The following is a 115,343-nucleotide window of genomic DNA, read 5'->3' as shown; positions in this document are numbered from 1 at the left end:
ACACCGGAGAAGGAGAATGTTATAGGGATTCAGGCGCTTCGTCGAGTGTCTGATGGATTAGGGTGCCGCGCGATCAATCCACATTGGGTTATCCAGCGCGATGATCACCGGCTCCATGTCGGGCGGACCGGGGGAAGTGTATCGGACACCTTCTATAAAGAACTGGTTGGCATTGACCAATCACACCGGAAAAGCAAAACAGCCTCTTGCGCTTGACGCAAGAGGCTGTTTTGTGTGCGCTATATTGGGAGGCTGCGCGGCAGCCGGTACGTCACCAACGATGTCGCGCAATAACGATGGCGGAGAGGGCGGGATTCGAACCCGCGACGGCTTTCACCGTACACGATTTCCAATCGTGCGCACTAGACCAACTATGCGACCTCTCCGGGGCCGGCATTTGCGGTGCGCCAGCAAATGTGCGTCGAAAATTATAACAAGTGCGCGGCGGTTTGCAAAAATTCAATAGCCAACTGCCGCGCCGTCGTTCCGGGGTTCGCTGCCGGCATAATACACCCCCGTCTCCTCATCCCGCACAATCACCTGCCCCCCACCATAAAACAACGGCGGCATATCCACCCGGATTTCGTGCCCGCGCGCCGCCAGTTCCGCCCGCGCCGCCGCCGAAATCGTCGGCTCCAGCCCAAACGCGCGCCCGGCCATCCACTGAAAACGGGGCGCGTCCAACGCCGACTGCGGGTCCATGTCAAAGTCAATCAGATTCACCCCCACCTGCAAATGCCCCTGCGGCTGCATAAAGCCCCCCATCACGCCGAAACTGCTCCACGCCTGATCGTCTTTGGTGATAAAGCCGGGAATGATGGTGTGATAGGGGCGTTTGCCGGGGGCCGCTTCGTTGGGATGGCCTGGTTCCAGGCTGAAATTCGCGCCCCGGTTCTGCAACTGCACGCCCGTCGTCCCCGCCGTCAGGCCGCTGCCAAACCCCATGTACAGGCTCTGGATCCAACTGACCATGTTGCCCTCGCGGTCGGCCACGGTGAGGTAGACGGTATCGCCATGATGATCGGGCTGACCGGGAAACGGCTCCAGCGCCGCATCGGGGCGAATGAGGGCGCGGCGCGCGGCGGCGTAGGCGTCGCTGAGCAGGCCGGAGATGGGCACGCGCGCCTGGCGCGGGTCGGCGATGAAGGCGTGGGCGTCGGCAAAGGCCAGTTTGATGGCCTCCATCAGCAAGTGGTAGTAGTCGGCAGAACCGTAGCGCATACGGCGCAGGTCGAAGCCGCGGGCGATGTTCAGGGCGATGAGGGCGGTGAGTCCCTGGCCGTTGGGGGGGATTTCGTGGAAGACGTAGCCGTCGCGGTAGGGGAGGCTGAGGGGCGTGACCCATTCTGGCCGGTAGGCGGCCAGGTCGTCCTGCGTGAGAACGCCGCCCGCTTCCTGCACGCAGGCGGCGATTTGCCGCCCGATGTCGCCGAGGTAGAAGGCGTCCGGGCCTTCGGCGGCCAGCGTGCGCAGGGTCCGGGCAAATTCCGGGTTGCGGAACAGTTCGCCGGCGCGGGGGGCGCGCCCGCCGGGGAGCCAGACACGCCGCGAATCGGGGTGTTGGCTCATTTTTTCCGTGGAGCGCGACCAACTGCCGGCAATTCGTTGACTCACGGGAAACCCTTCTTCCGCATAGGTAATCGCCTGCGTCAGAATGCGGTCCAGGGGCCAGGAACCAAAGCGGTCAAGCGCGGCCTGCCAGCCGCGCACCGCGCCGGGGACTGTGACGGGAATGGGACCGAATGCCGGCATTTCCGCATACCCCAACCCCCGCACCCAATCCGCCCGTAGCCCCGCCGGCGCCGGCCCGCTGGCGTTCAGGCCATACAGACGTCGTTCATTCGCCTGCCAGATGAGGGCGAACGCATCCCCCCCCACGCCCGTGGAACACGGCTCCACCACGCACAACGCGGCCACGGTCGCCAGCGCCGCATCCACCGCGTTGCCGCCCGCGCACAGCACCGCCAGCCCCGCCTGCGCCGCCAACGGCTGGCTCGTCGCCACCACCCCCGCGCGCGCGATCACGTTCGAGCGCCTGCCGGCAAATTGATAATGCTCAAATAACACGGGAGTCTCCTTAGGGAGTAGTTGAGAGTGTTCAGTTGACAGCTTGTAGTTGACAGTTTTCAGTTGCCGCCTATCATACCCACCCCCCCACGAACAACCAACAACTACCAACCACCAACCACCAACCACCAACTCCCACCCTATTCCCCTCCGTCTCCCTCACGCGCCGCTCATATTGCGGCCAGCACCACCCGCGCAGGGTTGGCAACGGTATACCCGTGTGCTAGAATGTCCGCGTTTTACCCTGAGTAATCAGGCAGCATGGCGGCGCTAATCTGGCCGCCATTTCTATGTTTCCCAACCGCGAACAAGCAGGCGTCACGCCCGGCCTTGACGGAAGCAGTCCGAAAGACGGCTCCCGTCTCTGTCACCCTGGAAGTAGAGAGGTAATTGAATGATGGAAGAAGAACGTCCCGTGCAGGATGCGCGCCAATCAATCGAATCTGGCAATGCTCCTCCACCCGATGCGTCGGCAACCGCCGGCAAATCCTCTACCGGTTTACTGGTTGCCGGCATTCTCGTCGTCGTCATCCTGATCATTGCGGGATTATTCCTGCCTCCCATCTCCCTGGGGCAGCGATTGGGCCTCGGCGCGGACAACGCCAGCCCCAGCGCCACCCAGGCCCCGGCGGAAACCCTGTCCCTCCCCGGGCTGATTTCCCTGGACGTCGCCGACCCCAGCGGCGTCAGCGTCATGGGGTATGCGGCGGCGGACTTCCTGGCGGGCAGCGCCGGTGAAGCTTACCAGGCCGCCATCGCCAACCTACCCGCCGCCCTCACCCCTACCGGCCAGGTTTTCACCATCGACGGCAGCGCGTCGGCCAGCGGTTCGGCGGCGCTGACGCCACAGGCGGACGCGGCCCCTCTGGAGACGCTGGACGCTTACGGCTGGAACGGCAGCGCCTGGGTGTTTATGCCCAGCCGCCTGGACACGGCCAACAATCAGCTTGTCTCTCTGCCCGGACCGCTGCCGAGTGTGATGGCCTTGATGCAAGTGGCCGCGCCGACCGTGCCGGCGGTGGGGGCGGAGGCGGCGGCGGACCAGATGCTGGCGGCGGATGCGCTGCCGCTGGTGACGGATCTGAGTGTGGGGACGTTGGTGTTGGGAGATGCCGGCACGCTCAACGGCGAACTGGGAACATTCCCCGCGGGCGGCTATCGTCAGTGGCTCCACGTCACCAACTACCAGGCGGTGATTGACCAGGCGAGCCTATCCAGTCTGCTTTCTGATGAAGCGGCGCAGACGGCGCAGATTAATGATTTGGTGAGTCGCGTGGGGAGTGGCGGATATGCCGGCATTCACCTCGACTACCAGGGCATCCCCGCCGAACAAAAAGACGCCTACACCACCTTCGTCGCCAACCTCGCCGCCGCCCTCCAGGCTCAAAACGCCAACCTCATCCTCACCCTCAACGCCCCCACCCTCCTCGCCAGCGGCGCATGGGACACCGGCGGGCAAGATTGGGTCGCCCTGGGGCGTCTCGCCAACGTCGTCTACTTGCAAATGCCTCTTGATCCCGGCCAATACGCCGACGCCGGCCCCGCCGACCAAATCCTCGCCGACGCCGTGCGCCAGATAGACCGTAACAAGCTCACCCTCCTCGCCAGCGCCAGCGCCGTTGACGCCGTGGGCGAAGCCTTCCGCGAACTTTCCGGCGACGCAGCCCTCGTCAACTTCGGCGCGCTCAACTTCGTTCAGGGCGGCGAAGAAGCCGCCCCCGGCGAAACCATCGAAGTCGCCCTTTCCGGCTCCGCCACCCCTCTGGAATGGGACGGCAACAGCGTGGCCTACAAATACAGCTACGAAGAAAACGGGGCTGCCCATACCGTCTGGCTGGGCAATGAAGCGGCGTTGAACCATCGCCTTCGCTTTGCCCAGAAATATCACCTGCGCGGCGTGGCGCTGCGGCAGGCGGGTGATCCGGAAATCGGGGCCGACAGCGCCGCCGCCCTCCGCAGCTACCTGGGGCAAGGCGAAGCGCCCGCCCCACAAGGCGCCGCCATCGTCTGGACCGTCCTCAATAGTGAAGAGGGCGTTCTGGAAAACGTCAACGGCGAATCCCTCTCCTTCCAATGGCAAGCACCGGAGACACCCGGCGCATACACCATCAAGGCGGACTTTGCCCAGGGCAGCAGCGTCGCCTCCCTGGGTTCGCTGGCCGTGAACGTGCCGGAACCGGTGGCCGAAGAACCCGCTGTAGAAGAAACCCCCATCGCGGCAGCGCCGGAAACGCAGCCTGAAGCGACGGGTGGCGATGTGACGGCGACGGTTAATACCGGCTCCAATGTGCGGTCTGGACCAGGATTGGGCTACGGCGTTGTTGCCGGGCTGGAGCCGGGCACGCGCGTTCGCCTGATCGGACGAAACGCGCGCACAGATTGGGTGCAAATTGAGCTACCAGATGATCCGGAGAAGGATGGCTGGATATTCGCGCAGTTGCTAACCATCACGGGTGATCCGGCGACATTGGCGGTCGTTGAAGTGGCGCCGCCTGCCGTGGCTGCCGGCGGCGGTGGCGGCGGGGGCGCACCCGCACCCGCGCCCGCGCCGGTGATTGCCCCGGCGGGTGGTGGCAGCTTTGAATTGGGCGGGCAAACGCACTCTCTGGCTCATCCGGCGCAGATGAACTACTCCGGGATGACCTGGGTCAAGTTCCAGCACAAATGGGGGCCTGGCGACAGCCCCAGCTCCGTGCAGGGCCAGATTGACAGCGCGCACGCCAATGGCTTTAAGGTCCTGTTAAGTATCCCCGGTTCCAGCACCTACCCCAGCAGCATCGACTTCAACGGCTACGTGGAGTTCCTCCGCGGCGTGGCCGCTTTGGGGCCAGATGCGATTGAAATCTGGAACGAGATGAACATTGACTTCGAGTGGCCGGCGGGACAAATCGATCCCGGCTCCTACGTGCGCAACATGCTGGCCCCCGCGTACAACGCCATCAAATCGGCCAATTCGCGCGTAATGGTCATCAGCGGCGCGCCCGCGCCTACGGGATACTTCGGCGGCGGCTGCGGCACGAATGGGTGCGACGACAACGCCTATCTTGCCGGCATGGCCGCCGCCGGCGCCGCCAGTTACATGGATTGCGTGGGCGTTCACTTCAACGCCGGAGCCACGTCCCCCACCGTCTCCTCCGGCCATCCCGCCAATTCCAGCCACTACAGTTGGTACTTCCAGCCCACGATGGACCTGTACTACAACTCCTTTGGCGGCGCACGCCCCGTTTGTTTCACGGAACTCGGGTTCCTCTCTGGCGAAGACTTCGGCGGCGTGCCAACACGCTTTAGTTGGGCCGGCAACACCACGGTAGGGCAGCACGCGCAATGGTTAGCGGAAGCCGTCAGCCTGGCCGCCAACAGCGGCAAAGTCCGCCTGGCGATCATCTTCAACGTGGACTTCACCTATTATTCCGATGATCCCCAGGCCGGTTACGCCATGATTCGGCCCAACGGCAGTTGCCCATCATGTGATTTGTTAGCCAATATCATGGGATCGCGCTAACTACCAAAAGGGGGCATAGCGCATACTGCCTGCGCCTGTCGGCAACAGAGATTGTTACCGGTTTCCCCGGCTAGAAACGTGAAACGTGCGCGGCAAGTACGTTTCACGTTTCCTTTTCATTAACCCCAGTAGGGAGTAAGGCCAGTTTCTAACTCGTCTGAAGAACTCGCTCCCTTTTCGTCATTCGTCATTCACATCCGCGAGGAAGCATGAAAAAACGCACGATTCTCTTCACCCTCTTGTTCATGGCGCTGGTCCTGGCGGCCTGCGGCGGCTCAACCACGACGCCCACGGATAGCACGGAGGTGGAACCCACCGCAGCTTTGCAAGAGGCGTCGGCGCTGCAAGCGGCGGCTACACTGCCACCTCCGGCGATGAGCGTCGAAACAGACCCCACCGGTGCGGCGGAACCTGATACAGGTGGTAATGCCCCCGCCGCTCCCGTGACCGCTCCCAACGAGGAAACAGGACCGCAACCGGTGTACCCCTGGCCGGCGGACCGGTTTGGCTATGGCATTCAGTCGCACGCCACGGTGGGCGACCCGGCGCTAACCATGGAGGTGATTGCCAATCAATTGCGCATGGATTGGGTGAAGGTGCAGTTTCAATGGGCGTTGGTGCAGCCGTCGCCAGAGGCGCAGGATTGGTTCCATTATGACGGCATCGTGGATGAGGCCAACAAACATGGGCTAAATCTGATGTTTAGCGTGGTGACGGCTCCGGCGTGGACGCGCAGCGCGAACAATATCGACGGGCCGCCGGATGATTTCAATGTGTACGTGGATTTCGTGAGCGCGTTGGTGGCGCGATATGCCGGCAAAGTCCAGGCCATCGAAGTGTGGAACGAGCAAAACCTGGACCGCGAATGGGCCACCGCCAACGGCATCAGCCCCGAAGATTACGTTGACTTCCTCGCCCGCACCTATCAGGCCATCAAAGACATCGACCCCAACGTCATCGTCATCAGCGGCGCGCTCTCCCCCACGGGGCCGGGCGACTGGGTCCGCTGGGCCGACGACTTTGAGTACATGGACCGCATGTTGGCCGCCGGCGCGCTGGACTACGCCGACTGCGTGGGCGCGCACCACAACGGCTACAACATCCCCCCCAACGTCGCCTATGACCAGACCGGCAGCCTGCCGGAAGCGGCCACCGCCACCTTCCGCGGCCCCTTTGACAATCCCTACCACCTCTGGAGCTTCCAGACCACGCTGGACGGCTACCTGGAGCGGATTCGCCAGTACGACCCGAACAAGAAATTGTGCGTGACGGAGTTTGGCTGGGGCAGCAGCGAAGGGTACGATAGCTATCCGGCGGGCTTCGAATTCGTCAACGATAACACGCTGCAAGAGCAGGCGGACTACATCGTGCAGGCGTTCCAGCAGATGCACGACTCCGGTGATGTCTGGCTGGCCTTCCTCTTCAACTTTGACTTCGGCAACAAAGGCAACGGCCCCACGGATGATCCCGTGCCCTATAGCATCGTAGACACCATCGGCGCGCCACGTCCCGCCTTTGGGGCCGTCGCCGACATGGAGAAGGTTCCTTGATCTCAGAGGCTCATCCGCCTCAACGAGATCGCCGCCCGCCAGGGACGCTGGCGGTCGTCGCGCTGCTGCTGTTGGGGCTGGCAGGTTGTCGCCCCAACAGCGGTAGGGAAATGCCGGCATCCACCATCCCCAACCATCCCGAACAATCGCCCACACCCACGCTTGCGGCAGAGGCCACGGCCACCCCTCCGGCCATCACACACCGCTATTTTGACTCGCCCGAATACGGCGTGCAGGCGTTTTTGTGGTGGAAACCGGACACCGCGCTGCGCGACCTGCAACTCGTCCAGGACATGGGTTTCGGCTGGGTGAAGCAGACATTCGCCTGGCGGGACATTGAAACCATAGAAAAGGGTCAGTACGATTGGTGGCGGCCCGATTACATCGTGCAGGCGGTGCAGGACGCGGGCTTGAAGCTGCTGGTGCGCATTGATCGCCAGCCGTTTTGGGCGCAGCCGCCTGGTACACCGCCGATGGAGAACATGCCGCCCGCCAATTTGCAAGATTTCGCCGACTTTTGCGGCACGTTGGCCGACCGTTATCGCGGGCGCATTGCCGCTTATCAGGTGTGGAATGAGCCGAATCTCAGCCGCGAGTGGGGGAATCAGTCGCCCGACCCGGCGGCATACACGGCTCTGCTGCGTGGGTGTTACGAGGCCATTAAGGCGGTTGATCCGCAGGCGATTGTGATCTCTGCCGGCATGGCCCCCACGGGAACCGAACCCCCAATCGCCATGCCGGACACCGACTTCCTGCAAGGTATGTACGATGCGGGCGCGGCTCCTTACTTCGACGTGTTGGGCGTGAACGCCCCCGGCTACAAGGCGGCCCCGGAGGTCTCGCCGGCGGAGGGGGAGCAAGTTTATGGGCATCGTTTCTTCGTTTTCCGCCGGGTGGAGGATATGCGCGCGATCATGGTTGGTAACGGAGATGCCGGCAAACAAGTCGCCATACTGGAAATGGGATGGACACTCGACCCCATCCGCCCCGACTACGCCTGGTTTGCCGTAGACGAAGCCACCCAGGCCGACTACCTCGTGCGCGCCTACCAGTACGCCAAAGCCAACTGGCAGCCCTGGATTGGCCTGATGACGACCATCTACATCGCCGAATACCACTGGACGCCTGAGGCCAACGAAGAATACTGGTGGGCCATCGTCCTCCCCGACGGCACCCCCCGCCTCGCCTACGAAGCCTTGAAAGAGATGCCTAAATAGTGGGGACGGGCGAGTGGCGAGTGGCGAGCGTTCCGTTTCCCGTTTTCAGTTTTTCGTTGACTGTTGATCGTTATGAACTTCTGGATTTTAGCTGCCTCATACTGGATTCACCTGCTGGCAACCGTCATCTGGCTGGGCGGCATGGCTTTGATGGCCTTCGTCGCCTGGCCTGCGCTGCGGCGGCGCACGCTGGAGGCCAACCAATGGTTCCAACTCCAGGCGCGTTTCCTGCCGTGGGCGAATGCCAGCCTGGCGTTGCTGCTGGTGACGGGGTTTGTGCAGATGACGAACGACCCCAACTATCACGGTTTCCTGAAGGTGGATAGCGTGTGGGCGCAGGCGATTTTGGTGAAGCACATTGCTTTCGCGCTGATGGTGGTAATTGCCGCCTACATGCAGTTTCGATTGCAGCCGGCCATGTCGCGCATGGTGCTGCTGGCGCAAAAGAAGCCGCAAATGGCCGCCGCCGAGCAGGAAAAACTGACCCGCCAGGAAATCCTGTTCCTGCGCCTGAATCTGGCCTGCGCCGCCGCCGTCCTCCTCTGCACGGCCATTGCCACCGCCGTTTAAGAACGCGCGCCGGCGAAATCCACATACGGTGGTCGGCGTCGTGGCTTTAGCCGGAGCAACTCCCATATGTGGGCCGACTTAAGCCGCCACTCCCAAAACGCCAGAGTCCAGCAGGAAATTGGACGGTCAGGATGGCTGATAGACCATCTCTGGTGGTTGTCCCACAGCTATTGGCTCAATAGTAAACTCAAGAATGTTCGCTTGCTGTTGCGCATGTTCCAGCGTAATAGCGACGACACTGCCATCACCATCCAAATCAATGATTGTGTTTGCGTTCAAATCAATACTTTCCGCTACATTTTTGCTGCTAAGCTCTATGTAGAGCGTATCCGTTTCCGCGAAGTATCTAATTTTCATGACGATTCCTCGTGAAAGCGCCGGTCAAAAAAAGCGTTGTGGACCGTTTCCCCATCAGCAAGAAGAATGACACGCAGATAGCGATTACCGGCTTCTTCGATTCTTGCCCATCGCCGAATACGACCATCAGATGGAACTTCTTCTCGAACAGGCTGCATGAGTACGTAGGCTATCCATTCATCTTTGATGATAGCACGATCTGGTCTCAGTTTCATGTACCTGAAATAGGATGTGGTTTGAAAATTCATCGGTTACGAATGGCAAACCAGAGAATAGTTTTGATTCAATATCATAACATAAACAGCGAGGTTTCCAACAGCCTATTCGATTCCCGCTGGTAGCCTATGGCGGAAGGAGCATGATCGGGCTATGATTCGGAAAACACCTAACCCAATTCCTGGAGGCTTTAATGAGTGAAGACAAACGGCTGTTGACAGCCGACGACCTGTACAAGTATGAAGTCGTATCAGGCGGCGAGATTTCCCCGGACGGGCAGCACGTCGTGTACGTGGTGCAGCGGGTGGACGCGAAAACGGAAAAGAAGTATGCCAATTTATGGGTGGCGGCCACAAATGAAGATGACGCGCGTCATCAAAATGACGCGCGTCATCAAATTGACGCGCGTCAATTTGCCGACGCGCGCCAGTTTACGTTTGGCGACCAGAATGATGGCCAGCCCCTCTGGTCGCCGGATGGCCGGCATATCGCCTTTACATCAAATCGTGATGATGAGAAGCAAGCGCAGATTTACCTCATTCCCCTGGCGGGGGGCGAGGCGCGCAAGTTAACGGATTTGAAAGGCACGTTTGGCGGTTTTGAATGGTCGCCCGATGGCCGCACGCTGCTGATGGGCTTCCGCAAGAAAGACGAGGAGGAAATTGACCGCGAGGCAGACCCGCAAAAGAAGGAACTGGGCATGGTAGAGCGGCACATCACGCGCGTGTTCTTCAAGGGGGATGGCCTGGGGTATTTGCCAAAGGAGCGGTGGCACATCTGGACGGTTGATGTGGCTTCGGGAGAGGCGGCACAGTTGACGGATGGGGATTATGACGAGACGGATGCAACGTGGTCGCCGGATGGCCGGCAGATCTTGTTTGTCTCCAATCGCAGCGAAGACCCGGATTTTGAGCTGGACGCGGACGAGCTGTATGTGATGCCCGCGGCGGCTGACAACGCCTTCACTCGCATTGAGACCAATCACGCCTTTCAAAAATATATGCCCAGTTGGTCCCCCGATGGACAATCCATCGCCTACCTGGGGCGGCGCAGTTCCGGCAACTGGTGGCAAAACACCTGCCTCTACGTCGTGCCCGCCGCCGGCGGAACGGCACGCAACCTCACCGCTCATTTCGACATCCACATCTCCAGCAGCACCCTCGGCGACGTGGCCGCCCTCTCGCTGATGCGCCCCACCTGGTCCGCCGACAGCCAGACCATATACTTCCAGGTCGCGCGCCACGGCAAACAACCCCTCATGGCCCTCTCCCTGGCCGACGACGAACCCCAACTGACCACCGTCGTCCCCGGCGGGGCGGTCGGTTACTTCAGTCTGGACCAGAAAAACGACACCGTGGCCTACTTCCAGACGGACCTCACCGATCCCGGCCAGATTTGGGCGCAAAGCCTGGCGGATGGCGCGGCGCGCCGGTTAACGCGGCACAACGCCTGGCTGGACGAGATCGACCTGGGGCAAATCAGCGAAGTGTGGTTTGACGGCGGCGCGCACGACCCGCACGCGCCGCGAAAAATACAGGGGTGGATTTTGACGCCGCCCGGATTTGACGCCAACCAGTCGTACCCGTCCATCCTGGAAATTCATGGCGGGCCACAGATGCAATATGGCTACTCCTTCATGAACGAATTTTTCCTGCTGGCGGCGCAGGGGTATGTCGTCTATTTCTCCAACCCGCGTGGCAGCCAGGGGTATGGCGACGACCACTGTGGCGCTATCTACAACAACTGGGGCACGATTGATTTCGCGGACGTGATGGCCTGGGCGGACTACATGACGCAGCAGCCGTACATTGACGTAGACCGCATGGGGGTCACGGGCGGCAGCTATGGCGGCTACATGACGGGCATGATCGTCGGGCGCAGCCACCGCTTCAAGGCCGCCGTGGCGCAGCGGGTGGTGAGCAACTTCATCAGTATGTGGGGTTCCAGCGACTTCAACTGGGGTTGGACGCAGGCCTTGGGCCAGGAAACCCCGTGGGAAAATGTGGAGAACTATTGGCGGCAATCGCCCATGCGCTATATCGGCGGGGCAAAGACACCGACGCTGGTTATCCACAGCCAAAATGACTATCGCTGTAACCAGGAGCAGGGCGAGCAGCTTTACGTGGCTCTGCGCAAACTGGGCGTGGATAGCGAGTTGGTGCTGTTTCCGGGCGAATCGCACGGCCTCTCCCGCGCCGGACGTACCGACCGGCGGGTGGCTCGCTTGCGACACATTGTCCGCTGGATGAACAAGTATTTGAGGTATGAGGTATGAGGTATGAGGCGCAGGGGCGTTGGGTGGATGACGTGCGTTTTGATGCCATTTTTGTCGCTTTGTGTGGCTGGATTCTCCTGGGCGCGTTCACCGATGGGTGGGCGCACAGCCACGGACGCACGGATGAGACGTTTTTTACGATCTGGCACGCATTCTTGTATTCAGGATTTGTGGCAGCGGTGGTTTTTGCCGGCATCACCTGGACCAACAATCGGCGGCGCGGCTACCAGGGTTGGGGACTGCTCCCTCCCGGCTACGAATTAACCCTTGCCGGATTGGGACTCTTCGCGCTTGGCGGCCTCGGCGACATGGTCTGGCATACCCTGTTTGGCGTGGAAGCCAACCTGGAAGCCATGTACAGCCCCACCCACCTGCTCCTCATGATCGGCTTGCTGCTCATCGTGACCGGACCGGTGCGCGCGGCGTGGCGACGGGCACAGGTCGTGCCCGATCCGCCACTTCCGCTGCTGCTGGCGCTGGCGTACACGCTGGCCCTGCTCACCTTCCTCACCTTTTTCACCAACGTTTTCACCATGGCCTACCCGCAAATGGCCGCGGGCGCGGGGGAGGAACTGGGTATTGGGGCGATTCTGCTGCAAGCCAGCCTGCTCACGGGCTTCATCCTCTTTGTCCTGCGCCGCTGGCAGTTGCCCATGGGCAGTTTCACATTGATCTTCACGCTCGTTTTCACGGGCATGGCCGTGATCACGGACGAATATCGTTTTATTCCGGTGATGACGTTGGGCGGCATCGTGGCGGATGTGCTGAACGAGTATTGGCAACCGGGGCGGGTGGTGAGCAGACGTACGCGCTGGTTTGCTTTTGTCGTGCCGGCATTTCTCTACGCCGCCTACTTCCTCACCCTCTTCCTCACCGGCGGCGTCGCCTGGACCATACACCTATGGGCCGGCGGCATCTTTCTTGCCGGCATGATGGGCACACTCACCAGCTACCTCCTCTGGCCCCCCACGCAGCCGGAGACACCGGATGGAAGCGGCAAAACGTCCCCCGCTTCTCCCCCAGATTCATGACATCCGCGCCAGAATAGAGTCGTATGCCGGCAGCAAATCCCGTACCTGGGCCACGTCGGCGCGAATTTGGGCCACCAGCGCATCCACACTGGCGAACTTCTGCTCCGGGCGGATGTGGGCCATAAAATCCAGCGTGATTTCTTGCCCATAGAGGTCGCCGCGAAAATCGAGGATGTGCGTTTCGACGACCAGGTGGGAACCGTCCACGGTCGGACGCACGCCCACGTTGGTGGCGGCCACATGGCGCCGACCATTGATCCAGGCGTAGGTGGCGTAGACGCCATTTGCCGGCAACAGTTGTTCCTCCCACACAGCCAGATTTGCCGTGGGGAACCCAATCGTCCGCCCCCGCTTTTGTCCCGTCGTCACCAGGCCGCTGACGCGATAGGGACGCCCCAGACATTCAGCCGCATCTTGCACGTCCCCCGCGCTCAGACTTTGGCGCGTGCGGCTGCTGCTGACTCGTTTGCCATTGAGCAGCAGCAGATCAGTCACCTCCCGCACAACAAAACCCTTTTCCGCCCCCAACTGGCCCAGGTATTCGCTGTTGCCCTCGCGCTGATACCCCAGGGAAAAACTGCCCCCCCACAACTGGCGCATATCCAGCTTCTCGCGCAAGCGGTCCACAAAAACCGCCGCCCGCGTATGTCGCACGTCGTCATTAAATGGTTGGGTGATAATCAGGTCGAGGCCCAGCCGGGCCAGCAGCGACACCCGATCCTCCAGCGGCGTCAGGTAAATACGCCCCTTCGTCCCCCGAATGACCACGATAGGATGGGGGAAGAACGTCATCACGGCGGCGCGCGCGCCATCGTGCCGCGCCTGCGCCACCATGCGCCCCAGCAGCGCCTGGTGGCCGCGATGAACGCCATCGAAAACGCCAATAGCCAGGTAAGTGGGGTGTGTGGGGGAGGCTTGCGTCAGGTCAGAGATGCGAATGAAAGATTGCGTCATGGTTGATTCGTGCTTGCCCTCACGTGAAAGGTAAAACGCCGCGGCTACTCCACGGCGGCACATATTTGTACCACATCATGAGGCAAGGCGCAGTGGTTTGGGCAATTCCGCGAATGGGCAAACGGCGCAATGGAGAGGCAATGCGCGCGCGAGGTTATCAAGGAAAAGGCAGGGGGACATTCGACGGCAGCGGGTGACGCTCAATGACCTGATAGGCCGTCCAATCTTCTTCCGTATCCACATCGAATTGGATACCGGGCAGCGCCACCGTGACGAGGCGCCGTTGTCGTTTGTGGGCTTCGTCTTGATGTTTGTGGAAGCTGCCCACGCCGTAATGAAAGGTGAATTCCAGCGGCGGCGAGAGGAGAAGGGCGTTGGTTCCGTCGTATTCGTGGTCCGGGCAGATAATGGTCACGGGTTCAGACCCGACTTCGGGCAGGGAAAGGACAAGGAGGCTGATGTCTTCGGCGGTGATGTAGGGGAGATCTGCCGGCAAAATCAGGATGCTGCCGGCATGTCGCGCCGCGGTGACGCCTGCTGCGCGTGTCACCGCTTCGTTTAGCCCGTGGCGGTCGCCCTCGTTGTAGGTGTAGGCTCCCTCGTGGCGCGCCAGTTTTAGAACGGCCGGGTCGCGGCTGATGACCAGGGTGCGGTAGATTTGCTGCGAAGATTTGATGGCTTGCAACGTGCGCAGCAGCAGTTCGCTGGTTAGTTCCGCCCGCTGGTCGGGCGTGAGGACGCGCGCCAGGCGACTTTTGCTGTCGCGCAGCGGCTTGACGGGAATAATGGCCCAGATGCTCATGGGAGTCCTTTTGGAAAAGGGTGGAGGAATGATTAATGGGTGAATGGTTAATTGGGTGTCCAACCTTGAGTTCACTGAAAAAACCGGGTTTTTTGATTGTCCGGCTGAAATTACCAGAGTGGTTCATGTGCAAAAACCCGGTTTTTGGCCTTTTTTCAGTAGAGTCAACCTTAAAGAGATTTTTAAGGTTGATGATTCACCAACTTGACAATGGGTGCGTTTCATTTCAGTTGGAGCAGACGTAGGACAATTTGCTAAATTGTCCTGTGCCACAACAGGACAATTCGGCGAATTGTCCTACAGACGCTTACACGCTCAACTCACTTGAAACACACCCCTTGACAATTCATGCAGCCAGGTGGTCTACGACGGCGTTGAGGATTTCCCGCGCCAGGCGTTCGCGGTCGTGGGTGTTGCGCATGATGGTGTTGGTGCAAAGGTGGTGGGGGTTGTGGGTGAGGGTAATGCCGGCATCTTGCTCATCATAAACGAACAAATCCACGAGGTCGGCGTAGTAATCGGCGATGGCGGCGGCGCTGTTGGGCAGCCCCATTTCCTGCATCATTTTGGCGGCGGGTCCTTTGACGGCAATGCCGGCAATAATCGGACTCACGGCGGCCACCAATGCCGGCAAATCCGCCACCATCTCCCGAATCGGATACACATTCAAAATAGGGTCAATGCTCACAAACGGGTTCGACGGCGCGATAATCACCACATCGGCGCGGGACAGCGCCCGCATCACCTGGGGCGTCGCCTTCACATCCTCCGGCAGCACAACCTGCCGCACGCGCGGTTGCCAGCGACGATGCACAAACCACTCCTGAAAAGCCAGCACCCCTTCATCCGTCGCCACCTGCGTCGGCGCGGGCGCGTCGCTCATCGGCAAAAGTGGGGGCAGTACCCCCAAATGGGCGCACAGGTGCGCCGTGGCCGCCGTCAACGTCTTGCCCTGCTCCAGCAAGTGGGCGCGCGTCAGGTGTGCGGCCAGGTCCAGGTCGCCCAGGCGGAACCAATCCGCGCCGCCCAGCCGCCCCATCTCCGTAAACGCCGTCCAACTTTCGCCGCCACGCCCCCACCCCGTCTCCGCATTGGCCACGCCCGCCAGCGTATACATCACCGTATCCAGGTCGGGGCAAATCGTCAGGCCACAGTGGCGGAAATCGTCACCCGTATTGCCAATGATGGTCAACTGCGCGGCGGGCAAAACGCGCGCCAGGCCGTGCGCCAGTTTGGCGCCGCCGACCCCGCCCGCCAGGCAGACAACGTTCAGGTTTGGGAATTGTGTTTCTTGAGGGGAGTCCGTAGTCCGCAATGCTGAAGATGACATGCGTCAACTTTATCACATCCCCGCCCCTGGTGGTATAGGAAGAAATGAGTAACGTATGGGAATCGGATGGGACGTGGTGTGTGACGCCATCTTCCCGGAAGTTGTCGGAGAGGTGTTCGGTTGGGAATCAGGCTTCCGGGAAGATCTCCGGATTTTCCGCGAGTACGTAGGCGGCGGCGGCGGCGGCCATCGTGGCTACGCCGGTGATCATTGCCCGTTCGTCAAAATCGAAGCGGGGGTGGTGATGGGGGTAGTGATACCCTTGCTCTTCGTTCATGGAACCGACAAAGAAGTAGCAGCCGGGAATCTCTTCCAGAAAGAGGCCCATGTCCTCGGAGGCCATGCTGCGCCCACCGACGACGTTGGCCGTGCCGACGAGGCTGGCGGCGGCGGCGCGCACGATGGCGGTGGGTTCCGGGGCGTTGACGACGGCGGGGACGATGGCGATGGTTTCCATGTGGGCGGTGCAGCGGAAGGCGGCGGCCATGTATTGGGCCATTTCCAGGATGCGGCGGTAGACCATGTGGTGCATTTCGTGTTCGTAGCTGCGCACGGTTCCTTTGAGGATGGCCTGATCGGGGATGACGTTGAAGGTTGTGCCGGCAGTAAACTGCCCCACCGTCACCACCACCGACTCCAACGGGTCCACGCTGCGGCTGACAATGGACTGCATGCCGGCCACAATGTGCGCACCGGCCAGCACCGGGTCAATCGACTGGTGCGGTGCGGCTCCATGCCCCCCCTTCCCTTTGATGGTGAGCGTGAACGTGCTGGACGCCGCCATACAGGGTCCCTCAATCACGCGCACCCGACCCAGCGGCAGCGTGTTCCACAGGTGCATGGCAAAGGCCACGTCCGCGCGCGGATTATCCAGCACGCCATCGGCAATCATCGCCAGCGCCCCGCCGCGCCCTTCCTCGCCCGGCTGAAAGATAAACTTCAGCCGCCCCGCCATTTGCTCCCGACGATGGGCGAACAGTCGCACCAACGCCAACCCCATGGCCATGTGCCCATCGTGGCCGCAGGCGTGCATCACGCCCTCGTTTTGCGAGGCATAATCGACCTCGTTTTCCTCCTGAATGGGGAGCGCGTCCATGTCAAAGCGCAGCAGCACCGTGGGGCCGGGGCGCGCCCCTTCCAGCAGGCCGACCACGCCCGTCTCGCCGACGCCTTGTCGCACGACCAGGCCATATTCTTGCAAGGCGCGGGCGATGATGGCGGCGGTGCGGCGTTCTTGAAAGCCCACCTCCGGGTGGCGGTGGAAGTCGCGGCGCAGGCGCACGAGTTCGGGAAACAGGGCGGTTGCTTCGGCGTGAAATGGTGAGTTTGGCATGGGCAATCATCAACGGAAAACGGGGAACGGGGAACGGGAAACGGGGCGTTAGGATGGGTTGAGGGCACGGCGTTGGCGGGGGAGGATTTGGGTGATGCCACGGGCGGCGAGGTCGAGGAGGCGATCCAGGTCGGGGCGGAGGATGGGGGCGTGTTCGGCGGTTCCCTGGATTTCGATGATGTGGCCGCCGCCGGTCATGACGAGGTTGATGTCTACGTCGGCGGCGGTGTCTTCGGCGTAGGCGAGGTCGAGGAGGGGGGTGTTTTGGAAAATGCCGGCACTGATCGCCGCAATCTGATGCCGAAAAACAGCCTCGGGGATGGTTCCCGCCGCCACCAGTGGGCGCAGCGCCAATTGCACCGCTACCCAACCGCCGTTGATGGCCGTCGTGCGCGTGCCGCCGTCCGCCTGTAGCACATCGCAATCCACCATCAGCGTGCGCTCGCCCAACTGTGACAGGTCAAGGGCCATGCGCAGGCTGCGCCCGATGAGGCGGGAGATCTCCTGCGTGCGGCCTTTGGGCCAGCGTTGTTCGCGCTGCGTGCGTTGGTGCGTGCTGCGGGGCAGCATGGCGTACTCCGCCGTGAGCCATCCTTGCGCGGGGTTCGCGCCGCGCAGCCAGGGGGGAAGCTGGTTCTCAATGGTCACGTTGCACAGCACCTGCGTGTTGCCGCAGCAGGCGAGGACGGAGCCTTCGGCCCAACGGGTGTAGCCGGGGGTGAAGGTGATGGGGCGCAGTTCGTCTGGTTGGCGGTTGTCGGGTCGGGTCATGGGTGCGAGCCTTTGTTTGATGTGGGAGGGATTATAGCGGAGGATGCCGGCATTGGCCTAACATTCCGCCACATTTTCATGCCACCAACGCACAAATGATTTATAATGGAAACATGGTAGCAACAGCGCATTCCCGTCTATTCCCTATCTGATCGGGCATGCCCACCGACAAACCTCAACATGTTTCCACGTCAGACCCATCATACTTCATCCCTCATTCCTTCACCGGAGTCAAGCGATATGGCCACGGTTTTAGACCCAATTTTAAACTCACCACGATTCCCACACTATTTGCGCCAGTTGCAAGAGGCTTTCAAGGTCGAGCAGCGGAAGCGGGAACACTTTTACCAGACCATCACCGATGAAGACAAAGCCGAATTCATCAACGGCGAGATTGTCTTCCATTCACCCGTCAAAATGCAACATGATCGAGTAAGCCAGTTGTTAGCTACCCTCATGGGTAGCTACGTTCGTTCGCGCCAGTCAGGCTATGTGGGGCATGAGAAGCTGCTCATTTCCCTGTCCCGCAACGACTATGAGCCAGATGTATGCTTCTTCAATGTGGAGAAGGCCAGGTTGTTCACACGTCACCAGATGCGCTTTCCTGCGCCGGATCTGGCAGTGGAAATCCTATCTGAAAGCACCGAAGCACGGGATCGCGGCATCAAGTTTGAAGATTATGCCGCTCACGGCGTCACCGAGTATTGGATCGTTGACCCGGAGGCGGAAACAGTCGAGCAATACCTGCTGGAAGAAGGGCAATATAAACTGGCCGTCAAAGTAAAAGACGCTCTTCTGCGCAGCCCCACCATCCCCGGCTTCGCCATCCCCGCCCGCGCTATTTTTGACGAAACCCAAAACCTGCAAACCCTCCGCCAATTGCTGGAGCAAGTCTAACGCCAAATTTCTGGTTTATACGTGGTAAGGTTTTACAGTAATGTGACCCCTTTGCAGCCAGATGTCATTCTCGCCACCATAATTATTAACGCCGCCTTTGACATCCAAGACGAGAATACCTAAACGGGGATGAATGATGACAAAATCAGCTTCCCCGTCACGAGTGCCATAAATTTCGCTGCGCGACTGCCAGGCGACAGAGTGGAAAACCATGTAGTCGTTAGGCAAATGGCTACTGAACAAGTAGTACAGCGTTTTTTCAGCCTGGCTAGCGACATCCGGGCTGATTATGGAAGGAAACATCTTAGCCATTTTATCGCTCCAGCGATTGCTTTAAGAAATCAACCGCCAAACCACGCGCTAGCTTTTCGTGGAGAGGTTGGTTGTAGAAATTCCAAAGACATTGATGGCAGGCGGTTTCCGGGCCGCATTCGCAACTGTTCACATGGTCGTAAGCGGCCTGGAAGACTGCCGGCAACGCTTCGTTAATGCGGCGCACGTGCCCCGCTCCGCCTGGCACGTCATCATACAAAATCAAGGCTGGCGGGATGTCCGGCTGGTAATAATAAGCAGTGCCGTTTAGATCGTCGCGGCGGATGCTCAATGCCCGGCTCGCGCCCTCCAGGAAGGCATATAGCAGGGTGTACCATAGGTCTTTTTCGTCCTGATTTACCGGCATATGATGTTGCATGGGTAGCAGGCCGGTTAGCCGAATTTCTAAGACGTCGGTAATGAACGAGTGGCCTAACCGTCGTTGCATGGGATTATCGTCCGGGCAATCCCGACCGGTTCGCGGATTTTTGTGTTTAAGCGACTGTTGCGGCCGCTGACGGCCTCTGCCTCGGCGACTGCCTAGCGTGGGGGCAGGCGACTGCATGGCGGCGTCCGGGATAGGATGGCCGTAGCCGCACATGGGGCAGATATGGAAACCCCATCCCTCCGGCCCATGATTGACCAAAACTAGTTGCCCATAGCGGGAGTAGCGGGTGGCGACGGCAATATTGGCTTTGGTTAATTCCGGGTGGGACCGCACATCTTCTTGATGTTCGGTTTCAGGCGCATTAACGGCCACGTCTTGAGCGTAGTCTTGGAAATAGACACGTGAGGCGTAACTTCTGGGCGGCCTTGATTCCCCCGGATCACTTACATCACGATCAGCTATAAAGCCAAACTCTGGTTTGATCATGATACCGCTTACTCTGCATTTGTTCGAGGGAAGAGCTTGGCCGCATTGACACTGCGTCACGGGAGCGGAGCCGATTTGTAAGTTAAATCTTTTGCACGACGGATTGATACAGATTGCGAAAGCAAAGGATTCCCACCGCTTGTGGGCTGGTAAGTAAAGGCCGCCGCCAGTCCAAACCTTCTTGGCCGCCACTAGTTTAGAACCTGGGGCAAATTCAGAGATTGCCATACGTAGATCGCGCTGCAATTCTACTTGTTGCGCCACATCATTATCATTTACATAGTCGGTAATGAAATCAACGACATCCACTGGAAAACCATATTTAGGTAGTACATTGTGTTGGCCGAAGAAGTTAATCAAATCTCGATCAGAAATGGTTTTAATTGTTTTCAAGAGGTAATCTGATCGTTTTCGCTCTCGGACTGCCTCTTGATATTTTTCCTCATAATACTGCAAACTATCTAATACCTTTTGTGCAGCCAAATCAAATACCTCTCGCAGTTTAGCCAACCAATTCCAATCTTCCACACCTAGTTCAGACTGTAACTCGACAGGAACAATGCGTAGTAGAGCCTGCTTCACATCTTCTGGTTGTAATGCAAGGTATTGATGGAATAACTCTTGTCCGGTTTCAAGATTGCCCATTGATGTAAAGAATGTCCCTACGCGCATTTCGCGCCGTTCGCGGAAACGGCCGTGTTCATCCCTACACCATCGGAAGAAGGCGGCGATCAAAACGGAGTGCATGTGCCGTTGCGCGATTTTGGGGTTGCGGATGGCGACGGAAGGCGTGGGAATTTTTCCGGCTACGATCCCTTTTGGTCTTTCGTAATGGGCAAGATCATGGGAGCGGCGTTGGGCAAAGGTGAGGGCGAAAGCGGCCGAATCGGTGCGCCGACCGGCGCGACCGGCTCGCTGGACGTAATTGGCAGTGGCAGGCGGCACATTTCGCATCATCACCGCCTGCAAATCGCCCACATCTACGCCTAATTCAAAGGTGGTTGAGCAGGACAGCACGTTGACGTCACCGCGCACAAACTTGTTCTGGATATTACGGGCTTCTTTGGCCGTCCATTGAGCCGTATGTTCTTCAACGGCAATGTCGGCGGGATTCAATGTTTCATACAGATTGCGGTAATGATTATCATTGCGCTTTAGCTCGACAATGGTTGTCGGTTGCAACTCGCCTCCACAACCGTAGGTGGGACAAATGTTGTGGACGCAGATATGGCTGACATTGCGGCACTGGTTGCACTGCCAGAGCAGTGTATCTTCTTGGAACGGCGCCCATTCCCAGAAGGCGTAGTCTAAAAGATAACCGACGCCGCGTCGCCGGGGAAGGTTTTCAGGCAGGAAATAACCGCTGCGCCGCCACACACTGTCTATTGGCGCAAAATGATTCTCCCATAAGGTGTTTAGGGTTTCTTTGATCAGGCGGCGACGATCAGTTAGAGGCAGTTCCGGGGCTTGTCTGGCAAGGATTTTGTCGAGGATGTTGAGACGGCCGTTTGATCCTCGTCCTGGCAACCAGCGCAGGATATATCTGGGCAGCTTTTCGCCACTATGTAATTGCCCGGTAAAGTAATGTTGTACGTTACGTGGCGCAAAAATTTCATCTTGGGGATCAACTTGGGGCGGAAAGCGAAAGGCCCTTCCGCGCCGGATAGTGTCCAGCAATAAACGCAACAGGACTTCAACTTCCGGCGCTGATAAGCTCCAGGGTGGTTCTAACAAAGGCTGGGGCGCTTGCCAGCCATGTGGCCATCTCAAGCGTAGTTGTAACATCCCCAAGCCTTCCAAACTTTGATTGCGATCTGTAGGTGCTAATTCTTGCATGAGCCAGGTACACATTTGCCGCATTTTTTGGTCATTGCTAAACCGGGATGGAAAGAGACCAGCACGTTCTGCTTGTTCGCGCAATCGTTCAGCGACATCATCCAGCGTCAGCTGTCCTCGTTGGGCGGCGCGGTCTTGGCCTAAGGCTGCATGAAGTAAACGACGGCGTAAAATGTTGGTATAGGTGCGTTCCAGATAAGGTGCGAAAAAGGCAGCATCCTGACGGCTATCGGCAAAGATGAGCAGTTTGCGCCCCTGTCCAGGCTTGTCGTGGGCGAAGCTATCTTTACCTTCGGGAATTTCGCTGTACAAGGCAGTTGCTAGAACACTGACCGGGGCGTCTTGTCCAGTGAGGAAGCGGTAAACGCCACCGCCCCGCGCACGGGTGGCGCACTGGCGGCAGTAGACTTTCTCTTGATCTGTGCCATCGAAATCTGTTTTACGCAGCGTTATGGTCTGTTGACAGGAACAGCTTAACGTCTCGCCGTCCTGAACAATTTGCCCGCAGTTGATACAGAGCGTATGCCTGAGCCATTCCGTATCTACCGCTTCTTCGTCTAACTCGTCTTCATCTGGCGCAGGTAGATCGTCGCTAAGGATATAGTAGAGCAGAGACTGTCCTTCGCTTCCACGTCCACCTTTGGGAATGTGCAGATGTTCCGCTCGTCGCCCATTGTTGTCCTCTGTTTTCTTTTCGGCCACAATGTAGGCGATGCCGCAGCGGGCGCAAGTGGCAATTTCAAAGACCCGGCTTTTGCAATCAGGGCAAATTTCATGCCGATTGAGAAAGAGACGGGGTTGGCTATCGTTGTGTTTGGCGCGATTGAGGCAAACAAACGCCCCTTCTAAAGCGCGGGCAAAGAGATGATAACGGGCGGGAATAAGGGGCAGGCTGTTGCCGTCTGGCCGGGCGCGAACTGCCAGGTTGATCAGATCAATTAACCCTTCTTGGGCGTCATCCAGCGAAAGATCGGTGAAGATTTTACCAGCGACCTGGGGAAGTAAATCCGGCTCTTTTTTTAGCTCAGTTTGTAGTTGATGAATGTTCCAGTCTCCCTTTAAGAGAGCGTACAAGGCACGGTTTGCCCCGCCGCTTTGACGAATATTCTGCAACACGGCCGTCGGAACCGCATATTGAGCAGCGCAATCAGCCACAGCTTTGGGGGAGGGCGTTGCACCGTTGTAGAATAGTCTGTTCAGTTCAGCGTATAGCCTGGTCGTGCCGCTGCCCCAAACGGCGCCTAATTCACTAACATCCAGTCGCTCTGCCTCAAACACATCGTTAGCAGTAAATTCTTCGTCAAAGAGGTTTTGGGCAAATCTGGCCGCCTGGGGAAAATCTTTGCGCCCTTCGCCCAATGTGGCGGAGGTGGCGATACAGGTCAAACGTCCTTTTTCGCTTTGGACGATGCGATCTTTGAGACGGCGCAGCAGCATGGCGACTTCAATGCCGCTGGCCCCGTTGTAAACGTGGGCTTCGTCCACCACGATAAAGCGCCAATGCTTACCAGTGTCACCATCGAAAAGTTCGGTGTCTTGCGGCCGCAGCAGTAGATATTCCAGCATGGCATAGTTGGTTAAGAGGATGTGGGGCGGCTTGCCGCGCATTTCCTCGCGGGAAATCAACTCGTTGACTGCCGGCTTGCCATGCCATTCTTCCCGATATTCTTGCAGCGCTTTACTGCGTTGGTCAACAGTTTCGCCAATATAACGGCCGTAAGTAATCGCCGGATAGTTGTTCAGCAGTTCACGCAGCCGTTTTAACTGGTCGTTTGCCAGGGCGTTCATGGGGTAAAGCAGCAAGGCGCGGACGCCGGGCTGACCGAGCGTACCAGCTTCTTCTTCGCGCAGCAGGTACTCAAAAATGGGGATGAGGAAGCTCTCCGTTTTACCCGACCCGGTGCCCGTGGCGACGATGAGATTACGGCCGTTTTTAACCACATTCCGAACTGCTTTTTCCTGGTGAACGTATAACGGCCGTTCATAAGGCAATGTCCCAGGCCGACACAATCGTTGAAAACTGGGGTGCAAAACAGCCTCGTTGACGAGATCGGCCAATGACTTCCCCGTTCTAAAGGGGGGCGAAGCTTCCAGCAATGGGCCTTTGACCAGCCGCTCCGGTTCAGCCAGTTTTGCCCAGAAAATTCGCCGGAGGCTTTCATCCCGAAAAGGGTAGATTGTCTTGAGATAGCGTTGATACGCTTCGCTAATCTTCCGAGTGGTGTTAATTGGGTGCAATTTCATTCGGTCGCCTCCTCAAGGTTGTTGCTGGGTCGTCCACTGGCAAAGCGATAGCCAATAAAGATATAGAACAGTCTCGTTTTAACCGCTTTCGCGCTGGCGGCTGCTTGGCGTGATCCGCTTCATGATGTTGGCTGCAATCGGCCAGGCTGGTGAATAGTTGGTGGCAATGCCGGCACTGGTATGGCTCCGTTCGGGTAAAGCGGAGTTGTTTGTTGCGTAAATCCAGGCGAATAGGAACGGACGTTGGCTTTGTTAGCAATTCTCCCTCAGCGTAGCAATTGTCGTTCAGGGAAGCGCAAAAGCGAATTTCGTTGCTCGCACGATGGCGCAATTTTACTACGCGGATAATGCCCAGATTGGTTTTAATCTGGACTTTGGGCGCAATCCAGTTGGGGAGTAAATGGGCGCGAACAGTTAGTTCGTGAAGTATCTCAGCGGCGTCCAGTCCACCATTTTGCGCCAGCCAATTAGCCGCTGTCAGCGCGTTGGGCGTCAACAGATCAACCGCTTCGCGCAAGAGCAGCGCCCCGTCGCCTACATCTTCCAAAATGGCGTGGATGGCTGTTAGCATAGCTTTTTTCCGCTCTGGCGTGTCTGTTGCTGAGCGACAAAGCGTGACCAGACAGTGGCGACGCGGCTGTCGTATACCAGACTGAATTATCCAGGTGTACACTTTTTCGCTGAGTTTGTTATTTGGCAAGTGGTTAAAGTAAGCGTCTAGTTCGTCGTCTGACCAAGATTGTTTCGCCAGGCGATCAATGATGGCCGGGTCAAATGCCCTGATTTGGGCTAAAGTATACGCATTCTTGTTTAGAGTGACGGCCAGTTCAAGCCAGCGGATTAACCAAGTTAGCGAGAGCACTTCTTTTTGGTCGGCAATAGCTTTGTTGGTCTGGTGCATTTCATGTTGTTGATTATTGTAAAACTGGTGAGCAATCAGAGCCAATAGCTGCTCAATAGAGGCTTCTCCCCTATCGCGCAAGCGGGTAATTTCAGCATAATGTTGGCTCAGGTCGGACGGTTTGATCAGCAGGCTGTTCGGCGCTCGAGATTGGGGACGCTGCGGCTGGCTGCTTTGCCAGGGGTTGTACGCAATCAATTCTGCCAGATATGCTTCGGCTGGCAGTTCCTTTGTTGTCAACTGCCATTCGACCAGCGTATCGTTTGTTTCTGGCAGCCGCAGGCGCAATGGCTCCTTAACCCAAGGGCGATCTAGCGACCATAGCTGTAATTGATAACTCCCCGGCCGCGAATGTTCCCATAGTAGGGTCAGCCGCGTATGGTTGTCGCTGGTTTGCCAATCGTAATTCAGGACTCCAAAATCTAATGTGGGCAAGAGGAAAAAAGCGGGAATAATAAGCGGATCATCAACCTCTGGCTTTTGAATGAGCAGTTGCCAGCATAATGTTTCCTGCCGCTCGCGCCAGACGGCCGTTAATTCATTGAGCGGCCATTGGAGTTGATGCTGCACTGGCTGATCGTGGGGCGGCAATTCCCGCCAAATTTCGCCCGCGCTGTCAATTAACTGCCAGCCAACACGCAGCGGGTTTTCTTTTGTGACCGGTATATCCACCCAGAGCGCGGCGTTTTGTAAGCTGCCGGGGTAAATAGCTGACGGCTCTGTTTGCCAGAAAACGGCTTTCTCTTGACCATGCTGCAAACCCCACCGTAAGCGGCGAATGGGAATTGTCAGAGGGATGATGACGCCTTCGTGCCGCAACTGTAGATTGAGCCGTTTAATGTCAGGCTGCGCTTCGAGGCGGTAGCGCCTATGTTCCTCGTTGGCGACTGCTTCTTGTAACACTACGCCGCTCTGAGGCGGGTTTTGGCGGATGGTTGTCGCCGCGCCGCAGGTGAATTGGTATTCGGCCATCTGGTTGGCGTTGTCCAGATAAAGTTGGTCTAAACCGGCAACGGCTAGCGCGGGAATGAGACGTAGGCCAAGTTGGTGGCTGCGCCCTAATGGGCCGCGCAGGACAATTTCAAATCTGCCGAACGGCGTTTCGCCCAGCAATTCCGGTTGAGACAAATCCAGGCGGAGGCCATTCTCTACTGATTCACAGGCGAGCCGCGACAGTTTGAATGAGCGGGGTTCACCTGGTTGAGACGCGCCGGCGGCGCGTATTAATAGGCGCCAACGATGGAGCTGGCTGGTGTACAAGGCGATAGAAGGCGGACGGCCAATGTACAGAGGAAAATCAGCGACGGAAGTGGGCAGGGGCAATCTATCGCCGCCAATAAAGTGGGGGCGCGGACGTACTGTTTCGTGAATGATGCCGAAGGGGTGTTCCCGGCCGTCGCCGTCTAGCAATACCATTTCGCCCGGCGCAAGCTGCCATAGTTCCAACTTGTACCTATGCCAATCGCCCGTTAGCCGCGGCAGATTGTGCAACTTGCGGCTCCTCCCGATTGTTTTCCAGGTGTATTGTTCTGGATAAAGCAACCAGCGTTCGCCGGGGCGGAACCGTTCCTGGTCAACAAGCGCGTCGCCTTCATAGTCGTCATAGGGGAGAAAAAAGAGGATGGGGGGATCGCCGAAAGCGGGTATCGTCCAAATTTGCAGGGTATTGTCGGCCGTTTCTAAATGAAGTTGATACGCTTTGGCTGGCAGAATGGCGGGCGGCTGTTCGGCGAGAAATTGGCTACCGCCCTCAATACGCTGTGGGTTACAGTTGACAATTTGCTCTGGATAGTTGTCAGCGACAAGGCGCCATATAAGTTGATTGGGTGTGGCCCGGTTGGGAAATTGCTGCGGAGGTAGGTATAAACCAATGTCTGCATTATAGGGGGCGATGGTAAGGATTGGCTTTTGTAGACGGATGCGGGGCGTGGTGGAGTGCGTTTGAATGCCTTTTTCGTCGCGCCAATGCCAGTAAGCGTGGATAATTCGTTGGGGTAAATCAACGAGGACTTCCGTTTCTTCAGGAGAATCAGTGTCAAATAGATCGAGGCAGCGATCCACCAAATCTTCGGCTACCAGATCGCCATCCTTCAAAAAACGTTGAGCGGGTTTGGATAAGTACCGGAAGTAGTCGTCAGTTTGCTGTCGCCAAAGTTGAAGCAGCGACTTCGTATCCAGGGTAATGCTGTGCGGCCTTTTCTCATTGCGCCATAGAAAATCGAAGAAATCAGGCAACAGATCATTAGGGATGCCGCCATGCAGCAAAATAGGCGTCACATAGGCAAGACCGCCGCTTTGTTCAAAGGTGGGAAGATCGTGTTGAGCGAGGACTTCCAGAAACAACTGTCCGCAAGCTGAGGTGTGGATGCTTTGTAAACCAAGCTGTTTGCTGGGACCATCCCAATAGTCGCCACTTTCATAGTTGTAAACGCCCTCCAAAACTAGAAAGAGGGCATAGGTTAGCGGCCACTGGTTATCAACATGGTGTAAGGTTTGTTCGATTGAGCGACGTTTTTGGCGCAGATACCAAAATTCCGTGTCTGCCAATAACTGGCCGATTTGTTCTAAATCCTGACGCCTGAAGCCCAATTCTCCCAACAGTATGTCGCCTTCGCCAATATGTTCTTTTAGTCGTCTCTCCCAATCATCAAGTTGTTGTCTTAGCGTTTTGCTTGTTTTTGGCATGATAATGCTCTCCCGATAACTCTATCTCAAATTTCCTCTCAGTTGATAATGGTTTTTGCACGTGATTCTCAATCAAGTTAGTTTACGCTTAGATTCCAGTTTAATATGGGTTATAGAGAGACGAAAGCTATTGACAGTATCAAAAAAAGTGAGATGACCATGCTGAAGCTGAACGAACAGTTATACGGCTAGACAAGACTATTTAGACCGTGAGCTTGTTTTTAACAACTGTTAGGAATAGGATTGCCGTTTGCCACGTGACTATTCTATTGAGCAACTGACGACGATAAAGAGCGACGATTTGGTGTATTTGCACCTCCGTCAGGCCGGCGGCGGTGAGATTGCCGGCATATCGCCCCCCCACCCCAAACCAACGCGCCAACTGCTCGCCCGTCAACCGCCGCTCCTCCGGCATCAGCGTCAACGACTGCGCCGACACGCCCAGCCCGGCGGCCTCCAATCGGCCCATCAGGTCCGGCACATCCCACGCCGTCAGCGGATCGTCCGCCGCCGCATAAATCGCTTCCTCCGCCGCCCGCACCCGCTCCAGCACCTCCGGCATCTCCCCCCAATCCACCAGCGCGTACAACCGCTGCCCCCGCCGCGGCACAACCTGCGCCACGCACAAACGCCCGTCCGGGCGCAGCAGCCGCGCGACCTGCGCCAGCGCCTCCTCCGACTCCGCCTCCCAGCGCGTAAACAGGTTGCGCCCCAGGATGCGGTCAAAGCGCAGTTCCGCCTCGCCGCGCAGTTGCAGCAGCGCATCCAGTTCCGCAACCGCGCCCACAAGCACCTGCGGGCGCTCCAGTTCCGCCAGTCGCTGCGCCTGCCCCCGCAGCATCTCACCTGCCTGCTGTGTGGGAGCCAGCGTCCAGACGCCCCCCTCGGGCGCGCGTCGCACCGCTTCCCACGTCAACAAACCCGTGCCGTCGTGCAGAATGAGGACCAGATGATGTCGCTGTGGATTGGCGGCGGCAAACAGACGCTCGCGCACCTGGCTCAAGGCGGCACTGCTGCCGGCATTTACCCGCCGCAACCACGCCTCCTTCCCCCGATCCGCCGGGCTGGTCGTCAAAACCTCCACCGCCTCCTCATCCACGCCCTCCAGCATCGCCGCCAACTGCGCCTCACGCCGCCGCGCCACCTGATCCCGAATCTCCCGCTCATACCCCTGGTCGCCGGGCTGGTAGAAAAGTTTCCCTTGCAGCGCGGACGGCAAATACTGCTGCGCCACCCAATGATCCCGATAAGCGTGCGGATACAAATACCCCTGACCGTGCCCAAACCCCTCCTTATCGCGGCTGCCATCCTTCAAATGAATCGGCACATCCGCCTCCTGCTCCCGCTCCACCGCCGCCAGCGCGTCAAAAAACGCCATCGTCGAATTCGACTTGGGGCACGTCGCCAGGTACAACGCTGCCTGCGCCAGATGGAAACGCCCTTCCGGCAAACCAATCTTCTCGTATAGATCCCAACACCCATTCACCACCACCGCCGCATTCGGGTCCGCCAGCCCCACATCCTCGCTGGCCACAATCGCCATGCGGCGGAAGATAAAGCGCGGGTCCTCCCCCGCGTACAGCATCTTGCCCATCCAGTATAGCGCCGCATCCGGGTCGGAGCCGCGCAAACTCTTGATAAAGGCGGAGATGGTATCGTAATGCACATCCCCGTCTTTGTCGTAGAGGACCGCCCGCTTCTGGATCGACTCCTCGGCTACCGCCAGGTCTATGCGAATGATGTTATCCGCGTCCGGCGGCGTCGTCTCCACCGCCAGTTCCAGCGCATTTAGCACACCGCGAGCATCCCCATTCGCCACGTCCACCAGATGGTCCAGCGCCTCCGGCGTCACCGCCACACGCAGCTTGCCATACCCCCGCTCCGGGTCCGCCAACGCCTGTCGCGCAATCTGGCGCAGATCGTCCGGCGTCAGCGGGCGCAGTTGGAAAATGCGGCTGCGGCTGACCAGGGCTTTGTTGACCTCAAAATAGGGGTTTTCCGTGGTGGCTCCGACGAGGATGATAGTCCCGTTTTCTACATGCGGCAGCAGCGCGTCTTGCTGCGCTTTGTTCCAGCGATGCACCTCGTCCACGAACAACGTCGTGCGCTGGCTGTAAAGATGGCGCCGCTCCAGCGCGTCGGCGATGGCTTCCCGTATCTCCTTCACGCCCGCCAGCACGGCGTTGATGGTGATGAAGTGGCTCTGCGTCTGGTTGGCAATGACGCGGGCGAGCGTGGTCTTGCCCGTGCCCGGTGGACCGTAAAAGATGAGGGAGGAGAGTTGGTCCGCCTGGATGGCGCGGCGCAGCAAGCGGCCAGGGCCGATGATGTGCTCCTGCCCCACGTATTCTTCCAACGTGCGCGGGCGCATCCGGTTCGCCAGCGGCGATTCCCGCTCAATTTGCGCTCGCCCTGCCTGCGCGAATAGGTCCATATGCCTGATTGTAGCCGGATGGCTGGTGGCGGCAAGGCGCGACGGCAACGCATTTACTGGCCGACGCGCTCGTACCAGAATTTGATTTTGGCGTCAAAGAGGTGGTCGTAATAGGCAATGACGATCTGGTGTTCCCCATCCAGCGCCAGTTCCGCGCTGAACGTGCGATTGCCGCTGCCGTCGCGCCATTGGTCAATGACGCTTTTGCCATCCACGTAGACGCGCACGCCATCGTCGGCGATCACGTTCAGGCGGTAAGTGCCGGCATCAAAGTCCAAAGTGCGCGTCCACCGAACGGAAAAACCATCGCCGGGCAGCCCCGGCGCGGGCGCGTTCAAGCCCCAGTTGAAATCCACATCCGCATCGTTGCGCGTGAGGATCGGGCCACCTTCCAGATTCTGGTTAGGGAAAAACTCCGCCTTCCAGTCGGGATAGGTTCCCGGTGGACCCACTTTCTCCCAGGTGAGGCGGACGCGGGCGGTAACGCTGCGATCATAGTATTCCACGCGCACGGGGAATGCGCCGCCGTTGACGTTGCGGTCCACCTGCACCTGACGTGAGCTGCCATCTCGCCATTCGTCGATAATCAGGTCGCCGTTGAGGTAGACGCGCGCGCCATCGTCCACGAGCAGGGTGAAGCGGTAGAGGCCATTTTCAAACTGCGCGGACCGGGTCCAGCGCACGGAGAAGTTGTCGGCAGGCAGTCCGGCGTCGGGTGCGCCTTGCCCCCAGTCGAAGTCGAGATTGGCGTCGTTGCGCGTGCGCACAGCGGCCCCGCTGAGGGTGGGGTTGTCGAAGTATTCGCCCCACCATTCGCCAACCAGGTCGGTGCGGTCCCACCAGAACTGAATGTTGGCGCTGCCCAGGTTTTCATAGAATTCGACGCGCAAGGTGTGGTTGCCGGCATTCACCGTCCGATCCACGCCATAAGCAACGTTACCCGTGTCATGCCATTCGTCCAGGATGAGGGTTCCATCGAGCCAGACGCGCACGCCATCATCCGCGCGGGCGTAGAAACGATAACTGCCGGCATCCAACGCCAACGGGCGCGTCCATCTCACCGAAAAACCATCGGCGGGCAAATCCGGCACCGGCGCACCCGTGCCCCAGTTGAATGAAATTTGCGCGTCATTCCGCACCAGCACGGGGGAACCGCTCACGTCCCGATTGTTAAAATATTCCCCCCGCCATTGCGGGAAGTCGCTGCTTTTTTCGTACCAGAACTGAATCCTGGCCGTGCCCTGGTTTTCGTAGTAATCCACGCGCAGGCGATGTATGCCCGCCCCCAGATTGCGCTCCACGGAGTAGGTTTGATTGCCGGCATCATGCCACTGGTCAATAATCACCTGATCATCCAACCACACCCGCACCCCATCATCCGCCACCACCGCAAAGCGATATAAACCCGCGTCCGTCGTCACCTCCCGCTGCCATCGCGCCGAAAAATTATCCGCCGGCAGCCCCTCCGCGGGCGCACCACCACCCCAGTCAAACACCACCCCGGCATCCACGCGCGTCAACGCCGGCGACCCGCTCAGATCACGGTTGTTATAGTACGCGGCCTGCCAACCTGCCGGCACGGGCGTGGCCGAGGGAACCACTGTCGGCGGCGGCGTGCTGGTAGGCAACGGCGTGCGCGTGGCGCGCGGCGGCACGGGCGTGATCGTGGGCAGGGGCAGCCGTGTTGCCGTGGGTTGGCGCGTGGCCGTTGCCGGCATAGGCGTATTCGTCGGCGGCAAATCAGTCACCACAATCGGCTCCGTCGCTGTCGCCTCTTCCGTCACGGACGTCGTGGTCGCCGCCATCACGGTCGCCGTGGCCTCCACCGTGGTCGCCGCAGCCGCCACCGTCGCGGTCGCCGACTCCGGAGCCAACGACGTGGGCAGCACCACCTCCGTTGGCGGGGCGGTTGTTTCCGTGGGAACTTGAGCCAAAGGAACCCGCGTGGGCAGCGGCGCCTCCATGCGACGGCAACCGCTCACAAGCAGCAACAACCCGCCCATCAGGCATAACACAGCAAAACGCGGCAAAATAGCAAACGATTTAAGCTGACAGTGGCGCATCTTGGACTCCTGGGTTTAAGGTAATCAGCGGCTGACAACGATGATTAACGACTAGTAACTATTCACGTCTCCGAGAGATTGGACCAATTTTGTAGACATCAATAAGATTCAACCAGAGCAAATTGGTCCAATCTGGGCAGATGACCTGTATAGTCACAACGACTATTTGTAACTGCTAAGCCAGACTGGACCAATTTTCTCTCCAGAGAGCGTTAGTCGTTACGACTATTTTACCTCGGATTGAATCGCAATCACGTTTCTTTGCGGCTCTATGTGCGGAAATAGGTCATAGTGCCGGCATTTACATCCTGACGATGCAATTCCGTACTTTATTTCATCGTCAGTCCTTAACGCCAGAACAACGCAGTCAGTCTGCCGGCAATCACATTCCCCTTTCCCCCGCCCCGGTGCTATAATTCTTCCTGCTTCTGAATCACTGTCTACTAACGCTGTTCACAGACAATTGACCACCACCGCGCAGGCGTTTTCACGAGCGAATACGAACCAGAAGCGATGAAACATCCGCCTCAGGAAAATGAGGCGGGTTGGCAACCCGCCGACAAGCTGCTTCCAGGAGAGTTCTCATGCCGTCTAACATTCACAAGAGTACGCTCGACAACGGCCTCACCGTCGTCCTCAAGGAAATGCACCACGCCCCCGTGACAACTTTTTTTGTCTGGTATCGCGTCGGCAGCCGCAACGAAAAGCCAGGCTACACCGGCATCTCCCATTGGGTTGAGCACATGATGTTTAAGGGGACCCCACAATTCCCCGGGGGCACGTTGGACCGTGCCGTCTCCCGCGAAGGGGGGCGCTGGAATGCGTTCACCTGGCTGGATTTCACGGCATACTACGAAACCATGCCCGCCGACCGCATTGACCTGGCCCTACGCCTGGAAGCCGACCGCATGGTGAACACGATCATGGAGCCGGACATCACGGAAACGGAACGCACCGTCATCATCTCCGAACGGCACATGTATGAGAACTACCCCACATTTCTGCTCTCGGAAGAGCTACAGGCGGCCGCCTTCCGCGTTCATCCCTACCATCATGAGGTGATCGGGGATGAAGTAGACCTCACGACTATGTCCCGCGAAGACCTTTACCAACATTATCGACGCTTCTATGCTCCAAACAACGCCATCGCCGTGGCCGTCGGGGATTTCGATACGGGGAAAATGCTGGCGCGCATCACCGAACTGTATGGTTCCCTTCCCGCCGGGGACACGCCCGCGACCATCACGCGGCAGGAACCGCCGCAGCGGGGCGAGCGGCGCGTCACCGTTTCCGGTCCGGGGGATACGTCCTATCTCTTCTACAGTTTTCGCGCCCCCGCCGCCAACGACCCTGACTATTATCCGCTGGCGCTGCTGAACGCGGCTTTTGCCGGCGGCAGCAGCCTCGGATTTTTCGGCGGCGGCGGCAGCAACAAAAGCTCCCGCCTCTACAAAGCATTGGTGGCTACGGAATTGGCGGCGCACGCCTCCGCCAGCCTGGCGCCAACAATTGACCCGTACCTGTATACGATTGAGGCCGTGGCCCGCCCGGGGCGCACGCTGGACGAGATCGAAGCAGCACTGCAAGCGGAACTGGACCGTCTGGGGCAGGAACCGGTCACGCAGGCGGAACTGGACAAGGCGCTCAAACGGGCCAAAGCGCAGTTTGTCTTCGCCAGCGAGAGCGTCACGGGCCAGGCGCAAATGATTGGCCTGGCGGAGGCGGTGACGGGTGATTACGGCTGGTTTGAGAACGCGCTGGAGAATTTGAACCAGGTATCGCTGGCGGATTTGCGGCGCGTGCAACAGACCTATCTACGCCCGGAGAATCGGATCGTCGGTCGATACGTTCCCGGCAACCAGCCCGTTTTCGAGAACTGATTCATTGCCCAGAGGCAGCCTGTTCGTCCTGGCCGCGAATGAAAACGGTCCCAGATGGTCACAGAGCGTGACGGTCACCCATTGTGACGGTCACCCATTGTGACGGTCACCCATTGTGACGGTCACCCATTGTGACGGTCACCCATTGTGACGGCAGGACCTGTAACAATCAGGCTTTCGCGGCTTTCGCGGACGGTGCAGCTTATTGTTTTATTCGCGTTTTTCTGCGTTCATCCGCATCCCACTTTTGACATGGCGCGCGATAAACGCACCCAACATGACACTTTCGCAGGAGTTCGCATGACTGCTAAGAATTATCCTGGTCCAGACAGCATTCACCGCCACCAACTAGAAAACGGCATTGTGGTGCTGGCCTATGAAAACTTCGCCTCCGAATCCATTGAGGTGGAAGGGCTGGTGTGGGCGGGCGCGCTGGGGGAAGATCACAATCAGGCTGGGCTGGCGGCCTTTACGGCGCGGACGCTCATGCGCGGCACGCAAAACCGCTCTTTCGAGAGCCTTTACGACGAATTGGAATCTGTAGGCGCGCAATTGGGCTTTTCGGCGGGACGGCATACAACGGGTTTTTCCGCCGCCAGTCTGGCGGAAGACCTGGACCTTGTGCTGACGCTGGCCGCGGATACGCTGCGCAATCCTGTCTTCCCGGCAGACCATGTGGAAAAGGTGCGCGGCGAAATCCTGACCGGGCTGCAAATTCAGGCGAATGACACCCGCAGCCAGGCCAGCAAGGCGTTCTATGCGCTGTTGTATAATGGACACCCATACGGCACGGAACTATCCGGCACGCCGGAAACCGTGACGAGCCTGACGCCGGAGGATTTGCACGCATTTCACGCCGCTTACTACGGACCCCGCCAGATGATCGTGACCATAGTGGGCGCGGTGAAAGCGGAAGAGGCTGTAGACAAAGTGCGGCGCGTGTTGGGCGATTGGTCGCGCCCTGGACAGTTGACGCTGCCCGACGTGCCCGACGCGGCCCGCCCACCGTCCATAACACGCACCCACGTGCGCATGGCGGAAAAAACGCAGTCGGATATTGTGATGGGGCTGCCCGGACCGCGCCGCTCCGCGCCAGATTTCCAGGATGCACGCCTGGCGAATACGATTTTGGGCGTGTTTGGCATGTATGGTCGCCTGGGCAAGACGGTGCGCGAAGAACAGGGGTTGGCGTATTATGTCTACAGTCGCCTGTCCGGCAGTTTGGGGCCGGCTCCGTGGATTGCCGGCACTGGCGTCGCCCCGGATAAAGTGGAACAGGCGATTGCCGGCATTCGCCAGGAAATACACCGCATTCAAGACGAACTCGTCCCCGTGGAAGAAGTCGAAGACAGCAAAGCCTACCTCACCGGCTCCCTTCCCGTAAGCCTGGAAACCAACGACGGCCTGGCCAGCATTATCACGGACATGGAAGTCTACAACCTGGGGCTGGACTATCTGCGCCGCTACCCGGACATGGTAAACGAAGTGACGCCGGAGCGGGTGCAAGCCGCCGCACGCAAATACTTCAGCGCCGACGAGATCGCTATCGCCGTGGCCGGGCCGGACATGAATGCGTGAGCGACCGGCGCAATGGACTGACGATGAAATAAAGTACGGAATGGCATCATCAGTCTGAAGGAACGATAAGGAAACAACTTCGTTGTCTTATTTGATTTCCGTGCCGATACATCCAATTGACCATTGTGGTGAATAATGATCGCGGTTGGCGTTGATCTGGTAGAAGTGGCCCGCGTGGCTCAGACGATAGAACGTCATGGCGCGCATTTCCTTGGCCGTGTATTTACGGAACAGGAACAGGCATTTTGTGCCGGCAATGCCACCCGCCTCGCCGGCCGTTTCGCTATCAAAGAAGCCGTCGCCAAAGCCCTGGGCACAGGCATCGGCGACGTGCGCTGGCGAGAAATCGAAGTCGTCTGCGACGCGCGTGGCAAGCCCCACCTCATCCTCCACGCCGCCGCCGCCGAACTGGCCCAGGTGCGCGGCTGGCAGCAGTGGGACATCAGCCTGGCGCACACCGACACCCACGCCATCGGCTTCGTCACCGCCACCGGCTAAATCATTAAAGAAAACGAGCGTAAACAGGAGAAAATATGCCTTTTTGGACAGCGGACGACGGCACAAAAATCCATTACGAACGCTTTGGCGAGCAGTCGGCGGGTAATCACCTGCTGCTGCTCCCCGGTCTTCTGGGAGCCATCAGCTCCCAGTGGCGCGGCTTCCACCCTGTCCTGGAAAACCGCTTTCGCCTCACCTTGATGGATCTGCGCGGGCATGGTCTATCCGAAAATAGACAACCTGATTTGCGACCGGAACGAATGCTGCAAGACATCGTGGGTTTACTGGACCACCTGGGCATCGAGAACCTCCACGTAGCCGGCTATAGCCTGGGCGGCTACCTCGGCCTGATGCTGGCCCTCAACCAGCCACGGCGCGTGTATACGGTCTTGATGCACGCCACCAAATTCTACTGGTCGCAAGAAACCGTGGAGAAGATCAAGCGTCAGCTAGACCCCGACCGCATCGCCGACCGCGCCCCTTCCTACGCCAATCAACTGGCGGAAGAACACGGAGCCAGCCGCTGGCGTGCCCTGGCGCGTCAGGGCGGCGATCTGGTGGCCATTATTCACGAAAAGGGGTTAACGGAAGGCATGGCCGCGCGCGCGCAGTGTCCCGTCCTGGTCAGCGTGGGGGATCGGGATGAGATGGTTCCGTTGTCGGAGGCGCTGCGCCTCAGCCGCGTCATTCCCGCGGGGGAACTGCTGGTGCTGCCCGGCGTGCGCCACCCGCTGGCTTCCGTGCGCCCCGTGCCATTCCTCCCGGCCATGCAATTCTTCCACCAGCGCCCCACAACCCACGCCTGACAACCGCCAACCTTTAAGGAGTGACGATGCCGTTTCGGGTCTTATTTCATCGCCAGTCCTAAGCCCGATTGGACCAATTTTCTCTGGTAAGATTGGTCCAATCTCCAGATCGCGTTTTTCCGCGGCCCCTTCGCTGCCGGGGACCAATTGGAAACCCGTCTTACCAGAAGTTTTAGCAGGAGAACCAACCTATGCGCCGTGCTTTGTTAGCCGTTCTGGCTCACCCGGATGATGAATCTTATGGACCTGGGGGAACTTTGGCCCGGTATGCCGCCGAAGGCGTAGACGTGCATGTGGCGATTGCCACGGATGGCGCGGCAGGCACGGCAGCGGAGGGGTACGAGGCGGTGCAGGCGGAACTGGCCCCACACCGCTCGAAGGAGTTGGAACGGGCGGCGGCGATCCTGGGCGTGACGCTGCATCGCCTGGGCTACCGCGACTCTGGGATGCCGGGCAACCCGGACAATGAACATCCGCAGGCGTTCATCCAGGCGGATGAGCAGGAGGCCGTGGGCAAGGTGGTGCGGCTCATCCGCGAGATCAGGCCACAGGTGGTGATGACGCACGATGAAACAGGGGGCTATTTCCACCCCGACCACATCATGTGCTGGAAGATCACGACGGCGGCGTTCCTGGCGGCGGGGCAGGCGAATGCGTATGCGGAGATTGGCCCGGCTCCGTTCCAGGCGGACCGGCTTTACTACACGGCGTTCTCCAATCGCTTGCTGAAGGTGATTATTGCGATGATGCGGCTGCGGGGGCAGGACCCGACGCAGATGGGGCGAAACAAGGATATTGATTTCACCAGGCTGGGGCTGCCGCCGGGCAAGATACACGCGCGTATTGATTATCGCCGCTATTGGGACGTGAAAGCGCTGGCCAGCGCGGAGCACGGCAGCCAGGGTGGGGGGACGGGATTTAGTCGGTTGATGCCGGCATTCATGCAAAAACTACTGTTCGGCGTGGAAACATTCCAGCGCGCCTATCCCCCCGTGCCCGATGGATTCCGCGAGCGCGATTTTTTCAGTTGATGGCTAAACCGCGCTCAGGATAGCCCGAATGGGCGTCGCATTGAGGAAGCCGGCGCGCAAGGTGGTATCCTCAATGGGAAAAGCGATCTGGTTGATCACTTCGGCGGCAATGCGGTTGTGAACAATAGCCAGGTCGGGGTTGGCGGTAATTTGCGCCAGCCCGGCATGAATCTGCCAAATGAGAATACGTTGGCTGGTTTCATGCGCCAGGAACAACGCCTGCTGCCACAATTGCTCCGCTGCCGGCATATCACCCCGCCCACGCTCATAGACCCCCAAAGCATGTAGCGCCTTCGCCTCCGCCGCCTTTGTATTGGACTCCTGCGCCAACTGGCGCAATTGGCACGCATAATCATACCCTGTATCCAGCGGACCATGCTCAATGTAGGTCAACGCCAGCGTATACAGCGCCTGCCACTCCACGTCCGGCTGCCCCGTCTCCCGCGCCAGGTCCAGCGCACGATGCAAATACGTTAGCCCCTCCTCCACGCGCCCCAGACCCACCAGTTCCGCGCCCAAATTGCGCGACGTATCTGCCTCCAGGTAACGCAGCCGCGTGCTGATCGCCACTGCCAGCCCTTCCTGATGATAAATCAACGCCTTCGGCAAATCGAACAACATCTGGTAGCACTCCCCCAGATTATTCAACGAATAGACAGCGTGGTCCTGTTCCCCTAAATCGCGGGCCAGTTTCAGGCAATGCTGAAAAGCCGCAATCGCCTTGTCAATGCTGCCCATCTGCGCGTGCGCCACGCCAATGCGATTGTAGCCACGCATCTCGCCCCGCTTGTCATGCAACTGCTGATACAGCGGCAGCGATCGATTGTAATAGCTGAGGCTTTCCTCCAACTGGCCCAGATTCGCCAGCAAAACGCCCGTGGCCCCCAGGGCATCCGCGCGGCCCGCCGTATAATTCAACGCCTCCGCCAGCACCAGCGCCTCCTTCAGCGCCTCCAGACCGCGATTGTACTGCCCCAGACGGGCGCACTGGCGGCCAATGTTCACCAACGCCTTGACGGCGCTCTCGCTGCTGCCGGCTTCCAGGTAACACTGCTCGTAACCGGCCAGCGCGGCGGCCTGCTCACCCAACTGGCTCAATAAACGGCTGCGCTGTTGCAGCGCGTTCAGGCGCATCTGGCGCACGTTGTCGTCGCCGGAATGCGGGTCCGTCTGACCCAGTATGTCCGTGTACAACTGGATGGCATCCCAGTAACGTGTAATGGTGGTGGCCGTGGTGGCTTCGTCAAGGAGCTTATCTGGAGAACGTTGTGTCATAGTGGTAAGATTCGCGTTATTGAAGGGCGTGGCGCAGGCCAGAAAACGCCAAAAAAAAGATACTGGTAACTGCTACACCAGATTGGACTAATTTTCTCTGGTGAAATGGGTCCAATCTCCAGAGAGCGTCAGTCGTTACAGATACTGTATTGCTCTCCACTATTTTACCTGCGTCACGGAGGTCTAGCCAGCATTCGGGAGTGGCGCGGCAAGGAGGGAACCTGTGCGGAATCGGTTTTGCCGGCATGTTTAACGCGATTTTTACGACGATGACCAAGTGGACGCGGAATTCACTTGTATCCGCGTCCTGTCTCGCGCCCGGTGTTGTGGTCGTAGTTGTTTGCCCTGGACCATTGGGTTATAGTTTGATGCAGGAGGACACTATGGTTCAATTTCGCCGCGCAGTTCGCTTTTTCCTGATGGTGGTGGGCATTATTGCCGGCATCATCACCACCCTAACACTCTACCTCACCCGCTTCGTCATCCGCCCGCCGCGCAAAGCCCCCTGGGCCACGCCGCGCCATTTTGGGCTGGCCTACGAAGACGTCCAGTTCCCCGCCCGCGATGGCGTGCGCCTCTCCGGCTGGTTTATCCCCGCCGCCGCCGCCGCCCGCCCCACGGTGATCATGGTACATGGCTGGCCCTGGAACCGTCTAGGAACGGTTGCCGGCAATTTGCTCGAAGACATCCCCGGAACCTCCCCCCTGGAACTACTGATGCTGGCCTACGCCCTGCGCGGCGCGGGCTACCACGTCCTCATGTTCGACCTGCGTAACCACGGCCTCAGCGCCCCTGCCGGCACGGTCACGTTTGGGCTGCAAGAAGCCAATGACCTGCTGGGCGCGGTAGACTACCTGCAAAGTCGGTCGGATGTGCAGCCCAACCGCATCGGCGCGGTGGGTTTCTCCATGGGGGCCAACACGATCCTCTTCACGCTGCCGCGTACGCAAGGCATCAAGGCGGCCATAGCCGTGCAACCCACATCGCCGCCCGTGTTCAAGGCGGGCTACGCCGCCTATCTGCTCGGACCTTTGGGGAAAATCCTGGGGTGGGTGATGGAGGTGGGCTATCCGCTGATGGCGCGCGGGCTGCGTTTTTCGGCAATTGATCCCGTTTTTGCGGCAAAATCTGCCGGCATCACCCCCATCCTCTACATCCAAAGCGAACAAGACACCTGGGGCAGCGCCGCCGACGTCGCTCGCATGGTCGCCGCCACCCCCAACGCCGTCCCCCCGCTCTTCCTCCCCAACACCCAACGCTTTGGCGGCTACCAGTACCTGCTTGACCACCCCGATACCGCCCTGCGCTTCTTCGAGCAACACCTGTAATGCCGTCCTACCTTCCCGGAAGCGGCCTTCCCGGAAGTGGCCCGGAACACCTCTCACCTCAAACCCGGCTTCCGGGACGATTCGTCACCCTTCCGGGAAGATGGCTACCACCGCAACCGTCTTACGGCACATACTCATCCATAATACGCGCCACCAGCGTCCGCTGATCCCGCGTCCGCAACTGCCCGCCACGCTGTCGCAGCCAGTTCGCGCGCGCCGCTTCCATCTCGCGGCTCAACCCCATCCAATCCTCCACCAACAGCAGCAATCCAGATTGGCGTTTACTAAAACAGCTACGCGGCAACCACCAATGCCCCTGTCGCCGCAGCCCTGGCGGATACTGGTTTAGCTCCACCAGCAGGCAAATCCGCCCCCAATGTGGCTCCAGCAGCCGTCTGTCCTCTCGCCTCATCTCCGCCAGCTTATAATGTTGGCTCAAACTGCTGGACGTAACCGTGAGGACGCGCCCGTAGCTAATGTTGAAGCCACGCAGCGCGCCTTGCAGCCGAATATAGTTGGGATGGACCTGCACCGAAACGCGACTCAGCAGCAAAGCGTAGTACACCCACAACCCCAGCGCCGCCGCCACCGCCACCCAAATCCAATACCAGCGGCTGCCCAGTGCCCGCGTAAAATAGTCATAGCCGCCCAAACCGGCGCACAGCAATATGATCCACAGCAGCTTGCCCTGATTCCGTCGCCGCAGTTGACGACTGCTCAACAACGGATGCCGGGTTACGTCCTGCCTCTTCATCCCAACACCTCCAGGATGTCATACGCCTCCACCAGTTCGCGCACGCCACGCAGCCGCAACGCCCCCCGTGTCTCCGCGCGCACGCGGTGGGCGACATGTTCGTAGGTGGCACGGCTGCATAAAACCCCTTGCGGATTAGCCTCTCCCTGCAAGCGGGAAGCGACGTTCACGGGCATACCCACGGCCGTGTAGCTTTTGAGCATATCGCTGCCAAATACGCCGATCGTACAATGGCCGGTGCTGATACCAATGCGTACGTGCAATTCCGCCGGCAACGTGGCGCGCCAACGTGTGCCCAATGCCTCCACCTGTTGCAGCATGGCGACGGCGGTCTGCATGGCTGCGTACACCTGCTGTGTCGGCTCCGACACATCCGGCGCGCCAAAAAGAACCATCAACCCATCTCCAATGAATTTGTCTACCATGCCCCCGTGTACCAGGGCAATGGCCGTCATCTCGCGCAGGTAGTCGTTCAAGATGGCCGCCAGCTTATTCGGTTGCAGCACTTCCGTGAGCGCGGTAAAGCTCACGATGTCCACGAACAACACGGTGATCACGCGCCGCTCAAACACCTCCGCGGGGCCAATCTGCCCGGAAAGGATATTCTCGGCAACGGACTGCGGCAGGAACCGGCGCAAATCGCCGTTGACGACGAGTTCGGCCAACTGCTCCTCAATGCGCGCCTCCAACTGTTGATTCAATTCGGCCAGCCGACGCTCCTGGGCGCGCACGTGCAGCAAGTTACGCACCCGCACCCGCAGTTCCTGGTCGCTGCATGGCTTGGCGAGAAAATCGTCCGCGCCTGCTTCCAGACTCCGAATGCGCGCCTCCTGTTCGTCGCCGGCCGTGAAAATAACCACCGGCGTCGCGCACAGGTCGCTGTCGCCCCGAATCGCCAGCAAAAGAGCGTACCCATCCATCTTGGGCATGGAAAGATCGGTGAGGACAAGGTCCGGTTGGTGTATGTGGGCCTGGCGCAGCGCTTCCGCGCCATCAGCAGCCATGATCACCCGATAATGCGGCTGGAGTACGTATTGGAGGCGTGCGCGCATGGCGGCGTTGTCCTCGGCAACCAGCAGCAGTGGTGGGGCGGCGGCGGGCAAAGAGTCGGAGGAGGCGGCGACTGGGGCAAAATCCTGGCCTGCCGGCACGGGGAAACCCCTGGCGGCTGGCAGGGGGGTCGCCAGGGGCGTACGTTTCGGTGGGGGATCGGTCCGGGGCAAGCGGTCTTTGCCGGCACGGGCCGCAAGAATGGCCTGATTAAGTCCTTGCCAGTCGGCGACAGCCAGGAGCAAGGCCGGTTCGTCGGGACTAAACAGGAAGCGAGGAAACCAGAGCCGGTAGCCTCCGGGCAAAATGGGATAGTGACGAAGGTGCAGCAGCAAGCAGCTCTGGCGATAAACGGGACTAAGCAGGGTAAGGTCGTTGAAGCGCAGCTTTTCGGCGGGGAAATGCTGAGACATTTGGGACAACTTGACGGCGATGATCTGGTTGAAGGGCAGGTCGAGGGTACGGAAGGTGCCGCGCAAACGCAGGCGGTCTGGCAACACGAGGACATCGCGGCGGGGCAGCCAGAAGGTGACGTAGCTCCAGAAAAGAAAGAGGCTGAGGCCGAGGATGACCCAACGCCCAGGGTGCGCCAGGATAGGAACGACGACATTGCCGGCAAGTAGAAGCGCAACCAGGCTCCAGGTGGCAAGCAGTTTGTGTCGCCAACGGCGACTCATGAGGTCGTAGATTAGCAGCCTTTGCCTGGGTGGGTTAGCCATCTGCCATACTGTTGTATGATGTGTGTTTGAGGAGAGAAAATGCCGGCACTTCACGCCACAACCCTCACCCCAACCTGCCGGCAATGCCACACAAATGCGGCCTGCCCGCGCCAATCGAGCCAGGGTCCGGCGGTAATCCAAATCGTCAGAACTGAAACCCTTCCCGATACAGAACAATCTTGTAGCTAAAGTTGGCGACGTAACCAATCAACTCGTTGTTCAGTTCGATCCAGGTATCGTTTTGCGGCAAGGCCAGCGCCAGTTCCACATCGCGGGTAACAAAACCCACCAGGCGATTGGGATACGGGCCATAGGCCGTGTGCCACGCTTCACTGATCTGCAGGCCCAGGGTCTGCATGAGGGGAATGTAGCGGCCAAGAAAAAACTGATAGTAGGCGTTCGCATTGTCGCTACTCATGTTGTAGGAGAGAAGCAGCTTGGCGCCAGTCATAATTCACTCATGTGGCCTGCGGCGATCCTGACTCGGCAACGGGAATAGTGAAGGTGAACGTACTACCCTGGCGATAGACGCTCTCGCAGCGGATTTCTCCCCCCTGCGCTTCCACCATCATCTTCACAATGGAAAGACCCAGACCCCAGCCGGGCTGCTCTCGCACCTGCGCATCTTGCGAACGGAAAAACTGGGCAAAAAGGTGAGCCTGTTCTTCCGGGGCAACGCCCAAACCCGTATCGGCGACCGCGACCTGGACATGCGTAGGCGTGGCCGCGGCGTGCACCGTGATCCTGCCCTGAGGAGGCGTATACTTATTGGCATTACTGAGGAGATTGGTAAGCACCTGGCTGATGCGCGTGCGGTCCGCGTAGACCAGGGGCAACGCGGATGGCAGGTCCAGATGCAGCGCTTGCTGGCGCGACGTCAGACCATCCCGCATGTTGTCGGCGACGTCCTTGATCACCTGACCTACGTCAAACGGGCTGCAATCGAAGCGCATCCGTTTGCTTTCAATACGGTTGATGTCGGAAAGATCGTCAATGAGGACGCTCATGCGGGCGACGTTGCGCTGCACCACGTCCAGGAACTCCTTTTGCTGTTGATTCAGCGGTCCTGCCAGCTCCCGGCGCACCAGGTCCGTGTACCCCTTGATAGACGTCATGGGCAGACGGAGTTCATGCGTGACGATGGAGATAAAGTTGGTTTTGGCTTTATCGGCCGCCTGGACGGCTTCATAAAGCCGCGCGTTCTCAATAGCCACGGCGGCGCGGTCGGCCAGACGTGTGGCAAAAGCAATGTCTTCCTCTTTGTACGTGTTGCTTTGCTGGCTTTCCAGGGCGATGAGACCAATTACGCGCTCTTCCCGCTTGATGGGGACGACAAGCTGCGCCACGGGGGGGGTTCCGTCAATGGCTTCCAGGTGACTCAGGTTCTGGTGGTGAACGCTACTGCCGGTTTTCAGCAGTTCGGCGACAACAGGGTGCGTCGTGGAGACGCGGCGGGGCTGCTCGGCAACTGCGCGGGGCGGCGGCAGCAAACGAATGTAGGACGATTCTTCCTCTTCGACCAGCAAGCCGATTGAACCATTGTGGGATTCAGTCAGTTTCATGGCCCAATCCAGCGCCAGACTCAACACCCTATTCAGGTCGAGGGAGCGATTGAGTTCCTGGTCAATCTGCTGGAAGATGGTCAACTCTTCAACGCGGCGGGCCAGCGCCTGATCCGTCTGCGTGAAGAGGCGGGCGTTGTCAATGGCAACGGCCGCCTGGTTGATGAAAGCAACCAGCAAGTCGAGATCGAGCCGGGAAAAGACGCCGCTGAAGAGGCGGTTGTCTACGTAGGCGACGCCGATGACGCGCCCGCGGGCGCGCATGGGGGCGCACATGATGGAGCGAAGCTGGTAGCCGACCACGCTCTGGTGGCCGGAGAAACGGTCATCTTCTTGAGCATTGTCCGTGAGAATGGCTTCGCCCGTTTGCGCGGCGCGGGCGATGACGGTGCGGCTGATGTGCATGGCGCTGCCGGCAATTGTCTCTTGATCGACATTACGGGCAGCCACCGCTTCCAACCGTCCCGTAATTTCGTCGCGCAGCATAACAAAACCGCGCTCCGCGCTCGTCAGCTTGATGATGGAATCCATCACCAGGTTAAGGAGTTCCGTCAGGTCCAAAGTGGCCCCTAACTGGGCGCTCACTTCGTAGAGGGCGGCCAGGCGGGCTTGTTGGTTATCTTGCGAAGGTGTCATGGGTATCGATGGATGATAGCGGCTCAAGCGCAACACAGTTTCCTACAAGGATGTCGCCTCGTGAAACTGTACCACGACGCGGAACTGGAAGCTACTGAGCCGGGAAATAATCACAACAGGATTGCAGCGGGCAGGTGGCGCATTTGGGCGACCGCGCCTGACACACCTCGCGTCCATGCCGGATCAAGTTGAGATGCATCGTGTAAAACGTCTTGGGACGCCCCCTATTTTCCATGATTTCGTGCGCCTTGTCAGCCGAAGTACGGGGGTCAATTAGTCCCACCCGCCGGAGAATACGGTGAACGTGCGTATCGACGGGAAAGGTGGGGCGGCCAAAGGCGAACAGAAGAACGATGGCGGCAGTCTTCGGGCCAATGCCTTTGATGCGCGTGAGCCACGCCTGGGCCTCTGGCAGGGGCAGCTCGGCGAGGAAGTCAAGGGTGAGCGCGCCGCGCGTGCGGTGAATGTGGCGCAGGGCGTTTTGGATGCGGGGGGCTTTCTGGCGGGCCAGACCTGCCGGCATTATCGCCGCCACGACCTCTTCCTCTTCTGCCCACATCACTGCTTCCCAATCAGGAAACCGTTGCCGTAGCCCCGTAAACCCCTTGTCCCGGTTGGTATCCGACGTCGCCTGCGACAAAATCGTACAAACAAGCTCATCCACGGGCGGCAGGTGCTGTCGCCAGCGGTGTTCGCCATAAGCAGCCAGCAGCAGCCGATAGACCTCATCATATTTTGCGCGCAAGACTTCTTCCTGGTTCATCACATCTCGGATTATAACGAACATCCGCTATAATGGGAGTTTGCGGGTATGCGAGTTTGCGCGCGAACTCGCCACTCGCCACTCGCCACTCGCCACTCGCCACTCGCCACTCGCCACTCCTATGACCGAATTATCGCGGACCAAGTTTCTTCAAAGTATGCCTGAGGTGGTGGTGCCGAAGTTGCCGGCATCTCTGCAATCCATCCAATCGCGGCAGCCGTGGCGCTGGCTGATTCAGTTTCACTTTGGCGAGCCGGCCCTGCACTACGAAATATCACCCGCCCAGCGCCACCAGGGGTGGGAATTAGGCCTCCACTGCGAAGCCAAAGACAAAGCATTGAATCGTTTTCTGCTGCAAGGGTTCCGCCGCCACCTGTTTGAGATTAAGAGCACTCTAGGGGAAAGCGTGGAAGCCGAAATGTGGGATCGGGGCTGGACAAAGATTTACGAGATTTATCCCGCGCAAAGCCTGACTCCCGCCTACCAGGCGGCCCTGGGCGCGCGCCTGGCGAACATCATCATTTGCCTCCACCCCATCTACGCCGACCTGCGTGCCTCGGTCGCCCGGCTCTATCGCTGAAACGAAACAGGCGCGACACCCGTTGCCGGCATGTCGCGCCCCTGGTCCTCCTATCGCCCCGGTCACGCGGGACGGCTGGATGGCATAATTTCTAGCGCTATTTCTTCAGCAGATCGCGGATTTCCGCCAGCAGTTTTTCCTCGGCGCTGGGTTCCGGCGGCGCGGGTGGGGCTGCTTCTTCCTGCTTCTTGCTGCGATTCACCTGGCGCACAATCAAGAAAACCACAAAGGCCACGATCAGGAAATTGATTATCGCGTTGATGAACAGGCCATAGTTGATTGTGACGGCGCCGGCGGCCTGGGCGTCCGCCAGGGTGGCAAACGTGCCGCCCTTGAGAACGATGAACAGGTTGGCGAAGTCCACGCCACCCAGGAGTAAGCCAATGGGGGGCATGACAATGTCATTGACCAAAGAAGCGATGATAGGACCAAACGCGGCTCCCAATATAACGGCAAAAGCCAGGTCCAACAGGTTGCCACGCATGGCAAAATCACGGAATTCTTTTAACATGGTGTGCTCCTCTGAAAATGATCTTCCCGGAAGCTTCGTCACGGATGATGGCCCTGGGGAGCAACTTCCGGGAAGATGTTGTCTCCTTCGAATTTTTCCTGTAGGGCGAGTTTCTAACTCGCCTTCTCCGATAGACGACTGTTACGTTGTGCCGGTGCTTCTCCCATAGCGGCTAGATGCCGGCATTATCCCCCATCTTGCTTAAAAAGTAAATTAAGGGCCGGCTCCGTCAAAAACCCCGCCGCCCCGCCCCTCGCCCCAATCTTATGCCCCGCGAAAACCACAGCCCGCCGCAGCGCCCCATACGGATCACCATCTCGCCCATAAAAGTGACAAAAACTGGCAAAAAGCGCATCCCCCGCGCCCACCGTGCTGACCACCGGACGCACAGCAACCGCCGGAACCCGCCCCACATAATTATCCGCCGCCACCGCCAGCAGCGCCCCCGCCGCCCCCAAACCGATCACCAAAATATCCGGCCCATAACGCGCCAGCACCCGCCGCGCCCACGCCTCCGGGGCGCAAGGGAGGCGTTCGTGGCTCATAAACAAAATGTTCGCCGCCGCCATATAATCCCGATTATAGTCATCCTCCAGATCGTGAATCGCATGAACATCCGTGGCCACGGGCACGCCCGCCGCGCGCGCCAACGCCAACAAGGGACGCGCAAAATTGATATTGCAAAGAACGGCCAATTCGCAACCCGGCAAACTGGCAATGAAAGGGGCTGTCGGATAGACTTGCTCCTGCATCGCCTTCAAATCGGTGAAGATCATGCGCCGTCCATTGGCGTCATAGAGAACGACGGACTGCGCCGTGGGCGTATCCCGATCAAGTACGTTAGCATCCGCGATCTCCTGCTGTTGCAGCACCCGGCGCACGAGGAAGCCGGCCTGGTCTGCCCCGATCAAGGAGAACAAACGCACCTCGTCCCCCAGCGTCGTCAGCGCCAGGGCCAGATTGTAGCCCACGCCAGACACGCTGCTGTCAATGCCAAAGAAGGGATACCGCACGGGGCTGTAATCAAGGGGAAACCCTTCCACGCGCAGCGTCGTTTCCACGTTAATCAATCCACAAACCGCCATCCGACTCATAAAACATCCTGTTCACCCATGACGACACCAATCCCCCCCTTTGCCACAGAACAATTCTTCGCTCGCTACGAGTTTACCACGCCCTACCTGCTGTGCGCTTCCGACTGCGAGAGCATGACGGTGGGCGAACTGCTGGCCCTCGCGGATATTCCCGCGTCTGCGTTGGGGCGTTTGCACCTGGGATACACGGAATCACAGGGGCATCCGGCGCTGCGCCGGGAGATCGCCGCCACCTACGAGACCATCGGCGCGGCGGACATCGTCGTTCTCGGCGCGCCGGAAGAGGGCATCTACCTGACCATGCGCGCCCTGCTGCAACCCGGCGACGAAGTTATCGCCCTCACCCCGGCTTATGACTCGCTGCGCCACCTGGCGGCGCATATCGTACAACCGGCTCCGCTCAAGCCGTGGCCCATCCGGCCCACGCCCACCAGCTGGCGGCTCGATCTGGACGATCTGGCCCGCCTGCTGACGCCGCAAACCCGCCTGCTCATCGTCAATTTCCCCCATAACCCCACCGGCCTGCTGCCCGATGCGGCGCAGTTCCACGCGCTTGTTGAGATGGCGCGCGAGCGTGGCATCTGGCTGTTTTGCGACGAAATGTACCGCGGCCTGGAAAATGCCGGCACGCCCATGCTGCCATCGGCGGCGGATTTGTATGAGCAGGCCATTGTACTGGCCGGGCTGTCCAAAGTACATGGCCTGCCAGGGCTGCGCAGCGGCTGGCTGGTGGTGCGGAACGCGGCGCTGCGCGAGCAGCTAATCAACTGGAAACATTACACGACCATCTGCCCGCCGGCTCCATCTGAATTTCTGGCGACGGCGGCGCTGCGGGCGCGCGCCCCCCTTATCGCCCGCAATCGGGCCATTATCGCCCAAAATCTGGCGCTGGCGCGGACGTTTTTCGCCCGCTGGACCGACCTGTTCACCTGGCGACCACCACAAGCCGGCTCCGTGGCCCTGGTGGAGATGGCCGTCCCCTCAACCACGGCTTACTGCGAGCGGTTGGCGCGCGAGCAGGGCATTCTGTTGCTGCCGGGTCCGTTCCTGGGAGCCGACGACCGATTCGTGCGCTTTGGCCTCGGTCGCCACAACTTTGGCGCGAACCTGGCGCAGTATGACGCCTATCTCGCGCAAGCACAGTAGGAAGGGACGGGGTCCTGCCCTCTCGCGTCAATTCGGCGAATTAGCCAGCCGGGTCAAACCGCCATAGGTGGGTCGGCTGAAGCCGCCACCCCAAAAACGCCGGTGTCCAGTACCGTATGGAAGCGCATGGAATTTGCTATTGAGACCGACGCTCTAACGAAGATTTTCGACCAGCCCCAGGGGTGGCGGCGGGTGGCGCGCCGCCCGCGCGTGACGGCGGTGCGGGATGTGACGCTGCAAGTGCCGCCGGGGGAGGTGTTTGGTTTGTTGGGGCCAAATGGCGCCGGCAAAACAACCCTGGTAAAGATGCTGTGTACGCTGATCCTGCCCAACAGCGGCGGCGCCCGCGTGGCCGGCTGCTCTTTGGACGAGCCGCGGGCGATTCGCGCCGCCGTGGGGCTGGTGGTGACGGATGAACGCAGCTTTTATTGGCGGCTTTCCGGGCGGCGCAATTTGCGCTTCTTCGCGGCCATGCACGGGTTGCATGGCGCGGCGGCCACGCAACGTATTGAGGAGGTGCTGACCGCGGTTGATCTGCGGTCGCGGGCGGACATTCGTTTCAGCAATTATTCGACGGGGATGAAGCAGCGGCTGGCTATCGCGCGTGCCTTGCTGCATCAGCCGCGTATTCTTTTTTTGGATGAACCGAGCCGCAGCCTGGACCCGGTGGCGACGCAGCGGTTGCACGCGCTGGTTCGGCAGTTGGTGGCGGAGCAGGGGGTGACGGTTTTCTTGATTACGCATGATCTGGCGGAAGCGGAAACGCTTTGCCAGCGGGTGGCGGTGATGCACCAGGGGGAGGTGCGCGCGGTGGGTAGCCCGCGAATGCTGCGGCGGCAGTTGCAGCCCCATTGGCAATATGTGGCGCGCGTGGACGAAATGCCGGCACATCTCCCCCCCACCCTCGCGCAAACAGTCACCGATCTTACCCTGGAGCAAAGCGGCGACCACACCCTGCTGCGCTTCCACGCCGGCGAAGCAGACGGCAGCCTCAACCGGCTGCTGGACACCTTACGGCAGCACAACGTGACCATCCTCGGCATTGAAGGGCAGCCGCCTACGCTGGAAGAAGTGTTCGCGCACTACACCCAGGATACGCAGGAAGCGGCGGGAGGTTAGCGAAACAAGATGCTGCGGCTGCTGTGGGCCTTTTTGGAGCGGGATTTTGTGGAGGAGACGAGCTACCGCCTCTCCTTCTTCATGAGCCTGTTCAGCGTCATCTTCGGCGCGTTCACGTTTTATTTCCTGGCGCAGCTCGTGGATGCGCGGACCATCCCCGCATTGGCGGAATACAACACCGATTACTTCTCGTTCGTCTTGATTGGCATTGCCTTCAACGGCTATTTTACGGTGGGGCTGAACAGTTTTTCGCGCGGGCTGCGCCAGGCGCAGAACACGGGCACGCTGGAGGCAATGATCATGACGCCCGCGCCGCTGCCGGGTATCGTGGTCGGCTCGGCGGTGTGGGGATATGCCTACGCCACGCTGCGGGTGTTTGTTTATCTGCTGCTGGGGGTGCTGTTGGGCGTGCGCTTCACGCACGCGAATGTGGTAGGGGGCCTCGTGGGGCTGGCGTTGTCGATTATGGCTTTTGCGAGTTTGGGGATAATGGCTGCCGGCATTATCACGGTCATCAAACGGGGCGATCCGGTCACGGCCATCCTCACCCAACTGGCCACCTTACTCGGCGGCATCTACTTCCCCATCACCGTCCTCCCCGGCTGGCTGCAAGCCATCTCCCGGCTGCTGCCCGTCACCTACGCCGTAGACGTGATGCGGCTGGCGCTGCTCAAAGGCGCGGGCTGGGCGGAACTGCGACCGAATCTGTTAACGCTGGCCGGGTTCTGCGTCGTCTTGTTCCCCCTGTCCCTGCTCATTTTCCGCCTGGCCGTGGAACGCGCCCGCCTGGAAGGAACGCTTACGCATTATTAAACGACGATCTTCCCGGAAACTGTAAGGTTAATCGTGACTATACAGGTCATCTGCCCAGATTGGACCAATTTGCTCTGGTTGAATCTTATTGATGTCTACAAAATTGGTCCAATCTCTCGGAGACGTGAATAGTTACGGTTAATCAAGAGTAACGGCCAAGCTAGATTGGACCAATTTCACAAGAGAAAATTGGTCCAATCTAAGAATGCATCCTTAACGGGGAACGGCTAGGAGATAACGTGGGGCGTCATCAACTCCGTGTACTGGCCGTTGGCCGCGGGACCGCCCGCCTGGCCGCGCAGGAGCACGCCGCCCACGGGCAGGTAATCGTACCCGTTGTCCACGAGAACGTCGAAATCGGGGATCATGCGCCGCCCGTCAATGACCAGGAAGGGGGGCGATACGGTTTCCATGAACGTGTGCGTCAGGCCGCGGAACTCTTCCCAATCGGTAGAGATGAAGGCTGCGTCGCTGCCGGCAATTGCCTCCTGCGCCGAGTCAAAATAAGAGATACGGCTAAACAGATGGTTGCGCTCCGGGTTGAACCAGTACCGCTGCGCATCCGCCATCGCCAGCGGGTCATACGCCCGTATCGACGTGACGCCCCGCGCCAGCAATCCTTCCACCGCCTTCAGCGCCGCCGAGTCGCGCATATCGTTCGTGCGCTTCTTGAAGGCCATTCCCAACAAGGCCACCGTCTTCTGGTTGAAGTTGAAGCCGGCTTCCTGCACGGCACGATCAATCAGATAGAACTTCTGGAACTCGTTGATATTGTAGACCGCTTGCAGCAAATCGGTGGAGCGGCCCGCGCGATTCAATTGGTAAATGAGTGACTGAATATCCTTGCCAAAGCAACTTCCGCCCGCGCCGTTGCTCACGTAGGACCCCCAGGTGCTGATACGGGCATCGGCGGTCACGCCCACCTTCAGGTCTTCCATGCGGATGTTACCAAACGTCTCCGCCAGGCGCGCCCCTACCCCATTCCAGAAAGAGATGTAGGTCAACAGCAGCGTGTTCGCCATGTACTTGATGGCCTCCGCCGTTTCTGGCGTCGTTTCCAGGTAGCGGATGCGCACGTGATTGACGTATTGCGAGTAGACGCGGCGCAGAATCTTGTGGTCAACGTCGGAATCCGCGCCCACGACCACGCGGTCAGGGCGGCGGGAGGCTTCGACGGCATTCCCTTGCGGCAGGAATTCCGGGTTGGAGGCCACGCCTGCGTTTTCCACCTCGTGCTCCTGAAAAACCTGCTCCAACAGCCGCGCCGTGCCGATCGGCACCGTGCTCTTGTTCACGACTACCACCCGCTTCTTGTTCTGGCGGTGCGCCAACAGATCGGCCAGGGTGTGGGCGGCGTTCATGTAGTAGCTGAGGTCGGTGGAGCCGTCCCACTTGGGCGGCGTGGGCAGGCAGAGGAAGATGACATCCGTGCCTTCAATCACCGAGGCCAGGTCGGTGGTGAAGAAGAGGTAGCGCCCCAGGCTTTCATTGATGGCGCTGACCAGGCCGGGTTCGTTGACAAAACGCTCGATTTCCTCGCGTTCGCCCGTCTGGTAGGCGGCGATTTTTTCTTCGTCAATGTCGTAGGCAATGACTTCATGGCCGTATTCGGCGCAGATGGCCGCGTGGGGCAGTCCCACGTAGCCCGTTCCGATGACGATTATTTTCATGATTTGCTCCTTTAGAAATAGGACGCGGATTAACGCGGAAAAACGCGGATGGCATGTGCATCCGCAAAAATGTGGTTAGGACTGACGATGAAATAACGTACGGAATTGCATCGTCAGTCCCTGGCAGTTACAACTGTTTTCTGTATGGCATTATTGCCTAGATCGGCGGGAAGTTCAAGCGTCGTGCCGGCATTTCCCCTCATCCCCCCAACATGATCCGCGCCGCACGGCGGCCAATCTCCACCGCGAAATTTGTGCCGCGATCCCATGGGTACACCTGGCTCATGCCGGCATAATAAAGACCGGCAACCGGCGTCTGGATGGCGGGGATGTTTTGCGAATGGTTTACCGTGGGCACGGGTTGGGCATAGGGTGCACGGAACACCCAGCTTCGCCGCACCCAATCGGGGCGGAAGGCGGGATTGAAGCGCGGCAGGTAACTGGTGAAGAGGGTTTCGAGATCAGATGCCGGCGTCGTCATATACGCATGGTCCGGCACCACATAGTCGCCACAGTAAACAATGTGGTCGCCGCCATAGTGGGCGCGATCCAGATAGTTGGTATGCTCCACCAGCGCCAGGAAGGGAATCTCATTTTCCGCCTTGTTCGGCGACGACGCGGGAATGTTCAACCAGTAAGTCCCGTCCGTGAGCAACTGCCGGCGCAGCGCCAACACCAGCACCACCGCACCCAGGCTCTTCAACTGCAACAACTTGCCCAGGTAATCCGGCGGCAGCGCGGGAGCCAATCGCGCCAGCAGTGCGGGGGAAGTCGTCGCCAGGCATTGGTCATGAACCGCCTCGCCCCCGGCGAATTGCAGCGATAGCCGCCCATCCCCTTGCGGCGTGATGGCCCGCACCGGGCAGTTAAAGCGGATTTCGCCGCCGCGCCCGCGCACCGCATCCGTCAGCGCGTCAACGAGCGTCTGGAACCCCCCCTCAAAGGAGCCGAGGCGAAAGCTGCGCGCCACCAACCTGGCCCACATCCAGGCCATCGTCACGTCCTGGTAGTAGGGGCCAAATTTGTTGATCAGGGCAGGCCGCCAGGTGGCATTATACGCCTTGCGCCCATACCAGCGCGTCATCCATTCATCGGCGGTGTATTTTTCCAGGTTGCGCCAGAATCGCGTATAGCGCAGGAAAGCCGTGACCGCGCCGAAGCGGAAGAAGGCAAAAGGGTCCAGGGCGGGATAGCGCATGATGCGCAAGAGGGAATCGAACGGGTAAATGCGGCCCTCGTAGTAGAAGGAAGTGATGGGACGGGGAAAAAAGAGCTTGTCGCGGATGCCCAGCTCTTCGACCAGGCGAATCATCTCCTGGTCGGACTCGAAAATGTGGTGGTAAAACTGCTCCAGATGCCAATCCCAGGCGGGATCGCGGAAGCCGGCGGCGAGACCGCCGGCGTGGTCGCCGGCCTCATAAAGGGTGACGGCGTGATCGGCATTAAGGAGGTCATAAGCGGCGGAGAGGCCGGCAAGCCCCGCGCCCACGATGCCCACGTTCATGCGCGCCCCTCCCCTTCGGCCACGCGCACGGCGCGACCAAAATCGGCCCAACTCAAGCCTTCGCGCAGCATGTAGACGAGGCCGAGCAGGGTGATGGGCAGCCACAAGGCGGCGTGCAAGACGAGGGTGTAGGCGGTGGCGACGACGGCGGGGACGTTGTAGAGTTTGAGGACTTCGATGCCGGGGGTGTCAAATGTGCCAATGTAGCCGGGGGCGGAGGGCAGCGTGGTCGCCAGGTTGACGACGCCGTTCATGAGCATGAGGGCGAAGAAGCTGACCTGGAAGTCGAAGGCGTGCATGACAAACCAGTACTTGACGGTTTCCAGGAGCCAGATGACGACGGAAGTGAGGAAGATCATGACGACGTTGCGGAAACTGCGCAGCGATTCCAGGCCATCGAGGAAGCGGCGGGTGAAATCGAGGAGCGGGGGGCGGATGCGTGCCGGCATGATGCGCGTCACCACCCAATGAATCACCTGGAAAGCCCGCCCCGGCATCGCCGCCAGCGCGAAGAAAACCAGCAACGCCGCGAAAAAAGCAACGCTGGCGATCACCACCAGGCCGCGAATCTCGTCGCTGGGCAGCGGCGCAATCGGCAGGGCCACAAACACAAACACCAGCATCACCAACCCATCGAAAACGCGCTCCACAATCACCGTCGCCAGGCTGGCGCTCACGGGCACGCTCTCCCGCTGCCGCAGCACATAGGCGCGCAACAGTTCGCCGGCGCGAAACGGGTAAACGTTGTTGCCCATGTAGCCAATGACGACGACGGGAAAAAGGCGGCGCAGGGAGATGCGCTTCAGCGGGCGCAGCATGTAGTCCCAACGCCAGGTGCGCGCCCAAACGGCCACGAAGTAAGTGAGAACGCTGGGGATGAGCCACCAATAATTGGCGCCACGAATATCTTGCCAGACCGCGCCCAGTTGCAGCCCGCCCAGAGCGCGCCATAAAAAAAGGGCGCTGATGCCCACGCCCAGCAGCAGTTGTAGTTTCTTCAAGCGGAAATCCTAAACCTTCCTGGAAGCTGTTAGCTTCCAGGAAGGTGGTCATGCGAGTTATTTCATATACACGCGCCACCGCGCGGAGGCGCAACGCGCTACGGCCACATGGCGAGGGCTTCAGCGTAGAGGGCGTCGTCCGGGGCCAGTTCCACCGCTTTTTGCAGGTCAGCCTTGATCGTGGGGTCGGCGGAGTCGAGGAGGTAGCTGCCCCAGGCGCGGATGAAGTAGGCGGGGGCCAGATCGGGGAGGACAGTGAGGGCGCTGCCGGCATTCATCACCAACATCTGCCCCAGTTCCGCCGCCATTCCCTCCGCCACCGTGCCCACCACCAGCGGGGACGCATCGCTAAACAACCGATCTGCGCTATAGCCGCGCATGACGCTGACGGCCGTCTCGTAGTCGCCATAGAAAACGTAGGTCAGCAGCGGATAGGGATCGCCGACCATGCCGGCCATACGTCGCGCATCCCCATTGTAGTTGATAAACGCCGCATTCCAGGCCACCATCTGATTGTCCGCGGCCATGCCGCCCGCCTCCGCGATGGCCGCCTGGGCGTCTTTCCACAGCCCCGCTTCGGCAAAAGTGATCGCCCGCTTGTTCAGCTCGCGCACATCCGGCGCAACTGTATCTGGCAGCGCCGAAAGCTGCACGGGGACGAGTTGGGTTCCGTCCCAATGCAAAATGGCGTATTGGACCAGGCGTACGCCCGCCGCGTAGTAGAAAACGTACGGTTCACTCAGGTTCAGCAGCACCTCCCCCAGGCCATCCCCGTTGATGTCGGCGACATGGCCGGCGTCGGGGCTGGCGTTGAAGTTGCCCGTGACCGTGGTCAGCGATGCGCCGTCGAAATTCAATAGGAGGAAGACGCCGCTGTGCGCGCCCACGCCGCCGTCCAGTGCAAGCCAGATGCGGCCCGGTTCAACCATCACCTGCTTCACGCTTGTCTCGCCGACGTAATCCGGGGACAGGCCATTGACGGCGGGGTCGTCGTTGCTCAATTCGTGGCGGGCGAGTTCTTGCCAGCCGTTGTCGTAAGCGTAAATGGCAACCTGATGGTTGACGAGTGGATCGAAACTGTGCATACCCGTGGAGAAAGCAACGAACAGGATGCGGCTACCGTCGGTGGTGAGTTGGTTGACGCCGATGCCTTGTGTTTCCGGCTGGATGCCAAAGTCGGCGGCGGCTTTCGCCTTCAGGTCGGCTATGGCGGCGGCATCGGGGACGTGGGTCTCTTGCGGCGGGCCGCCCCAGCGGGGTTCGTGTCCGACGACGGGGAGGAGCAGCGCGCCATCACCGCGGCTGGGGAGCCAGGTCATGCTGTTGTTCAGGGGGTAGTTGGAACTGGTGGCCTGGACGAGGGGGTCGAGGGGGTTGACGAAGACGAGGCCGCTGCCGCCGCTGATCCACTGGACGTCACCGGGGAGTTGGTAGAGGGCGGGGGTGATGGGGGTGAAAATGCCGGCATCATCCATCCGCCGCAATTGATACCACACCTGCGAAAAATCTCCCCCATACTGCTCCCCCACGAACGCATACACCGAACCATCGTCAGCCTGGAAAGGCGCGCGCACCAGTTGCACCGGCGTCTCCGGGCTGGCTCCCGCCTCATCATATCCGGCAATCAGCGTCATGCCCGCGCCCGTTTTCGTGTCCACCTGCGCCAATCCGGGCATCGCATAAACCATCAGATTGCTGCCGATCAAGGCCGTGGCGTCCCCCATCCAGGCCAGATCGCAGCAGTAGATGCCCCCATTTTCCACCATCGTCAACGCGCCGCTCTCCAGGTCTTTCACCGCCAACCCGCCCCCTTCCGGGAAGTAGCCAAAAGAAATGAGCAGGCGGGTGCCATCGGGCGACCACTCCGCCCTCGAGAAGAAGCGGACTGGACCGCTCAAGGGCTGCTTCGATTCCGTGGAAAAGTCGGGATAGGGGTCGCTGGGCTGGATCAGGGTTAGGGGAGAGTCGGGCGTGAGGCCGGCGATGTTGATTCCCCCCATGCCAAAAGCGATTTGCGTGCCATCAGGCGAGAACCGGGGCGACGTGATCGTTTTCGTCGCCTGGCTGGCGTAATCATCGGGGGCAAAATTGCCACCGGCAATACGCACCGTGCGCGCGCCGCTGTTGACGTCGAACAATATCAGGTTGTTGTCCACTACATAGGCCAGCGTCTTACCGTCAGGAGAGACGTCATACGCCTGAACATGCGCATCATCCGTCACCGGCATACTGGTCACGCCGTCTCGCTCCAGGCGCATGATTTGTCCGCCCGGATTGAGGTAGTAAAGCGGGGCGGGCAGGACGGCGGGGCTGCCGGTTTGCATGGCGGGGGCGATGTCCAGCGGCAGGTCGGTAATGGGTGGGTTTTCGGGGGAAATGCCGGCATCCCCCGCCCCCCCCACCTGATCCTCCACCGTCATCATCGCGTCCGACGACGGTTCTACCGTATTGCGACAGGCAACCATCACGACCAACAAGCCACATAGCGCCAGGACAAGCAAAGAGCGCGAAACAATCGCGGAACGCTTCATGGGAATTTCTCCTTTACCGAACACGAGTAGGTGGGTAATGATAACTCTTAACGCCTGGGCGACCAGAGTGGTAGGAACGAGGATTCAACTGTGATGTCTTTGCCATTGCCGCAACCTATCACGACAACGCAACATTACGTCAACCGATTATACTGGAAAGAGATCACCAAGTAAACCGGCACAAGCTCCCCGAATGCGCCACGCCCCCATTTTCCCCAAAAAGGACCAGGTCTCCCGCAGGGAAACCTGGTCCTTGACTCCCCCCAGAACTACCCGCGGCTAGATGAAAATGATTTGCGCGCCCTCACTCATTTCCATAAAGTCCGTGGCCCCCACTACCCCCTCAACACGCTCATAGATGTCATCTTCATCCATCATGTGCATGTCGTGGAACATATCCACGGACATCTTACAGGCGTACAGTTTACCGCCGGCATCGTTGATCATCTCCAGGAATTCTTCTACGTCGGGAAAATCGAGCTTGTGGATTTCCCGCTTCATCATAGCCGTGGCCACGTTCGTCATGCCGGGCAACCCGCCAATGGCATTAGGAATGGGCATGCTGGGGTTACCAATGGGCACAAACTTGAGATGGTTCATTTTCCGCTTGTTGATCATGTCCAATCCCCAAAAGGTGAAGAACATGGTCACGTCAATGCCTTCCATCAAAGCAGCGTTTGCCAGCACCAGGCCCGGATAGGCCATGTCCAACGTGCCTTTGGAGCAAATGATACAGATTTTACGGTCGGTGTCCTCAAACATGGAGTATCTCCTTCGTTACCATGGATCGTCGCCTTCCTCGAAGCTCACGGCTTCCGGGAAGGTTTTAGATGCAGCCTGTCGGTTTCTTCAGGCCGGCAATGTAGGCAACTTTCTTGCCCGGACCTTTGGGAAATAGTTGATAGAGTTGCTTGGTAGGAACGCCGCCCACGGTGGTGATGCGGCGAATGGTGGGGGCATCCCCTTGTACGACGAAATCGGAACGGCAGAACTCGATGACTTTCCAATGGTCTTCGGTGAGGGTAATGCCTATTTCCGCAGCTAACGCTTCCGCCACGCTGGGATCCCACTGGTTGAAATTGTCCATGAAACCATCATCGCCGAAGTTGATGCTTTTGCCGGCAATTGTGCGAACTGTCATGATCTTTGTTACCTCCAAAAAGCGTGTTTCGTTGTAACTGCTAGGTCAGATTGGACCCATTTTCTCTGGTGAAAATGACCATTCAGCGCCTGAAACTGGTCCAATCTCCAGAGAGCGTTAGTAGTTACGTTTCGTTGCTAATTTTCCGATACCGTGCGTAGCACGGTCAGTGTCTTGGCCAATCCCCGCTTCACCGCGGGATCATTGAGCTGGCGCAGGATGCTAAACATAGAGACGGACTCTTGCGGTTCCTCTTCACGGATCGCTGTCGCCGTGTTGCGCACCATATTCATAATCTCTGGTTGGGTCATTTCCTTCACGGTCCGCAAAATCAGAACCACGTTGTCACCAAGTTGTCGCACGTCGTCCGCGGTAAAAGAAGTGACAACTTTGTCTACAACGTCCATCCCCTCGCGCATAAAAGTGAAATACCCGGCGTTTTCCAACGTCTCCAGGCGATTCATCGCCGTCAGGAACGCCTGCTGCGTCAACGGATTCACATCCTCCCACAGCGCCGCGAAACTCTCAAACTGGTCCAACATGCGCTCCAGGTTGCGCGTATTACGCATCAGCCGCTTCAGTAAGCGCAGCATATCCTCCAACTGCACGTAGCTTTCCACTTCATCCATCTGTCGCACCGACAACTGGTATACATCCGTGAAGACGGGCGTCAGATCGTTCTTCAGTTCATCCCACTCCTGCCGCCGTCGCTGCTGCTGCCGCGCCTCTTCGGTAAGAAAAGCAACTTGAGCCGTGAGCGCGTCAATTTTCTGGTTTAATTCCAGCACCGTTGCATCCATCTCGCGCCTCCTAGCTCCACTTGCCCGCCATCGTCATCTGGGACGTGATACCCATCTCTTTGCCTTTCAGTAGCAAGTTCCAGTACATCCAGCGGAACATAACCTTGCCCCAATGGTTTACTTCTGACTCCTGCAGCAAAGAGAAGGGGCCAATACCAGGGAGCGGAAACTTACCCGGCAGCGGCTCAACATCGTAGTTGAAGTCAATCAGAATACCCTTACCAAAGCCTGACTCAATAAAACAGTTGGCGTGCCCGTCGAATTTAGCCGTCATCTCTTGCCCTTCGATATAGCGCAAGAAGTTTTCCGTGAAGACCTCGGCGGCGAAATGGGCTACGGAGCCGGCTTTGGACGTCGGCAAATTGGCGGCGTCGCCAATGGCGAAGATATTGTCGTACTGCGTGGAGAGAAACGTGTGCTTGTCTACAGGCACATGATTCAACTCATCGCCCAACCCAGAGGCGGCAATGACCTCGGTTCCCATGTTGACGGGAATCGTAATCAGCAGGTCATAGGGGACTTCCTGCTCATCATAGGAAACGAGCTTCTGCTGCGCCGCGTCCACATGTTCCGTATAAAACTCAGGCACAATGTGAATGTTTTTCTCTTCCAGCATGTTGCCCAAGAGTTGGGCCGCACGTGGTTTGGTAAACGCGCCCGGCAACGGCGTCACCAGAGTCAATTCCACTTTGTCGCGGATGCCGCGCTCATGGAAGAACCAATCCGCCAGGAAGATGAACTCCAGCGGAGCCACGGGGCACTTAAAGGGAAGCTCCATGATGCTCAGGACAAGGCGACCACCATCCCAGGTGCGCAGTTTTTTCGCCAGGGCCACCGCGCCATCAAGCGTGTAAAAATCAAAAATGCTTTGTCGCCACGCCGGTCCGGTTAGACCCGGCGTCTGGTCAGGACGCGGGTGCGTGCCCGTGGCGATGATCAGATAGTCGTAATAGAGGTAGCGGTTATCCTTACTGATGCGCACACGGTTTTCCGTGGGTTCGATCAATTCGATAGGGGAAACGATAAGTTCGACGCCGGGGGGGATGTAATCTCGCTTGGGTTTGATGACATCGTTCTCACCGTAGATGCCAAAGGGAATGAAGAGGAAGCCCGGCTGATAGTAATGCGTTTCGTTTTGATCAACGAGGGTGATTTTCCATTCGTCGCGGCTGAGGAGGGGGTGGAGCTTGTTGGCAATCATTGTGCCGGCAGTTCCGGCCCCCAAAATAAGCAGTTTCTTCATGTCAGGTGTACTCCTTCAAAAGACAACGTAACTACTAACGCTCACTGGAGATTGGACCAATTACACGCGCTCAACGGCCATATTCACCAGAGAAAATCGGTCCAATCTGGCTTAGCAGTTACAGACAAACGAGCATTACGACACCGGCATTGCTCGCTCTTTGATAATGTGCGAGACGATATTCGCCATCTGCTGCGTCAGGGACAGAAGCTTTTTTTGCTGCGCCTCGTCCTTGTAAAACACATCGGCCAGGTGCGCCCGGAATAGCGACGGTGCGATTTCCAGGTCCGCGGCTATCGCCTCGATCTGTTCTGGAGATGGCGGCCAATCCCGCGGTGCAATCCCGCCTATGAAAACCATACCGGCAAGTGCCGCGTCCACCCGGACGAGCGCGCGCGCACAGAGCAAACCCAAATAGCTGGCGGACAAGCACGGCTCCAGGTTGAGTGTGCCGGCCATCTCCCGCCAGTGCGTCATACACTTCGGCCACAACAATGGGGAAGCCCCGCGCACGGCCTGGAAAAGACCACACTCGTTGCTAAACGTCGTCACCGGGTTGCCATCCATGTCTGTGATGATCACCATCACGTCTAGCGCGGTGGCAAAGGTGTCCTGAATCAACTGCACACACGCCAGCGGGAGCAAAGTCCGCAGCGGGGCGGCGCGACGTGCGGACATGGCCGCCACGGGCGGCGCAATCGCCTGGCCCGCCAGCCAACTTTCCATCTGGTCCACAGGAAAACGCCACTGGCGACCTACCTTGATGGCCGGTAGTCGTCCATCTTCAGCCATGCGGTAAACAGTAGAACGGTCCACCTGGAGGATAGATTGCACTTCTTTCGCGGTTAGCATGTCGGTCATCACGTTTGCCTACTTTGTGATAAATTTCACTTACGCCGCAATCATACGCGCATCTATTGCCGAACAGGAGTGACAAAATGCACGATCAGGCATGACAAATGTCATCGGATGCGGATAATGCAGATGATGCGGATTGTGCATATGCACAGTGGGCAACGGGTCTCAGGTCGGAGGGTGCTCGGCGTCGAGGTTTTAGCCGGGTCAAACCCCTCACGGGGGTCGGCTGAAGCCGCCAGGCCAAAATCACCCATGCCCTGAACGGACGTTATGACGGATTTGGGGAGTTAGGCGTTGCTACCTGGGCGTTTGTGGGCAAGATGCCAAAATAGGGCAGGTTCATTACAATACAGGTCAGGCGACATGTTCTCTGAGGGCGCACCGCGCCGGAGGATAAGACAGGTATGAACGTACAATTCGGCGTGGCAAAAATCAACAAATATGCTACCAGCGAAAGCGGCGACACATTGGAAATGATCGAGCGCCCGCATGGGGGGTTGTCGTTGGTGCTGGTGGATGGGCAGCGCAGTGGGCGGGCGGCAAAGCTAATCAGCAACGTGGTGGCGCGGAAAGCCATTCAACTGCTGGCGGAGGGGGTGCGGGATGGCGCGGCGGCGCGGGCGGCGCACGATTACCTGTTCACCTATCGCGGGGGCAAGGTCAGCGCCACGCTGAATATCGTCTCTATTGACACCCATTCGCGCACGATTGTGATTTCGCGCAACAATGAAGCGCCGGTGTTGCTGCACACGCCCCACAAGGGCGTGGTGGAACTGAACGCGCCATCGGAGGCGGTGGGGGTGCATCGCAACACCAAACCGGTGATCACGGAAGTGCCCATTGAGCTGGGAACGGTGGTGGTGGCGTTTACGGATGGGCTGCGTCATGCCGGCAGAATCAGCGGAACCACCACCTTCGACGTAACCGCCGTCTTCCGCCGCCTGCTCACGGAGCAAGTGTACGACGCGCAGCGTATCGCCAACATCCTGCTGGACGAGGCGATGGGGCTGGCGCAAGGGCGACCCAACGACGACATCAGTGTGATGGTGGTCTCTGTACGCGAGACGCCGCCGAACGAAGTGCGACGATTGAGCGGCAACCTACCGCTGCGGGTATAAAAGGGGTAGGGATGGCGAACGCAAAGGAAAAGGGCTGGCGATTGGCGGTGGTAGGACCGTGCAGTGCCGGCAAAACCACCCTGGTAGAAGCCCTGCGCGCCGCCGGGTACGAAGTCCGCCACGTCGCCCAGGAACACTCCTACGTCAAAGACATGTGGCAGCGCCTCACCCGGCCAGACATCCTCATTTACCTGGACGTCAACTACGCCACCGCCCTGGCCCGCCGCCCCCACACCACCGGCAGCCCGCAATACCTGGCGGAACAGGCACGGCGGCTATCCCACGCCCGCGAACATTGCGACTTCTACCTGGACACCAGCGCGCTCACCCCGGCGGAAGTCCGGCAGCACGTGCTGCTCTTCCTGCAACAGATCGGCGTGCCGCCCCACCTCCAGGAGCCGGACTAATGCCCATCAACGGCAAAACCGCCGTCGTCGGCCTGATGGGTTGGCCTGTCAGCCACAGTTTCAGCCCGGCCATGCACAACGCCGCCGCCGCCGCCCTGGGGCTAAACCTCGTCTACGTCCCGCTGCCCACGCCGCCCGATCTCGTGGCCGAGGCCGTGCGCGGGCTGCGGGCGCTGGGATTCCTGGGCGCGAACGTGACTATTCCCCACAAGCAGGCGGTGCTGCCACTGCTGGATGAGATAGACGCGGGCGCGCGGGCAACCGGCGCGGTAAACACCATTGTCGTGCGGGATGGGCAACTGCGCGGAGCCAACACGGACATAACGGGATTCAGCCAGGATTTGCAGGCGTTGGGCGTGCCTGTGGCGGGTCGGCGCGCGTTGATACTGGGCGCGGGCGGGTCGGCGCGCGCCGTGGCCTATGCGCTGGGCATGGCCGGAGCCACCGTGACCGTGCTGGCGCGCAGGCCGGCGCAGGCGCACCGGCTCGCAGCGGACCTGGCGCCCTTTTTGCCGCCGGCGCACACGCCGCGCGTCGATTCGTGGGACGCGCTGGCCGCTCATGCCGCCGCCGATTTGATCGTCAATACCACGCCGCTGGGGATGAACCCGCATGACGACGCCTCCCCCTGGCCGCGCGCGCTGCCGCTTCCCCCACATGCGTTCGTTTACGATCTGGTGTATAACCCGCCGTGTACGCCTCTACTGCATCTGGCCGCGCGTGCCGGCATTTCACATGCGAATGGGCTGGGGATGTTGCTGCGACAGGGTGCGGCGGCGTTTACGCTCTGGACGGGTCGCGCGCCAGACCTGAACGTGATGGCCGCCGCGCTCCCTCTAGCGCAATGACCAGCAAGAACGAACGTAACCATTCACGCCTCCGAGAGATTGGACCAATTTCACCGGAGAAAATGGGGCCAATCTGGGCAGATGACCTGTATAGTCACGAACGAACAACGGACCGACTCCCCATGCAGCAAATTGCCAACGACGGATTGCCCTATTTCCAGTTTGAATCGTTTAATGGAGGCACGGTCCACGCGGTTTTTACACGCCTGGGCGGCGTGAGCGCCCCGCCCTTCGCCTCGCTCAACATGAGTTCCAGCGTGGCGGACGCGGCTGACCATTTGCGCCAGAATCGGCAGCGGGCTTATGGCGCGTTTGGCTACGCCACGGAGACGCTGGTGCACGCGCACCTGGTCCACGGCGCGGATGTGGCGCGGGTCACGTCGGCGCAGAATGGACAGGTGGCGGCCAGCGTGGATGGCTTGATTACGGATGAACCTGGGTGCGGGTTGGCGATGAATTTCGCGGATTGCGCCCCGATTTTGCTGTGGGACCCGGTGCGGGGCGCGGTGGGGTTGGGACACGCGGGCTGGCAGGGAACGGTGAAGGATTTGCCGGGGGCGATGGTGCGGGCGATGATGGCGGCTTTTGGCAGCGAGCCGGAGACGTTGATTGCCGGCATTGGCCCCTGCATTGGCCCCTGTTGCTACGAAGTAGGCGAGCCGGTCATCTCCGCGGTGTGGGCTGCGTTCGAGGAGCCGGAGGCGCTGCTGCCGGCACAGCCCAATGGTCCCCGTCCCCACTTTGATTTGCCCGCGGCCAACGTGAAGAATTTACGTCGGGCGGGCGTGCGGCAGGTGGCGTGGGGAGGAATTTGCACCGCCTGCCGCACGGATCTCTTCTTCTCGCATCGTGCAGAAAAGGGGAAAACGGGACGGTTTGGCGTTCTGCTGGCGCTGCGCTCTTGAGCTTCGCGGAAGCGGCTAGAGGCCACACCCACAAGTGCCACCACCACAACAGCCGCCGCCATCCTGGTTCATAGGCACGGGGATGCTTTCGGTGCTGCCGGTGCGTAGGGCCACGGAGGCGAGGAGTTTTTTCGTATCCTGGCTGCCACAAATGGGGCAAAATGCCGGCATGCCCGCTTCCGCAAAAGAACGCCGCTCCTCAAACACTTCATCACACTCACGACAGTGAAAATCATAAATTGGCATCGTCACACCCTCGTAATATACTCACCCGTTGTCGTATTCACCCGAATACGGTCCCCCGTATTCACAAACAACGGCGTCTTCACCTTCAGCCCCGTTTCCAGCGTCACCTCTTTGGTCGCCCCGGAAACGCGGTCGCCGGCAATAGCCATCTCCGACTCCACCACCTCATAATCAATCGAGGTGGGGAAAATGTAGTCAATCGTCTCTTTTTCGTAAGAAAGCAGCTCAATTTCCAGTTCCGGCTTCAGATAAAGCGCATCGTCGCCAAAGATACTGTGGCTGACAAACGTCTGCTCAAACGTTTCCATATCCATGAAAACGAAAAACGCGCCGTCGTCATACAGGTACTGCACCGCCCGCTTTTCCGTGCGCACATCCTGCACGCGGTCGCCAGACGTGTACGTGAGCTGCAAATTGGAGCCTGTGCGCAAATTACGCACGTTCACTTTAATGGTCGCCTTGCCGCGGCCTGGCTTGTTGTGACTATATTCAGTCACTTTGTACAGTTCGCCGTCCTGCGTAAACGTGACGCCCCGGCGGAGTTGATTTACGTCAATCATTCCTCAAAAACTCCTACAAAAGATGTTCAACTATTCATGGGCGGTGATTGTCGTTATCAGTTTAAGCTCTCCTCCTGACAATCATCGCGCCGAAGTTTATCATAAAGGGCGGAATATGCCAGATTGAAGAATACCATATATCTTCGCAACGATTCGCCAGCATCTTCGCGGGAGCTGCTTTGAGGCCAGATGAGTTGAATTACGAGACGCTTCTGACCTGGAATTGCGCTTCCGGGAAGATTTATCCGAGAGGGCTGCATCATGCAAATCTTAGTCACCGGGGGGGCGGGGTTTATCGGCTCCCACCTTGTCGCCGCGCTCAGCCAGGAAGGGGCGTCTGTGTGCGTGTTGGATAATCTGAGTACGGGGCGGCGGGAGAATCTTGCCGGCATTTCGCACACATTCCAACAAGGCGACATCACCGATTGGGAAACCACGCGCGCGGCGGCGAACGGCTGCGACATCATCTTCCATCACGCGGCATTGGTCAGCGTCCCGCAATCCCTGGCGCAGCCAGAACACAACCACGAAGTCAACGTGACCGGCTTTTTCCACGTGCTGGAAGCAGCGCGGCAGGCAGGCGCGCGGCGGGTGGTGTATGCATCATCGGCGGCGGTGTATGGAAATATGCCGGCACTCCCCAAAACCGAAACCACCCCCCTCCAACTCCTCACCCCCTACGCCGCCGCCAAACACATCAACGAACAGTACGCCGCCGCCTACACCGCCGCCTACGGCCTGGAAACCATCGGCCTTCGCTACATGAACGTCTTCGGCCCGCGCCAGGACCCCACTTCACCCTACTCCGGCGTCCTCTCCATCTTCTGCCGCGCCGCCCTCACGGGGCAACCCTGCCGCATCCACGGAGACGGCGAACAAACCCGCGACTTCATCTACGTCACCGATGTCGTCCGCGCCAATCTGCAAGCTGCCGGCATCCCCGCCGCCACCTGCGCCACCCACCCCATCCTCAACATCGGGCGCGGCCAACAAACCAGCCTCAACCAGATCATCGCCACCCTCCGCGACCTCCTCGGTCGCCCCATCCCCGTCGTCCACGACGCGCCCCGTCCCGGCGACATTCGCCACTCCCAGGCGGACATCAGCCGCGCCCGCGCCGCCCTCCGCTGGACACCCCAGGTCACGCTCCACGACGGCCTCGCCCACACCCTCAACTGGTTCAAACAACAGTCGCCAGAGGGAAACCGGCTCCCGTCCCCATAACGGCAATTCGCCATCCACATGCGCCTCGCGCGGCGGCGGTCTCGGCGCGACCTGCCCCAATCACACAATCGCGCCAGGCCCCGTCCAAAAAGCCACTATGTAACCGCCCGAAAATAACGTCACACCATTTACGGGCGGTTACTGACAAGCTATCCATGATAGCCGCTGTCCGCACATTTCCGCTAATTTAATTGCGGACAGCCACTATGATTCCGCGCTGGACGCAGCAGCCGCCAACTCACGCGGGGGAGCCAGCCGCAACGCCTCATTCCAACGCCGCCGGAGCGGTCGCCAGCGCGCCCCCACCTCCACCTTCATCACCGTGCGCAAAGGCAAGTCGAAAACCTCCCGACGCATGGCCTCCGGTGCGCGCAGCTTGCCCCACAGCAGGATTTTGGCAATCGTCGTCTGCGGCACAAAATCCGCGTGCGTCGCCGCCCCACTGCCAAAGTCAAACGCCACATGCGGCAGAAAATCAGCCTGTTTCAGCGCCGCCAGCAGCGCATCCGCCGCCGCTTCATAGCTAATTTCGCCCGCGTCCACCCGATCCAGCAGCGATTCGCACCGGTCATACAACACCTGCACGCCCGGTGCAAACGGCGCGCCCATACAGGGCTTCGGCGATTCATCCAGGCCCGCCAGATACGCCTTATCGCCCGACTGCATGTACTTCAACGCCCGCCGCCACAGGTACAGCGCCGTCAGCAGTTCATTGCCCATCCACAAGTGCAGCCACGCATTCCACATCTGGAAATTCGGCATGGAGCGATACGCATTGCTCACCAACTGGTCCGTGCGCCGGAACTGAAACGCCTGCATCGTGTCCAGGTAGGCGAATCGTTCCGGGGTGAAGTCATCGTCGTGCAGCGCCGCCAGCAAACGACTGCTGAGGGCGTACACCGTCTCCCAAGCGCGAATCATGCCCCGTGAGTACAGCGGATCGATGAAACTGTGCGCGTGGTGCAGCAAGAAATGGCGCGGCCCCAGGCTAGACTCGGCGCTGTACTGGATGCGCCCCGTGCGCACGAATGGGCGCGCCGGCGTAGCTCCTTGCAATTGACGCGCAATCGTGGGGAACCGGGCCACAATGGCCTCGAACTCCTCCTGCGGCGTCAGCGCCTCATCCGCAGGGAAGCGACGCGGATCCAGCATCAGGCCGACGCTACACAGATTGCTACTCGTCTGGTCATGATTGTCGAACGGGATCATCCACATCCACCCACCATCGAAGACGTGGTGCAGCGTGCCGCCGTGCCAGGTGGCGGACATTTTCGCGGCGGGCGGCGTGCCACCGGGCGCGATGTCATCGTAGGCGGGCACGTTTTTCATGTGCGTGAAGATGGCGCGGGATTGCGTCTTGATGCCCGCCGGGTCCACGCGCCGCGCCAGCGGTGAACGGTAGCCCGTGCCGTCCACGAGGAAGCGTGCACTAAACTGCTCGCCCGTGCTGATTTCCACCGTGACGCCATCATCGTCCGTGTCAATGTTCGTGACGGTGACGCGGTCGCGGTAGGCGGCCCCATATTTCTGCGCCGCCTTGACCATGTAATGGTCTACGTCTTGACGGTAGAGATGGCTGTCCGAGATAAAATGGACGATGGGCGGGATGATTTTGTTAGATTCCCGCGGGTTCTGTTCCTGGCCCTCACGATGGTAGAGGAATCCGAAGGTCAGTTTGAAACCGCAGCCGGGGGAGACGTGTTCCGCCAGTGTGTCGATGTGGCTGAGGTTGGTGATTTCGGGAATGTCGTATTGCTGCCCCAGCAGCCACAGCCAGAGCGCGCCCCGAAAGACGAGGGATTCACCGATGGCGAAGCGCGGGTGGCTTTCTTTTTCCAGCATGAGGACGCGGTGGCCGTTTTTTGCCAGGATAGTTGCCAGGGTTGTGCCGGCAATTCCCGCCCCCAGAACAATCGTATCATACTGCTTGTGCATCATCGTCTCCTCCGAGAATTCCTTGGAGATTGGACCAATTTCAAGAGAAAACTGGTCCAATCTGGCGTAGCAATTGCCTCGCTTGAAGGTTAAAAGTGGGTGATGGCTGGTGGTTGGCCGTGTCGGCAGGCCACCCGATTTACACAGCGACGGCCAGCGAGTAGGCCGCCTCCTGCATCGTGCTTGCCAGAACGCCATACACCGTCGCCCAAGCATCCTTCACCGCCGGCGTGAACGCCGCGCCCAGCCCTTGCTCCAGCGTCCACAACAGCGCCTCCCCCACAACCGCGTAATCCTCCGGCTTCACGCCATAATGCACGTGCCGCTGCCCCAGCTTCCGCACCGCGGGCACAACCTCGTCCAGATGGTCCAGATGCGCCACGGCCACGCCAATCGTCTGCATCAACTTCATCCCCTGCGCGTCCATATCATGCTTGAACAGATGCCGGAACGCCGGGGCAATTTCAAACAGGCGTCCATAAAACAGCGCCGCCGCTTCCCGGGCAATAGGTTGAATTTGCGCGAACGTCGCCTCCACGAGTCTCTTCTCTTCCGGTGTCATTTTGTTATCTCCATTTGCATCATGATGTTTCGTGGCCGCTTCTTCCACGGCGACCTCTATTCATGCCCATCATTATGCGGGTCGTCCGTTCCAAGAACGTTCCAAAGTGCGCCGAATAGGAACGGAATTTTGCGTGTAAACTGCTATAATTTGCGCCAGAATGAGCGGACTGCGATTGCAACTGCTGGGCGAATTCCGGGTGACGTATGACAACGCGCCCATAAACGGCTTTGCCACGGACAAGGTGCGGGCGCTGCTGGCTTACCTGGCCGTGGAAGCGGACCGCACGCACACGCGCGGCGCACTGGCGACACTGTTGTGGAGTGATTGGGAGGAGTCCGCCGCCCTGTCCAACCTGCGCAAAACGCTCTTCCGTCTGCGCCAGGCGCTGGCGGATATATCCCCGGACGCAGACACCCCCATCCTGGCCATTACGCGCGCGGACGTGCAATTTCGCGCCGACCCGAACACCGTTGATCTGTGGCAATTTACGCAATGGTCCCGCGATGATGATCCGGCGCGGTGGACCGCCGCCGCCGCCCTCTATCGCGGCGAACTGTTGGACGGGCTGGCGCTCTCCGGCGCGCCCGTTTTCGACGAATGGCTCACGATACGCCGCGAACAACTGCACCAGCAGGCGCTAAACGTGTGGGCGCGCCTGGCGGACCATCACCTGGCGCAAGGGCAAATGGAGCAGGCTCAGCAAGACGCGGCGCGCCAACTGGCGTTGGAGCCGTGGCGCGAATCCGCGCATCGCCAGTTGATGCGAGCGTATGCGGCGGCGGGGCAGCGGGCGCAGGCGCTGGCCCAGTACGCGCAGTGCGTGGCGATTTTGGCCGAAGAGTTGGGCGTGGAACCATCCGAAGAGACAAAAGCATTAGCCGGGAGCATTGACCAGGACCGTTCCCCCGCCTCGCGGCTGCACCACTTCCCTCCCGCCTTGACGGCCTTCGTCGGACGGCAGCAAGATGTCGCCCTTCTCCTCAGCCGCCTCAACCATCCCCAGACACGCCTGATCACGATTACGGGCACAGGCGGAATGGGGAAAACCCGCCTGACCGTGGAGGCAGCCACCCATTGGGTGGCGCAGAGCAGCACGGCGGAAGCGTATTTCGTCTCCCTCGGCGCCGCGACCACGCAGCAGACGCTATGGCAGACGTTGGGCGCGCAGTTGGGCGTGCCCTCGGGCAAACGCGGCCTGACGGAAGCGGACATTTTGGCCTGGCTGCGGTCGCGGTCTCTTCTGCTGGTGTTGGACAATTACGAACAACTGTTGCCGGACGCGCAAGCCATTTCCCAAATCTTGCGGCACGCGCCACAGACACGATTGTTGGTGACCAGCCGCCTGCCGCTGAATCTACACGGCGAATGGCGGCTGCCATTGGTTGGTCTGCCCACACCGCCGCCCGATTCCGCCCTGGAGGAATTGATTGCGTATCCTTCCGTTCAGCTCCTCGCCAGCGCCGCGCAGCAAGCGTGGCCGGCGTTCCACGTTGACGCGAATAACGCGGAGGCGGTCGGCGTCATCTGCCGTCTGTTGGCGGGCATGCCGCTGGCGCTGGAGATTGCCGCCAGTTGGTTGCAGCTTTATTCGGCGGCGCAGTTGGCCCGGCAGATCACGTCCGGTGTGGAATCCCTGGTGGCGACCAGGAGCAACATTCCAGAACGGCATCGCAGTTTGCGCGTGATTTTTGAACACACCTGGTCACGATTGGGGAGCGGCGAGCGGACGGCCTTTAGCGAGATGACTTGTTTTCAGGAGAGCTTCACGTTGGAGGCCGCGCAGGCGGTTACGTCGGCGTCGCCGGCAAGCGTCACCGTTTTGTTGGACCACGCGCTGTTGCAGCGATTGGATAGTGGACGTTTCACGCTGCACCCTGTTTTGCGTCAGTTTGCCGGCATTTACCTGACAAATGCCGGCATCGTAGCGCAACAACACGCAACCTACTACCTGACACAGATCGCCGCCGGTCCCGTGGAAACCGTGGCGCACATTCAGGCCGATCTGGACAACGTGCGCGCTGCCTGGCGGTGGGCCGTATCCCAGCAGGCCACCGATTTGCTCGCGGCCGCGCTGGCGAACCTGACCGGCTTTTACGTTTTCAAGGGGTTGTACCAGGAAGGGTACGACATGGTGGCGCTGGCATTGGTTCACGTGTCCGGGCGGCCATCGTTGGTGAACCAGATGCGGCTGGCGCAGGCGGTCTTTTGCGAGAAGTTGGGCGAACTGGAGCGAGGGATCGAGCTGGCGCGGCAGGTGATAGAAACGGGGGATGAGGGGTGGATTGTGCCGGCATCTATCACCCTCGGCCACCTGCACGAAATGCGCGGCGAATACGAACAAGCCATCGCCACCCTGAAACAGGCCCTCACCCTCGTCCGCGACGGCTCCACCGAAATGGCCCGCATCTGGAGCATCCTCGGGTCCGTGCATCGCCTGCGCGGGGATGTCGAACCCTGCATTTTCGCCCAGGAACAAGCCCTGCGCATCAATCAGTCCCTCGGCGAAGAAATGCAGGCCGCCGAAAATCACGCCTACCTCAGCCTCGTCTACAAAGACATCAGCGCCTACGCGGATGCCATTGAGCATGTGCAACAAGCATTGGAAATCGCCCAACGGCTCAACCATCGGGAGAACATCGCCCGCTTCACGCAAAATCTGGGGCTGCTCTACTGGCAGCAAGACGACCTGGATCAGGCGCAGGCATGTTACCAACGGGCGCTACAAATCGCCGAAGAGCTAAACCACAAACGCGGCATCTGTAAGTGCGCGGGCGGCCTGGGCGTCCTCGCACGGCGTCGCTACCGGTTTGACGAAGCCCTGCGGCATTATCGCCGCGCCCTGAAACTGGCCGAAGAACTGGGCGACAAAGCCATGCAGGCCACCTTACTGGGCAACAAAGGCAACATCCACATGGAGATCGGTGAATACCGCCGTGCCGCCGCCTACTACCAGCGCGCGGTGGACCTGGATCGGGCCGCGGGCGCGCTGGCGGACGTGGCGCGACACCTGGGCAACATGGGCGACACGCTCAAATACCAGTCCCGTTTTGCCGAGGCGCTGCCCTTTTTTGAAGAAGCAATCCCCTATCTACGCCAGGCAGACGCGCTCTATTACCTTTGTTGGGTGCTGGTCTCTTATGCCGAATGTCTATTTGCCTTGGGGCGCCTGGCGGAAGCGCAGCAGGCAAACGACGAAGGAGGCCAGTTGGCGGCAACAATTGGCCGCGCACTCTACGCCTCCTTCAGCGAACTGCTGGCCGCCCGCCTGCTGGCAGCACGAGGCGACAGCGACGAAGCACAGGCACGGCTGCGGCGGCTGCAAGAAACCAGCACGGACGCGGAAATTCAGGCGGAAATCCTGTACGCGCTGGGCGAAATCACCGGAGACACGGCGCATTATCAGGCAGCGCGCGAGGCGTTCGCCCGCCTTTATGCGGAGAGGCGCATCGCGCGCTACCGGTCACGGCAGCCGCGACCGCGCCCCGCTTTTTCCGCCGGACATTGAGCTTCCGGGAAGGTTTGCCGGCACATGCTCCTTTGTTCACAACCACCTTCCCGGAAGTTATCGGCAAAATTCGCTCCCTCATGCTACAATGCGCCCTTGTCGCTGCCAGATAACAAGACAGCATCCAATCCCACCCCTCAATGGAAAGGGCGCATCCGTCTTTAAGATTGGAAATGACGGATGCGCTAAGGAACGGAGATTAAATGGACAACGACGTTGCTTCCTTACCGTTCCTTCAAACTGACGATGCAATTCCGTACTATATTTCATCGTCAGTCCTAAAAGGGTTCTTGCTGGCCGGATAGTCCGAAGATAATTTTGCACGAACCCAAAGGAAATATGTCATGAGCCTCACAATTGAGCGTGTACAGACGGACAAACAACTACGCCAGTTTATCCGCGTCGCCTGGGACGTTTACCGCGACGATCCTAACTGGGTTCCCTGGCTCTATTTTGAGCGGTTGGAATTCTTTGACAAAAAGAAAAGTCCGTTTTTTGAACACGCGGAGGCGGACTATTTCATCGCGTTTCGGGACGGCAAGGCCGTGGGCACGATTGCCGCGCTGTTGAACCACCGCCATAATGAATTTCACGAGGAAAACGTGGCCCACTTTGGCGTTTTTGAAGTACTCAACGACGCCGAAGTGGCGCGGATGCTGCTGGATACGGCCATGCAGTGGGCGCGGCAGCGGGGCGCGGAACGGCTGGTCGGTCCGATGAACCTGTCCACCAATGACGAATGCGGCACGCTCATTGAGGGGTTCAACATGCCCCCCGTCCTCCTCATGACCTACAACCCACCCTACTACGTGGATTTCCTGGAGGCGGCGGGGTTCCAAAAGGCGATGGATCTGCTGGCCTGGAAGATCGATCTGGCGGAAGTGTCCGCGGAGGGCAAAATCCCGCCCAAAGTGGTGCGCGTGGCCCAAAAAGCGCAGGAACGGTATAACCTCATCGTGCGCCCGGTGAATATCAAGGATTGGGATAATGAGGTGGCGCGCATCAAGCGCATTTACAACAATGCCTGGGAGAAGAACTGGGGCTTTGTGCCCATGACGGATGGGGAGATTGAGCGACTGGCGGAAGGACTACGCCCCATCCTGGACACGCGCCTCATTTTTATGTGCGAGAAGCAGGATGGCGAGCCGGTGGGCTTTTCGCTGACGACGCCGAACGTGAACGAACCGCTGGGGCGGGCGCGACCCGGCCCGTCGCTGCTTGGCTCCTATATCGGCGCGGTGCGCATGATTCTGAACAAGCGCAAGGCGGATTGGATTCGCGTGATTGCCCTGGGGGTGGTGCAGGAGTATCGCGCGCGCGGCGTGGACGCGCTGCTGTACTATGAGACGGCCAAAGTGGCCTATGCCGCGGGCTATAAGTGGGCGGAGGCGTCCTGGATTCTGGAAACGAATGACATGATGAATCGGGGCATTGAGTTGTTTTCGGGGAAGGTATACAAGAAGTATCGCGTCTATGAAAAGGCGTTGTAGCTCGCGGGACTCGGTCCAAAATCAGACGCGAGTGGCACGCATTTTGGTGGCGGATGGGGTAGCGGCGCGTTAGAAACTCGCCCTACAAGGTATTTTTGAAGGGGAATACGATGAAGAAGAAAGTGATTGCGACGAAAAACGCTCCCAAAGCCGTGGGGCCTTATTCGCAGGCGATTCGCGCGGGGGATTTTGTGTATACGGCGGGGCAAATTGCCCTGGACCCAGAGACGGGGCAAATGGCCGAAGCGGATGTGGCCGTGCAGACGGAGCGGGTGCTGCAAAATCTGGGGGCGGTGCTGGAAAGTGCCGGCAGTTCCCTGGAGCACGTCGTAAAGACAACCGTCTTTTTGCAGCACATGAGCGATTTCGCGGCCATGAACGAGGTGTACGCGCGCATCTTTGGCGACGCGCGCCCCGCCCGCTCCACGGTGGCGGTGGCGGCGCTGCCGTTGGGGGCGCTGGTGGAGATTGAGGTGGTGGCGCTGGTGGGCAAGAAAGGCAAGAAAAAGTAGCGATGGCTGGCGAAAAGATACTCCTCGTTGATGACGAGGCGCACATTCGGGACCTGGCGCGGTTGTACCTGGAAAAGGAGGGGTTCCAGGTGCGGATGGCGACGAATGGGGTGGAGGCGCTGGCGCGGGTGAGTGAGTCGCCGCCGGCGCTGGTGGTGTTAGATTTGATGATGCCGGAGATGGATGGGTGGGAGGTATGCCGGCATTTACGCGCCACCTCCAACCTCCCCATCCTCATGCTCACCGCCCGCGACGACGACATCGACAAAATCGTCGGCCTGGAAATGGGAGCCGACGACTACCTTACCAAACCCTTCAACCCACGTGAACTCGTCGCCCGTGTACGCGCCATCCTACGCCGCAGCGCCCCCGGCGCCGGACCGGGCCAGGACAAAGCACGGCAGGTAGGCGACCTGATGATCGACCCCGCCAGCCGCGAGGCCACCGTCAACGGCGAACGCCTCAACCTGCGCGCCAAAGAGTTTGATCTCCTGCTCACGCTCGTGGACCACCTGAATATCGTCCTCTCCCGCGACCAGCTCCTCGACCTGGTCTGGGGCTACGAATTCTACGGCCAGACGCGCACCGTGGACGTACACATCGCCCACCTGCGCGAGAAACTGGGCGACTGCAATGTGCAAATTGAAACGGTCTGGGGCATGGGGTACAAGCTGGTAAACGGTTAACGGGAACTGAAAAAGGCCAAAAACCGGGTTTTTACACATGTCGGTCGGACACTCGAAAAACCCGGTTTTTTCAGTGAATTCACTGTTTACACTCCCGTAACATTTCCCCTATAACGAGAATACAAAATCGGGCTACAATACGGCTACGATGTTCAAGAGTTTGCGCAGCCGGTTGCTGGTCTCGTATACGGTCGTTATCGCCGCGGTGCTGGTGATCCTGACGGTGACGCTGTTGTTGGTGTCCGCGCTGAGCGCGGCGGACCGCGGCGTGGCGACGCTGCGGGAACTGGCGGCGGTGAGTTTGGGGACGCGGCGAGAGTTGAATCGATTGTATGATGCCGGCATCACCGACCCCGACACCCTGCTGCAAGCCATCACCGAAACCGCCACCGCCCAGAACACCCGCATCCTCCTGCTACGCCCCAACACCCTCCAGGTCGTCTTCGACACCGGCGACCAATGGGCGGGCCGCACCCTGAACAACATGGAATCCCTGGGCAGTGCCATCAGCACCAACAACAGCGTCCTCGCCGCCCGTCTGCGTGGTCCCGACGAACAGGTATGGGTCGTTTATGCCCAACTCCTGCCCGACCGCCACCTCGGCAACCTGGTGATGGCCTTCATCCAACCCGAACCCACCGCCGCCCGATTCTTCCGCGACACCTTCCTGCGCCCCTTGTGTTCTGCCGGCATCATCGCCTTCCTCCTGGCCATCCTCCTGGCCATCCTCATCACCCGCTCCGTCGCCCGCCCCCTACAACGGCTCGCCGGCGCCGCCGAATCCATCGCCAGCGGCGACTATGACCAGCAAATCCCCCCCGCCGGACCGGATGAGGTGCGGCGCGTTTCCGCCAGTTTCAACGAGATGGCGACACGAGTGAAAGCCGGCCAGCAAGCGCAGCGGGATTTCGTCGCCAACGTTTCGCACGACCTGAAAACGCCGCTGACATCGGTGCGCGGTTGGAGCCAGGCGCTGCTAGAGGGCATGATCAATACGCCTGAGGAGTTACGACAAGCTGCCGGCATCATCCACGGCGAAGCCGAACGCATGACCCGCATGGTCAACCAACTCCTCGACCTCGCCCGCATCGAATCCGGACAACTTCAACTGAACCAGGAACCCGTTGACCTGCACCAACTGTTGGCACAGGTGCATCGCAACCTTATGCTGCCCGCGCAACAAAAAGGGGTGCAGTTCACGCTCGACTTGCAGCCCGTCCCCCTCATCCTCGGCGACCCCGACCGCCTCATGCAAGTCTTCACCAACCTGGCGGACAACGCCCTCGGCCACACGCCCGCCGCCGGCCGCATCCACATCACCCTGGCTCCCCATGGCGACCGGGCAATCAACATCACCGTGCAGGACACCGGGCCGGGCATTCCGCCGGACGAATTGAGCCGCATTTTTGAACGTTTCTATCAGGTGGAGAAATCGCGCGCCCGCACCAGCGAACGGCGCGGTTCCGGGTTAGGGCTGGCGATTACGCGCGAACTGGTTGAGGCGCATGGGGGGCGTATTGAGGCGCGCAGCGAATTGGGCAAAGGCAGTGCCTTCCTCGTGCGCCTGCCGATTGGCCCCCCCGAAGGCTCCACCATCACGCGCCGCCGCTAATGACTGGCGCTGAAATAAGACTCGAATTGCAGCGCCCGCTTGAAGGAGCCGCAAGGAAATGATTTCGTCATCTTATTTCATTTCCACTCCTAATGTTCCGCGTCGCGCGGACCGTCCGCAGCCGCTCCACGAACTCGCTGAGGATGATGGCGGTCGCGCCCCAGACCTTATGCTCACCAACCTGGAAGAAAGGAACCAGCACGTCGAAGCCGCGCAGTTGCCATGTTTCCACGACGCGCGTTTCCGGAGCCAGCAGCAGCGATAGGGGCGTTTCGATTAGTTCGGCCACTTCGTCGGTGTTTGGTTGGAAGGTAGGACGTGCCGGCATCCATCCCACGAAAGGATGCACCTCATAATCCGTCACCGGAATATAAATCGTCGTCAACGCCCCCAGCACGTCCACCTGCCGCGGCCACACCCCCACCTCCTCAAACGTCTCCCGCAGCGCCGTCTGCGTCAGCGCTTCCCCCGCATCCTGCCGCCCGCCGGGGAAGGCAATCTGCCCCGCGTGCGCGTTCAACGTCTCCGGGCGGCGCGTCAGCAGCGTACTGATCTCTCCATCCGCCCCCGGATACAGCAGCAGCATCACGGCCCCCTGGCGCGCACGCCCGAACCGGTCAAAGGAAGGACGCAGCGCCCGCGGCACGGGAGCCATCAACTGTTGCGCCGGAGCCGGATCAAAGTCGGCAAGACGCAGTGCTTCAACTATCTGGTGACGTGAAATGATGTCCATAGGGTTCGTTCAAATAGACACGGCTGTGACAAAATCCTGGTAGTTATACAACAAAACGGACCAAATGAGGAAGGGGTTAGTGGGCGGAATCGCTATGCTTGAAACGGGCTGATGGGGGGAGGAAATGCCGGCATTCCACCAAGACCGGGTGATTATTGGACATTTCGCGCAAGCATCGCATAATTCAGGGAGTGGCAAATGGTGAGTGGCGAGCGGCGAGTGGCAAGTAAACTCGTACACCCGCAAACTCGCATACCCTTTGGAGAAGTTATGTTAGATCGTGATGCACAAATTCTGGGAACGGAAGCACAAAGAGCGCGCAGCACCTCCCAAACCCTAAAACGCTTTTGGAACTACTTCCAACACTATCGCTGGGCCTTGTTGAGCGTCATCCTGCTCATCTTCGTGGGAACCTACCTGCAAGTGTTGATCCCCGATCTTACGGGACAGGCCGTGGACTGCTACCTGGGGCCGGCATCTTCCACCTCCTCCACCGTAGACGAAGCCGCCTACAGCAACTGCTGGTATACCACGCCCAACCCCGACGCCACCCCAACGGAAAACATCATGGGGCTGGGCGGATTGGTCCTGATCATCACCGCCCTCTACGTCAGCAACTCGCTGGGCAGCGGCGTACTGTTCTACCTCATGAGCCGCTCCGGGTTTCATGTTCTGCGCGACATGCGGCGCGACATCTTCGCCCAAATCAACCGCCTCTCGTTGAACTACTTCAGTAAACATGAAGCGGGCGACGTCATGAGCCGCATTACCAACGATATTGACACCATCCAGCAGGTGATCGGCTTTGGCATCGTCAGCGTCCTGCAAGGGGGGCTGCTCGTCATCTGGATCATCGTCACCATGGTAGGCAAAAGCCCTGCCTACGCCCTGATCAGCCTGAGTACCTTGCCGCTGATGTTCATCATCACCCGTTGGTTCTCAGCGCAAGCGCGTAAAGCGTTCCGTCGCGCCCGCCAGGAGATTGGCGCGGTCAACGCCGATCTACAGGAAAACATCGCTGCCGTGCGCGAAGTGCAGGCATTTAGCCGCGAAGAAGAAAGCATTGAGCAGTTCCGCATGAGCAACGCCGCCAATCGCGACGCCAACATCAGCGCCCAAGTCTACACCAGCGCCCTGGCTCCGGCTCTGGAAGCCCTGACCTACGTCAGCCTGGCTATCGTGGCGGGCGTCGGCGGCTACTACATTTTGAACGATCGGGATTTGTTTGGCACGACCATCTCCCTGGGATTGGTGGTGACGTTTATTGGCTACACGCAACAGTTCAACCGCCCCGTGCAGCAGATCTCCGTGCTGTGGGCCAACGTGCAGAGTGCCATCGCCGGTGGAGAGCGCATTTTCGACCTGATAGATGAAGCGCCCGATCTCGCGGACAAGCCAGACGCCGCCCCGATGCCTTCTATTCAAGGCAAGGTCGTCTTCGACAACGTGTGGGCGGAATACAATCCAGGCGAACCGGTATTGCGCGGGATCTCTCTGCAAGCTGAGCCGGGCCAGACCATAGCCATTGTGGGACCAACCGGTGCCGGCAAAACCACGATCATCAATCTTCTCCCCCGCTTCTACGATGTCAGCCGCGGCAGCGTCACCATTGATGGATACGACGTGCGCGACGTGCAGGTAAAGAGCCTACGAAAGCAAATTGGCCTGGTGCTGCAAGACACCTTCCTCTTCAGCGACACCATCCTGAACAATATCCGCTATGCGCGCCCGGAGGCCAGCGAGGCGGAAGTGATTGCCGCGGCCAAACTGGCGCGGGCGGACGAGTTCATCAAAACGCTGCCGGAAGGATACGAGACGATATTGGGAGAACGCGGGCGCGGTCTCAGTCAGGGACAACGACAGCTTCTTTCTATTGCGCGCGTGGCATTGATTGATCCGCGCATTTTGATTCTGGATGAGGCTACCAGCAGCGTGGATACGCGCACGGAGCGGGAAATCCAAAAGGCGTTGGACCAACTGCTGGCGGGGCGCACCAGTTTTGTCATCGCCCATCGCCTGAGTACCATCCGCAATGCGCATCAGGTGCTGGTGCTGGATCATGGTCAAATCGTGGAACGGGGTACGCATGACTCCCTGCTGGCCCGGCGTGGGTTTTATTACAACCTGTATATGAGTCAGTTCCGGCGACAGGTGGAAGAGGAAACGGAAACGGAATCCCCGGAATTGGCATTGGGAGATTAACCTGATTGAGCCAATTGTCTGGTCGGATACGCGGGAAATCACCAGACTGACGTTTGCGAATATGACGGGGGTGGATCGCCAGTTCACCCAGATGACGCAGCATCGCGTGGGTTACTGGATGAGCAAATTGTGGCTGCCCGTGTATTTCTTAACGGCGGGTCAGGGGTACAAGGCGGTGCGGCAGGGGGAGGTGGTCGGGTGCGCTTTTTTGCATGTGCGCCGCTTAAGCGGTTATGTATTTAATGTGCTGGTGGATCGCCCCTATCGTCGCCAGGGAATTGCCGGGGGGTTAATGGATCATGTGGAGGGGGTGGCGCGGGCGCGGGGGCTGCCGTGGTTGGCGCTGCTGGTGGATGAGGGGAATATGCCGGCACAAACCCTCTACGAACAACGCCATTTCCGCCTCTACCATCCGCAATACTTCACCCATGCCCTCCCCAACCGCCGCGACAAGGTCTCTTCGTCCGTGACACTCCTGCCGGGGGGCCTGTTTGGCGGCTCTATTTATCGTCAATTTGCGCGGGAAGAATGCCGGCATGGCGATGCCTGGGCCGCGGAAGTCGTCATACAGGAATACAACTGGTCCCCGCCGTCAGGCGGTAGCTACTGGCGCTGCGTCTGGGAGCAAAAATTCGTTGGCGCGCTCTGGATAAGCGGTTCGCCCCGGACTCCCATCATGGCCCTACAGCTCGATCCCGCCTGTTGGGGACATCCACTGACGCAGGATTTATGCCGGCAACTACTCACCCTCACCCCGCCCCAATGGCCCCACCTCGAACTCCACGTAGGTAGCCGCGACCACTTCAACCGCCTCGCCCCTCTTCTGCTCCCCCACGGCTTCACCATCACCACCCGCCCGCGCCTCCTCATGCTAAAAAAACTGGCCTGATCACCCCTGGTTCTCCACCCGCTCCACATACCATGCCCAAAACCGGGCAATTCCCTCCACGAAATTCACCTCAGGTTGATAATCCAGCAAGCGGCGCGCCTTGCTAATATCGGCACAGTTCTGCACCACATCCGCCGCCGGCTTCGGGCGCGGCGTCAGATTCGCCTTGCGCCCCGCCAACCGCTCCAATTCCGCCACAAACGCCCGCAGCAACACCGGTTCCCCCCGTCCCAGGTTAATGATCTCATACCCCAGCGGACGCGCCAGCGCCGCCGCCACCCCATCCGTAATATCGGCGACGTACGTCCAATCCCGATACATCTCCCCGTTGTTGTAATAGGGAAGCTCAATACCCTTCGTGATGCTCTCCGCCAACTTGTAAACCATCATGTCTGGGCGACCATGCGGACCATAAACGGAGAAGAAACGAATAGCCGTGAAATTCAGGCCAAACAGGTAATGGTAGGTGTAACCGAGGATTTCTATCCCCCGCTTGGCCGCCGCATATGGCTGCAAGGGGCGGTCACAGGCATCGTCTTCCACAAACGGGATGCGCTGCGTGTTGCCGTAAACCGAAGAAGTCGAGGCAAAAACGAAGTTCCCCACCCCATGCAGTCGCGCACCATCCATCAGGTTCTGGCTGCCTTTATAATTAACGTCAATGTACACATCAGGATACTTGACCGCGTTACGCACGCCGGCCAACGCCGCCAGGTGCGCCACGGCATCGAACCCCTCAGCCTCGAACAAAGCCAGCATCCGCTCCCGATCCCGCACATCCGCTTCAATCAAACGAAATCCAGAATATCGCGCCAGGCGACTGGCATTCTCCCGCTTGGTCCGCGCCGGATAAACGATGTCATTAAAATTATCCAACCCCACCACATCATAACCGCGCTGGACCAGTTTTTCCGCCAGATGGCTGCCGATAAAGCCAGCCGCCCCCGTCACTAATATCTTCATCGAACCTACCACCCTTTCTGCCTACGACACATCCGCCAACCAGCACCCGTTTGCGAACGACGTTTGACTCGCGGACTAAAACACACTTGCCGACCCAAAAGCCAACAAACCCTACATCTTGCCTGGATGAATACACCCGCGACCCGCGCCAACAGCACCTCTCGCCTGTCTATTGCTCATCCGCGGCGCGGATGTCCTGAATGTTTAACTGCAAATTGCGGCGGCCATTCCACTCGTTCACGCCCAATGTATAGGCAATGTCCACACGCTGCGGCAGATGACCGGCCCACGCACCCTGCCGAAAGGCGATACCTTTGACGCCGTGGAAGCCATCGCTTACCGTAATTTGCAGATGCGCGCCGTCGCTGCCCACGGCGCGATAGTCAATGACCTGCACGCCGCGGCTGGCAAACAAAGGCGTGGCATTGGCATAACCGGTTGGTTCGAGCTGCCGCAGCACCTCGTGCAAAGCCCAATCCACGTCCCGCAGAGGCACTTCCACATCCAGCGGAATCGTTGGGCGCAAATCCAGGCCATCCAGTTTGCGCCGCGCCAGTTCCGTCATGCGCGTCACAAACGCTTCCAGATTCTCATTCGATATGGTTAATCCCGCCGCCTGCGCATGACCACCGTATTGCACCAACAGATCCGCCATCTCGTCCAACGCATCCGTAATGTGGAATTCGTCAATGGACCGGCAGGAACCACGGCTCTCCGTTTCCCCTTTCTCAATAACAATGGCCGGGCGATAATACTTTTCCTGCAATCGGCTGGCGACCAGCCCCACCACCCCGGCCACAAATTGATCATCCGCGGCAATCAATATCGGCGCCTGGGGATCAATTAACGTTTCCGCGTGCAGCCCCAGGCGTGTCGTCATCATTCGCCGCTCCTGATTGAGCTGGTTCAGCTCGCCGGCGTACTGGTTAGCCAACACGCCATTGTTGGCGGCCAGGAGTTTGGCCGCTGTGTAGGCGTGCGCCAATCGACCCGCGGCATTGATGCGCGGTCCCAGGCCAAAGCCAATGGTCTCCGCCGTAATGCTGCCTGGCTGCACACCCACCACCCGCGCCAGAGCTGCCACGCCGGGGCGCTGTGCCATGTTCAGCACCTTCAACCCTTCAATGACCAGCAGTCTGTTTTCGCGCAGCAGCGGCGCCAGATCGGCTACCGTGCCAATGGCAACCAGGTCCAGCAAGTCTTCATCGGCATAGGTAGCCCGGTCGGGCATGGCCTGGCGCAATGCCTGGGCCAGCTTGTAAGCAATACCCACGCCTGCCAGCATCTTCTCCGGGTAGGCGGAATCGGGCCGCTTGGGGTTAATCACGGCCAGTGCGGGCGGCAAATGTTGCCCCAGACTGTGGTGATCGGTGATGATCATGTCCAGCCCCATGTCGTTGGCGTGTTCGACCTCGGCCAACGAGCGAATGCCACAGTCTACACTGATGACCAGCCCCGCGCCCCGGTCGCGCAGCTTCGTCAACGCTTCCTTGTTCAGGCCATAGCCTTCGTCCACACGGTCGGGGATGTAGGGCTGCACTTGTTCGCGCTCCATACCCAGGCCGCGCAGCGCCTGCGTCAGCAGCACCGTGGACGTGACGCCATCGGCGTCAAAGTCGCCGTAGACGATGATTATTTCTTTTTTTTCAACGGCCTGCTGAATACGGGCCACGGCCTTGTCCATGTCCGCCAACAGAAAGGGGTCACGGCTTTCCAGGTAATGCCCTTCGAGGAAGGCTTGCATGTGCGCGGCATCGGCAAGGCCCCGATTGTAGAGAACCTGCAGCAGTACCGGATGGACGTGGCTGAATTGCTGACGAAAACGAGGAGGAATTGGCGGGCTGACCTGCCAGCGATAAGGGGTAAGATTTTCTGGTCTACTCATAGCGGCGGAATGGTAACACGGTTGAGAGAAAACGTAAAACGGAGAAGTTGGGGGTCTGGGGGGTGGCGGTTGAGAGTTGGGCGTTGGCGGTTGATAAAGGCGCGGCGGGTACTTCATAGGGTGTGCGCGGCAGGCTCAGGCATTGGGCGCTGAGGCGCTGACGGGGGCTTGTGTACGACTTGGCCTTCTGCTATGATGTCAGGAAGTTGGGAGTTTTCGATGAATTAGGAAGCAGTATCAGGGCGCATAGCGAGTTGGAAACTCGCCCTACAAACTGTTTTCGGAGGAGACACCAGGCCGCTGCGCGGCACCACCAATGAATGGAAATGATGTGTTGTCGTAGCCCGATTTTCCAAATCGGGCGGGCGATTTGGAGAATCGCCCTACATTTTCAGAGGAGCAGCCAATGACCAGCAATTCCCGATTTGTTCGTTTTAGCACGCCGGATGACCTCAACGCGGTTGAGCAAGGGGCGGTGTTTACGCCGACGTGGCGACTGCGCAACACAGGGGACACAACCTGGGGAGCCGGGTTTCAGGTGGTACACATCGGGGGCACGCAGATGGCCGCCGCCGCACGGATAGATTTGGCGACGGTTGCGGGACAAGCCACTGTGCCTCCAAACAGTGAAGTAGATATTACGATTCCCATGACAGCGCCAGACGTGTTTGGCCGACTCTACAGCACGACGTGGCAATTACAGGATAACCAGGGGAATCGCTTTGGGGTCACGTTTTTTGTGAAAGCCGTTGTGGTTAAGAAGACAATCACGGAAGGGAATTTCCTGAATAGTGACAGCCGTTTCCTGGATGACGTGACCGTGCCGGACGGGACATTGCTGCAAGCCGGCGAGACGTTCTCTAAAATCTGGCTCGTGAAGAATACGGGGCAGCGGAAGTGGGGCAGTGGCTACCGCCTGGTGTACGTAGGCGGTGACAACGCCATGACGGGAACGCTCAGCCATCCCGTGCCGGACGCCAGGCCGGGCGAAGATGTGGTGCTTTCCGTGCCCATGGTTGCGCCGACGGAGGCCAGGGACGGCGATTATGTGGGTTTCTGGCGGTTGCATGATGACCGCAACGTGCCGTTTGGTGACCGTTTCTGGATCAAGATTCGGGTGACGCAGCCAGATCGCCCGGCTCCGGCGATTGCGCTTTCGCAGAATGACCCGCGCTGGCGGGATCTGCCGTTGGGGCATGGTCCGCGCACGATCGGACAGTTTGGATGTCTGCTGACGTCGATGGCCATGATGCTGAACGCGCGTGGCGATAAGTTTACGCCGGTGGATTTGAACGAGCGATTTTTGCAGCTACCGCCGGGACAGGGTTTTAATGGGGATGTGTTGTTCTTTGCCGCCCCACGCCTGGCCTTTAACGATATTCGCTTTGTGGGCAACTTCAAGCCGTTTAGCGATACGGGGGCGGCTTTTGCCAATCTTGATCCGATGTTGGTTTCCAGCCTGGATAATCATCTGGCGCAAGGCGGGTTGGCGCTGATGCAGGTGGATTTGACGCCGGCAACGGCGTATGACGCGAACGTGGAGCAGCATTGGGTGTATGTGGTGGCGCGGAACGGTAATGATTACCTGGTGATTGATCCGTTGGACGGGCGGGAAACCTCTCTGCTGGCGAAGTATGGGCGGCAGGGGAGCGTGGGGGATCCGCTGGTGACTTTGAAGAATGCGATCAAGTCGGTTTTGATGTATTTCTCGACGCGCAAGCCGGTCCAGCCGGCGCAGCGGATGCTAACGGGGATGAACATTAACCCGGATGACGCGGTGAGCAATCCAATGAATAGCCAGGTGCTGAAGGGGATGGATTGGGTGCGGTTTCCGTTCAAGGCGGCGGATAAGCAGCGTAGCGTGGAGGCGAGTTTCGCGGAGTATGATCCGCTGGTGAATGCGTATGCAAATCAGGGGGTGGGGTCGCTGGTGGTGCTGAATCAGCAGACGGTGGCGGGGAATGATGCGCCGTGGGTCGGGGGTGGCGGGAGTTGGGAGGCTTATGCGGCGCGGTTTGCGCAGAGTGCCGGCATTATCGCCGCCCACTACGCCCATCTTGGAGACAAAATCGCCTACGAAATCTGGAACGAAGGAGACAACCCGGCTACCCCCTGGGTCTCCGTTTTCGTGCCCGCCGCCAAGTTCGCCATCGTTTTGCAACAAGCCGCCGCGGCCATTCGTCAGGCCGCACCGCAGGCCAAAATCATCTTTGGTGGCCTCTCCACCGGTCCGGTAGAAGCGGCGGAATATGTGCGACAGTGCCGCGAGGCACTGCACGGGGATTTGCCCGTGGACGCCATCGGCGTGCATCCCTATGGCCGCTGGCCGGTGACGCCGCCATTTGCCGGCTGGGGGTTTGGCAAGTTGGACGACGTGTTTAGCGAATTCCAGAAGGTGTTCCCGAACACGCCGCTGTGGATAACGGAAATTGGCATTCCTGGCGGCAGCACCCCGTTAGGCGCGGAGCATTACGGAGCAGTCGCCGCTTATCTGCGGGATACGTATGTGCGGCTGGCGCGGGATTTCTCGCCGCAGGTGGGGGCCATCATCTGGTTTGCGTGGTCGGATAACATGGAAAATGCCGGCATCGTCACCGGCAACGGCTCCCAAAAGACGGAAATCTTCAACACCTTCGTCTCCATTCGAGACCGTCGGCTACCCGAACTGGCCTAGACCCGGCTCCGGCGCGGCGCACGCGCGTGCGCCGCGCCTCAGGCATTCCGCCACGGATTAAAGTGTTCCATGATGGATTGCCCTACAAACTCGCGTAAGATCGAATCGCTGGGAATGTTCTCAAGAGAAATGGGATCGAACCACTGCAAGAACGCCAGCAACCGATTCGCCTCCACCCGTTCCGGCGTATCCGGCTCCACTTGCAGCAGCAGCGGCTCCGCCAGCGACTTCAGCGCCGCCAGTTCGTAGACCAGCGCGGAATTGAAAAAGACATCCGCGTTGTTCTGGTTCGGGAAGATGTAGTTTTTCTCACCGCGGCGCACGCTCTGCCAGCGGCGGATGGTGGCGGCGGCGTTGTAGCCGCGATGGGCGGCATCGCGCACGAGGCGGCGCAGCAGGCGCGTGTCCGTGGTGGGCACGCGGTTGTGGCGGTCCAGATTAAGCTGGGTGAAGGCGGAGATGAAAATGCGGTAGAAGGCGTCGGGGGAAATGCCGGCAATCAACCGGGGATTAAGCCCATGGATACCCTCCACAATCAACACATGCTTGGGGCCAAGTTGCAATGGTTCCCCCTCTTCCCGCTGCCCCGTGTGGAAATTGTAGCGTGGCTGCATGATGGACTCCCCGGCCAATAACGCCCGCAGATGCTGTTGAAACAGGCGCACATCCACCGCTTCAAACGCCTCAAAATCGAAATCGCCATTGGCGTCACGGGGGGTATCCTCGCGGTTGACGAAGTAGTTGTCCATGGCCACGGCCACGGGGTGGATGCCGTGCGCCAGGAGTTGTACTGCCAGACGCTTACTGAACGTGGTTTTGCCGGCACTCGTCGGTCCCGAAATCAACACCAACTTCAACGTCGGGCGGCGACGGGCAATCTCCGTGGCAATCGTCGCCAACTGCTGCTGATGCAGCGCCTCCGCCACCAGGATCACCTCCTGCAAGCGCCCCCCACGAATCGCCCGGTTCAGCGAAGCCACGCTGGGCGTGCCCACCACATCCAGCCAGCCGGAATACGCTTGAAAAACCTGCGCCAGGCGCGGCTCATCCTCAAACGGCTGTAAGCGATCCGGCTCATGTCGGCGCGGAAACTGCAAAATAAAGCCCTGGTTGTATGGGTGTAAATCGAACAGGTCCAGGTAACTGGTGCGCGGAACCATGAAGCCGTGGAAATAGTCGCGCACCCCGTTTAGCTCGTACAGCGTCAGATAATCCTTGCGCCGCTTGGCAAACAAATCCGCCTTTTCCAAATCGCCCCACTCACGAAACAAGCGCAGCGCCTCGTCCAACGGCACACGGACCTGGGAGATGGGCAGATCGGCCAGCACCAACTCGCGCATGCGTTGCCGCAGCCGCGCCAGTTCCGCCGCGGTGATAAAGGCTTCCTGATCGTCGCACGTGACCGTGCGCTCGCAGTAGTAGCCGCCAAAAGGCATGGAATGGTGTACCGTGACGCACTGGTCGGGCAGCACTTCCGCGGCAGCCGCGATCATGAGGAAGCTCAAGGAGCGGCGATAGATGCGTACACCATCGGAGTCGGCCATCATGATGGGCGTCACGTCTACATCTTGCATCACGGGAAGCGACAACTCGCGCAGTTTGCCGTTGACGAGCGCGGCCACGGCACGTTTGTCCGGTGGGAATTCGGCGGCGCGGATGAAGTTATCCAGCAGGGTGCCAATAGGGGCCTGAAAAACGCGGTTATCGGGGAAACGGACTTGAACATTGGGTCGGGGAGAAGCGGATTGAACAGACATGGGCTTATGTGTGGGGTTGGGATAGACGATGGCTCGCGCCAGGGAGCGTCGGGCTGACGACGCGGCGCGGGCCACGAAAAAGAACGGTTTGTGGAATCAGGGTAGGGGTTGCCGCGCCGGTTGAGCCAGGTAGTTGGTGAGGAGGGAAAGGCTGCGCTGCCGGCATCTGTCCAACACCCCCTGTACCTCATACAAAGGCACTTTGTTGAACAAATGCTCCGCCATCCAGTCAGGGTCTTGCAAATGAGCGGCAAAGGTGGCCGGGTCCAGGCGCATCCGCTGCGCGTAGACGTCGATGGTTTGCACACGGGCGCGCGGACGTAGTTGGGGCACGATGTTGTCGCGCCATAGGCGCAGTTGATCGTCGCCGGCAAAGGGTAGCCAGTGATCAGGTTCGGCGGCGGCAAGATCAATGCCGGCATCCACCGACAACGAATTCAACGCCACTCGATCCAGGTAAATCAACAACACATTATGCGACAAAAACCGCTGCCCGTTATCTTGCCAATACGACGGCTCCAGAAAAAACGGGACCAAAATCTCGCGGAACCAGCAAACATCAAACAAAAGATGGACACAGTATCCGGCCACAAAAGCCATCCGCGTCGGCGACATCTCCCCCACTCGCGCCAGTTCGGGGTACTGCCGCAGCATTACCTCATACGCTTCTTCGTCGGGCTGCGGGGGCGTGCCATAGAAATGCGTCGTTTCGCGTGGCAGACCACACACCGCCTGAAAATCCGGGGCCACATTGCCGAAGTAAAAAGCAGGCCACGACGTGGTCAGAAGCTGGCGCGTTGCCCGCGGCAGCACCGGCTCGGTCATAATTCGTTCGGCTATCTGCAAATGCATGAATGGCGTAGGCATAAGGGGGAATTATACAACGGGCGCGCCAGAGGGAAAAATCTGGCGGACTCCGGGTCAATCAGACCGCACGGAGGCGGGGCAGCCGCTGGGCGCATACCAGCGTGTGCTCAACCGCCCGCGCAAGCGGCGTAGACTGGGCAGGCAGGCCAACAACACATGCGGGTTAGATGTTGCCACTTTTTGCGGTTCCTCCAACCCCAGGCGGGCCATCATCATCGGCTCCACCACATCGCTGGCCCCAAATGGGGCCGTCGCCTCCTCTAGCGGCACGCGCAGCGCCACGGGAACCGCGTAGGCACGAATATAAAACGCCCGCCCCATGCTGTCCACGTCCCGAAAAAGCATAGGCTCGCCATAGGTGCGTAGCCCGGAAAATGGTTCCCGTCCCAACAACAATGTCTGGCTGGGAATGTAGCCGCGATTGATTTCTACGGCAATAGACCACTCCGTGGCGATCTCCGGGGCGACGCCAGAACGCGCGGCCACGGCTTTTCCGTAATAATTGAGGACCTGGGCGGCATATTGCTGCGTCACGGGGATGTCGGTTTGCTCCCATCCGCCGTTGTAGGCGGCCAGGGCCGCGCTGATGTCCCCACCCGATTGGCGCAAGATGTCGGTGAGGATGGCCGTGCCCCAGTCGAGATTCGTCAGCGGGTCGCGCAGTTCCTCTTTTGTTGGCCGCCATTCAAAACCAGGCCCCGTGGGCATGACGCCCATCAATCCCACAGCGCCCACGTGGCTTTCGGCAATGGGATCACCGTGAGATTCCGCCTCCACGACGGCGGCGATGAGGTCGGGGTCGATGCCGTATTTTTGGGAGATGGAGTGGATTTCTGGCGACCAGCGGCGGATGTTACCCTGCCAGGTAGGCGCCAGGAAGTCGAGGGGAACAACTTGTCGCAAGGTGGTAATGGCGACGGGATCGACGCTGGCTCTGGCGGCGGATGCGCCGAGGACAAGTTGCCAGAGTATGAGTGTCAGGACGAGAATGCCGGCAATAATCTTGAGTTCACTGAAAAAACCGGGTTTTTTGATTGTTCGGCTGAAATTACCAGAGTGGTTCATATGCAAAAACCCGGTTTTTGGCCTTTTTTCAGTAGAGTCAATCTTCCACAATCGAGACATGTTCACGCTATGTCAATATCCAGGCGCATCGCCCTTCTCGCGCAACCTGGCCGGCCACGGGTCGTATCCGTCTTCCGACGATGGCCCCACGGCGGGACCTTGCCACCACTGCACGCGGGCATAGCAAAGAGGTGGCGCAATAGCCGTCGGGCAATCAATGCGCCGCGGCGTGGTCACATCCGGCGCGGGCAGCATGATGTCCGTCAGGCGCGCCCCCGTGGACAACGGCGCGTCGGCGTCCAGGTATGCGTAGCAGGGAAGGCTCATATGCCGCTCCATCTCGCGCAGGAAACATTGCTCATCTTCGCCACCCAGATTCGCGCCAAAAATCTCCGCGCGCGGGAAGCGGTCGCCTTCCTCGCGCACCCATTGGTAGAGGCTCAATCGGCGCTGTTCGTTACCCCAATCATCCAGCAGAAAAGCAGGAAATATCTCCTCCTCACGCCCGATTGTCACCAGGGCATAACGCACAAAGACGATGTCCGCCACTGTATGATCCAGCCAGAGAACGGTCTCCTGGTCGCGTCGATAGAGGCGGCCCGGCAGTTTGTGTCGCAGCGGTGGGTACTGAGCCATCGTTGGATAAAAAGGATAAAGTGCGACGCAATTGAGCCATGCGTCGCACTCGTTAACCGGTGAAACCGAATCAGGCCATTTCTACCAGCGGACCGGCGGCGACGACTTCCGAGGTGACGCCGCTTTCAAACTGCTTGAAGTTCGCCTGGAACATGCGCGCCAGTTTCATCGCCTGCACATCGTATGCTTCCGGCGATTCCCACGTCTCACGGGGACGCAGCACTTTGTCGGGCACGTCCTGGACATGCTTAGGCACGTAGAGACCAAAAACGGGGTCCTTTTCAAACTCGGCATTATCCAGGTCGCCGGCGAGGATGGCGCTGACCATGCGACGGGTGTAGGCCAGTTTCATGCGCGAACCGACGCCGTAGGGGCCGCCGCTCCAACCGGTGTTCAGCAGCCAGACGGTGGCATTGTGGGCGTCGATCTTTTCGCCCAGCAGTTTGGCGTACGCGCCGGGATGGAGGGGCATGAAGGGGGCGCCAAAGCAGGCGCTGAAGGTTGCTTGGGGTTCGGTGACGCCGCGTTCCGTGCCGGCAACTTTCGCCGTATACCCGCTAAGAAAATGGTACATCGCCTGCGCCTTCGTCAGACGGCTGATAGGCGGCAACACGCCAAACGCATCCGCCGTCAGGAAGATGACGTTCTTCGGATGCCCGCCAATGCCCATCGGGTCGGCGTTGCCAATGTGCGTGATCGGATAGCTGGAGCGCGTGTTTTCCGTATAGGCGTCATCGTCCAGATTCAGATGCCGATCATCGCTGTTGTAAACCACATTCTCCAGAATCGTGCCAAAGCGGCGCGTCGTCTCGTAAATCTCCGGTTCCCCTTTCGGATCCAGGCGAATCACTTTGGCGTAGCAGCCTCCCTCGAAATTAAAAACGCCGTTGTCGCTCCAGCCATGTTCGTCGTCGCCGATCAGGTGGCGGGCGGGGTCATTGCTCAGTGTCGTTTTGCCCGTGCCGCTGAGACCAAAGAACAGGGCCACATCATCCTTGTCCACGCCGTAGTTGGCGCTGCAATGCATACTGAGGACGCCCCGCTTGGGAAGGTAGTAGTTGAGAGCGCTGAAGATGCTCTTCTTGATTTCACCGCCATATTCCGTGCCACCAATGAGAACGAGATGTTTGCCAAAATCTACGAGGATAAAGGTGCGGCTGTTCGTTCCGTCCCACTCCGGTTCGGCATGGAAGCGGGGCATATCAATCACCGTGAAGCCGGGGACGATGTTCACCAGTTTCTCCGGGTTGGGTTCGCGGATGAACATGTTGCGGGCAAACAGGTTGTGCCAGGCATATTCGGTGATGACGCGCACCGGCAGGCGATAGTCAGAATCGGCCCCGGCGTAGCCATCGAAGACGAAGATGTCGCGGTTTTGCAGGTAGGCCAGCATCTTGCGCAGCAGGTTATCAAATTTTTCCTGGCTGATGTCGCGGTTGACTTTGCCCCACCAGATGTCGTTTTCGCTGGTGGGTTCGCGCACGATGAATTTATCGTTGGGAGACCGGCCCGTGTGGTCGCCGGTGTGGACGACGAGGGGACCCAGGTGGGCGATAGTACCTTCACGACGGCGTACCGCCTGTTCATAGAGCATGGGGGTGGTGAGGTTCCAGTAGACTGTGCCGGCATTCTTGATGCCATGATTCTCTACACCATATTTTCCGACGAACGAACCGAAGTGTTGCATGATCTGCTCCTTGTAATTGGGATAATGGCACGTGGTGGCGGAATAGCGACTGTCGTCAGTTAATCACCATTGGTTCCGGGCGAACAGGATATCGCCAATCCGGGTAACGACTTGCATCGCTTCTTTCTCACCTGTCAGTTTACCCCCCTGGCGCGGGAATGACAACTGAATCGTGCAAATAATCACAAACGAACCACCATAAACCGAGGCGCGTCATGGATGAATGACGAATGGCGAATACGTCCTTCGTTCTTTCTACGAGGGACGAAAATAAGCACATACTGCGCCAATGACGTGGATTTATCTTGATGATAGTTGCGGGCGGCGCTCTGCCCACTTCTCACTATCCACTGACCACCGGCGTCTTGGGTGTGAAGGTTTCAGCCGACCCACATATGGGGTTTGACCCGGCCAAAGCCTCGGCTCCGATTACCCTACGTGGATTTCGCCAGACTCAAGTACCCATTGATCACCATGCTCGAAGAGCGGGTCAGGGTACTACCAACCGCTAACGATCAACTTTGTCCCCCCATCCCGGTTGCGATTTCCCCCGGAGCCGTCTATCATTCCAGTGCATTGCCCCCATGGGCGCGGAATCCATCTATCGGCCAACAGGAAATGCCATGAACAAGACAGACACGATCACCCTGGCGCGCAAACTGCGGCAGGACGACCAATTAGAAGAATCGCAGCGGTTGTTATTCCAACTCATGAAGGAGTACCCCGACGACCCCCTCGTTCTCTTTGAGGTCGGCGGCTCCTTTGACGTCCTCGGCGAAGAACGAGATGCCATCCCCTACTATCAGGATGCCATCGACAACGGCCTCGCCGACAACGACCTGCAAGAATGTCTCGTCTGCCTGGGCAGCAGCCAGCGCGTCACCGGTCAGTTCGCCGACGCCGTGGACACGCTGGAAGAAGCCGTGGCCCAATTCCCGAACAACAACAGCGGGCGCGTTTTCCTGGCCCTGGCCTACTACAGCGTCGGTCGCCATGAAGACGCGGTGCGCACGCTGCTGGCGCTGCTGCTGGAAACGACCCGGGACGAAGATATTTCGGCCTACAGCGATGCGCTCGATTACTACAAGGACAATCTCGACGAGGTGGTGGAATAATGAAGGCGGTTGTTTTTCATGCGCATGGCGACCTGGATCAGGTCGCGGTCGCGGATGTGCCCGTGCCGGAAATTGGCGCGGATGACGTGCTGCTTGCGCCGCGGGCCGCGGCTCTGAATCGACTGGACCTGTGGGTTCTCGCGGGTTGGCCCGCCCTCAAACTGAAGCTGCCGCACGTGATGGGCAGCGATGGCGCGGGCGTGGTGGCCCAGGTCGGCGCCAATGTCACCCACTACCGGGTGGGAGACCGCGTCGCCGTCAATCCCACGTATAGCTGCGGCTGGTGTGATTTCTGCCGGTCTGGACGCGACCATATGTGTGATCAGTTCGCCATTTTCGGTGAACATCTGCCCGGATTTTACGCGGAATACGCGCGCGTGCCGGCACGCAACCTCCTTCCCCTGCCCGATCACGTCAGCTTCGCCCACGCTGCCGCCGCCTCCCTCGTCTTCGTCACCGCCTGGCACTCCCTCATCCAGGCCGGCGGCCTGCAAGCGGGCGAAGACGTCCTCATCGTCGGCGCGGGCGGGGGCGTGAACACCGCCGCCATCCAGATAGCCCGACTTGCCGGCGCGCGCACCATCTACGTGGTAGGATCAAATGCGGCAAAACTGGCCCAGGCGCGCGAACTGGGCGCGGACGTGACCATCGACCGCAGCCAGGAAGATTGGAGCCGCGCCGTCTACAAGGCCACTAACCGCCAGGGCGTGGACGTCGTCGTGGATAATGTGGGCGCGGCCACCTACCATCTTTCCCTGCGCGCCCTGAAAAAAGGAGGCCGCCTACTCACCGTAGGCAACACCAGCGGCCCCAAATTCGAGTTCGACAACCGCCTCATGTTTGGCAAGCACCTGCGCATCATCGGCAGCACCATGGGACCGCAGCCCGACTATGAGCGCGTCATGCAATTGATGTTCCAGGGCAAACTCCGCCCCGTCATCGACACCATCTATCCCCTCACGGAAGGCCCTGCCGCCCTCCACCGCCTCCGTGATGGTGATATTGCCGGCAAATTGGTGTTGGAGATACCCGGTTGATGGTCGGTTGGTGGTTGATAGTTCCCGGCAACCGAATGGCGTTTCCCCGTTCACCGTTCACCGTTAATGGTTAATTATGCGTCCCTTCGAAATCCTCCTCCTGCTCACCCTCTTTATCGCCGTCATCTGGCCCATCCTGACCGACCGCGTCCCCGCCCTGGTCCGCTGGCACACCTTCATGCGATTTCTGCCATTTGTGGGACTGCTCATCGCCCTCCTGCACCTGCTGCTGGAACATTACCGCTGGCAGATGGTCCCCGCCTATCTGCTCACCGCCATCCTCAGCCTGAGCGCCTTCACCGCCCTCATGCAGCGCAACGGCAACGGCCAACCGCGCAAGCCCCGCGCCTTTTCCCTGAGCGACCTGCTGCTCTGGTTGGGGGCGGTGGCGCTGCCTATCCTGCTGCCCGTGCCCCAGCTACCCCCGCCCACCGGCCCCTATGCCGTGGGCACGACTATCCTGCATCTGGTGGACGAAGCACGGCCTGATCTGCTGGGCGATCCGACGCAGCCGCGGGAGTTGATGACGCAAATCTGGTATCCCGCCGCTGCCGACGCGGATACACCTCTGGCGCCCTACCTGGACCATTTGCAGACGGCGGCTCCTGTATTGGCGAAACGATTGGGATTGCCGGCATTCTTCCTCGGCCACATCAATCTCACCCACACCCACGCCCACCTCGACGCCCCCGTTGCCGATGATGCCGCCCCCTTCCCCGTTCTCCTCTTCTCCCACGGCTGGCAAGGCATGCGCGCGCAAAACACCTTCCAGATGGAAGAACTCGCCAGCCGCGGCTACATCGTCATCGCCCCCGACCACACCCATGCCGCCGTCGTCACCGTGCTGCCCCCAGACCGCGTCGTCCTCAGCAATCCCGCCCTCCTCGACGACAGCGATCCCGTCGCTTACGCCATCAGCAGCAACAACGTCGTGCGCGTTTTCGCCGCCGACCTGCAATTCCTGCTGGATCAGGCCGCGCTCTGGAACGAGTCCGGTCCCCTCGCCGGGCATCTCGACCTGGCGCGCGTGGGCGTCTTCGGCCACTCCACGGGCGGCGGCGGCGCAGTGGAAATGTGTGGCCGCGACGCCCGCTGTGGTGCGCTGCTGGTGCTGGATGGCTGGCTCAACCCCGTTTCCGATGATGTGATTGCCCAGGTTCCCTACGTCCCGCCGGCGCTTTTCATGAAAGCGTCCAACAGCATCTTCAACGCGGAAAATGACGCCCGGTTGTGGCAGGTTTACGGCCATTTGCAGGCCGGGGGGACGGTAATGGAGATCGAAGGCACGGAACACTTCGATTTCACCGACATCCCCCTGCTCACGCCCCTGGCGCATCGGCTGGGACTTGCCGGCACCATCGGCGCATCCCGCGGCCGCCCCCTCCTCAACGCCTACACCCTCGCCTTCTTCGACCGCGCCCTCAAAAACCAATCCGCCCCCCTCCTCGACGCCCCCTCCCCCGCCTACCCCGAAGTCACCTTCCTCACCCCACCTCCGTAAAGCAAGTTGCTAACCCGCCGCCCCACACATACTATTGTTTTCTGTAGGACAATTCGCCGAATTGTCCTCCGCCGTGAAGGGACAATTTAGGCAAATTGTCCTACGGCGCGGGCAGCCTGAACAACCCATTTGAAACACACCCTTTGGAAAATCGGACGGGCGATTTGGAAAAGGGTGCGTTTCATTTCAGTTGACTATTGTTTGCTGTAGGACAATTCGCCGAATTGTCCTCCGCCGTGAAGGGACAATTTAGGCAAATTGTCCTACGGCGCGGGCAGCCTGAACAACCTATTTGAAACACACCCTTTGGAAAATCGGACGGGCGATTTGGAAAAGGGTGCGTTTCATTTCAGTTGACTATTGTTTGCTGTAGGACAATTCGCCGAATTGTCCTCCGCCATGAAGGGACAATTTAGGCAAATTGTCCTACGGCGCGGGCAGCCTGAGCAACCCATTTGAAACACACCCTTTGGAAAATCGGACGGGCGATTTGGAAAGGGGTGTGTTTCATTTCAGTTGACTGTTGTTTGCTGTAGGACAATTCGCCGAATTGTCCTCCGCCGTGAAGGGACAATTTAGGCAAATTGTCCTACGGCGCGGGCAGCCTGAACAACCCATTTGAAACACACCCTTTGGAAAATCGGACGGGCGATTTGGAAAAGGGTGCGTTTCATTTCAGTTGACTGTTGTTTGCTGTAGGACAATTCGCATTCGCCGAATTGTCCTCCGCCATGAAGGGGACAATTTAGGCAAATTGTCCTACGGCGCGGGCAGCCTCTGAGAAACAACCCATTTGAAAACACCCTTTGGAAAATCGGACGGGCGATTTGGAAAAGGGTGTGTTTCATTTCAGTTGACTGTTGCTTGCTGTAGGACAATTCGCCGAATTGTCCTCCGCCGTGAAGGGACAATTTAGGCAAATTGTCCTACGGCGCGGGCAGCCTGAACAACCCATTTGAAACACACCCTTTGGAAAATCGGACGGGCGATTTGGAAAAGGGTGCGTTTCATTTCAGTTGACTATTGTTTGCTGTAGGACAATTCGCCGAATTGTCCTCCGCCGTGAAGGGACAATTTAGGCAAATTGTCCTACGGCGCGGGCAGCCTGAGCAACCTATTTGAAACACACCCTTTGGAAAATCGGACGGGCGATTTGGAAAAGGGTGCGTTTCATTTCAGTTGACTATTGTTTGCTGTAGGACAATTCGCCGAATTGTCCTCCGCCGTGAAGGGACAATTTAGGCAAATTGTCCTACGGCGCGGGCAGCCTGAGCAACCCATTTGAAACACACCCTTTGGAAAATCGGACGGGCGATTTGGAAAAGGGTGTGTTTCATTTCAGTTGACTGTTGTTTGCTGTAGGACAATTCGCATTCGCCGAATTGTCCTCCGCCGTGAAGGGACAATTTAGGCAAATTGTCCTACGGCGCGGGCAGCCAGAACAACCCATTTGAAACACACCCTTTGGCAAATTGCGCGCAGCCGCGCTCTGGTAGACATGGAACGGTACCAGGAATTGCTGGACAAGAACGCAGCAGGAACATTAACCGATGCCGGGCGACATGAATTAACGCAGCGTCGTACAGAGGCGGACCGTTTCATGCTCCGCAAAGGATACGCTGCCGCCCTGCTGCGCTGGCGCGGTCACAAGCCCCCGCCCGCGGACAAGCTCTAATGGTCCGAGCAAAAACAGCCAAAATTCGTGCCATTCGTGAAATTCGTGGCTGAGTTTTTTATTCCTGCGCCAGATTCGCGGTTTCGCCCCCAATCACCCGCAGCAGTTCCGCCACCCGCAGCCGCACCAGCGCGTTCATGCCTCCGCCGCCCGCGTAAACCTCCTCCTGCGCCAGCACCCCCGCCTCCACCAACGTGCGCACGGGCGTCTTGTGTCCAAACGGGGGCACGGCTCCTACCTCATACCCCAAAATCTCCCGCACCTGCGCCGCGTTGGCCAGCTTCACCCGCCGCCGGCTCACCCCCAGGTAATCCGCCAGCCGCTTATATCCCACCCGCGTCTCCCCATTCGCCACCACCAGCAGCGGTTCCCCATCCACCAGGAACAGCAGCGACTTCACAATCTGGTCTACGGAAGCATTTACGGCGGTAGCCGCCGCGGATACAGTTGGCGTCTCTACCGCCAAGCGCACCACCTCCGCCGGAATCCCCGCCTCGCGCACATACTGCTCCAAATCCCCCGCATCCATCACCCTATTTACCATAAAACATCGTTTCCAAACATTACCGGAACACAATCTCCGGCCACATGGCCTAAATATGGGGCGGAGTGGAGACTTTAGTCGGAACCGTTCCGGCTAAAGCCTCCACTCCCCCTGAGATCCTAAAGAGCCAGAAAAGGGCTTTTACACGAGCGCTACTTGCAACCGTTTTCCCAGCACCAACGCCGCCTTTTCCAATGTAGCCAGCGTTGCGGACGCATTGCTCGGGTCAAGTAACCTGTCAACAGCAGCGCGACTGGTTTGCATACGCCGCGCCATTTCGGCTTTGGACAGATTTTGCTCCGTCATCAATTGAAAAATCTGATAAGCGATAACCCGCTTAATAGCAACGGCCTCCGCTTCCGCCAACAGCCCTTCTTCCTGCAAGAAGTCGTCCAAACTATCTCCTAAATGCTTCTCGTTCATCATTCTCCTCGCAGCGCCTGCAACCGCCTTCTGGCTACCTCCAAATCACTGGTTGGCGTTTTTTGTGACTTCTTGATAAATGCATGAAGCAGCACCATCTTGTCTTCTTCTACGGTAAAGATCACGCGGGCAATACGATTGGGAAGATTAGAGCGCACTTCCCACAAATCAGCCTCCAGTTTACGAATCAACGGCATACCCAACGGCCACCCAAATTGGGCTGTCTTCAAATCTTCGCCGATTATTTTCCGATCTGGAGACGGCAACGCCTTTAACCACTCACGCACGGGTTGCCTTCCGCTGGTTGACTTGTAGAAGAGAACCCGCAAGCGCATCTGATCATCCATGCTCGCAGTGTATCAAATATGGTACGTCCCGACAAGGCTCTCGTACCGGAAGGTCTTTGCAATTTCGCTTCGTATCACCAAATCACGCGCGGCCCTCGCGTTTCGCCATATCAATCCATTCGTTGCTGATGCGGAAGCGCCCTTTGAAAGGCAGGAGCAAAACAACTTCTGGCTGTGCCTTATCTGCCAGAGCAGCTTCCAACAGCGCCAATGCCTCTTTCGTCAAACGGCGCCGATTTTGAGATGCCCGTTTCTTCAATTTCTGATACAGCGCATCGGGTACATCTTTAATCAGTAACCCGGGCATGAAGCACCTCGTTCAATACCACATCGCTACTGATACGGTAACACAACAGTCGCAAAGAAGCTGCCAACAGAAAAAAGGCGTCAGAATCCGCGGATTTGGGTCACACGGGGCAGGGGCGAGTTGGCAACCCACCCTACAAAATGCTGTGGTTGTGCGGGAAGAAAGTCCCAACGCCAGAAAATTACAGAAATCTGTGCAGATTTTTGTAATCTGGGAGCGGGTTACGCCTCCGCCAACACCCTTACTTCCTGCTCCAATCTATCGGCCAGCGCCATTTTTGCCACTTCTACATCGTAATGCGCTTGAATGCCCATCCAAAATTCGACGGACATGCCAAAATAACGCGCCAGGCGCAAGGCAGTATCCGCCGTAATACTTCTCTCCCCTCGTACAATCTTGCTAATCCGCATAGGCGGCACGCCAATATCCCTTGCCAGTCGATACTGGCTGATGCCCATGGGCAACAAAAACTCCTCCCGCAATATCTCCCCAGGATGTATCGGAGCATAATCTCTCATCACAGCACCTCAATGATAATCCGTTATCTCCACGTCATACACGCCATCTTCTCGCCACTCAAAACAAATACGCCATTGGTCGTTGATCCGAATGCTGTACTGACCTTGCCGCTTCCCCCTTAGCGCCTCCAGACGATTTGCTGGAGGCACACGCAAATCAGTCAACGTTACAGATTTGTGCAGCATTATCAATTTCCGTTCTGCCACACGCTGTATGTCATGAGGCAATTTCCTGGCAAACTTTCCATTAAACACCCGCTCCGTTTCCCTGTCCCCGAACGACTTGATCATATCAGCATAGTAACCCCAAAGGATAAGGTCGTCAAGGACAGCGCACGCCAGGGGGGCGTAGAATATAATAGTTTCATCCACGGAAGGGGGCGGCGCTGACTTTGTGTTTTTTCGGTTTGTAGATGTAGAAGCTATGGTACGCGCCGGGCCGGCAGCTGCCGTCGCGGAACTTCTCGTGCAGCGCCCACAGGTTCTGCTCCAGGTCAAAGTGAAAGGCGTGTATCTCGGCGGTTTGCTGCTTGCCGCGGCGGGCGCGCTCGTAGGCGGCGAGCAGGTTGTCGAAAGCGATGCTTTGCGGGTAGAGGTTTCAGTAAATGACGACGGCTGCTCCCTCGGCACGAAGTTATTGACCGACAACGGACAAATGCCCTCCTAACGCTTCAATGATTTTACTGATCGTTTCAAACCGAGGGTTGCCATCGGCTGACAACGATTTATATAGGCTTGCGCGCGTTACGCCTGCTTGTCTGGCAACTTCAGTCATGCCTTTGGCTCTAGCAGCCGTATTCAGTGCATGAATAAAATCGGAAGTAGTGCCGGTAGCCAACACCTCCGCAAGAAACTCCCAGATATCGTCGTCTGTTTCCAAATGTTCCGCAACATCGAAAGGTTTGGTTTTGATACTCATAATTCACTCCAGTTCTTGAATCATTTGCCTGGCTCTTTCAATGTCTCTACTCTGGCTGGATTTGCTACCGCCATTCAACAGCAGAACCACTTGATGATGGCGGATGGTGTAGTAAATACGCAATCCGCCGCCAAAGAAAAAGCGCAACTCAAACAAATTGTCATCAAGCGACTTGAAATCACCAAAGTTGCCATTTTGAACACGGTCGATGCGAGCAAGCACTTTGTTCCTTGTTGTCCGATCTTTCAATCCTTTCAGCCATTTATCAAAAAACGATGTGCTGGTGATTTCATAATTCATAAAAAGTGTATCCTATAGGATACAATTCGTCAAGATGAATCAATTACTCCGTGGCGACGAGCAGGTTGTCGAAGGCGATGATTTGTGGGTAGAGATTGTTGTAGGTCTTGGGCATGGCGCACACTCGGGAGATTGGACCAATTTCACGCACTCAATGGCCATTTTCACCAGAGAAAATTGGTCCAATCTGGCTTAGCAGTTACGAAGATTTTTGTAATCTGGGGGCGGGGGCGGGTTGGCAACCCGCCCTACGGGCCGCCCGCGGCGGCTGGGGGAGACCCCCCAGACCCCCCGAACAGAAACCAGAAAACAGAAGCCAGCATTTTACGGGAGAGAGTACTCCTGGGCGCAGCGAAAGCCGACGTTGCTGACGCGGTCGGCGGGGGCGCTGCTGTTACGGATGGCCGCGCGCGCGTTCTGGTTGTTGTTGTTCCACGCGCCGCCCCGAAGCACCTTTGCGCCCGTTCCCCTGCAGCACAAACCAGTCGCCTGGTCAGAACTGTCAGAAAAGCCTGGTAATCCAGAAACGAAGGGAACCATTCACCCCCGCTCCCTGAGCCTGCCGAAGGGAACCGGTTTCGACAGGCTCAACCTACGGGGGGAGTGAACGGTTACTACAAAAATCTTGAAGAGCTTTGTAATCTGGAGGCGGGGCAGAGGCGGGTTAGTAACCTGCCCTACGACCGCTGCGGCAGCTGGAGGGGATATCCCCCAAACCCCCAAGAACAGAACCAAAAAGCCAATATATCTACGGGAGAAGGTACTCTTGGGTGCACCGAAAGCCGAGACTGTCGTCGAGCACAGTGGGGGCAAGCTCGCTACGGGAGGCCGTGCGTGCAGTTTTATTGATGCTAGTATAATTCCACGCGCCGCCCCGAAGCACCTTGTATGAACCTGACGCGGGGCCCGGCGGGTTGCGGGCGGGCGCGTTTTGATAATAGCCGCTATCATACCAGTCCGCAACCCATTCCCACACATTGCCCGCCATATCCAGCGCCTGGTACGGACTGGCCCCAGCGTCATAGCTGCCCACTGGCGCTGTGCGCGCATAACCATCATCCACGCTCGTATCCTTCCAGTCAAATTCACAGTTGCTGTCGCAATAGTTCAGACGAGTCCCATCAAACGTGTCTCCCCAGGGATAAATGCGCCCATCCTCGCCGCGCGCGGCTTTTTCCCACTGTGCTTCCGTGGGCAGCGCCCGCCCCGCCCATTCGCAGTAGGCGGCGGCGTCCTGCCAGGAAACCAGCACCACCGGATGATCGCCCAACCCATCCAGGCTGCTGCCCGGTCCTTGTGGATGTTGCCAGTCGGCCCCTTCGGTGTACTCCCAACCGCTGGATGTGTAAATGTAGCCTCCACCTTCTTGCTCGGCTGTCGTCTCGTAGCTCGCGGCGGCTGTAAATTGAGCAAACTGGTCATTCGTCACTTCCGTCTCGTCCATCCAGAAGGCATCCAGGTACACTTCATGCTGCGGCTTCTCATCACTGGCAGCATTAGCGTCCGCATCCGTTGACCCCATCAAGAAGTTCCCTGCAGGAATGAACCATTGCCTCATGCCATCTACTGGGGAAACCTGCGGGCTGCCAATCCCTGGCGTGGACGTGGCCGTTGGTCGGGGTTCAGGCGTCGGCGATGGGGTATGCGTCGGTGTGCGCGTATCGGTTGCCGTCGCAGAAGGCGTTCCTGAAGGTTCGGGGCGAGGCGTGTTGGTCGCTTTTGCCGTGGGCGAAGTCGCCAGGGGTTCCGTTACCTGCGCTACCGAAGGCGACGTTGCCGCGGGCGTCTCCGGCAAGCCGACGCGGTTTCGTTCCGATACCCATAGCAGGAAAAAGACCAGTGCCAGCGTCACCAACACGCCGCCCATGCCCCACAACCAGCCGGGTAGGGCGGACGGCGGCGGCGCCACGGCGGGGGCGACGCCTTTGGTTTGCGTAGCCGCAGGAGCGGGCGGCGGCGGGGTCATGGTCACGGGCAGGGTCGCCGCTCTGGCTTTGCCCAACGGGTTACGGACGAGGACAAGGCGCTCAATCTCCCGCTTCTGCTGCGCCAACATGGGGGTCTGGTCGCGGCGCTGGTCGCGCACCTGGCGGTCGGCGTAGGCAAACAGTTCGTCCACCGTGATCAGGCCGTCCTCGTTTTCGTCCGCCCGTCCGGTCTCCATCCCCTGCAGCAGGGCGCTGGTAAAGAGGGAGTTGCGCCCCTTCTCTTCAAAGGAGTACTGAATCGTGCCGGACGAGGCCAGAATCGCCGTGGCTTCGCCGCGCAGCTTCTCCAGCAGCAGCGGCTCGGCGGCGCCGCGCTTCGCGCCCTGGGCAAACGCGCCGCTAAAGCAGCAGTCGAGGACGACCACATGATGGCGAGAACGACTATCGGCCATCGTTTCCTGGATAAAGGATTCGCGCACGCCCGTGGCTCGCAGGCGGCGGAAGTCCGTGTCTCTGGCGGCCAGGTACAACGACCCATCCGTTCCTTTCTGCCCGTGCCCGGAATAATAGAGCAGCGTCAGGTCCCCCCGCTCCGCCTGGCCGTAGAGGTCGGCGATGGCGCGGCGGATGGTCGGCTCGTCCGCGTCCACCAGCGTACCCAGGATTTCGAACTCCCCATGCCGCGCCAACATGGCCGCCATGTCGGCGACGTCGTTGGCCGGCGTGCGCAGCGGCGGGAAGTGTTTCTCGTCCTCAAATTGGTTATTGCCTATCAACAAAGCTAATCGTCGCGCCTTATCAGCCATTATCGCAACCTTATTTACATCACCTATATCTACACTGTCCTGAAGATTGCGTGTAGGTCGAGTTGCTAACTCGACTGGCGGGTTAGCAACCCGCCCTACATCTTCATGCGATGTGGTGCGCCCCGCGCATGAACACCTTTTGTTCTATGTGACCGGCGGGTTAGCAACCCGCCCTACATCGGGCATCATGGAACAAATAGCAAGGGATCGAATCCGCTGGTACGCGCAAAATAGTTATGCAGCGCGTAATCGGTCAGGGGAGCAATCAACGGCTGCGTCTGGTCGTCTCCCAAACCCATAAAAGAGCCGAGCGTCCAGATGGCCGCCCCGCGCACTTCCGGGTATGCCGCGTAGAGCGAGGAAGCCAGGGCGATATCTTCCATTGCCTGTGACAAGGGGGGCGTCTGCTGAAGCGCCCACCCCCACTCCGTAATCAAAACAGTGGGGCGCGGCAGCCCGTGCTCATCACAGACTTGAAACAAAGCCTGAAAACGACCCAGCAGCGCCGAATAGACCTGCCGCGGGTCGTCATTGCCGAAAGAATACTCATGCACGGCAATGGCTAACTGATCAGGATACCGGCCCGCCAATTCCAGGAACTGGAGCATGGCGTCGGACTCCCAATCGGCCGCATCGGGCGTGCCAGATGACCAGCCAAACGCCGCCCAACGGTAGCCGTCCGCCAGGGCCAGTTGGGCCGTCTGCAACGCAAATTCCCCCAACCACGCGGCGCGATTGGGGTCTGGTTCGTTGATGGTTTCCAGCCAGACGAGGCGGGGATCAAGTGAGAGGGGAAAAGCAGCGGTGTGCGCCTGCCAATGCTGCTGCGCGGCTTCGGCAGGGCTGAGGTCGTAGTTGGGCACGTCGTCTTGCGTGCTGGCGCGGAAGACGAGCGTATGGGTAATGCCGCTGGTCTGCGCCAGGGATTGGGCCGTCGCCAGGGAGCCAACATCATCAACGCTCTTGAGGAAGAAGGGAATGCCGGCATCATCCAGCGCCGTCATCCATTCCTCCAAACCACTGCGATTTCCTCCCGGGAGCACATGAAACCCGAATTTGATCAGGCCCAGTTCCTTGCCTTGCACCGCCAACTCACGCCGGATGACGGGCAAATCCAGTGGCTCTTGGCTAGAAACAGGCTGGGGGAGAAACCCGGCTATCGTACCTGTGCCGGCGCTGGGGGGAGTTTGTTCCGTTTGTGCCGGCATTTCCGTCACCTGCGCCACAGCGGGAAGGGTGGGGGTGGCCTGACTTCCTGGGGATGATTCCAGCGCCCACTTCACGAAGAAAGCCAGCATGAGGACGGCGAGTATGCCGGCAATTCCCCACACCCAGGCAGGCACCGTGGACAAGACGCCTTTCCCCCGTGGTTCAGGAGAAGGGGAGGCGGGCGTCTCGGTCAGAGGCAGGGGAGAAACGGTGCCCGCGGGATTGCGGGCGAGGACAATTTGCGCAATTTCTCGTTTCTGCTGCGCCAGCATGGGCGTCTGCTCCCGCCGCTGCTCGCGCACGCTCCTGTCGGCATAAGCAAATAACTCATCCACCGTCACCACGCCGTTCTGGTCTTCATCGGCAGCGCCGGTTTCCACGCCCGCCAGCAGCGCGCCCGTAAACAAGGAGTTGCGCCCCGCTTCCTCAAAAGAGTACTGAATCGTCCCTGACGAGGCCAGGATCGCCATCGCTTCGCCGCGCAGCTTCTCCAGGAGCAGCGGCTCCCCCGCGCCCCCCTTTTTGCCCAGGGCAAACGCGCCGCTAAAGCAGCAATCAAGAATGACGACGTGATGGCGGGAACGACTGTCGCCCATCGTTTCTTGAATAAAGGATTCGCGCACCCCCGTGGCCCGCAGTTGACCGGCATCCGTATCTTTGGCCGCCAGGTACAACGAGCCGTCCATGCCCTTGTAGCCGTGACCCGAATAATAGAACAACGCCAGGTCCCCCCGCTCCAACTGCCCGTAGAATTCGCCAATGGTGCGCCGAATGACCGGCTCCGCCGCGTCAATCAGCGCCTCGACGATTTCAAAGTCGCCATGTTGGGCCAGCATGGCCGCCATATCAGCAACGTCATTGACCGGCGTGCGCAGCGCCGGGAAATGCTTCTCGTCGTCAAACTGGCTGTTACCTATGAGTAAAGCCAACCGTCGGGCCATATCTCACCTCAACCAACGAGCGCATAGGGCGCATCCGTTAATAGATTTGGAAATGACGGATGCGCTGGAAGGGTTCTTACTTGTGGGAGAATCCAAAGTAATTCTCGAACGAACCCATAGAGAAACTGGCGGTCATCTTTCGTTATTCTATGCCAGCCGAAGCTTGCAGAGCTTGCTCCATCAGGTCTGCTACGCTCAATACTTGCGCCCACTGCCGCAAATAATCCTTATCCAATGCCGACTGCTGCGTCCTCAAAACGCCGAGAATATCACGCCACTGCCGTTCCGAAACCTCGCCACCCATGCGAAACCACTCTAATTTAGCCAGGACAACATCTTCAGCACTCAAAACCCAGATTTGTTCGCCACGGTTTGCGCCAACCTGCTCCGCCATGCGTCGCCGAAGCTGCTGCTGGTCAAAAGGGCGTTCCCGGGGAATAAAGATGTCTACTTTGAACAGGGTATCCAGGTGAATCAGGTTAAAACTCTGGCGACGTTGAATTGCCTGCCGTACTGATTGTTCATCTACATAGAATGCATCTTGCAGCCCCCTTACAAAGGGAGTCACGTGTTCTGACCGCATGTCGGCTACGATGTCTACATCCATCGTAGTACGCAACATGCCATGGATGATGCTGGCCATGGAGCCACCGATGACGTAAGGGATACCCAACGCATCTAACACCCCGGTTACTAATAGCGTCACCTGGATAGCTTCGGAATCAACCAAGTCATTCTCCTTCAGCCAGGGCAAGGCCCAAGAACGCGGACGGTCAATTCTTCCCCCAGCGACATGACTGCCAACCGCCACCGCAGTTCCGCCGGGGAAGCATGAGGGAAACGCCGACGTAGTCCGATTAAGGCCAACTGACGAGCAGCGCGATTCAACGACTCCATCATTTCTAATTTGCGCCACACGGGTGTTTCGCGCCACAGCTTCAGCAACAAGGCTTCAACTTCGGGAGAAGTATCCCGATTCATCTCTCGCCAGGAGGGGAGACGACGATTCGCGGCGAGGTGGGTGGTTTCAGGCGGCATCTTAAGCTCCATCACCAAGTCTATCAGGCACACAAACGCCTTACGTTATGCGTCGAAGCGCATTCCTGTTTGCGTCTGGAACCAGCGCACGAGTTCCTGCTGCTCTCCTGAGGAGAGACCGGTCAATTCCAGGCTGCTGTCGCCTATTTGCAGCTTGAGGGAGCGGCGGCGGTCGCGCCCCAGCCATTGGCCGAGAACGGTGATGAACGCGGCGAGGCCGGTGCCTTCGGCGAGGGCCACCAGCAGCGCGCCAAAGTCCACGGAGACGCCTTTTTGCCCGGCTTCCTCGTTCCGCACGTAAACGGGGTCAATGGACAGCACGCTCTCCACGTGGCGCAACTCTTTTTCCAGTTCGCGCACGATTTTGGCTGTGTCCTGGGTATCGGTATTCGGCCCCGCGTTGACGGTAATGCGTAAATCTATCTTCACGTTTCCTCCCTTGCTGCCGCATGCCTATAAAATTGGACGAATTGACGGTTCTGGTGCGGACAAGTATAACGCCACTCTATCAGCGGAGCGAATGGGGAAGAAATGGCGCGGCAATTTGCGATAGGGGGCGAAACCCGATGGGGTAGGGGGGACGGCGGGCGGAGGGCATGGTCGCCATTTGCTAGATTTGGTTGATGAGCTGCCCATTTCCTCGAATTTTCATGCAATTTTGCTGGAATCTCCGTATAATGCGAGGGTTCTCAGGCGTCGGCGCAGGCTGGCGGCTCCCCGTGCTCGTTGATTTTTGCGCAATCCCACAGCAGATGCCGGGTAAGTGACCGGCTATCACTGAAAAAACCGGGTTTTTCGAGTGTCCGGCCGAAATCATGTGTAAAAACCCGGTTTTTGGCCTTTTTTCAGTAGAGTCAAGAATGAACCAATCTTGTATTCTTTGCTCAAAGGAGTGTCCCCCATGCAAGCATCTCGACTTAACTTCGGTCTGGTTTTTGTCAAGCAGCGTTGGCTGGCGCTGGCGTTGTGCGTGTTGTTGGGCGCGGCGCTGATGGTGGCGCGCCTGGCGACGGCTGCGCCCACGCCGCTGGACGGCGTCATCCCGCCGGAGCGGCTGGTTCCGTGGGATCCGGGGGTGCGTGGGGGCATTCCGGCCACGTATTACCGCCTGAATGTGATGGATTTTGGCGCGGTGGGGGATGGGGTGACGGATGATGGGCCGGCATTTAACGCGGCGATTCAGGCGGCAACAGCACCGGGGTTCGTCTGGGTTCCGCCGGGGGATTATCTGATTGGCACGATTGTACAGTTGAAGAGCGGCATTGTGCTGCAAGGGGCGGGGCCAACGCAGACGCGGCTGTTGATTAACATCCCGAACAGCGGGCAGCGGGGGGGCGTGGAGATGACGGGGAGCAAGGTCAACGTAGATATTCCCGTGGTCTCCGGCTACAGTTTTGGCAGTACGACGCTGGAACTGGCGGACGCCAGTGGGATCACGCCGGGGACGCTGCTGTGGCTGTACCAGGATGACGACGTGGCGGCGATGTATACGGTCGATTACTGGATTACGGATTACAGCCAGTATTCAATGAGCCAGATGATTGGGGTGGCGGATGTGGTGAGCAACACGATCACGCTGGACGTGCCGCTGCGGCTGGATTACCAGACGGCTTTGAACCCGCGCGTGCAGGTGGTGCATCCGATTGAGAATGCCGGCATTCAATCCCTCTACCTCGAACGCATTGACACCGCCGACGCCTTCACCATCTCCATGAACTACGCCCAAAACTGCTGGGTGCAATACGTCGAATCCTACAACACCTTCCGCGCCCACATCTGGACCTTCTACAGCCGCTTCCTCACCATCCGCGACAACTACTTCCACCACGCCCACGACTACGGCGGCGGCGGGCACGGTTACGGCGTGGCCCTGGCCGACTCCACCTCCGACTCCCTGATCACCAACAACATCTTCCACACCCTGCGCCACGCCATGATGGTCAAAGAAGGGGCCAACGGCAACGTCTTCAGCTACAACTACGCCTACAACAACATTGGCGGCAAGGCGGACATCTCCCTGCACGGTCATTATAACTATGCGAACCTCTTCGAGGGCAACATCGCCGAAAACCTGGTCATTTCCGACTGGTGGGGACCCAGCGGACCCTACACGACCGCCTTCCGCAACGCCATCACGGTCAATCGCGGCCTGAGCGTGCGCGACCACAGCGACCGTCCCAACGTGGTAGGCAACGTCACGCCGCGCATCGACATCCGCTCCGGCCCAGACATCATCATTTTCGGCTATCCGGTGTACATGGGGGGCGTGGTCACGGACCTGACGGACGGCAACCTGGTGGATGGGGTATTGGAATGGAGTGGCGCGCCCGATCCGTTGGTACTGCCGGCATCTCACTACCTCGACGCGCCACCCGATTTCTGGGGGAACCGTCCCTGGCCGAACATTGGCGCGGATTTGGGGACACCGGTGGGGGTTTTGCCGGCACAAGAGCGCAAATACCTGATCGACAACAACCTGTGGCAACCGCCCCTTCCCCTGATCGCCACCGCCACCGGCAATCCGGGCCAGGCGCAGGTGATCAACGCCCGTCCCGGCGAGACCCTGTTTGTATTCGCGGGGATGGGGGGCGTGGGGAGTGGACCGTGTTTGCCGGCATTCGGCAACCTCTGCCTCGACCTCCTCCCCCCCCTGCAATACCTGGGCACAGCCACCGCCAACGCCAACGGCAGCGTCCTCATCACCCTCCCCAACCCACCCGCCAACCTCCAGGTGATCGTCTATCGCGGCGCGGGCGGCAGCCTATCCATCAAAAGCAACGTTGCCGGCATCGACTGATCCATTTGCGTAAACGCCGACCAGGCCAGAAGGGGAACGAACGCGGATGGGCCGGCGCTCGTTCCCCTTTTTCGTTATTCATTATCGTCCCATTCGGCCAGATCAGTAACCACCAACCCCTTTTCCGTGGCAACGGCCAGGAACCATCCCGCCGGATGCAGCGCCAGGTGGGTGATGGCCGTATCCGCGTAACGCGCGCCCAGCAGGACGTTGCGCGGCAGCGACCACCAGGCAACCCGCCCCTGATCCGCCTCGTCCGCCTCATCCCGAAACGACTCGCCGAAGATGATTTCATCCAGGTTCCGCCGAAACAGGACGGCCTGCACGTTGACGTAGGTGACGTCCGCCGGCGGGCGAATATCCGCCACCATGAAGCCAGAATCGACGTGGACGACCTGCACGCGCCCGGCCAACGTCCCCGCCGCCAGGTAATGGCCGGCAGCGCTCAAAGCCAGCGCGCTCGGTGGGCCAAATGGCGCAAAGACCGTCTCGAACCACGGTCCATACGGCAGCGTACACACCTGTACATCCGCCAAAAAATCCCCCAGGGCCACGCGCCGGCCATCGGCGGCGGCGGCAAAGGAGCGCGTAAAGCTGTCCGCCGTGAAGGAATAAGCCGCGGATACCGCCGGCTGGGCCATGTCCGTCACGTCGTAGAGATACAGATACCCCATGGGACCATCGGCGGCGGGCGCAAACAATGCCAGGTAAAGCGCCGGGTCGTCCCCCTCAAGAAACGTCAGGCCGGCGGCCTCCCCCAGCGGCGACTCCCGCGGGAGCGCGGCCACCCTTTTCACGCCGGCTACATCCCAGATGCGCACCACGCCATCGGCAGCGACGGCGGCCAGGTACGCGGCGGTGGCGTCAAAAGCCAGCGCCGTGGTCTCGACGTTCTGGTTGAGCAGGATGGGGCGGCTGCCGGCATCAACGGCAAAAAGACGCACGCCAGATGTCCCGGCCACGGCCAGCAGCGCGCCATCGGGAGACCATTGCAGGGCGCGCGCGCCTTCATAGGCGCGGTAGGCGGCGAGTTGATCGTTGAGGGGAGTGAGGGTGGATGCCGGCATAATCGGCAACCGCACCGCATCCCCCACCGCCGCCGCCGTCAGCAGCAGCGCCTCCCCTTCCATCATCACATCATCCATCTGGATGGCGCGCAGTTGTGGCCCCAACCCAATGTAGAGTTGATGATTGGTCCCGACCGCCGGCGGGGACGGCTCGATCCCGGCCTGCTCCGTCAACCGCGCCCGCCACAACACTTCGCCGGCAGTGGAAAAGCGCAGCAGCTCCTGGTCGGTCGATTTGGCAATCAGACTGCCATCGACGGCCACGGCCACCGGCGAATCTTGCCCATATAGGCCGCTCAATTGCTGCACGCCCAGGTCAAACACGCGCCGTATCGTTCCTTCCGCGGTCACCAGGTAGAGGCGGTTCGCCACGGCCAGGTAGACGGTGTTATCCGGCCCCCGCGTCAGGGAAGATTGCGCCACGATGCCACGCGCCAGCAGCAGCGACCAGCGCAGTTGCCCGTCGGGATGGAGGGCAAAGAGTGTGCCGGCATCATTGGCCGCGTAAATCGTTCCATCAGACCCCATCAAGGGCGTCGTGACGATGTCCGTGCCCGTCCCCCTGGCCTCATCTGCCGCAAAAGCCCAGCGAATGTCGCCGCCGGTGGGGTCAATGGCGAAAACGTGGGGGTCACGGCAGGCGGCATAGATAACGCCGTCCGCGCCCACCGCCGGACCGGGCCAGGAACCGGTGCCACTGACGGCGCAGAGGCGCGTGGTCCAGCGCACACGTCCATTCGGGTCAAATGCCCACAGATTGCCGGCATTGGTCATCACGTAGACGCCGCCATCCGGGGAAAATGCCGGCAGCGCCGTCAACGCATCTCCCCCAGACCACCGCCACCCAGGCGTGCCGTCGGCGGCAAACGTTTGCAACGTATCCCCGGCGATCACCAGGATGCGCCCATCGGGGGCCACGACGGGCGCGCCGGCACGCCGTCTGACCGGGTCGGTTCCGGCGGACAGAGCGGTATGCCATTCTTCACGACCATCCGGCGTCAATGCGTACAGCGACAGGCCGGCAACCACGTAGACGTGCCCATCGGCGGCAACCGCCGGCGCCCGGCTGATCACGTCCGGCAAGTTGTGCACCCATAAGGTTGTCCCCAATTGGCCGAATCCCAAACGGGATGCCGGCAGCGGGATGGCCGCCGGGCGCGGCCGGGGTGTGGCCGTGGCGGGGATGGTGGGCGCGGGCGTTCGGCTGGGGCGAGGCGTGTCGGTGGGGATGGGTATGGTCGCGGGCGGTTGCGTGGGCGTGGTCGTTGCCCGGGTCGTCGCGGTGGGTGTGTTGGTGAGGTTAGATGCCGGCATTTCGCCACCGCAGGCAGCCAGGCAAAACAGGAACAGCATAACAAACCGGAAACGGGTCATGGCTACCTCCCATGATGCAACCAGCGAACAGGGGAAAACGGGGCGCGGACACGCGCGGGTCGCTTCGGAATCCGCGTCATTGGCGACCGCTTTTGTCCCCACAGCGCACCCGCTACGGACTGGCGCTGAAATAAGACGCGCATTGCAGCGCCAGTTTGAAGGAGCGGTAAGGAAATGACCTCGTCATCTTATTTAATTTCCGCCCCTAGGGGGTGTAGGTGTAGGTCGTGACAACGTCTCCCACGGCGTTCCGCAGCGTGGCCGTGTCCGAGACGTCGTCATTCCAAACACTCGTGCGAATGTTCCAGAACAGATCGGCGCGGGAATTCTCCCCCTCTTTCGTCCAGATTGTCACACGCGCCCCCGCGTCCAGCGTAAAAGAAGGAAAGGGGAAGACATGTCCCTGCTTGTCCTCCAACTGCCAGCCGGTCATGTCCAGCGGAGTATCGGTCACGTTACGCAAAATGACAGCCTCATCCAGGGGCGAGGCAGCGGGGGCATAATCAATATCTACAATCTGCACCGGTGACACGCCTGGCGTCAGCGGCGGCTCTTGTGTGGGCAGCGGCGTGGCCGGCTCCGGCGTGGGCGGCTCTTGTGTGGGCAGCGGCGTGGGAACGGGCGTGACCGGCGCCACATTGCGATAGGCAAATGTCCCCAAATCCTGCCCCGAGGACAGCAGTCGCCGCCAACCAGAGCAAACCTGCCCCATAAACAGCAACTCCCCATCGGACTGCAGGACAAATGCGCCCTCAGGGACGTTGCTGATGGTAAACAGGCCGGCGGTGTCAGAAATGGCACTGTGGGCGACGCCGCTGACATCGGTTAATGTGAGGGAGACGCCCGCCTGTGGCTGCTGCTGGCTATCCACGATCCCCCCCGTGACCACGGCGGGGCGGGTCACAATCAGGTGCAAAATCACCAGCAGCAGGCCAAATGCCAGGGAAGCGGTAAGCAACGTCGCCAGATTCCACTTGTACCACCACACCAGGAAGATCGTCACCGCCAACCCGCATATGAGCGCCCCTACGGGCTGCACAAAGCTGCTCGGTAGCAGGATCTCCAGCAGGGTAAACACCATCGTCATGATGCTGACGATGGACGCAATGCCCTTAATGGCCTGGCTGACTGCCAGGGAGGCGTCCGCTGACGCCGGGGTATGCTCATTCATGACCGTCATGATGTCTCTCCCCATCCTCTTGGACCATGTTAGACAAAGCCCACCACTCCCCCTCTTAATAAGGTACACTATCCACGCCCGTCGCAAAAGTGCTGATCAACACCTTTTACCGGTGATCTCCGTCATCTGCGCAGGTGGTCCATGTTGACGGCTATCCCCGTAATTTGTATCATCTCCGTAACTGCGTGGGCGCGTTGCGCTTTCGCGGCCTGGTTCGCACAAGAATGCCATTTTGCCCACGCGGTGCGCCGGTGGCGGCTATGTCGGTGCGAGAATGTCTCTGTCCAACGCGCTTCTAACACGAATCCCATGACTCAAATTATCAGCCGAATCAACCCAAACAGTCCCGAATTTAAAGAGAACCATGCCTTCAACCAGGCCCTGGCGGCGCAGTTGGCGGAACGTCAGCGGCAGGCGGCCACGGACCGCGCGCCGCGGGTGATTGAACGCCACCGCCAGCGGGGAAAACTGCTGGTGCGGGAGCGTATTGATGCGATCCTGGACGAGGGCAGCCCGTTTTTGGAGTTGTCGCCGTTGGCGGCGTGGGAGATGTATGAGGGGGAAGCGCCCAATGCCGGCATTGTCACCGGCATCGGTCGCGTCCAGGGCAGCGAGTGCATGATCATCGCCAACGACCCCACCGTCAAAGGCGGAACCTACTTCCCCGAAACCGTCAAAAAACACGTCCGCGCCCAAACCATCGCCGAAGAAAACCACCTCCCCTGCATCTACCTCGTGGACTCCGGCGGCGCCTTCCTCCATCTACAAGCCGACGTCTTCCCCGACAAAGAGCATTTTGGCCGCATCTTCTACAACATGGCCCGCATGTCCGGCAAAGGCATCACCCAGATCGCCGCCGTCCTCGGCTCCTGCACCGCCGGCGGGGCCTACATCCCGGCCATGGCCGACGAAACCATCATCGTCAAGGGCAACGGCACCATCTTCCTCGCCGGCCCGCCGCTGGTGAAAGCGGCCACCGGCGCGGAAGTCACCGCCGAGGAACTGGGCGGCGCGGACGTACACACCCGCCTCAGCGGCGTCGCCGACCATTTCGCGGAAACGGAAGAGCAGGCGCTGGCCTGGGTGCGCGACATTGTCGCCCACCTCAACCGGCGCAAACGCGCGCCCTGGATCATGGAAACGCCCGCGGAACCGGCCTACGATCCCGCCGAACTATACGGCGTCATCCCCGCCGACAGCCGCGTCAGCTACGACGTGCGCGAAGTGATCGCCC

95 protein-coding genes and 1 tRNA gene (1 of these 96 running past the window's edge) are annotated in these 115,343 nt (G+C 59.4%); 38 read left to right on the top strand and 58 right to left on the bottom strand.

All coding sequences use genetic code 11. The annotated features are described in order from the left end of the window. Positions 1-297: 297 nt before the first annotated feature. Positions 298-386 (bottom strand) — tRNA-Ser (locus H6650_15510). A gap of 73 nt (positions 387-459) precedes the next feature. Then, positions 460-2,067 carry a gamma-glutamyltransferase gene (gene ggt / locus H6650_15505; protein ID MCB8953413.1) on the bottom strand — a complete coding sequence of 536 codons (1,608 nt, stop codon included), beginning with the start codon at positions 2,065-2,067 and terminating at the stop codon, positions 460-462. Positions 2,068-2,461: 394 nt separating this feature from the next. Between ggt and H6650_15500 the strand changes: the two genes are divergently transcribed. From H6650_15500 to H6650_15485, 4 genes are all read left to right on the top strand, one after another. Next, on the top strand, positions 2,462-5,569 hold the full coding sequence (locus tag H6650_15500) for an SH3 domain-containing protein (GenBank protein ID MCB8953412.1): 3,108 nt from the start codon (positions 2,462-2,464) through the stop codon (positions 5,567-5,569). Between the two features lie 209 nt (positions 5,570-5,778). Then, positions 5,779-7,119, top strand: coding sequence for a hypothetical protein (locus tag H6650_15495; GenBank protein ID MCB8953411.1), 1,341 nt, complete (start codon positions 5,779-5,781; stop codon positions 7,117-7,119). Beyond that, complete coding sequence (locus tag H6650_15490; GenBank protein ID MCB8953410.1) at positions 7,116-8,336, top strand: hypothetical protein; 1,221 nt, start codon at positions 7,116-7,118, stop codon at positions 8,334-8,336. Before H6650_15495 ends, H6650_15490 begins: the two co-directional genes overlap by 4 nt. A 72-nt stretch (positions 8,337-8,408) precedes the next feature. Then, the gene (locus H6650_15485; protein ID MCB8953409.1) at positions 8,409-8,906 is read left to right on the top strand and encodes a CopD family protein; all 498 of its coding nucleotides are present in this window, start codon (positions 8,409-8,411) and stop codon (positions 8,904-8,906) included. 126 nt (positions 8,907-9,032) lie between these two features. On the opposite strand, the gene H6650_15480 is transcribed toward H6650_15485, so the two are convergent. Further along, positions 9,033-9,263, bottom strand: a complete 231-nt coding sequence (locus H6650_15480; protein MCB8953408.1) for a DUF2283 domain-containing protein — start codon at positions 9,261-9,263, stop codon at positions 9,033-9,035. A 409-nt stretch (positions 9,264-9,672) separates the two neighbouring features. Here H6650_15480 and H6650_15475 point away from each other — a divergent pair, with 409 nt between their 5' ends. Together H6650_15475 and H6650_15470 are read left to right on the top strand one after the other, a co-directional pair. Then, on the top strand, positions 9,673-11,754 hold the full coding sequence (locus H6650_15475) for a S9 family peptidase (protein MCB8953407.1): 2,082 nt from the start codon (positions 9,673-9,675) through the stop codon (positions 11,752-11,754). Continuing rightward, on the top strand, positions 11,751-12,785 hold the full coding sequence (locus H6650_15470) for a hypothetical protein (GenBank protein MCB8953406.1): 1,035 nt from the start codon (positions 11,751-11,753) through the stop codon (positions 12,783-12,785). Before H6650_15475 ends, H6650_15470 begins: the two co-directional genes overlap by 4 nt. On the opposite strand, the gene H6650_15465 is transcribed toward H6650_15470, so the two are convergent. From H6650_15465 to rph, 5 genes are all read right to left on the bottom strand, one after another. Further along, positions 12,780-13,739, bottom strand: a complete 960-nt coding sequence (locus H6650_15465; GenBank protein MCB8953405.1) for a bifunctional riboflavin kinase/FAD synthetase — start codon at positions 13,737-13,739, stop codon at positions 12,780-12,782. The genes H6650_15470 and H6650_15465 overlap by 6 nt on opposite strands. 157 nt (positions 13,740-13,896) lie before the next feature. Continuing rightward, a complete protein-coding gene (gene cofC, locus H6650_15460) occupies positions 13,897-14,541 on the bottom strand; it encodes a 2-phospho-L-lactate guanylyltransferase (GenBank protein ID MCB8953404.1) in 645 nt (214 codons plus the stop codon). 346 nt (positions 14,542-14,887) lie between these two features. Next, positions 14,888-15,871 (bottom strand): 2-phospho-L-lactate transferase, encoded by a 984-nt coding sequence (locus H6650_15455; GenBank protein MCB8953403.1) that lies wholly within the window; start codon positions 15,869-15,871, stop codon positions 14,888-14,890. A 127-nt stretch (positions 15,872-15,998) separates the two neighbouring features. Beyond that, positions 15,999-17,204 (bottom strand): amidohydrolase, encoded by a 1,206-nt coding sequence (locus tag H6650_15450; GenBank protein MCB8953402.1) that lies wholly within the window; start codon positions 17,202-17,204, stop codon positions 15,999-16,001. Between the two features lie 48 nt (positions 17,205-17,252). Then, on the bottom strand, positions 17,253-17,975 hold the full coding sequence (gene rph, locus H6650_15445; GenBank protein ID MCB8953401.1) for a ribonuclease PH: 723 nt from the start codon (positions 17,973-17,975) through the stop codon (positions 17,253-17,255). A gap of 240 nt (positions 17,976-18,215) precedes the next feature. Between rph and H6650_15440 the strand changes: the two genes are divergently transcribed. Beyond that, entirely contained in the window at positions 18,216-18,872 is a 657-nt protein-coding gene (locus H6650_15440; GenBank protein ID MCB8953400.1) for a Uma2 family endonuclease, read from the top strand. A gap of 15 nt (positions 18,873-18,887) precedes the next feature. Here the strand turns inward: H6650_15440 and H6650_15435 are convergent, their stop codons facing one another. The 5 genes from H6650_15435 to H6650_15415 form a co-directional block, all read right to left on the bottom strand. Further along, complete coding sequence (locus H6650_15435) at positions 18,888-19,184, bottom strand: NERD domain-containing protein (protein MCB8953399.1); 297 nt, start codon at positions 19,182-19,184, stop codon at positions 18,888-18,890. A 1-nt stretch (position 19,185) separates the two neighbouring features. Then, the gene (locus H6650_15430) at positions 19,186-24,138 is read right to left on the bottom strand and encodes a DEAD/DEAH box helicase (protein MCB8953398.1); all 4,953 of its coding nucleotides are present in this window, start codon (positions 24,136-24,138) and stop codon (positions 19,186-19,188) included. After that, positions 24,119-27,724 (bottom strand): hypothetical protein, encoded by a 3,606-nt coding sequence (locus H6650_15425; protein ID MCB8953397.1) that lies wholly within the window; start codon positions 27,722-27,724, stop codon positions 24,119-24,121. The genes H6650_15430 and H6650_15425 overlap by 20 nt, the downstream gene beginning before the upstream one ends. A 202-nt stretch (positions 27,725-27,926) precedes the next feature. Further along, positions 27,927-30,158 (bottom strand): AAA family ATPase, encoded by a 2,232-nt coding sequence (locus H6650_15420; protein MCB8953396.1) that lies wholly within the window; start codon positions 30,156-30,158, stop codon positions 27,927-27,929. Positions 30,159-30,211: 53 nt separating this feature from the next. Beyond that, positions 30,212-32,221 carry a hypothetical protein gene (locus H6650_15415; protein ID MCB8953395.1) on the bottom strand — a complete coding sequence of 670 codons (2,010 nt, stop codon included), beginning with the start codon at positions 32,219-32,221 and terminating at the stop codon, positions 30,212-30,214. Positions 32,222-32,805: 584 nt separating this feature from the next. Between H6650_15415 and H6650_15410 the strand changes: the two genes are divergently transcribed. From H6650_15410 to H6650_15390, 5 genes are all read left to right on the top strand, one after another. Next, positions 32,806-34,101 carry an insulinase family protein gene (locus H6650_15410; protein MCB8953394.1) on the top strand — a complete coding sequence of 432 codons (1,296 nt, stop codon included), beginning with the start codon at positions 32,806-32,808 and terminating at the stop codon, positions 34,099-34,101. Positions 34,102-34,401: 300 nt separating this feature from the next. Then, positions 34,402-35,679, top strand: a complete 1,278-nt coding sequence (locus tag H6650_15405; GenBank protein MCB8953393.1) for an insulinase family protein — start codon at positions 34,402-34,404, stop codon at positions 35,677-35,679. A gap of 132 nt (positions 35,680-35,811) precedes the next feature. Next, positions 35,812-36,177, top strand: coding sequence for a holo-ACP synthase (acpS, locus tag H6650_15400; GenBank protein ID MCB8953392.1), 366 nt, complete (start codon positions 35,812-35,814; stop codon positions 36,175-36,177). 35 nt (positions 36,178-36,212) lie between these two features. After that, positions 36,213-36,983 (top strand): alpha/beta hydrolase, encoded by a 771-nt coding sequence (locus tag H6650_15395; GenBank protein ID MCB8953391.1) that lies wholly within the window; start codon positions 36,213-36,215, stop codon positions 36,981-36,983. 191 nt (positions 36,984-37,174) lie between these two features. Continuing rightward, the gene (locus H6650_15390; protein MCB8953390.1) at positions 37,175-38,014 is read left to right on the top strand and encodes a PIG-L family deacetylase; all 840 of its coding nucleotides are present in this window, start codon (positions 37,175-37,177) and stop codon (positions 38,012-38,014) included. Between the two features lie 3 nt (positions 38,015-38,017). On the opposite strand, the gene H6650_15385 is transcribed toward H6650_15390, so the two are convergent. Next, complete coding sequence (locus tag H6650_15385; protein ID MCB8953389.1) at positions 38,018-39,289, bottom strand: tetratricopeptide repeat protein; 1,272 nt, start codon at positions 39,287-39,289, stop codon at positions 38,018-38,020. Positions 39,290-39,672: 383 nt separating this feature from the next. Between H6650_15385 and H6650_15380 the strand changes: the two genes are divergently transcribed. Next, the gene (locus H6650_15380) at positions 39,673-40,617 is read left to right on the top strand and encodes an alpha/beta fold hydrolase (protein ID MCB8953388.1); all 945 of its coding nucleotides are present in this window, start codon (positions 39,673-39,675) and stop codon (positions 40,615-40,617) included. A gap of 121 nt (positions 40,618-40,738) precedes the next feature. On the opposite strand, the gene H6650_15375 is transcribed toward H6650_15380, so the two are convergent. From H6650_15375 to H6650_15355, 5 genes are all read right to left on the bottom strand, one after another. Next, positions 40,739-41,371 (bottom strand): hypothetical protein, encoded by a 633-nt coding sequence (locus H6650_15375; protein MCB8953387.1) that lies wholly within the window; start codon positions 41,369-41,371, stop codon positions 40,739-40,741. Then, the gene (locus H6650_15370; protein ID MCB8953386.1) at positions 41,368-43,140 is read right to left on the bottom strand and encodes a response regulator; all 1,773 of its coding nucleotides are present in this window, start codon (positions 43,138-43,140) and stop codon (positions 41,368-41,370) included. The genes H6650_15375 and H6650_15370 overlap by 4 nt, the downstream gene beginning before the upstream one ends. 145 nt (positions 43,141-43,285) lie before the next feature. Then, positions 43,286-43,591, bottom strand: coding sequence for a hypothetical protein (locus H6650_15365; GenBank protein MCB8953385.1), 306 nt, complete (start codon positions 43,589-43,591; stop codon positions 43,286-43,288). A gap of 7 nt (positions 43,592-43,598) precedes the next feature. Beyond that, positions 43,599-45,338 (bottom strand): GAF domain-containing protein, encoded by a 1,740-nt coding sequence (locus tag H6650_15360; GenBank protein MCB8953384.1) that lies wholly within the window; start codon positions 45,336-45,338, stop codon positions 43,599-43,601. Positions 45,339-45,429: 91 nt separating this feature from the next. Next, positions 45,430-46,125 (bottom strand): endonuclease III, encoded by a 696-nt coding sequence (locus H6650_15355; protein ID MCB8953383.1) that lies wholly within the window; start codon positions 46,123-46,125, stop codon positions 45,430-45,432. Between the two features lie 133 nt (positions 46,126-46,258). Between H6650_15355 and H6650_15350 the strand changes: the two genes are divergently transcribed. Continuing rightward, a complete protein-coding gene (locus H6650_15350; protein MCB8953382.1) occupies positions 46,259-46,681 on the top strand; it encodes a hypothetical protein in 423 nt (140 codons plus the stop codon). A gap of 97 nt (positions 46,682-46,778) precedes the next feature. On the opposite strand, the gene mscL is transcribed toward H6650_15350, so the two are convergent. After that, entirely contained in the window at positions 46,779-47,192 is a 414-nt protein-coding gene (gene mscL / locus H6650_15345; GenBank protein MCB8953381.1) for a large conductance mechanosensitive channel protein MscL, read from the bottom strand. 185 nt (positions 47,193-47,377) lie between these two features. Next, positions 47,378-48,286: a carbohydrate kinase family protein gene (locus tag H6650_15340; protein MCB8953380.1), complete on the bottom strand. Its 909-nt coding sequence runs from the start codon at positions 48,284-48,286 to the stop codon at positions 47,378-47,380. Positions 48,287-48,304: 18 nt separating this feature from the next. Between H6650_15340 and H6650_15335 the strand changes: the two genes are divergently transcribed. The 3 genes from H6650_15335 to H6650_15325 all read left to right on the top strand — a co-directional run bounded on the left by H6650_15335 (position 48,305) and on the right by H6650_15325 (position 51,364). Continuing rightward, entirely contained in the window at positions 48,305-49,432 is a 1,128-nt protein-coding gene (locus tag H6650_15335) for an aminotransferase class I/II-fold pyridoxal phosphate-dependent enzyme (protein ID MCB8953379.1), read from the top strand. Positions 49,433-49,558: 126 nt separating this feature from the next. Then, complete coding sequence (locus tag H6650_15330) at positions 49,559-50,551, top strand: ABC transporter ATP-binding protein (GenBank protein MCB8953378.1); 993 nt, start codon at positions 49,559-49,561, stop codon at positions 50,549-50,551. 9 nt (positions 50,552-50,560) lie between these two features. Then, the gene (locus tag H6650_15325; GenBank protein MCB8953377.1) at positions 50,561-51,364 is read left to right on the top strand and encodes an ABC transporter permease; all 804 of its coding nucleotides are present in this window, start codon (positions 50,561-50,563) and stop codon (positions 51,362-51,364) included. Positions 51,365-51,591: 227 nt separating this feature from the next. Here H6650_15325 and H6650_15320 read toward each other — a convergent pair whose 3' ends face one another. From H6650_15320 to H6650_15280, 9 genes are all read right to left on the bottom strand, one after another. Then, positions 51,592-53,034, bottom strand: a complete 1,443-nt coding sequence (locus H6650_15320) for a UDP-glucose/GDP-mannose dehydrogenase family protein (protein MCB8953376.1) — start codon at positions 53,032-53,034, stop codon at positions 51,592-51,594. A gap of 199 nt (positions 53,035-53,233) precedes the next feature. Next, positions 53,234-54,538, bottom strand: coding sequence for an NAD(P)/FAD-dependent oxidoreductase (locus H6650_15315; GenBank protein MCB8953375.1), 1,305 nt, complete (start codon positions 54,536-54,538; stop codon positions 53,234-53,236). Continuing rightward, positions 54,535-55,539, bottom strand: coding sequence for a flippase-like domain-containing protein (locus tag H6650_15310; protein ID MCB8953374.1), 1,005 nt, complete (start codon positions 55,537-55,539; stop codon positions 54,535-54,537). Before H6650_15310 ends, H6650_15315 begins: the two co-directional genes overlap by 4 nt. A 98-nt stretch (positions 55,540-55,637) precedes the next feature. Beyond that, a complete protein-coding gene (locus tag H6650_15305) occupies positions 55,638-58,070 on the bottom strand; it encodes a PD40 domain-containing protein (protein MCB8953373.1) in 2,433 nt (810 codons plus the stop codon). A 279-nt stretch (positions 58,071-58,349) separates the two neighbouring features. Further along, a complete protein-coding gene (locus tag H6650_15300) occupies positions 58,350-58,832 on the bottom strand; it encodes a DsrE/DsrF/DrsH-like family protein (GenBank protein MCB8953372.1) in 483 nt (160 codons plus the stop codon). 64 nt (positions 58,833-58,896) lie between these two features. Next, on the bottom strand, positions 58,897-59,211 hold the full coding sequence (locus tag H6650_15295) for a TusE/DsrC/DsvC family sulfur relay protein (protein MCB8953371.1): 315 nt from the start codon (positions 59,209-59,211) through the stop codon (positions 58,897-58,899). 137 nt (positions 59,212-59,348) lie between these two features. Then, positions 59,349-60,011 carry a DUF1641 domain-containing protein gene (locus H6650_15290; protein MCB8953370.1) on the bottom strand — a complete coding sequence of 221 codons (663 nt, stop codon included), beginning with the start codon at positions 60,009-60,011 and terminating at the stop codon, positions 59,349-59,351. A gap of 10 nt (positions 60,012-60,021) precedes the next feature. Beyond that, on the bottom strand, positions 60,022-61,254 hold the full coding sequence (locus H6650_15285) for an NAD(P)/FAD-dependent oxidoreductase (protein ID MCB8953369.1): 1,233 nt from the start codon (positions 61,252-61,254) through the stop codon (positions 60,022-60,024). A 135-nt stretch (positions 61,255-61,389) separates the two neighbouring features. Continuing rightward, the gene (locus tag H6650_15280) at positions 61,390-62,115 is read right to left on the bottom strand and encodes a PocR ligand-binding domain-containing protein (GenBank protein ID MCB8953368.1); all 726 of its coding nucleotides are present in this window, start codon (positions 62,113-62,115) and stop codon (positions 61,390-61,392) included. Between the two features lie 401 nt (positions 62,116-62,516). On the opposite strand from H6650_15280, the gene H6650_15275 reads away from it, so the two are divergent. The 4 genes from H6650_15275 to pgeF all read left to right on the top strand — a co-directional run bounded on the left by H6650_15275 (position 62,517) and on the right by pgeF (position 65,390). Continuing rightward, positions 62,517-63,230 (top strand): serine/threonine-protein phosphatase, encoded by a 714-nt coding sequence (locus tag H6650_15275; protein ID MCB8953367.1) that lies wholly within the window; start codon positions 62,517-62,519, stop codon positions 63,228-63,230. A gap of 11 nt (positions 63,231-63,241) precedes the next feature. Continuing rightward, positions 63,242-63,637: a hypothetical protein gene (locus H6650_15270; GenBank protein ID MCB8953366.1), complete on the top strand. Its 396-nt coding sequence runs from the start codon at positions 63,242-63,244 to the stop codon at positions 63,635-63,637. After that, positions 63,637-64,485: a shikimate dehydrogenase gene (locus H6650_15265; protein MCB8953365.1), complete on the top strand. Its 849-nt coding sequence runs from the start codon at positions 63,637-63,639 to the stop codon at positions 64,483-64,485. Before H6650_15270 ends, H6650_15265 begins: the two co-directional genes overlap by 1 nt. 62 nt (positions 64,486-64,547) lie before the next feature. Next, on the top strand, positions 64,548-65,390 hold the full coding sequence (gene pgeF, locus H6650_15260; GenBank protein ID MCB8953364.1) for a peptidoglycan editing factor PgeF: 843 nt from the start codon (positions 64,548-64,550) through the stop codon (positions 65,388-65,390). Positions 65,391-65,405: 15 nt separating this feature from the next. Here the strand turns inward: pgeF and H6650_15255 are convergent, their stop codons facing one another. Next, positions 65,406-65,636 carry a zinc ribbon domain-containing protein gene (locus H6650_15255; GenBank protein ID MCB8953363.1) on the bottom strand — a complete coding sequence of 77 codons (231 nt, stop codon included), beginning with the start codon at positions 65,634-65,636 and terminating at the stop codon, positions 65,406-65,408. A gap of 2 nt (positions 65,637-65,638) precedes the next feature. Then, positions 65,639-66,196, bottom strand: coding sequence for an elongation factor P (gene efp / locus H6650_15250; protein MCB8953362.1), 558 nt, complete (start codon positions 66,194-66,196; stop codon positions 65,639-65,641). Positions 66,197-66,457: 261 nt separating this feature from the next. Here efp and H6650_15245 point away from each other — a divergent pair, with 261 nt between their 5' ends. Beyond that, complete coding sequence (locus H6650_15245) at positions 66,458-67,420, top strand: SDR family NAD(P)-dependent oxidoreductase (protein ID MCB8953361.1); 963 nt, start codon at positions 66,458-66,460, stop codon at positions 67,418-67,420. A gap of 204 nt (positions 67,421-67,624) precedes the next feature. On the opposite strand, the gene H6650_15240 is transcribed toward H6650_15245, so the two are convergent. Beyond that, positions 67,625-69,358: an FAD-dependent oxidoreductase gene (locus H6650_15240; protein MCB8953360.1), complete on the bottom strand. Its 1,734-nt coding sequence runs from the start codon at positions 69,356-69,358 to the stop codon at positions 67,625-67,627. A gap of 136 nt (positions 69,359-69,494) precedes the next feature. Further along, on the bottom strand, positions 69,495-69,917 hold the full coding sequence (locus H6650_15235; protein ID MCB8953359.1) for a hemin receptor: 423 nt from the start codon (positions 69,915-69,917) through the stop codon (positions 69,495-69,497). 160 nt (positions 69,918-70,077) lie between these two features. On the opposite strand from H6650_15235, the gene H6650_15230 reads away from it, so the two are divergent. The 5 genes from H6650_15230 to H6650_15210 all read left to right on the top strand — a co-directional run bounded on the left by H6650_15230 (position 70,078) and on the right by H6650_15210 (position 77,725). After that, positions 70,078-73,425 carry a tetratricopeptide repeat protein gene (locus H6650_15230; protein ID MCB8953358.1) on the top strand — a complete coding sequence of 1,116 codons (3,348 nt, stop codon included), beginning with the start codon at positions 70,078-70,080 and terminating at the stop codon, positions 73,423-73,425. A gap of 344 nt (positions 73,426-73,769) precedes the next feature. Further along, positions 73,770-74,915: a GNAT family N-acetyltransferase gene (locus tag H6650_15225; protein MCB8953357.1), complete on the top strand. Its 1,146-nt coding sequence runs from the start codon at positions 73,770-73,772 to the stop codon at positions 74,913-74,915. Positions 74,916-75,025: 110 nt separating this feature from the next. Further along, the gene (locus tag H6650_15220; protein MCB8953356.1) at positions 75,026-75,427 is read left to right on the top strand and encodes a RidA family protein; all 402 of its coding nucleotides are present in this window, start codon (positions 75,026-75,028) and stop codon (positions 75,425-75,427) included. Between the two features lie 2 nt (positions 75,428-75,429). Then, a complete protein-coding gene (locus H6650_15215; GenBank protein ID MCB8953355.1) occupies positions 75,430-76,113 on the top strand; it encodes a response regulator transcription factor in 684 nt (227 codons plus the stop codon). Positions 76,114-76,261: 148 nt separating this feature from the next. Next, entirely contained in the window at positions 76,262-77,725 is a 1,464-nt protein-coding gene (locus H6650_15210) for a HAMP domain-containing protein (GenBank protein ID MCB8953354.1), read from the top strand. A 67-nt stretch (positions 77,726-77,792) separates the two neighbouring features. On the opposite strand, the gene H6650_15205 is transcribed toward H6650_15210, so the two are convergent. Next, on the bottom strand, positions 77,793-78,380 hold the full coding sequence (locus tag H6650_15205; protein ID MCB8953353.1) for a CoA pyrophosphatase: 588 nt from the start codon (positions 78,378-78,380) through the stop codon (positions 77,793-77,795). Between the two features lie 348 nt (positions 78,381-78,728). Between H6650_15205 and H6650_15200 the strand changes: the two genes are divergently transcribed. Then, a complete protein-coding gene (locus H6650_15200; GenBank protein MCB8953352.1) occupies positions 78,729-80,660 on the top strand; it encodes an ABC transporter ATP-binding protein in 1,932 nt (643 codons plus the stop codon). Positions 80,661-80,721: 61 nt separating this feature from the next. Next, complete coding sequence (locus H6650_15195; protein MCB8953351.1) at positions 80,722-81,549, top strand: GNAT family N-acetyltransferase; 828 nt, start codon at positions 80,722-80,724, stop codon at positions 81,547-81,549. On the opposite strand, the gene H6650_15190 is transcribed toward H6650_15195, so the two are convergent. Both H6650_15190 and recJ read right to left on the bottom strand, forming a co-directional pair. Then, entirely contained in the window at positions 81,550-82,512 is a 963-nt protein-coding gene (locus tag H6650_15190; protein MCB8953350.1) for an NAD-dependent epimerase/dehydratase family protein, read from the bottom strand. 169 nt (positions 82,513-82,681) lie between these two features. Beyond that, a complete protein-coding gene (recJ, locus tag H6650_15185) occupies positions 82,682-84,397 on the bottom strand; it encodes a single-stranded-DNA-specific exonuclease RecJ (GenBank protein ID MCB8953349.1) in 1,716 nt (571 codons plus the stop codon). Between the two features lie 406 nt (positions 84,398-84,803). On the opposite strand from recJ, the gene H6650_15180 reads away from it, so the two are divergent. Continuing rightward, a complete protein-coding gene (locus tag H6650_15180; GenBank protein ID MCB8953348.1) occupies positions 84,804-87,071 on the top strand; it encodes a cellulase family glycosylhydrolase in 2,268 nt (755 codons plus the stop codon). A gap of 38 nt (positions 87,072-87,109) precedes the next feature. Here H6650_15180 and H6650_15175 read toward each other — a convergent pair whose 3' ends face one another. From H6650_15175 to pckA, 5 genes are all read right to left on the bottom strand, one after another. Next, complete coding sequence (locus H6650_15175; GenBank protein MCB8953347.1) at positions 87,110-88,828, bottom strand: nucleoside kinase; 1,719 nt, start codon at positions 88,826-88,828, stop codon at positions 87,110-87,112. Positions 88,829-88,924: 96 nt separating this feature from the next. Next, complete coding sequence (locus H6650_15170) at positions 88,925-89,653, bottom strand: zinc dependent phospholipase C family protein (protein ID MCB8953346.1); 729 nt, start codon at positions 89,651-89,653, stop codon at positions 88,925-88,927. Positions 89,654-89,749: 96 nt separating this feature from the next. Continuing rightward, a complete protein-coding gene (locus H6650_15165; protein ID MCB8953345.1) occupies positions 89,750-90,760 on the bottom strand; it encodes a transglycosylase SLT domain-containing protein in 1,011 nt (336 codons plus the stop codon). A 72-nt stretch (positions 90,761-90,832) separates the two neighbouring features. After that, the gene (locus tag H6650_15160; GenBank protein MCB8953344.1) at positions 90,833-91,396 is read right to left on the bottom strand and encodes a hypothetical protein; all 564 of its coding nucleotides are present in this window, start codon (positions 91,394-91,396) and stop codon (positions 90,833-90,835) included. Positions 91,397-91,466: 70 nt separating this feature from the next. Further along, on the bottom strand, positions 91,467-93,083 hold the full coding sequence (pckA, locus tag H6650_15155) for a phosphoenolpyruvate carboxykinase (ATP) (GenBank protein MCB8953343.1): 1,617 nt from the start codon (positions 93,081-93,083) through the stop codon (positions 91,467-91,469). Between the two features lie 623 nt (positions 93,084-93,706). Here pckA and H6650_15150 point away from each other — a divergent pair. From H6650_15150 to H6650_15135, 4 genes are all read left to right on the top strand, one after another. Beyond that, entirely contained in the window at positions 93,707-94,198 is a 492-nt protein-coding gene (locus tag H6650_15150) for a tetratricopeptide repeat protein (GenBank protein ID MCB8953342.1), read from the top strand. Beyond that, positions 94,198-95,235, top strand: a complete 1,038-nt coding sequence (locus tag H6650_15145) for a zinc-binding dehydrogenase (GenBank protein MCB8953341.1) — start codon at positions 94,198-94,200, stop codon at positions 95,233-95,235. The genes H6650_15150 and H6650_15145 overlap by 1 nt, the downstream gene beginning before the upstream one ends. A gap of 76 nt (positions 95,236-95,311) precedes the next feature. Beyond that, complete coding sequence (locus tag H6650_15140; GenBank protein MCB8953340.1) at positions 95,312-96,736, top strand: hypothetical protein; 1,425 nt, start codon at positions 95,312-95,314, stop codon at positions 96,734-96,736. Between the two features lie 1,450 nt (positions 96,737-98,186). Continuing rightward, a complete protein-coding gene (locus H6650_15135; protein MCB8953339.1) occupies positions 98,187-98,411 on the top strand; it encodes a hypothetical protein in 225 nt (74 codons plus the stop codon). Positions 98,412-98,469: 58 nt separating this feature from the next. Here H6650_15135 and H6650_15130 read toward each other — a convergent pair whose 3' ends face one another. From H6650_15130 to H6650_15105, 6 genes are all read right to left on the bottom strand, one after another. Then, complete coding sequence (locus H6650_15130) at positions 98,470-98,955, bottom strand: YbaK/EbsC family protein (GenBank protein MCB8953338.1); 486 nt, start codon at positions 98,953-98,955, stop codon at positions 98,470-98,472. Between the two features lie 141 nt (positions 98,956-99,096). Continuing rightward, complete coding sequence (locus tag H6650_15125; protein ID MCB8953337.1) at positions 99,097-99,378, bottom strand: XRE family transcriptional regulator; 282 nt, start codon at positions 99,376-99,378, stop codon at positions 99,097-99,099. Beyond that, complete coding sequence (locus tag H6650_15120) at positions 99,378-99,725, bottom strand: type II toxin-antitoxin system RelE/ParE family toxin (protein MCB8953336.1); 348 nt, start codon at positions 99,723-99,725, stop codon at positions 99,378-99,380. The genes H6650_15125 and H6650_15120 overlap by 1 nt, the downstream gene beginning before the upstream one ends. Positions 99,726-99,807: 82 nt before the next feature. After that, entirely contained in the window at positions 99,808-100,032 is a 225-nt protein-coding gene (locus tag H6650_15115; protein ID MCB8953335.1) for a hypothetical protein, read from the bottom strand. A gap of 221 nt (positions 100,033-100,253) precedes the next feature. Further along, the gene (locus H6650_15110) at positions 100,254-100,550 is read right to left on the bottom strand and encodes a HigA family addiction module antidote protein (protein MCB8953334.1); all 297 of its coding nucleotides are present in this window, start codon (positions 100,548-100,550) and stop codon (positions 100,254-100,256) included. A gap of 9 nt (positions 100,551-100,559) precedes the next feature. Beyond that, entirely contained in the window at positions 100,560-100,841 is a 282-nt protein-coding gene (locus H6650_15105; GenBank protein MCB8953333.1) for a type II toxin-antitoxin system RelE/ParE family toxin, read from the bottom strand. Positions 100,842-100,944: 103 nt separating this feature from the next. Between H6650_15105 and H6650_15100 the strand changes: the two genes are divergently transcribed. Continuing rightward, positions 100,945-101,217 carry a hypothetical protein gene (locus tag H6650_15100; GenBank protein MCB8953332.1) on the top strand — a complete coding sequence of 91 codons (273 nt, stop codon included), beginning with the start codon at positions 100,945-100,947 and terminating at the stop codon, positions 101,215-101,217. On the opposite strand, the gene H6650_15095 is transcribed toward H6650_15100, so the two are convergent. After that, positions 101,185-101,469, bottom strand: a complete 285-nt coding sequence (locus H6650_15095) for a putative addiction module antidote protein (GenBank protein MCB8953331.1) — start codon at positions 101,467-101,469, stop codon at positions 101,185-101,187. The genes H6650_15100 and H6650_15095 overlap by 33 nt on opposite strands. A 3-nt stretch (positions 101,470-101,472) precedes the next feature. Continuing rightward, a complete protein-coding gene (locus H6650_15090; protein MCB8953330.1) occupies positions 101,473-101,769 on the bottom strand; it encodes a type II toxin-antitoxin system RelE/ParE family toxin in 297 nt (98 codons plus the stop codon). Positions 101,770-101,803: 34 nt separating this feature from the next. Here H6650_15090 and H6650_15085 point away from each other — a divergent pair, with 34 nt between their 5' ends. Beyond that, positions 101,804-101,965, top strand: coding sequence for a hypothetical protein (locus H6650_15085; protein ID MCB8953329.1), 162 nt, complete (start codon positions 101,804-101,806; stop codon positions 101,963-101,965). A gap of 128 nt (positions 101,966-102,093) precedes the next feature. Here the strand turns inward: H6650_15085 and H6650_15080 are convergent, their stop codons facing one another. The 6 genes from H6650_15080 to H6650_15055 form a co-directional block, all read right to left on the bottom strand. Continuing rightward, positions 102,094-102,309, bottom strand: a complete 216-nt coding sequence (locus tag H6650_15080) for an SUMF1/EgtB/PvdO family nonheme iron enzyme (protein ID MCB8953328.1) — start codon at positions 102,307-102,309, stop codon at positions 102,094-102,096. A 208-nt stretch (positions 102,310-102,517) separates the two neighbouring features. Beyond that, positions 102,518-104,503: an SUMF1/EgtB/PvdO family nonheme iron enzyme gene (locus tag H6650_15075; GenBank protein ID MCB8953327.1), complete on the bottom strand. Its 1,986-nt coding sequence runs from the start codon at positions 104,501-104,503 to the stop codon at positions 102,518-102,520. Between the two features lie 185 nt (positions 104,504-104,688). Then, a complete protein-coding gene (locus H6650_15070) occupies positions 104,689-106,653 on the bottom strand; it encodes a caspase family protein (protein ID MCB8953326.1) in 1,965 nt (654 codons plus the stop codon). Positions 106,654-106,795: 142 nt separating this feature from the next. Further along, positions 106,796-107,383 carry a hypothetical protein gene (locus tag H6650_15065; GenBank protein ID MCB8953325.1) on the bottom strand — a complete coding sequence of 196 codons (588 nt, stop codon included), beginning with the start codon at positions 107,381-107,383 and terminating at the stop codon, positions 106,796-106,798. Positions 107,384-107,394: 11 nt separating this feature from the next. Next, positions 107,395-107,691, bottom strand: a complete 297-nt coding sequence (locus H6650_15060; protein ID MCB8953324.1) for a hypothetical protein — start codon at positions 107,689-107,691, stop codon at positions 107,395-107,397. A gap of 45 nt (positions 107,692-107,736) precedes the next feature. Continuing rightward, positions 107,737-108,120 (bottom strand): hypothetical protein, encoded by a 384-nt coding sequence (locus H6650_15055; protein ID MCB8953323.1) that lies wholly within the window; start codon positions 108,118-108,120, stop codon positions 107,737-107,739. A gap of 472 nt (positions 108,121-108,592) precedes the next feature. Here H6650_15055 and H6650_15050 point away from each other — a divergent pair, with 472 nt between their 5' ends. Continuing rightward, positions 108,593-110,488 (top strand): hypothetical protein, encoded by a 1,896-nt coding sequence (locus H6650_15050; protein ID MCB8953322.1) that lies wholly within the window; start codon positions 108,593-108,595, stop codon positions 110,486-110,488. 74 nt (positions 110,489-110,562) lie between these two features. Here H6650_15050 and H6650_15045 read toward each other — a convergent pair whose 3' ends face one another. Together H6650_15045 and H6650_15040 are read right to left on the bottom strand one after the other, a co-directional pair. Then, complete coding sequence (locus H6650_15045) at positions 110,563-112,929, bottom strand: PQQ-like beta-propeller repeat protein (GenBank protein ID MCB8953321.1); 2,367 nt, start codon at positions 112,927-112,929, stop codon at positions 110,563-110,565. Between the two features lie 205 nt (positions 112,930-113,134). Beyond that, positions 113,135-114,109, bottom strand: coding sequence for a lamin tail domain-containing protein (locus tag H6650_15040; protein MCB8953320.1), 975 nt, complete (start codon positions 114,107-114,109; stop codon positions 113,135-113,137). Between the two features lie 309 nt (positions 114,110-114,418). Here H6650_15040 and H6650_15035 point away from each other — a divergent pair, with 309 nt between their 5' ends. After that, positions 114,419-115,343, top strand: the 5' portion of a protein-coding gene (locus tag H6650_15035; GenBank protein ID MCB8953319.1) for a methylcrotonoyl-CoA carboxylase. 695 nt of this gene lie beyond the right edge of the window; 925 of the gene's 1,620 nt are visible here — the first part of the coding sequence; it begins with the start codon at positions 114,419-114,421; its stop codon lies off the right edge, out of view.

The sequence above is a fragment of the Ardenticatenales bacterium genome, from assembly GCA_020634515.1.
In the GTDB taxonomy this organism is placed as follows: Bacteria; Chloroflexota; Anaerolineae; order Promineifilales; family Promineifilaceae; genus JAGVTM01.
The sequence above is the reverse complement of the archived record's forward strand: the minus strand, read 5'-3'. Positions and strand labels throughout refer to the sequence as shown.

Bases quoted from the DNA above. Each gene is read 5' to 3' on its own strand.
- H6650_15285 (MCB8953369.1), bottom strand. From the start codon at position 61,254: ATGAAGAAACTGCTTATTTTGGGGGCCGGAACTGCCGGCACAATGATT.
- H6650_15220 (MCB8953356.1), top strand. From the start codon at position 75,026: ATGAAGAAGAAAGTGATTGCGACGAAAAACGCTCCCAAAGCCGTGGGG.
- H6650_15140 (MCB8953340.1), top strand. From the start codon at position 95,312: ATGCGTCCCTTCGAAATCCTCCTCCTGCTCACCCTCTTTATCGCCGTC.
- H6650_15360 (MCB8953384.1), bottom strand. From the start codon at position 45,338: ATGACACCTTCGCAAGATAACCAACAAGCCCGCCTGGCCGCCCTCTAC.
- H6650_15465 (MCB8953405.1), bottom strand. From the start codon at position 13,739: ATGACGCAATCTTTCATTCGCATCTCTGACCTGACGCAAGCCTCCCCC.
- H6650_15225 (MCB8953357.1), top strand. From the start codon at position 73,770: ATGAGCCTCACAATTGAGCGTGTACAGACGGACAAACAACTACGCCAG.
- H6650_15280 (MCB8953368.1), bottom strand. From the start codon at position 62,115: ATGACCGACATGCTAACCGCGAAAGAAGTGCAATCTATCCTCCAGGTG.
- H6650_15440 (MCB8953400.1), top strand. From the start codon at position 18,216: ATGGCCACGGTTTTAGACCCAATTTTAAACTCACCACGATTCCCACAC.
- H6650_15495 (MCB8953411.1), top strand. From the start codon at position 5,779: ATGAAAAAACGCACGATTCTCTTCACCCTCTTGTTCATGGCGCTGGTC.
- H6650_15060 (MCB8953324.1), bottom strand. From the start codon at position 107,691: ATGCCGCCTGAAACCACCCACCTCGCCGCGAATCGTCGTCTCCCCTCC.
- H6650_15130 (MCB8953338.1), bottom strand. From the start codon at position 98,955: ATGGTAAATAGGGTGATGGATGCGGGGGATTTGGAGCAGTATGTGCGC.
- efp (MCB8953362.1), bottom strand. From the start codon at position 66,196: ATGATTGACGTAAATCAACTCCGCCGGGGCGTCACGTTTACGCAGGAC.
- H6650_15395 (MCB8953391.1), top strand. From the start codon at position 36,213: ATGCCTTTTTGGACAGCGGACGACGGCACAAAAATCCATTACGAACGC.
- H6650_15110 (MCB8953334.1), bottom strand. From the start codon at position 100,550: ATGAGAGATTATGCTCCGATACATCCTGGGGAGATATTGCGGGAGGAG.
- H6650_15425 (MCB8953397.1), bottom strand. From the start codon at position 27,724: ATGCCAAAAACAAGCAAAACGCTAAGACAACAACTTGATGATTGGGAG.
- H6650_15430 (MCB8953398.1), bottom strand. From the start codon at position 24,138: ATGAAATTGCACCCAATTAACACCACTCGGAAGATTAGCGAAGCGTAT.
- H6650_15390 (MCB8953390.1), top strand. From the start codon at position 37,175: ATGCGCCGTGCTTTGTTAGCCGTTCTGGCTCACCCGGATGATGAATCT.
- H6650_15365 (MCB8953385.1), bottom strand. From the start codon at position 43,591: ATGACTGGCGCCAAGCTGCTTCTCTCCTACAACATGAGTAGCGACAAT.
- H6650_15450 (MCB8953402.1), bottom strand. From the start codon at position 17,204: ATGCCAAACTCACCATTTCACGCCGAAGCAACCGCCCTGTTTCCCGAA.
- H6650_15340 (MCB8953380.1), bottom strand. From the start codon at position 48,286: ATGAGTCGGATGGCGGTTTGTGGATTGATTAACGTGGAAACGACGCTG.
- H6650_15305 (MCB8953373.1), bottom strand. From the start codon at position 58,070: ATGAAGCGTTCCGCGATTGTTTCGCGCTCTTTGCTTGTCCTGGCGCTA.
- H6650_15485 (MCB8953409.1), top strand. From the start codon at position 8,409: ATGAACTTCTGGATTTTAGCTGCCTCATACTGGATTCACCTGCTGGCA.
- recJ (MCB8953349.1), bottom strand. From the start codon at position 84,397: ATGAGTAGACCAGAAAATCTTACCCCTTATCGCTGGCAGGTCAGCCCG.
- H6650_15475 (MCB8953407.1), top strand. From the start codon at position 9,673: ATGAGTGAAGACAAACGGCTGTTGACAGCCGACGACCTGTACAAGTAT.
- H6650_15095 (MCB8953331.1), bottom strand. From the start codon at position 101,469: ATGAGTATCAAAACCAAACCTTTCGATGTTGCGGAACATTTGGAAACA.
- H6650_15090 (MCB8953330.1), bottom strand. From the start codon at position 101,769: ATGAATTATGAAATCACCAGCACATCGTTTTTTGATAAATGGCTGAAA.
- H6650_15300 (MCB8953372.1), bottom strand. From the start codon at position 58,832: ATGTTTGAGGACACCGACCGTAAAATCTGTATCATTTGCTCCAAAGGC.
- H6650_15160 (MCB8953344.1), bottom strand. From the start codon at position 91,396: ATGGCTCAGTACCCACCGCTGCGACACAAACTGCCGGGCCGCCTCTAT.
- rph (MCB8953401.1), bottom strand. From the start codon at position 17,975: ATGACCCGACCCGACAACCGCCAACCAGACGAACTGCGCCCCATCACC.
- H6650_15290 (MCB8953370.1), bottom strand. From the start codon at position 60,011: ATGGATGCAACGGTGCTGGAATTAAACCAGAAAATTGACGCGCTCACG.
- H6650_15145 (MCB8953341.1), top strand. From the start codon at position 94,198: ATGAAGGCGGTTGTTTTTCATGCGCATGGCGACCTGGATCAGGTCGCG.
- H6650_15405 (MCB8953393.1), top strand. From the start codon at position 34,402: ATGACTGCTAAGAATTATCCTGGTCCAGACAGCATTCACCGCCACCAA.
- H6650_15455 (MCB8953403.1), bottom strand. From the start codon at position 15,871: ATGTCATCTTCAGCATTGCGGACTACGGACTCCCCTCAAGAAACACAA.
- H6650_15115 (MCB8953335.1), bottom strand. From the start codon at position 100,032: ATGCCCGGGTTACTGATTAAAGATGTACCCGATGCGCTGTATCAGAAA.
- H6650_15415 (MCB8953395.1), bottom strand. From the start codon at position 32,221: ATGCGCCACTGTCAGCTTAAATCGTTTGCTATTTTGCCGCGTTTTGCT.
- H6650_15240 (MCB8953360.1), bottom strand. From the start codon at position 69,358: ATGATGCACAAGCAGTATGATACGATTGTTCTGGGGGCGGGAATTGCC.
- H6650_15085 (MCB8953329.1), top strand. From the start codon at position 101,804: ATGAATCAATTACTCCGTGGCGACGAGCAGGTTGTCGAAGGCGATGAT.
- H6650_15165 (MCB8953345.1), bottom strand. From the start codon at position 90,760: ATGAACCACTCTGGTAATTTCAGCCGAACAATCAAAAAACCCGGTTTT.
- H6650_15210 (MCB8953354.1), top strand. From the start codon at position 76,262: ATGTTCAAGAGTTTGCGCAGCCGGTTGCTGGTCTCGTATACGGTCGTT.
- H6650_15235 (MCB8953359.1), bottom strand. From the start codon at position 69,917: ATGACACCGGAAGAGAAGAGACTCGTGGAGGCGACGTTCGCGCAAATT.
- H6650_15500 (MCB8953412.1), top strand. From the start codon at position 2,462: ATGATGGAAGAAGAACGTCCCGTGCAGGATGCGCGCCAATCAATCGAA.
- H6650_15470 (MCB8953406.1), top strand. From the start codon at position 11,751: ATGAGGTATGAGGCGCAGGGGCGTTGGGTGGATGACGTGCGTTTTGAT.
- pckA (MCB8953343.1), bottom strand. From the start codon at position 93,083: ATGCAACACTTCGGTTCGTTCGTCGGAAAATATGGTGTAGAGAATCAT.
- H6650_15275 (MCB8953367.1), top strand. From the start codon at position 62,517: ATGAACGTACAATTCGGCGTGGCAAAAATCAACAAATATGCTACCAGC.
- H6650_15295 (MCB8953371.1), bottom strand. From the start codon at position 59,211: ATGACAGTTCGCACAATTGCCGGCAAAAGCATCAACTTCGGCGATGAT.
- H6650_15435 (MCB8953399.1), bottom strand. From the start codon at position 19,184: ATGGCTAAGATGTTTCCTTCCATAATCAGCCCGGATGTCGCTAGCCAG.
- H6650_15075 (MCB8953327.1), bottom strand. From the start codon at position 104,503: ATGGCTGATAAGGCGCGACGATTAGCTTTGTTGATAGGCAATAACCAA.
- H6650_15150 (MCB8953342.1), top strand. From the start codon at position 93,707: ATGAACAAGACAGACACGATCACCCTGGCGCGCAAACTGCGGCAGGAC.
- H6650_15330 (MCB8953378.1), top strand. From the start codon at position 49,559: ATGGAATTTGCTATTGAGACCGACGCTCTAACGAAGATTTTCGACCAG.
- H6650_15170 (MCB8953346.1), bottom strand. From the start codon at position 89,653: ATGACCGAGCCGGTGCTGCCGCGGGCAACGCGCCAGCTTCTGACCACG.
- H6650_15370 (MCB8953386.1), bottom strand. From the start codon at position 43,140: ATGGCTAACCCACCCAGGCAAAGGCTGCTAATCTACGACCTCATGAGT.
- pgeF (MCB8953364.1), top strand. From the start codon at position 64,548: ATGGGGCCAATCTGGGCAGATGACCTGTATAGTCACGAACGAACAACG.
- H6650_15375 (MCB8953387.1), bottom strand. From the start codon at position 41,371: ATGAAGAGGCAGGACGTAACCCGGCATCCGTTGTTGAGCAGTCGTCAA.
- H6650_15320 (MCB8953376.1), bottom strand. From the start codon at position 53,034: ATGAAAATAATCGTCATCGGAACGGGCTACGTGGGACTGCCCCACGCG.
- H6650_15410 (MCB8953394.1), top strand. From the start codon at position 32,806: ATGCCGTCTAACATTCACAAGAGTACGCTCGACAACGGCCTCACCGTC.
- H6650_15205 (MCB8953353.1), bottom strand. From the start codon at position 78,380: ATGGCTCCCGTGCCGCGGGCGCTGCGTCCTTCCTTTGACCGGTTCGGG.
- H6650_15350 (MCB8953382.1), top strand. From the start codon at position 46,259: ATGCCTGAGGTGGTGGTGCCGAAGTTGCCGGCATCTCTGCAATCCATC.
- H6650_15070 (MCB8953326.1), bottom strand. From the start codon at position 106,653: ATGGCCCGACGGTTGGCTTTACTCATAGGTAACAGCCAGTTTGACGAC.
- H6650_15105 (MCB8953333.1), bottom strand. From the start codon at position 100,841: ATGATCAAGTCGTTCGGGGACAGGGAAACGGAGCGGGTGTTTAATGGA.
- H6650_15040 (MCB8953320.1), bottom strand. From the start codon at position 114,109: ATGACGGTCATGAATGAGCATACCCCGGCGTCAGCGGACGCCTCCCTG.
- H6650_15195 (MCB8953351.1), top strand. From the start codon at position 80,722: ATGACGGGGGTGGATCGCCAGTTCACCCAGATGACGCAGCATCGCGTG.
- H6650_15045 (MCB8953321.1), bottom strand. From the start codon at position 112,929: ATGACCCGTTTCCGGTTTGTTATGCTGTTCCTGTTTTGCCTGGCTGCC.
- H6650_15245 (MCB8953361.1), top strand. From the start codon at position 66,458: ATGCAAATCTTAGTCACCGGGGGGGCGGGGTTTATCGGCTCCCACCTT.
- H6650_15125 (MCB8953337.1), bottom strand. From the start codon at position 99,378: ATGAACGAGAAGCATTTAGGAGATAGTTTGGACGACTTCTTGCAGGAA.
- H6650_15175 (MCB8953347.1), bottom strand. From the start codon at position 88,828: ATGTCTGTTCAATCCGCTTCTCCCCGACCCAATGTTCAAGTCCGTTTC.
- H6650_15230 (MCB8953358.1), top strand. From the start codon at position 70,078: ATGAGCGGACTGCGATTGCAACTGCTGGGCGAATTCCGGGTGACGTAT.
- H6650_15385 (MCB8953389.1), bottom strand. From the start codon at position 39,289: ATGACACAACGTTCTCCAGATAAGCTCCTTGACGAAGCCACCACGGCC.
- H6650_15215 (MCB8953355.1), top strand. From the start codon at position 75,430: ATGGCTGGCGAAAAGATACTCCTCGTTGATGACGAGGCGCACATTCGG.
- H6650_15380 (MCB8953388.1), top strand. From the start codon at position 39,673: ATGGTTCAATTTCGCCGCGCAGTTCGCTTTTTCCTGATGGTGGTGGGC.
- H6650_15270 (MCB8953366.1), top strand. From the start codon at position 63,242: ATGGCGAACGCAAAGGAAAAGGGCTGGCGATTGGCGGTGGTAGGACCG.
- H6650_15420 (MCB8953396.1), bottom strand. From the start codon at position 30,158: ATGGACCTATTCGCGCAGGCAGGGCGAGCGCAAATTGAGCGGGAATCG.
- mscL (MCB8953381.1), bottom strand. From the start codon at position 47,192: ATGTTAAAAGAATTCCGTGATTTTGCCATGCGTGGCAACCTGTTGGAC.
- H6650_15355 (MCB8953383.1), bottom strand. From the start codon at position 46,125: ATGTTCGTTATAATCCGAGATGTGATGAACCAGGAAGAAGTCTTGCGC.
- H6650_15200 (MCB8953352.1), top strand. From the start codon at position 78,729: ATGTTAGATCGTGATGCACAAATTCTGGGAACGGAAGCACAAAGAGCG.
- H6650_15190 (MCB8953350.1), bottom strand. From the start codon at position 82,512: ATGAAGATATTAGTGACGGGGGCGGCTGGCTTTATCGGCAGCCATCTG.
- H6650_15265 (MCB8953365.1), top strand. From the start codon at position 63,637: ATGCCCATCAACGGCAAAACCGCCGTCGTCGGCCTGATGGGTTGGCCT.
- H6650_15255 (MCB8953363.1), bottom strand. From the start codon at position 65,636: ATGCCAATTTATGATTTTCACTGTCGTGAGTGTGATGAAGTGTTTGAG.
- H6650_15315 (MCB8953375.1), bottom strand. From the start codon at position 54,538: ATGAACGTGGGCATCGTGGGCGCGGGGCTTGCCGGCCTCTCCGCCGCT.
- H6650_15480 (MCB8953408.1), bottom strand. From the start codon at position 9,263: ATGAAAATTAGATACTTCGCGGAAACGGATACGCTCTACATAGAGCTT.
- H6650_15325 (MCB8953377.1), top strand. From the start codon at position 50,561: ATGCTGCGGCTGCTGTGGGCCTTTTTGGAGCGGGATTTTGTGGAGGAG.
- H6650_15080 (MCB8953328.1), bottom strand. From the start codon at position 102,309: ATGGTTCCCTTCGTTTCTGGATTACCAGGCTTTTCTGACAGTTCTGAC.
- cofC (MCB8953404.1), bottom strand. From the start codon at position 14,541: ATGAGCATCTGGGCCATTATTCCCGTCAAGCCGCTGCGCGACAGCAAA.
- H6650_15180 (MCB8953348.1), top strand. From the start codon at position 84,804: ATGACCAGCAATTCCCGATTTGTTCGTTTTAGCACGCCGGATGACCTC.
- H6650_15335 (MCB8953379.1), top strand. From the start codon at position 48,305: ATGACGACACCAATCCCCCCCTTTGCCACAGAACAATTCTTCGCTCGC.
- H6650_15120 (MCB8953336.1), bottom strand. From the start codon at position 99,725: ATGGATGATCAGATGCGCTTGCGGGTTCTCTTCTACAAGTCAACCAGC.
- H6650_15050 (MCB8953322.1), top strand. From the start codon at position 108,593: ATGCAAGCATCTCGACTTAACTTCGGTCTGGTTTTTGTCAAGCAGCGT.